Source organism: Sphingomonas sp. SL1004 (genome assembly GCF_057815015.1).
In genome coordinates, this window is record NZ_JBYMUX010000001.1 from 2989270 (window position 1) to 3102772 (window position 113503).

The 113503-nt window shown below is 64.0% G+C and carries 110 protein-coding genes, 1 tRNA gene and 1 riboswitch (2 of these 112 running past the window's edge); of the genes, 52 read left to right on the forward strand and 59 right to left on the reverse strand.

What is annotated here, in order from left to right:
* From AC3D24_RS13580 to AC3D24_RS13595, 4 genes are all read right to left on the reverse strand, one after another.
* On the reverse strand, positions 1 to 575 hold the 5' portion of the coding sequence (locus AC3D24_RS13580; RefSeq protein WP_489031434.1) for a histone deacetylase family protein. The gene continues 451 nt to the left of window position 1, outside the view; the window shows 575 of its 1026 coding nt (coding positions 1–575); it begins with the start codon at positions 573 to 575; the stop codon falls past the left edge of the window.
* A 91-nt stretch (positions 576 to 666) separates the two neighbouring features.
* Positions 667 to 1224, reverse strand: coding sequence for a 2'-5' RNA ligase family protein (locus tag AC3D24_RS13585; protein WP_489031435.1), 558 nt, complete (start codon positions 1222 to 1224; stop codon positions 667 to 669).
* A gap of 215 nt (positions 1225 to 1439) precedes the next feature.
* Positions 1440 to 3005 carry a lysine--tRNA ligase gene (locus tag AC3D24_RS13590; RefSeq protein ID WP_489031437.1) on the reverse strand — a complete coding sequence of 522 codons (1566 nt, stop codon included), beginning with the start codon at positions 3003 to 3005 and terminating at the stop codon, positions 1440 to 1442.
* Positions 3006 to 3074: 69 nt separating this feature from the next.
* A complete protein-coding gene (locus tag AC3D24_RS13595; protein WP_489031438.1) occupies positions 3075 to 3380 on the reverse strand; it encodes a hypothetical protein in 306 nt (101 codons plus the stop codon).
* A 267-nt stretch (positions 3381 to 3647) separates the two neighbouring features.
* Here AC3D24_RS13595 and AC3D24_RS13600 point away from each other — a divergent pair, with 267 nt between their 5' ends.
* Positions 3648 to 6347, forward strand: a complete 2700-nt coding sequence (locus tag AC3D24_RS13600) for an ATP-dependent DNA helicase (protein ID WP_489031440.1) — start codon at positions 3648 to 3650, stop codon at positions 6345 to 6347.
* Positions 6348 to 6355: 8 nt separating this feature from the next.
* Positions 6356 to 6892: a SixA phosphatase family protein gene (locus AC3D24_RS13605; RefSeq protein WP_489031442.1), complete on the forward strand. Its 537-nt coding sequence runs from the start codon at positions 6356 to 6358 to the stop codon at positions 6890 to 6892.
* A 248-nt stretch (positions 6893 to 7140) separates the two neighbouring features.
* Here the strand turns inward: AC3D24_RS13605 and AC3D24_RS13610 are convergent, their stop codons facing one another.
* Positions 7141 to 7665, reverse strand: a complete 525-nt coding sequence (locus tag AC3D24_RS13610) for a YceD family protein (RefSeq protein WP_489031444.1) — start codon at positions 7663 to 7665, stop codon at positions 7141 to 7143.
* Positions 7662 to 8168: a ubiquinol-cytochrome C chaperone family protein gene (locus AC3D24_RS13615; protein ID WP_489031446.1), complete on the reverse strand. Its 507-nt coding sequence runs from the start codon at positions 8166 to 8168 to the stop codon at positions 7662 to 7664. The genes AC3D24_RS13610 and AC3D24_RS13615 overlap by 4 nt, the downstream gene beginning before the upstream one ends.
* 133 nt (positions 8169 to 8301) lie before the next feature.
* On the opposite strand from AC3D24_RS13615, the gene AC3D24_RS13620 reads away from it, so the two are divergent.
* The 6 genes from AC3D24_RS13620 (at position 8302) to AC3D24_RS13645 (ending at position 15162) form a co-directional block, all read left to right on the forward strand.
* Positions 8302 to 8790, forward strand: a complete 489-nt coding sequence (locus AC3D24_RS13620) for an outer membrane protein assembly factor BamE (protein ID WP_489031448.1) — start codon at positions 8302 to 8304, stop codon at positions 8788 to 8790.
* A gap of 226 nt (positions 8791 to 9016) precedes the next feature.
* A complete protein-coding gene (locus AC3D24_RS13625; protein WP_489031450.1) occupies positions 9017 to 10429 on the forward strand; it encodes a glycosyl transferase family protein in 1413 nt (470 codons plus the stop codon).
* A 50-nt stretch (positions 10430 to 10479) separates the two neighbouring features.
* Positions 10480 to 11418 (forward strand): hypothetical protein, encoded by a 939-nt coding sequence (locus AC3D24_RS13630; protein WP_489031452.1) that lies wholly within the window; start codon positions 10480 to 10482, stop codon positions 11416 to 11418.
* A 191-nt stretch (positions 11419 to 11609) separates the two neighbouring features.
* The gene (locus AC3D24_RS13635; RefSeq protein ID WP_353469435.1) at positions 11610 to 12524 is read left to right on the forward strand and encodes a sulfite exporter TauE/SafE family protein; all 915 of its coding nucleotides are present in this window, start codon (positions 11610 to 11612) and stop codon (positions 12522 to 12524) included.
* A gap of 8 nt (positions 12525 to 12532) precedes the next feature.
* Positions 12533 to 13279 (forward strand): TIGR02186 family protein, encoded by a 747-nt coding sequence (locus tag AC3D24_RS13640; protein ID WP_489031454.1) that lies wholly within the window; start codon positions 12533 to 12535, stop codon positions 13277 to 13279.
* 260 nt (positions 13280 to 13539) lie between these two features.
* Positions 13540 to 15162: an ATP-binding protein gene (locus AC3D24_RS13645; RefSeq protein WP_489033159.1), complete on the forward strand. Its 1623-nt coding sequence runs from the start codon at positions 13540 to 13542 to the stop codon at positions 15160 to 15162.
* 456 nt (positions 15163 to 15618) lie between these two features.
* On the opposite strand, the gene AC3D24_RS13650 is transcribed toward AC3D24_RS13645, so the two are convergent.
* Entirely contained in the window at positions 15619 to 15957 is a 339-nt protein-coding gene (locus AC3D24_RS13650) for a hypothetical protein (RefSeq protein WP_489031456.1), read from the reverse strand.
* An 816-nt stretch (positions 15958 to 16773) separates the two neighbouring features.
* Complete coding sequence (locus AC3D24_RS13655) at positions 16774 to 18282, reverse strand: peptidoglycan DD-metalloendopeptidase family protein (RefSeq protein ID WP_489031458.1); 1509 nt, start codon at positions 18280 to 18282, stop codon at positions 16774 to 16776.
* A 197-nt stretch (positions 18283 to 18479) separates the two neighbouring features.
* Here AC3D24_RS13655 and AC3D24_RS13660 point away from each other — a divergent pair, with 197 nt between their 5' ends.
* The 9 genes from AC3D24_RS13660 to AC3D24_RS13700 all read left to right on the forward strand — a co-directional run bounded on the left by AC3D24_RS13660 (position 18480) and on the right by AC3D24_RS13700 (position 26443).
* Entirely contained in the window at positions 18480 to 20972 is a 2493-nt protein-coding gene (locus AC3D24_RS13660; protein WP_489031460.1) for a helicase-related protein, read from the forward strand.
* The gene (locus AC3D24_RS13665) at positions 20965 to 21273 is read left to right on the forward strand and encodes an RNA-binding S4 domain-containing protein (RefSeq protein WP_489031462.1); all 309 of its coding nucleotides are present in this window, start codon (positions 20965 to 20967) and stop codon (positions 21271 to 21273) included. The genes AC3D24_RS13660 and AC3D24_RS13665 overlap by 8 nt, the downstream gene beginning before the upstream one ends.
* Before the next feature lie 246 nt (positions 21274 to 21519).
* Positions 21520 to 21861: a ferredoxin FdxA gene (gene fdxA, locus AC3D24_RS13670; RefSeq protein WP_031393648.1), complete on the forward strand. Its 342-nt coding sequence runs from the start codon at positions 21520 to 21522 to the stop codon at positions 21859 to 21861.
* Between the two features lie 203 nt (positions 21862 to 22064).
* Positions 22065 to 22598, forward strand: coding sequence for a CarD family transcriptional regulator (locus tag AC3D24_RS13675; protein ID WP_489031464.1), 534 nt, complete (start codon positions 22065 to 22067; stop codon positions 22596 to 22598).
* 552 nt (positions 22599 to 23150) lie between these two features.
* A complete protein-coding gene (locus AC3D24_RS13680) occupies positions 23151 to 23462 on the forward strand; it encodes a hypothetical protein (RefSeq protein ID WP_489031466.1) in 312 nt (103 codons plus the stop codon).
* Between the two features lie 101 nt (positions 23463 to 23563).
* Positions 23564 to 24304 carry a hypothetical protein gene (locus AC3D24_RS13685; RefSeq protein ID WP_489031468.1) on the forward strand — a complete coding sequence of 247 codons (741 nt, stop codon included), beginning with the start codon at positions 23564 to 23566 and terminating at the stop codon, positions 24302 to 24304.
* A 27-nt stretch (positions 24305 to 24331) separates the two neighbouring features.
* Positions 24332 to 24706 (forward strand): Rap1a/Tai family immunity protein, encoded by a 375-nt coding sequence (locus tag AC3D24_RS13690; protein WP_489031470.1) that lies wholly within the window; start codon positions 24332 to 24334, stop codon positions 24704 to 24706.
* Between the two features lie 210 nt (positions 24707 to 24916).
* On the forward strand, positions 24917 to 25648 hold the full coding sequence (locus AC3D24_RS13695; protein WP_489031472.1) for a head GIN domain-containing protein: 732 nt from the start codon (positions 24917 to 24919) through the stop codon (positions 25646 to 25648).
* A 69-nt stretch (positions 25649 to 25717) separates the two neighbouring features.
* Complete coding sequence (locus tag AC3D24_RS13700; protein WP_489031474.1) at positions 25718 to 26443, forward strand: GIN domain-containing protein; 726 nt, start codon at positions 25718 to 25720, stop codon at positions 26441 to 26443.
* A gap of 377 nt (positions 26444 to 26820) precedes the next feature.
* Here AC3D24_RS13700 and AC3D24_RS13705 read toward each other — a convergent pair whose 3' ends face one another.
* Together AC3D24_RS13705 and mgtE are read right to left on the reverse strand one after the other, a co-directional pair.
* On the reverse strand, positions 26821 to 27225 hold the full coding sequence (locus tag AC3D24_RS13705) for a DUF1489 family protein (protein ID WP_056053914.1): 405 nt from the start codon (positions 27223 to 27225) through the stop codon (positions 26821 to 26823).
* Positions 27226 to 27256: 31 nt separating this feature from the next.
* Complete coding sequence (gene mgtE, locus AC3D24_RS13710) at positions 27257 to 28666, reverse strand: magnesium transporter (RefSeq protein ID WP_423324188.1); 1410 nt, start codon at positions 28664 to 28666, stop codon at positions 27257 to 27259.
* 110 nt (positions 28667 to 28776) lie between these two features.
* Between mgtE and AC3D24_RS13715 the strand changes: the two genes are divergently transcribed.
* Positions 28777 to 29235 carry a peptidylprolyl isomerase gene (locus AC3D24_RS13715; RefSeq protein WP_423324186.1) on the forward strand — a complete coding sequence of 153 codons (459 nt, stop codon included), beginning with the start codon at positions 28777 to 28779 and terminating at the stop codon, positions 29233 to 29235.
* Positions 29236 to 29605: 370 nt separating this feature from the next.
* Here the strand turns inward: AC3D24_RS13715 and AC3D24_RS13720 are convergent, their stop codons facing one another.
* Positions 29606 to 30490 (reverse strand): LysR substrate-binding domain-containing protein, encoded by an 885-nt coding sequence (locus AC3D24_RS13720; protein ID WP_423324184.1) that lies wholly within the window; start codon positions 30488 to 30490, stop codon positions 29606 to 29608.
* 283 nt (positions 30491 to 30773) lie between these two features.
* Here AC3D24_RS13720 and AC3D24_RS13725 point away from each other — a divergent pair, with 283 nt between their 5' ends.
* Positions 30774 to 33047: a CDC48 family AAA ATPase gene (locus tag AC3D24_RS13725; protein ID WP_489031477.1), complete on the forward strand. Its 2274-nt coding sequence runs from the start codon at positions 30774 to 30776 to the stop codon at positions 33045 to 33047.
* Positions 33048 to 33316: 269 nt separating this feature from the next.
* Complete coding sequence (locus AC3D24_RS13730; RefSeq protein ID WP_489031479.1) at positions 33317 to 33601, forward strand: hypothetical protein; 285 nt, start codon at positions 33317 to 33319, stop codon at positions 33599 to 33601.
* Between the two features lie 109 nt (positions 33602 to 33710).
* Here the strand turns inward: AC3D24_RS13730 and AC3D24_RS13735 are convergent, their stop codons facing one another.
* Together AC3D24_RS13735 and AC3D24_RS13740 are read right to left on the reverse strand one after the other, a co-directional pair.
* Positions 33711 to 34970, reverse strand: a complete 1260-nt coding sequence (locus AC3D24_RS13735) for an MFS transporter (RefSeq protein WP_489033161.1) — start codon at positions 34968 to 34970, stop codon at positions 33711 to 33713.
* Positions 34971 to 35017: 47 nt separating this feature from the next.
* Positions 35018 to 35341 (reverse strand): antibiotic biosynthesis monooxygenase, encoded by a 324-nt coding sequence (locus AC3D24_RS13740; RefSeq protein ID WP_489031481.1) that lies wholly within the window; start codon positions 35339 to 35341, stop codon positions 35018 to 35020.
* Positions 35342 to 35523: 182 nt separating this feature from the next.
* On the opposite strand from AC3D24_RS13740, the gene AC3D24_RS13745 reads away from it, so the two are divergent.
* Positions 35524 to 36138 carry a class I SAM-dependent methyltransferase gene (locus AC3D24_RS13745; protein ID WP_489031483.1) on the forward strand — a complete coding sequence of 205 codons (615 nt, stop codon included), beginning with the start codon at positions 35524 to 35526 and terminating at the stop codon, positions 36136 to 36138.
* Positions 36139 to 36266: 128 nt separating this feature from the next.
* Here AC3D24_RS13745 and AC3D24_RS13750 read toward each other — a convergent pair whose 3' ends face one another.
* Entirely contained in the window at positions 36267 to 36638 is a 372-nt protein-coding gene (locus AC3D24_RS13750; protein WP_489031485.1) for a hypothetical protein, read from the reverse strand.
* A 96-nt stretch (positions 36639 to 36734) separates the two neighbouring features.
* Positions 36735 to 37895: a phospholipase D-like domain-containing protein gene (locus tag AC3D24_RS13755; protein WP_489031487.1), complete on the reverse strand. Its 1161-nt coding sequence runs from the start codon at positions 37893 to 37895 to the stop codon at positions 36735 to 36737.
* 141 nt (positions 37896 to 38036) lie between these two features.
* Between AC3D24_RS13755 and rpoZ the strand changes: the two genes are divergently transcribed.
* Complete coding sequence (gene rpoZ / locus AC3D24_RS13760; protein WP_055882033.1) at positions 38037 to 38381, forward strand: DNA-directed RNA polymerase subunit omega; 345 nt, start codon at positions 38037 to 38039, stop codon at positions 38379 to 38381.
* A 369-nt stretch (positions 38382 to 38750) separates the two neighbouring features.
* On the opposite strand, the gene AC3D24_RS13765 is transcribed toward rpoZ, so the two are convergent.
* Together AC3D24_RS13765 and AC3D24_RS13770 are read right to left on the reverse strand one after the other, a co-directional pair.
* A complete protein-coding gene (locus tag AC3D24_RS13765; protein WP_056053985.1) occupies positions 38751 to 39422 on the reverse strand; it encodes an RlmE family RNA methyltransferase in 672 nt (223 codons plus the stop codon).
* Positions 39419 to 40480 (reverse strand): Ppx/GppA phosphatase family protein, encoded by a 1062-nt coding sequence (locus AC3D24_RS13770; RefSeq protein WP_489031490.1) that lies wholly within the window; start codon positions 40478 to 40480, stop codon positions 39419 to 39421. Before AC3D24_RS13770 ends, AC3D24_RS13765 begins: the two co-directional genes overlap by 4 nt.
* A gap of 165 nt (positions 40481 to 40645) precedes the next feature.
* Here AC3D24_RS13770 and AC3D24_RS13775 point away from each other — a divergent pair.
* Together AC3D24_RS13775 and AC3D24_RS13780 are read left to right on the forward strand one after the other, a co-directional pair.
* Positions 40646 to 40719, forward strand: a tRNA-Gln gene (locus AC3D24_RS13775).
* Between the two features lie 232 nt (positions 40720 to 40951).
* Positions 40952 to 41272 (forward strand): hypothetical protein, encoded by a 321-nt coding sequence (locus AC3D24_RS13780; protein WP_489031492.1) that lies wholly within the window; start codon positions 40952 to 40954, stop codon positions 41270 to 41272.
* A 306-nt stretch (positions 41273 to 41578) separates the two neighbouring features.
* Here AC3D24_RS13780 and AC3D24_RS13785 read toward each other — a convergent pair whose 3' ends face one another.
* Together AC3D24_RS13785 and AC3D24_RS13790 are read right to left on the reverse strand one after the other, a co-directional pair.
* Positions 41579 to 43321: a UvrD-helicase domain-containing protein gene (locus AC3D24_RS13785; RefSeq protein ID WP_489031494.1), complete on the reverse strand. Its 1743-nt coding sequence runs from the start codon at positions 43319 to 43321 to the stop codon at positions 41579 to 41581.
* Complete coding sequence (locus tag AC3D24_RS13790; RefSeq protein ID WP_489031496.1) at positions 43318 to 45582, reverse strand: AAA family ATPase; 2265 nt, start codon at positions 45580 to 45582, stop codon at positions 43318 to 43320. Before AC3D24_RS13790 ends, AC3D24_RS13785 begins: the two co-directional genes overlap by 4 nt.
* 955 nt (positions 45583 to 46537) lie before the next feature.
* On the opposite strand from AC3D24_RS13790, the gene AC3D24_RS13795 reads away from it, so the two are divergent.
* The 6 genes from AC3D24_RS13795 (at position 46538) to AC3D24_RS13820 (ending at position 54980) form a co-directional block, all read left to right on the forward strand.
* Positions 46538 to 46801: a helix-turn-helix domain-containing protein gene (locus tag AC3D24_RS13795; RefSeq protein ID WP_489031498.1), complete on the forward strand. Its 264-nt coding sequence runs from the start codon at positions 46538 to 46540 to the stop codon at positions 46799 to 46801.
* A 215-nt stretch (positions 46802 to 47016) separates the two neighbouring features.
* Positions 47017 to 47784, forward strand: a complete 768-nt coding sequence (locus tag AC3D24_RS13800) for a Tn7 transposase TnsA N-terminal domain-containing protein (protein ID WP_489031500.1) — start codon at positions 47017 to 47019, stop codon at positions 47782 to 47784.
* A 133-nt stretch (positions 47785 to 47917) separates the two neighbouring features.
* A complete protein-coding gene (locus tag AC3D24_RS13805; protein WP_489031502.1) occupies positions 47918 to 50092 on the forward strand; it encodes a hypothetical protein in 2175 nt (724 codons plus the stop codon).
* Positions 50089 to 51036, forward strand: coding sequence for a TniB family NTP-binding protein (locus AC3D24_RS13810; protein ID WP_489031504.1), 948 nt, complete (start codon positions 50089 to 50091; stop codon positions 51034 to 51036). The genes AC3D24_RS13805 and AC3D24_RS13810 overlap by 4 nt, the downstream gene beginning before the upstream one ends.
* Complete coding sequence (locus AC3D24_RS13815; RefSeq protein ID WP_489031506.1) at positions 51033 to 52880, forward strand: TniQ family protein; 1848 nt, start codon at positions 51033 to 51035, stop codon at positions 52878 to 52880. The genes AC3D24_RS13810 and AC3D24_RS13815 overlap by 4 nt, the downstream gene beginning before the upstream one ends.
* Positions 52881 to 54149: 1269 nt before the next feature.
* Positions 54150 to 54980 (forward strand): oxidoreductase, encoded by an 831-nt coding sequence (locus tag AC3D24_RS13820; protein WP_093400850.1) that lies wholly within the window; start codon positions 54150 to 54152, stop codon positions 54978 to 54980.
* Between the two features lie 433 nt (positions 54981 to 55413).
* Here AC3D24_RS13820 and AC3D24_RS13825 read toward each other — a convergent pair whose 3' ends face one another.
* On the reverse strand, positions 55414 to 55818 hold the full coding sequence (locus AC3D24_RS13825) for a MerR family transcriptional regulator (protein WP_489031508.1): 405 nt from the start codon (positions 55816 to 55818) through the stop codon (positions 55414 to 55416).
* Positions 55819 to 55886: 68 nt separating this feature from the next.
* Between AC3D24_RS13825 and AC3D24_RS13830 the strand changes: the two genes are divergently transcribed.
* The 5 genes from AC3D24_RS13830 (at position 55887) to AC3D24_RS13850 (ending at position 63329) form a co-directional block, all read left to right on the forward strand.
* Positions 55887 to 56549, forward strand: a complete 663-nt coding sequence (locus tag AC3D24_RS13830) for a cation efflux transmembrane domain-containing protein (RefSeq protein WP_489031510.1) — start codon at positions 55887 to 55889, stop codon at positions 56547 to 56549.
* A gap of 421 nt (positions 56550 to 56970) precedes the next feature.
* The gene (locus AC3D24_RS13835; RefSeq protein WP_489031512.1) at positions 56971 to 58236 is read left to right on the forward strand and encodes a TolC family protein; all 1266 of its coding nucleotides are present in this window, start codon (positions 56971 to 56973) and stop codon (positions 58234 to 58236) included.
* Positions 58233 to 59402 carry an efflux RND transporter periplasmic adaptor subunit gene (locus AC3D24_RS13840; RefSeq protein ID WP_489031514.1) on the forward strand — a complete coding sequence of 390 codons (1170 nt, stop codon included), beginning with the start codon at positions 58233 to 58235 and terminating at the stop codon, positions 59400 to 59402. Before AC3D24_RS13835 ends, AC3D24_RS13840 begins: the two co-directional genes overlap by 4 nt.
* Before the next feature lie 3 nt (positions 59403 to 59405).
* Positions 59406 to 62639, forward strand: coding sequence for an efflux RND transporter permease subunit (locus AC3D24_RS13845; RefSeq protein WP_489031516.1), 3234 nt, complete (start codon positions 59406 to 59408; stop codon positions 62637 to 62639).
* A 3-nt stretch (positions 62640 to 62642) separates the two neighbouring features.
* On the forward strand, positions 62643 to 63329 hold the full coding sequence (locus AC3D24_RS13850) for a ZIP family metal transporter (RefSeq protein ID WP_031393017.1): 687 nt from the start codon (positions 62643 to 62645) through the stop codon (positions 63327 to 63329).
* A 266-nt stretch (positions 63330 to 63595) separates the two neighbouring features.
* Here the strand turns inward: AC3D24_RS13850 and AC3D24_RS13855 are convergent, their stop codons facing one another.
* Positions 63596 to 65536 (reverse strand): FTR1 family protein, encoded by a 1941-nt coding sequence (locus tag AC3D24_RS13855; protein WP_489031518.1) that lies wholly within the window; start codon positions 65534 to 65536, stop codon positions 63596 to 63598.
* Positions 65536 to 66162, reverse strand: coding sequence for a cation diffusion facilitator family transporter (locus tag AC3D24_RS13860; RefSeq protein ID WP_489031519.1), 627 nt, complete (start codon positions 66160 to 66162; stop codon positions 65536 to 65538). Before AC3D24_RS13860 ends, AC3D24_RS13855 begins: the two co-directional genes overlap by 1 nt.
* A 75-nt stretch (positions 66163 to 66237) precedes the next feature.
* Between AC3D24_RS13860 and AC3D24_RS13865 the strand changes: the two genes are divergently transcribed.
* Positions 66238 to 66660: a MerR family transcriptional regulator gene (locus tag AC3D24_RS13865; RefSeq protein WP_489031521.1), complete on the forward strand. Its 423-nt coding sequence runs from the start codon at positions 66238 to 66240 to the stop codon at positions 66658 to 66660.
* Here AC3D24_RS13865 and AC3D24_RS13870 read toward each other — a convergent pair.
* From AC3D24_RS13870 to AC3D24_RS13890, 5 genes are all read right to left on the reverse strand, one after another.
* Entirely contained in the window at positions 66654 to 67736 is a 1083-nt protein-coding gene (locus AC3D24_RS13870) for a retropepsin-like aspartic protease (RefSeq protein ID WP_489031523.1), read from the reverse strand. The genes AC3D24_RS13865 and AC3D24_RS13870 overlap by 7 nt on opposite strands.
* A gap of 267 nt (positions 67737 to 68003) precedes the next feature.
* Positions 68004 to 68459, reverse strand: coding sequence for a transporter (locus tag AC3D24_RS13875; RefSeq protein ID WP_489031525.1), 456 nt, complete (start codon positions 68457 to 68459; stop codon positions 68004 to 68006).
* Positions 68428 to 68862, reverse strand: a complete 435-nt coding sequence (locus AC3D24_RS13880) for a transporter (protein ID WP_489033162.1) — start codon at positions 68860 to 68862, stop codon at positions 68428 to 68430. Before AC3D24_RS13880 ends, AC3D24_RS13875 begins: the two co-directional genes overlap by 32 nt.
* A 288-nt stretch (positions 68863 to 69150) precedes the next feature.
* Positions 69151 to 69339 (reverse strand): hypothetical protein, encoded by a 189-nt coding sequence (locus tag AC3D24_RS13885; protein WP_489031527.1) that lies wholly within the window; start codon positions 69337 to 69339, stop codon positions 69151 to 69153.
* A 725-nt stretch (positions 69340 to 70064) separates the two neighbouring features.
* Positions 70065 to 70349: a hypothetical protein gene (locus tag AC3D24_RS13890; protein ID WP_489031528.1), complete on the reverse strand. Its 285-nt coding sequence runs from the start codon at positions 70347 to 70349 to the stop codon at positions 70065 to 70067.
* A 252-nt stretch (positions 70350 to 70601) separates the two neighbouring features.
* Between AC3D24_RS13890 and AC3D24_RS13895 the strand changes: the two genes are divergently transcribed.
* From AC3D24_RS13895 to AC3D24_RS13905, 3 genes are all read left to right on the forward strand, one after another.
* Positions 70602 to 71687, forward strand: a complete 1086-nt coding sequence (locus AC3D24_RS13895; protein WP_465238553.1) for a sulfite oxidase — start codon at positions 70602 to 70604, stop codon at positions 71685 to 71687.
* Positions 71657 to 72127, forward strand: a complete 471-nt coding sequence (locus tag AC3D24_RS13900; RefSeq protein ID WP_199860756.1) for a DUF202 domain-containing protein — start codon at positions 71657 to 71659, stop codon at positions 72125 to 72127. Before AC3D24_RS13895 ends, AC3D24_RS13900 begins: the two co-directional genes overlap by 31 nt.
* Before the next feature lie 240 nt (positions 72128 to 72367).
* Positions 72368 to 72444: riboswitch (Fluoride riboswitch) on the forward strand.
* A 23-nt stretch (positions 72445 to 72467) separates the two neighbouring features.
* On the forward strand, positions 72468 to 73832 hold the full coding sequence (locus AC3D24_RS13905) for a voltage-gated chloride channel family protein (protein WP_043150688.1): 1365 nt from the start codon (positions 72468 to 72470) through the stop codon (positions 73830 to 73832).
* Positions 73833 to 73841: 9 nt separating this feature from the next.
* Here the strand turns inward: AC3D24_RS13905 and AC3D24_RS13910 are convergent, their stop codons facing one another.
* The 6 genes from AC3D24_RS13910 to AC3D24_RS13935 form a co-directional block, all read right to left on the reverse strand.
* Complete coding sequence (locus tag AC3D24_RS13910; RefSeq protein WP_107955917.1) at positions 73842 to 74318, reverse strand: hypothetical protein; 477 nt, start codon at positions 74316 to 74318, stop codon at positions 73842 to 73844.
* Between the two features lie 12 nt (positions 74319 to 74330).
* The gene (locus tag AC3D24_RS13915; RefSeq protein ID WP_199860755.1) at positions 74331 to 75575 is read right to left on the reverse strand and encodes a molybdopterin-dependent oxidoreductase; all 1245 of its coding nucleotides are present in this window, start codon (positions 75573 to 75575) and stop codon (positions 74331 to 74333) included.
* A gap of 106 nt (positions 75576 to 75681) precedes the next feature.
* Positions 75682 to 76833, reverse strand: a complete 1152-nt coding sequence (locus tag AC3D24_RS13920) for a TDT family transporter (RefSeq protein WP_107955916.1) — start codon at positions 76831 to 76833, stop codon at positions 75682 to 75684.
* A complete protein-coding gene (locus AC3D24_RS13925; protein WP_019054677.1) occupies positions 76830 to 77702 on the reverse strand; it encodes a LysR family transcriptional regulator in 873 nt (290 codons plus the stop codon). The genes AC3D24_RS13920 and AC3D24_RS13925 overlap by 4 nt, the downstream gene beginning before the upstream one ends.
* Before the next feature lie 88 nt (positions 77703 to 77790).
* Positions 77791 to 78840, reverse strand: a complete 1050-nt coding sequence (locus tag AC3D24_RS13930) for a malate dehydrogenase (RefSeq protein ID WP_243693492.1) — start codon at positions 78838 to 78840, stop codon at positions 77791 to 77793.
* The gene (locus AC3D24_RS13935) at positions 78821 to 79990 is read right to left on the reverse strand and encodes a YncE family protein (protein ID WP_051583499.1); all 1170 of its coding nucleotides are present in this window, start codon (positions 79988 to 79990) and stop codon (positions 78821 to 78823) included. The genes AC3D24_RS13930 and AC3D24_RS13935 overlap by 20 nt, the downstream gene beginning before the upstream one ends.
* A 244-nt stretch (positions 79991 to 80234) precedes the next feature.
* Here AC3D24_RS13935 and AC3D24_RS13940 point away from each other — a divergent pair, with 244 nt between their 5' ends.
* The 4 genes from AC3D24_RS13940 to AC3D24_RS13955 all read left to right on the forward strand — a co-directional run bounded on the left by AC3D24_RS13940 (position 80235) and on the right by AC3D24_RS13955 (position 83339).
* Positions 80235 to 80714: a hypothetical protein gene (locus tag AC3D24_RS13940; RefSeq protein ID WP_043150680.1), complete on the forward strand. Its 480-nt coding sequence runs from the start codon at positions 80235 to 80237 to the stop codon at positions 80712 to 80714.
* A gap of 35 nt (positions 80715 to 80749) precedes the next feature.
* Complete coding sequence (gene copM / locus AC3D24_RS13945; protein ID WP_008828623.1) at positions 80750 to 81118, forward strand: CopM family metallochaperone; 369 nt, start codon at positions 80750 to 80752, stop codon at positions 81116 to 81118.
* Complete coding sequence (locus AC3D24_RS13950; RefSeq protein ID WP_037535052.1) at positions 81115 to 82533, forward strand: YncE family protein; 1419 nt, start codon at positions 81115 to 81117, stop codon at positions 82531 to 82533. Before copM ends, AC3D24_RS13950 begins: the two co-directional genes overlap by 4 nt.
* 221 nt (positions 82534 to 82754) lie before the next feature.
* A complete protein-coding gene (locus AC3D24_RS13955; protein WP_151990310.1) occupies positions 82755 to 83339 on the forward strand; it encodes a recombinase family protein in 585 nt (194 codons plus the stop codon).
* 134 nt (positions 83340 to 83473) lie between these two features.
* Here AC3D24_RS13955 and AC3D24_RS13960 read toward each other — a convergent pair whose 3' ends face one another.
* Genes AC3D24_RS13960 through AC3D24_RS13970 form a run of 3 tightly spaced genes read right to left on the reverse strand, consistent with a single transcriptional unit; the run spans position 83474 to position 86759 of the window.
* A complete protein-coding gene (locus AC3D24_RS13960) occupies positions 83474 to 84358 on the reverse strand; it encodes a plasmid partitioning protein RepB C-terminal domain-containing protein (RefSeq protein ID WP_197975158.1) in 885 nt (294 codons plus the stop codon).
* Positions 84355 to 85233 (reverse strand): plasmid partitioning protein RepB C-terminal domain-containing protein, encoded by an 879-nt coding sequence (locus AC3D24_RS13965; protein WP_192007783.1) that lies wholly within the window; start codon positions 85231 to 85233, stop codon positions 84355 to 84357. The genes AC3D24_RS13960 and AC3D24_RS13965 overlap by 4 nt, the downstream gene beginning before the upstream one ends.
* The gene (locus tag AC3D24_RS13970) at positions 85230 to 86759 is read right to left on the reverse strand and encodes a recombinase family protein (RefSeq protein WP_489031537.1); all 1530 of its coding nucleotides are present in this window, start codon (positions 86757 to 86759) and stop codon (positions 85230 to 85232) included. The genes AC3D24_RS13965 and AC3D24_RS13970 overlap by 4 nt, the downstream gene beginning before the upstream one ends.
* Before the next feature lie 96 nt (positions 86760 to 86855).
* Here AC3D24_RS13970 and AC3D24_RS13975 point away from each other — a divergent pair, with 96 nt between their 5' ends.
* Entirely contained in the window at positions 86856 to 87242 is a 387-nt protein-coding gene (locus AC3D24_RS13975) for a hypothetical protein (protein WP_489031539.1), read from the forward strand.
* 520 nt (positions 87243 to 87762) lie between these two features.
* On the opposite strand, the gene AC3D24_RS13980 is transcribed toward AC3D24_RS13975, so the two are convergent.
* The 5 genes from AC3D24_RS13980 to AC3D24_RS14000 all read right to left on the reverse strand — a co-directional run bounded on the left by AC3D24_RS13980 (position 87763) and on the right by AC3D24_RS14000 (position 90683).
* Complete coding sequence (locus AC3D24_RS13980; protein ID WP_489031541.1) at positions 87763 to 88161, reverse strand: hypothetical protein; 399 nt, start codon at positions 88159 to 88161, stop codon at positions 87763 to 87765.
* Positions 88162 to 88201: 40 nt separating this feature from the next.
* Positions 88202 to 88660 (reverse strand): hypothetical protein, encoded by a 459-nt coding sequence (locus AC3D24_RS13985; protein ID WP_489031543.1) that lies wholly within the window; start codon positions 88658 to 88660, stop codon positions 88202 to 88204.
* Positions 88661 to 88734: 74 nt separating this feature from the next.
* Positions 88735 to 89082 carry a hypothetical protein gene (locus AC3D24_RS13990; RefSeq protein WP_489031545.1) on the reverse strand — a complete coding sequence of 116 codons (348 nt, stop codon included), beginning with the start codon at positions 89080 to 89082 and terminating at the stop codon, positions 88735 to 88737.
* A gap of 37 nt (positions 89083 to 89119) precedes the next feature.
* Positions 89120 to 89746: a LuxR C-terminal-related transcriptional regulator gene (locus tag AC3D24_RS13995; protein ID WP_489031547.1), complete on the reverse strand. Its 627-nt coding sequence runs from the start codon at positions 89744 to 89746 to the stop codon at positions 89120 to 89122.
* A gap of 295 nt (positions 89747 to 90041) precedes the next feature.
* Positions 90042 to 90683, reverse strand: coding sequence for a TlpA family protein disulfide reductase (locus tag AC3D24_RS14000; RefSeq protein ID WP_489031549.1), 642 nt, complete (start codon positions 90681 to 90683; stop codon positions 90042 to 90044).
* A 16-nt stretch (positions 90684 to 90699) separates the two neighbouring features.
* Between AC3D24_RS14000 and argH the strand changes: the two genes are divergently transcribed.
* The 5 genes from argH to AC3D24_RS14025 are packed head-to-tail and all read left to right on the forward strand — an operon-like array spanning position 90700 to position 95325.
* Positions 90700 to 92067 (forward strand): argininosuccinate lyase, encoded by a 1368-nt coding sequence (argH, locus tag AC3D24_RS14005; RefSeq protein ID WP_489033163.1) that lies wholly within the window; start codon positions 90700 to 90702, stop codon positions 92065 to 92067.
* A gap of 8 nt (positions 92068 to 92075) precedes the next feature.
* Positions 92076 to 92318 (forward strand): hypothetical protein, encoded by a 243-nt coding sequence (locus AC3D24_RS14010; protein ID WP_489031551.1) that lies wholly within the window; start codon positions 92076 to 92078, stop codon positions 92316 to 92318.
* 12 nt (positions 92319 to 92330) lie between these two features.
* Positions 92331 to 93593, forward strand: coding sequence for a diaminopimelate decarboxylase (lysA, locus tag AC3D24_RS14015; RefSeq protein ID WP_489031553.1), 1263 nt, complete (start codon positions 92331 to 92333; stop codon positions 93591 to 93593).
* Entirely contained in the window at positions 93578 to 94375 is a 798-nt protein-coding gene (locus AC3D24_RS14020; RefSeq protein WP_489031555.1) for a precorrin-2 dehydrogenase/sirohydrochlorin ferrochelatase family protein, read from the forward strand. The genes lysA and AC3D24_RS14020 overlap by 16 nt, the downstream gene beginning before the upstream one ends.
* Positions 94372 to 95325 carry a zinc transporter ZntB gene (locus AC3D24_RS14025; protein WP_489031557.1) on the forward strand — a complete coding sequence of 318 codons (954 nt, stop codon included), beginning with the start codon at positions 94372 to 94374 and terminating at the stop codon, positions 95323 to 95325. Before AC3D24_RS14020 ends, AC3D24_RS14025 begins: the two co-directional genes overlap by 4 nt.
* Before the next feature lie 33 nt (positions 95326 to 95358).
* On the opposite strand, the gene AC3D24_RS14030 is transcribed toward AC3D24_RS14025, so the two are convergent.
* The 18 genes from AC3D24_RS14030 to AC3D24_RS14115 form a co-directional block, all read right to left on the reverse strand.
* Entirely contained in the window at positions 95359 to 95757 is a 399-nt protein-coding gene (locus AC3D24_RS14030) for a flagellar export chaperone FliS (RefSeq protein ID WP_489031559.1), read from the reverse strand.
* Positions 95754 to 97205, reverse strand: a complete 1452-nt coding sequence (gene fliD / locus AC3D24_RS14035; RefSeq protein ID WP_489031561.1) for a flagellar filament capping protein FliD — start codon at positions 97203 to 97205, stop codon at positions 95754 to 95756. Before fliD ends, AC3D24_RS14030 begins: the two co-directional genes overlap by 4 nt.
* A 66-nt stretch (positions 97206 to 97271) precedes the next feature.
* Positions 97272 to 98402, reverse strand: a complete 1131-nt coding sequence (gene flhB / locus AC3D24_RS14040; protein ID WP_489031563.1) for a flagellar type III secretion system protein FlhB — start codon at positions 98400 to 98402, stop codon at positions 97272 to 97274.
* 15 nt (positions 98403 to 98417) lie between these two features.
* A complete protein-coding gene (gene fliR / locus AC3D24_RS14045; protein ID WP_489031565.1) occupies positions 98418 to 99191 on the reverse strand; it encodes a flagellar biosynthetic protein FliR in 774 nt (257 codons plus the stop codon).
* Between the two features lie 127 nt (positions 99192 to 99318).
* Positions 99319 to 99588 carry a flagellar biosynthesis protein FliQ gene (fliQ, locus tag AC3D24_RS14050; RefSeq protein ID WP_055874447.1) on the reverse strand — a complete coding sequence of 90 codons (270 nt, stop codon included), beginning with the start codon at positions 99586 to 99588 and terminating at the stop codon, positions 99319 to 99321.
* 104 nt (positions 99589 to 99692) lie between these two features.
* Complete coding sequence (gene fliP, locus AC3D24_RS14055) at positions 99693 to 100568, reverse strand: flagellar type III secretion system pore protein FliP (RefSeq protein ID WP_489031567.1); 876 nt, start codon at positions 100566 to 100568, stop codon at positions 99693 to 99695.
* Positions 100565 to 100819, reverse strand: a complete 255-nt coding sequence (locus tag AC3D24_RS14060; protein WP_056054129.1) for a flagellar biosynthetic protein FliO — start codon at positions 100817 to 100819, stop codon at positions 100565 to 100567. Before AC3D24_RS14060 ends, fliP begins: the two co-directional genes overlap by 4 nt.
* A gap of 5 nt (positions 100820 to 100824) precedes the next feature.
* On the reverse strand, positions 100825 to 101115 hold the full coding sequence (fliN, locus tag AC3D24_RS14065; protein ID WP_380782524.1) for a flagellar motor switch protein FliN: 291 nt from the start codon (positions 101113 to 101115) through the stop codon (positions 100825 to 100827).
* Positions 101112 to 102074, reverse strand: coding sequence for a flagellar motor switch protein FliM (locus tag AC3D24_RS14070; protein WP_489031570.1), 963 nt, complete (start codon positions 102072 to 102074; stop codon positions 101112 to 101114). The genes fliN and AC3D24_RS14070 overlap by 4 nt, the downstream gene beginning before the upstream one ends.
* Before the next feature lie 3 nt (positions 102075 to 102077).
* On the reverse strand, positions 102078 to 102704 hold the full coding sequence (locus AC3D24_RS14075) for a flagellar basal body-associated FliL family protein (protein WP_489031572.1): 627 nt from the start codon (positions 102702 to 102704) through the stop codon (positions 102078 to 102080).
* A 19-nt stretch (positions 102705 to 102723) separates the two neighbouring features.
* Positions 102724 to 103854: a flagellar hook-length control protein FliK gene (locus AC3D24_RS14080; RefSeq protein WP_489031574.1), complete on the reverse strand. Its 1131-nt coding sequence runs from the start codon at positions 103852 to 103854 to the stop codon at positions 102724 to 102726.
* Between the two features lie 34 nt (positions 103855 to 103888).
* Positions 103889 to 104314 (reverse strand): hypothetical protein, encoded by a 426-nt coding sequence (locus tag AC3D24_RS14085; RefSeq protein WP_489031576.1) that lies wholly within the window; start codon positions 104312 to 104314, stop codon positions 103889 to 103891.
* A 1-nt stretch (position 104315) separates the two neighbouring features.
* Complete coding sequence (locus AC3D24_RS14090; RefSeq protein WP_489031578.1) at positions 104316 to 105641, reverse strand: FliI/YscN family ATPase; 1326 nt, start codon at positions 105639 to 105641, stop codon at positions 104316 to 104318.
* Positions 105635 to 106375 carry a FliH/SctL family protein gene (locus AC3D24_RS14095; RefSeq protein ID WP_489031580.1) on the reverse strand — a complete coding sequence of 247 codons (741 nt, stop codon included), beginning with the start codon at positions 106373 to 106375 and terminating at the stop codon, positions 105635 to 105637. Before AC3D24_RS14095 ends, AC3D24_RS14090 begins: the two co-directional genes overlap by 7 nt.
* Complete coding sequence (fliG, locus tag AC3D24_RS14100) at positions 106368 to 107378, reverse strand: flagellar motor switch protein FliG (protein WP_489031582.1); 1011 nt, start codon at positions 107376 to 107378, stop codon at positions 106368 to 106370. Before fliG ends, AC3D24_RS14095 begins: the two co-directional genes overlap by 8 nt.
* Positions 107375 to 109039 carry a flagellar basal-body MS-ring/collar protein FliF gene (gene fliF, locus AC3D24_RS14105; protein WP_489031584.1) on the reverse strand — a complete coding sequence of 555 codons (1665 nt, stop codon included), beginning with the start codon at positions 109037 to 109039 and terminating at the stop codon, positions 107375 to 107377. The genes fliG and fliF overlap by 4 nt, the downstream gene beginning before the upstream one ends.
* A gap of 1 nt (position 109040) precedes the next feature.
* Positions 109041 to 109403, reverse strand: a complete 363-nt coding sequence (fliE, locus tag AC3D24_RS14110) for a flagellar hook-basal body complex protein FliE (protein WP_120299622.1) — start codon at positions 109401 to 109403, stop codon at positions 109041 to 109043.
* Entirely contained in the window at positions 109400 to 110716 is a 1317-nt protein-coding gene (locus AC3D24_RS14115; protein WP_489031586.1) for a sigma-54 interaction domain-containing protein, read from the reverse strand. Before AC3D24_RS14115 ends, fliE begins: the two co-directional genes overlap by 4 nt.
* Positions 110717 to 110986: 270 nt before the next feature.
* On the opposite strand from AC3D24_RS14115, the gene AC3D24_RS14120 reads away from it, so the two are divergent.
* The 3 genes from AC3D24_RS14120 to AC3D24_RS14130 all read left to right on the forward strand — a co-directional run.
* The gene (locus AC3D24_RS14120) at positions 110987 to 111871 is read left to right on the forward strand and encodes a flagellin N-terminal helical domain-containing protein (protein WP_489031588.1); all 885 of its coding nucleotides are present in this window, start codon (positions 110987 to 110989) and stop codon (positions 111869 to 111871) included.
* Between the two features lie 277 nt (positions 111872 to 112148).
* Entirely contained in the window at positions 112149 to 113018 is an 870-nt protein-coding gene (locus tag AC3D24_RS14125; protein ID WP_489031590.1) for a flagellin N-terminal helical domain-containing protein, read from the forward strand.
* 271 nt (positions 113019 to 113289) lie between these two features.
* Positions 113290 to 113503, forward strand: partial view of a flagellin N-terminal helical domain-containing protein gene (locus AC3D24_RS14130; protein ID WP_489031592.1) — the 5' end (the start) only. The gene runs 674 nt beyond the window's last position; the window shows 214 of its 888 coding nt (coding positions 1–214); it begins with the start codon at positions 113290 to 113292; the stop codon falls past the right edge of the window.

Below are 113503 nucleotides of genomic sequence, written 5' to 3' on the forward strand. Positions count from 1 at the left end.
TGATAGTCGATGTCGAGGATCGCGACGCGAGTGACACCGGCATCGCGCGCGGCCTGCGCGGCGATCGCGGCGGTGTTGAGGTGGCAATATCCGCCGCAATAATCCGCGCCGGCATGATGGCCGGGCGGGCGACACAGCGCGAACGCTGCGCGGTCGCCGTCGAGGACCGCGTGCGTCGCGGCGAGCGCGGACTGGGCGCTGCCGTAGGACGCGGCCCAGGTTTCGTGCGTGATCGGCGTGGTCGCGTCGAAACTGTGCGCGCCGACCAGCGCGTCGATCCGGGTCAGGTCGAGCGGACGGCGGCCGTGGATCGGGAAGGCGTAGGGGATCGCGTCGCCCTCCCGCCCCGCTTCGCGCCACAACCGCGCGGCGTCCTTTAGGAACGCGACATAGGGCGTGGAATGGACGGCGAGGATCGGCGCTTCGCCGCGATCCTCCGGCGTCTCGACCGGACCGATCGCGCGCAGGATCGCATCGATGCGCGCGGGCGTCTCGGCATAAGCGGTGAACGCACCGTTGTGGAGTTCGCGCGCAGGGGCGTGGGTTCGCTGGGCGTCGTCGAAGAACAGCCGCATGTTCGCTCCTTGGTGCGCGGTCACGAGGGTAGCACCAACCGAACGCGTCCGGGGTCCTACGGGATCGCGCGCGTTCGGCAAATCCGAAGGCTCAGAACAGCGCCAGTTGCCGATCGTCGTCGCCGGCCAGCAACCAGCGGCCGATCACGTCGTGCCGGGTCCGGCCGACATGGCTGTGGACCAGCACGAATGCGTCCGCGGTCCAGCCGATCGGCACGATGTCTTGCGTGAACGGCGCGCCGTCACGGTAGCCGAGCGTCATGTGGGGGCTCGACCGATACCCGGTACGGGCGCGTAACCCTGCCGCCTCGCGTGCTACGGCAATCCGCTGGTACAACGCGGCGAAGGATGCGTTCTTCCGGCGGGGGCGCATCGCGATGGAACGATCGCTGCCGATCACGGTATCGAACTCGATCGCGAACGGCGCGGCTTCGACCACATTGCCGATCGCCTTCAGGTCCCGCTCCAGCGCGGTCGAGACGCGGTCCTGGTCGTCGAGGATATCGATCGTGACGTGAAGATGCTCAGGGCGCAGCTTGTCCCCGTCGGTCTCGAACCACGACGCCGCAGCGGTGATCTGGCGCGCTAGCAGCAGTGGCGGGCGGATCGCAAAGAACAGGCGATGACGGGCGAGCGGTCGATGAAACATGCCGATCTCCGAATCAGGTGGGAAGTGGGCTGTTGCTAATATGTTCTATATTTCTTGTCGAGGTCGGGTGCGAAATTGCGTGATGGAAGTACCACCCCGGCGGAGGCCGGGGCCCAATTGGAAAGGTTGCAGTAACGACACGCTGCACCCCGTTATGCACGTCCCCCAACTGGGCCCCGGCCTTCGCCGGGGTGGTGTTTCCCTGCCGGATTTCTTTACCGTGCCAACGCCTCGGAGATCAGTTTCCGTGAGTTCGCCACCCCGTACAGCGCGATGAAACTTCCCATTCGCGGGCCCTGCTCGGAGCCGAGCAACGTCTCGTACAGCGCCTTGAACCAGTCGCGCAGGTTCTCAAATCCGCCGGTCTTGCCGATTTCGTAGACGATGTTCTGGATATCCTCCGCGCTCGCCTCCGCCGGCAGCGCGGCGAGTTCCGCGTCCAGCCGCTCAAGCGCTGCGACCTCGACACCTTCGGGCGAGCGGCGCTTTAACGTCGGCGCGACGAAATCGCGGCTATAGGCCAGCGCGTAGCCGATCAGCCGGTCGAGCTCGGGATACTTTGCCGCCGACGCATCGGGGACGTAGTTGGCGAGATACCCCCAGACCTGCTCCTTGCTCGCATCGCCCATCACACCGACGAGGTTGAGCAACAGCCCGAACGTCACCGGCAGTTCGCCCTCCGGCAGCTTTCCATCGTGGATGTGATGCACCGGATTGCCGAGCTTCTGCTTCAAATCCTGGCCCGCATAATTGCCGCGAAACTGCCAATATTCGTCCACCGCGCGCGGGATCACGCCCATGTGCAGCGACTTCGCCTTCTTCGGCTCGCGGTACGCGTAGAACGCCAGCGACTCTTCCGGGCCGTAGGTCAGCCACTGTTCGAGGCTCAGGCCATTGCCCTTCGACTTCGAGATCTTCTCGCCATTCTCGTCGAGGAACATCTCGTAGTTGAAGCCCTCGGGCGGGCGCCCGCCAAGCACGCGCGCGATCTTCGACGACTGGGTGACCGAATCGATCAGGTCCTTGCCCGCCATCTCGTAATCGACGCCGAGCGCGACCCAGCGCATCGCCCAGTCGACCTTCCACTGGAGTTTGGCTTTGCCGCCGAGGACCGATTGTTCGATCCGCTGGCCTTCGTCTTCAAAGGCAATCAGACCGGCCTCGGCATCGATCACTTCGATCGGGACCTGCAACACGATGCCGCTGGTCGGCGAGATCGGCAGTACCGGCGAATACGTCGCGCGACGTTCGGCCCGCAGCGTCGGTAGCATTACGTCCTGGATGCCCTGGAAGTGGCGGAGCACGCCCTTCAGCGCCTCGTCGAAACGCCCGCCGGTGTAATATTCGGTCGATGACGCGAACTCGTAGTCGAACCCGTAGCGGTCGAGGAATTCGCGCAGGATCGCGTTGTTGTGCGCGGCAAAGCTCGAATGCGTGCCGAACGGATCGGGAATCTGCGTCAGCGGCTTGCCGAGATGCTCGCGGAGCATGTCGCCATTGGGGACGTTGTCCGGAACCTTACGCAGGCCGTCCATGTCGTCCGAAAACGCGATCAACCGCGTCGGCGTGTCGCTCAAGGCGTGGAAGGCATTGCGCACCATCGTCGTACGCAACACCTCGTTGAACGTGCCGATATGCGGCAGGCCCGACGGCCCATAGCCGGTCTCGAACAGCACCGGCGCGCCTTGCTTGCCCTGCGGATAGCGCTTGAGGAGTTTGCGTGCCTCCTCGTACGGCCATGCTTTGGACTCGAGGGCGGCGGTGCGGATGTCATCGGTCATAGCGTTCGGCGATTAGCGCCTGCGCCCGCCCCCGTCACCCCACCGCCGTCACCCCACCGCCGCATACCCTCAGCGGCAGCGCTTCTTGGCGGTCATCGACCGGTCGATCGCGCGGCCACCAAGGGCACCCGCTGCACCACCGGCGACCGTGCCGAGCAAGCCGCCGCCGACTGCGTTGCCGAGCACGGCACCGCCGACGCCGCCTGCGACCAGCCCGGTCGTGCCGCTCGAATAGCGGCAGCGCTTCGCCTGGTAGCGACGGTTATGCCCGCGATACTCCCGCTTCGACCGTGCTTCGGCCTTGCCGGTCGGCAGTACGGCGGCCGCTGGAATTGCGAGCGAGAGCGCGCTCAGCGCCATGAGAAACTTCCGCATGATGATCATCCCTGTTGATGTAGATAAAGTTTGGTATCGATGAGTGCGCAACGCACACGAACCGTACCGGTTGCGTAACGGCAAGCCAGAGTAATGAGATTGCTGACGAGTCTCCCGGATCACCTCGTCCGCGGAACCTGGTTGCGTCATGATGTGGATGACGGGAGTGGGGAAGGGGGATTGCCGATCGGGAGTGTCTGCGCACCGCTGCCATATCACCTTCCACAAGAGGTTGCCCTTTCGTTCTCGTTGCAGCAAGGTCGTGTGGTGCTCCCCTATCCCGCCCTCCACGCCAGCCACGCCGGCATCTGGATCGCGAATGCCGAGGGCGCGCGGCCGATCGGGCGGGGCGAGGCGATCCGGATCGCCGCGGACACGCCGGTCATCATGCTCAACGCACCGCTGGTCGGGCAGCGGCTCGGGTATCCAGACCTGTCGGGACTCGACCTGCTCGAACTCTACGCGTTCCTCCGCCCCGCGCAGTTCGCGGTGCCGACGCCGAAGGGGATCGCACGGGTCACCGACCTGGACGTGCCGAGCGAGGATGCGGAGGTTGCGCCGTTTCTCCTCCGTGCGGCCGACGCGATGCTGGCGCTCACCGATGGCGACTGGCCAGAACGGGAGGGCGCCTGGACCGCGGCGCAGTCGCTGTTCCGCCTCCGGTGGCCTTGGGCGCCGGTCGTCGCCGAGCGGCTGAAGAAGCCCGCGGTCAACGAACGTTGGCTGTTTTCGTCGCTTCCCGAATGGGAGGAGCACGCGCCGCGTCCCGCCCCGCGTACCGTCACGATCGAGCCCGGCGATGCCGAAGCGCGACTTGTCGATCTCACCGGCCACGGTGCCGAGGAACGCCCCGGCCAGCGCGCCTATGCGGGCGCCGCCACCGCCGCCTTCGCACCGCGGGCGATGCGCGACACGCCTAACTTGGTTCTCGCCGAGGCGGGCACCGGGATCGGCAAGACGTTGGGGTATCTCGCCCCCGCATCGCTGTGGGCGGAGAAGGCTGGCGGCGCGGTGTGGATATCGACCTACACCAAGACGCTGCAACGCCAGCTGGGCCAGGAAACCGCGCGATTATATCCCGACGCCGCTATCCGGAAGGCCAAGGTCGTGACGCGCAAGGGCCGCGAGAATTACCTGTGCCTGCTCAACCTGGAGGACGCGCTGCAAGGCGGGTTTGCGGGCCGCGCGGCGATCCTCGCGCATCTGGTCGCGCGCTGGGCCGCCTATAGCGCGGACGGCGACATGGTCGGCGGCGACCTGCCCGGCTGGCTACCGACGCTGTTCCGCCGCAACGGCTCGACCGCGCTGACCGACCGGCGCGGCGAGTGTGTGTACGCCGGCTGCCCACACTACCGGAAATGCTTCATCGAGCGCGCCGCCCGCGCCTCGTCGGACGCCGACATCGTCATCGCCAACCACGCATTGGTGATGGTCAATGCGGCGCGGGGCCGCGAGCTCGCTACCCGGCCGACGCGCTACGTGTTCGACGAGGGCCACCATATCTTCGACGCGGCCGATTCGATGTTCGCGACCGCGTTGACCGGTGCCGAGACGATCGAACTGCGCCGCTGGATCCTCGGACCAGAATCGAGCGGCCGAGGGCGGCGCCGAGGGCTTGCCGCACGCCTGTCCGACCTCGCCAGCTATGACGAACAGGGGGCTAGGGCGATCTCCGACGCGGTGACCGCGGCGGGGGCGCTGGCGTCCGATGGCTGGCTGCAACGGCTTGGCGAAGGCGCGCCGTTCGGGCCGATCGAGACGCTGCTCGCCGCGGTCCGCGGGCTCACCTATGCGCGCGCCGAGCAACCCGGCGACGCGGGCTATGGCCTGGAAACCGAACTCGCCGAACCCGACGCGACGCTGATCGAGGCCGCCGCGCCTGCTGCCGCCGCGCTCGACGGACTCGTCCGACCGCTCGTCACGCTCGGCCGCCGCCTCGAAGCGGTGCTCGCCGAAGCGCCCGACTGGATGGACGCGCCCGCGCGAGCCCGAGTCGAAGGTGCGATCGCCTCGATCGGCTGGCGCGCGGAGACGGTGGCGTCGTGGCTGTCGCTGCTGGCGCGCGTCGGCGGGCCGGTCGATGGCGATTTCGTCGACTGGCTCGCGGTCGACCGGATCGAGGGGCGCGAGTTCGATATCGGTCTCCACCGTCACTGGCTCGATCCGACCCGGCCGTTCGCCGAGATCGTCCTGAAGCCCGCGCACGGTGCGCTCGTCACGTCGGCGACGCTCACGGGCGGCGGTGACTGGGAAGTCGCCGAAGCGCGCACCGGCGCCCCGCATCTTCTGCGTCCCGCGGCACGGTTCGAGGCAAAGAGCCCGTTCGACTACACCCGCCAGGCCGAAGTGCTGATCGTCACCGACGTCAAACGCGGCGACATCGGCGCGCTCGCCAACGCTTATGCGCAGCTGATCGTCGCGAGCCGCGGCGGCACGCTCGGGCTGTTCACTGCGATCCGCAGGTTGCGCGGCGTGCATGGCCGCATCGCCGATCGACTCGCACGCGAAGGCCTGCCGCTCCACGCGCAGCACGTCGATCCGATCGACACCGGCACGCTGGTCGACATTTTTCGCGACGATCCGGGGGCGAGCCTGCTCGGTACCGACGCGCTGCGCGACGGCGTCGACGTGCCCGGCGAGTCGCTGCGGCTCGTGGTGATGGAGGGCGTGCCCTGGGCGAAACCGTCCGTGCTGCATGCCGCGCGGAGGCTCGCCGGCGGTGGTTCGGCATATGACGACCGCCTCGTCCGCGCGCGGCTCGCGCAGGCGTTCGGCCGACTGATCCGCCGTGCCGACGATTCGGGGGTGTTCGTTATGCTGTCCGCGGCAATGCCATCGCGGTTACTCAGCGCGTTCCCGCCGGGCGTGCCGATCGCCCGCGTGACGCTCGAACAAGCGGTCGCCCGAGTCGCGAGCCGGCTTTCCTCACGGGCTCCAGTAGGGCATGAAAGCCGCGAACCGGCTTGAGGATTGCCATGAAGACGCTGACGCTGCTGCGCCACGCCAAATCCGGCTGGGACGATCCGGTCGCGCGCGATTTCGATCGGCCACTCAACGCCAAGGGCAAGCGCGCCGCGGCGATGGTCGGCCGGCATATGCGATCGCTGGGCTTGGCGTTCGACCACGCGATTGCCTCGCCTGCGGTGCGGGTGACGGAGACGCTAGAGCAGATCGAAGCGGGCTATGGCCGGACGATCGCGCCGGACTTGGATCGGCGAGTGTATCTGGCGTCGGCGGCGACGTTGCTCGACGTGGTGCACGGGTTCCCGACTGAGGCGGAGCGCGCGCTGCTGGTCGGGCATAACCCGGGGTTGGAGGATCTTGTGCTGATGCTGGTTGCGGACGGGGCTGACCCGCTGCGCGATGCGGTCGAGGACAAGTATCCGACGGCGAGCATCGCCGAGCTTCAGTTCGAGGGGGAATGGGGGGATGTTGCGTCTGGCAATGCGCGGCTGACCCGGTTCGTACGGCCGCGTGATCTTGATCCAACCTTGGGCCCCGACGCGGACTAAACTATGTTTCCCCGCGAAGGCGGGGATCCAGTCTGGGCACCCGCCTTCGCGGGTGAACAAGGGCGGGGGGATTGCGGCTTCTCCAACTGACCACCACCCCGGCGAAGGCCGGGGCCCAATTGGAAAGGTGGATGCAACTGCGGACCGCCCTACGTCACCATCCGCCCCCAATTGGGCCCCGGCCTTCGCCGGGGTGGGCGGGTTTCTGGGTAGGCTGATCATCAATGCGCGCTGGGCCGCGCCACCATTCACCCCTTCCCCGCCATCCTCGCCTTCAGATCCGAGAACGCATTCGCCGGCTGGAACTCGTCTTCGCTGATCACCCCAGCGGCCGCCAGCGCCGCCGCCGCGTTGGGCCCCCGCGGGAACGGGTCGATCGCCAACGCCAGCGTATCCGCCGCCGCCTCGCCCAGATCGATCGTGCCGCCCTGGATCGCCACCATGTCGAGCGCATCGTCGGACAGTTCGACCTCGTCGCCCTCCGCGATCAGTTGCTCGACGAACAGCAGCGCGACCGGCTCGTCGATCTGCGTATCGAGCGGCTCGTCGGTCACCGAACACGCCTGCACCGCGGCCCCCGTCACCCGGCCTTTCACGACGATACCGCTATCCGTGCGCTTGATGGCGAACCGCGCATCGAGTCGCGCGATCGACACTATCTGGAAGCGCTTCGCCAAGGCCGCGCGCTCGTCCTCGGTCGCCGCGATCTCGATCACGCGCTCGCGCTCGCCGATCGTGTCGAGGCGCTCGGGGCGGCTGAATTCAGGCTTCACGGTAGGTCTCCAGCAAGCAAAGTCGTCAGCGGCGTCGCGGCCAGCGCGGCATGAAACGCCATCACCGACTCGCGGACATGCCCCAGCGCCGCATCGTCGGGCTGGGCACCACGGTAAAGGTTGCGTACCAGCGCCGGTGCGATATCGCCCGCCGCCAGTCCGTCGCGATACGCGCCGAGGCGCCCGCCGAGCATGCTCATCATCTTGCCGATATGCTTGCCGACGATGATGTCGCCGATGCCGATCTCGCGCAGCTGCCCGTCCATGTCGTCGACGAAGCGCTCGGCCAGGCGCGCCGCGGGATCGCCACCTGCGGGCTCCGCTTCCAGCCGCAGCATCACGATGGCGAGCAGCGTCGCGATCATGTCGAACCGCCCGTCGACCGTGTCCGGCACTGCCCCATCCAGATACCAATGTTCCGCGCGTGCACGCCCCACGACCGCATTATAGAGCGGCAGCGCCTCGTCCGGCTTCTCGCCGAGCAGTCTTCCGAACCAGCTCAATCCGTCGTCCCTCGATCATAGACTGCGCTTCGGCTTGTTTGCCCGCGCATCCTCGCATATCGAGGCGATCGACGGCCGATGCAATCGCGTCGGACCCGTCACGTGTTTCCGCGTGCCCCGGTTGGGAGTTTATATGAGCGTCGTTTCCACCCGTATCGTCCAGGTCGCGGCCATCGGTCTCGTCGCGCTGGCGAGCGCGGGCTGCACCCAGCTGCGCTCGCATCAGGGCTATGTGGTCGACTCCGACCTCGTCAATTCGGTCCAGCCGGGCGTGGATAACCGCCAGTCGGTGCTCCAGACGCTCGGCAAGCCGACGCTTGCGGGCCAGTTCGACCAGGGCGACTGGTATTATCTCGCGCGCGACAGTCGTAACCTGGCGTTCCGCAATCCGCGCGCCAACGCACAGATCACGCTGCAGATCAGCTTCGACCAGCAGGGCACCGTCACCGCGATTCGTCGCGGCGGGCTCGATCAGGTCGCCTCGGTCAGCCCGTACGGCAAGAAGACCCCGACGCTCGGCCGCGAGCGTGGCTTCTTCCAGGATCTGTTCGGCAACATCGGCACGGTCGGCGCAGCGAGTGCCGGCGGCGGTGGTGCACCGGGCGGTCGCGACCAGCCGTAACGCCGGTTTGCGGTAGGTCTGCGCTGATTCTGGAGTGTCGAGCACGGGCTCGCCGGGCGAAGTCGTGTTTCGCGCGCCGGAAGATGCCAAACTGTCGGCTCGGTACTACCGCACGAATGCGCCAGAGCGACAAGCCTTGGCCGATGGTGGCGGCAAACATCCGAATCGGGCCCGACTATATCCGAAACGGAGACTGACTGCGCTACCCACCTGACGGGGGTGGCGCTTGGACGAGTCGCTGTGGATCATAGATGCCGTCGCGCGGGAGATGCTGCTGTTCGCTGGCGTCGGCCTGTTTCTCGGCGGCATCGACGATCTGCTGATCGACCTGGTGTTCGTCGCGCATCGGATCCGATCCGGGCGGCGGCCTCGGCTGAGCCTCGCGACCTTGCCGCCACCGTGCAACTCGGGCCGGATCGCGGTGTTCGTCGCTGCATGGGACGAATCGTCGGTGATCGGGGAGATGCTGTCGACGGCGCTCGATCGGTACGAGCATGGCGATTACCGGATCTATGTCGGCGTGTATCCCAACGATCGCGCGACGATCGATGCGGCGGCTGCGGTTGCCGAGCGGGACGTCCGGGTCCGGATCGTGATCGGATCGCGCCACGGGCCGACGACGAAGGCGGATTGCCTCAATACGCTATGGCACGCGCTGCGCCGCGACGACGCGCGCGACGATCTGTGGACCAAGGCGATCGTGCTGCATGATGCCGAGGATGTCGTGCATGCGCAGGAACTCCGCGTCTTCGACAGCCTGATCGACCGGTATGAGGTTGTGCAACTGCCCGTCCTGCCACTGGTCCATCGCGGCGCGCGACTGGTGTCCGGCCATTATGCCGACGAATTTTCCGAATCCCACGCCAAGCAGATCATCGTTCGAACGGCATTGGGCGCAGGTATGCCGCTTGCCGGGACCGGGTGTGCGATCGCGCCTGACGTCCTTGCCATGATCGCGCACGCGCGCGGCGGCGATCCGTTCGATGCTTCCAGCCTGACCGAGGATTATGAACTGGGCCTGCGACTCGCCGAACTGGGCGCACGTGGTATCTTCGCGCGGGTCGCGACGGACGATGCCGGCAGCGTCGTTGCCGTCCGAGCCTATTTTCCGGGAACGATGGCCGCGTCGATCCGTCAGAAGACCCGCTGGATGACCGGGATCGCGCTGGCCGGTTGGGACCGCACCGGCTGGGCACGGCCACGTGCATTCGCGGATCACTGGATGCGGATGCGCGACCGACGCGCACCGCTCGCCGTCGTGATCCTGGCCGTCGGCTATGTCGCAATCCCCATCTGGGGTCTCTCGCTGGCGCTGCATTGGGGGCTTGGCGAGACGATGCCCTATGCGAGGCTCCGTTACCCGATCGCGGTCTGGTTGCTCTTGGCCAATACCGCGCTGCTTGTCTGGCGGTTGGGTACGCGCATGATATTTACCGGGCGCAGCTATGGCTGGCGCGAGGCGATCTGGTCGTTGCCGCGGTTTCTGGTCGGTAATTTCGTCTCGCTGATCGCCGCTCCGCGCGCGGTGCTTCTCTATGTCGGCATGCTACGGGGAGCGCCGCCGGTGTGGGACAAGACGCGGCATGAATTTCCGGACCTGCCTGCCCCTGTCGCGTCCACAACTGCCGGGACGGGATGACAGGGGGGCGGCCGCTCCGATTCCTGGTACTGGCATTGGGCGGTTGGGTGATGATCCGGGTCGCGGTCCTGTTGCCGGAGATCGCATCGCTGCCTGCCGCCGACGTAATCCCGCGGCTGATCGAAGTCCTCGTCCCGACCGTATCCGCTGCGCGCTTCGGTCGATCGAGCACCGGACCACGGCTTCCCGGCGGCCTGATCGGAACGCCACCGATTCCGGTTGTCGAACCGCACTGGCGCGCAGCCCTACCAGTATTTTTGCAGGCTGCTCGCGTGCCGCCCATTACGGCGCCGCGTATCGAGATCGCGCTTCGTGTCGAGCGGATACCGTCCGCCCTCGCGCCACCTGCCGCGGTCTGGAGAGCAAGCCGGCTTAACGGCAGCGCGTGGCTGCTCGTCCGCGGCGGTCCGGCCGGAACGGTATCGGGTGGCCAGCTTGGTGCGTCGCAAGGCGGGATCCGGCTGACCTATGCACTCGACGCCCGCCGCCGGTTTGCGCTGGCCGCGCGCATCGCCGCACCGCTGAAGGGCGCAGGCCGAGAGGTCGCGCTCGGGGTGGAATGGCAACCGACCCGCTTGCCGATCCGGCTGATCGCAGAACAGCGCTTCGTGCTCGACGGCGGCCGTGGCGGACCGACGCTCGGCGTGATCGGCGGCTATGGCCCATCCGATATCGGCCCCGGCGTCCGTCTTGAGGCATACGGGCAGGCCGGTGCGATAGCGCGGGACGGGATCGAAGGTTTCATCGATGCATCCGCCCGCGTCACGCACCCTTTCGGCTCGGTGCACGGCGTCCGGATCGATGGCGGGGTAGGCGCATGGGGCAGTGCGCAGCGCGCGGCGGCCCGCCTCGACATCGGCCCGTCGATCGTCGCCACGGTGCCGGTTGCGGGCAAATCGTTCCGTCTGACACTCGACTGGCGCGAACGCATCGCCGGCTCTGCCCAGCCGGGTTCCGGACCGGCGCTGTCGATCGGCAGCGATTTCTGAGGCTGTCGCGGCGTACCTCCAGGCGACCATCTCGGACAGCCGTGAACAATGTCCACCGCGTCCCGACGCGACGCTTCATTAGCCTCGCGTCAAGCGTCTCGTCTGGATGGCACAACGTCTCCGATAGACGGAAGCAATCGATCCGTGTGCAGCCTAGCCCCGTGCGCGCAATCCGGTGTAACGCTGGTCGCGTGGATCTGTATCTCCCCGTCGCCAACCTATCGGTCAACGCGCTCGTCATCATCCTGCTCGGCGGGGGGGTCGGGTTGTTGTCGGGGATGTTCGGGGTCGGCGGCGGGTTCCTGACGACGCCGCTGCTGATCGTCTACGGCATCCCGCCGACCGTCGCCGCCGCCTCGTCGGCAAGCCAGGTGACCGGCGCGAGCGTCTCCGGCGTGTTCGCGCATTTCCGGCGCAAGGGCGTGGATACCAAGATGGGCGGGGTGCTGGTCGCGGGCGGTATCCTCGGCTCGTTCTTCGGCGCGTGGCTGTTCCGGCTGCTTCAGCAGAGCGGGCAGATCGATACGGTGATCGCGATCGTCTACGTCGTCATGCTCGGCTCGATCGGCGGTCTGATGGCAAAGGAATCGATCGGCACGATCGGTCGCGCGCGTACCGGACGCCCGCCGAAAGCCCGCAAGCGCCGCCATCACCCGCTCGTCGCCGCGCTGCCGCTGCGCACGCGCTTCTACGCTTCCGGGCTTTACATCTCGCCGCTCGCGCCACTGCTGCTCGGCTTCTTCACCGGCATCCTGACGATCCTGCTCGGCATCGGCGGCGGCTTCATCCTCGTCCCCGCGATGATCTACCTGCTCGGCATGGCGACCTCGGTGGTGGTCGGCACGTCGCTGTTCCAGACGCTGTTCGTGACCGCGGTGGCGACGATGGTCCACGCGACCACGACCAAGGCGGTCGACATCGTCCTCGCAGGATTGCTGTTGCTCGGCTCGGTCGTCGGCGCGCAGATCGGGGCGCGCTTTGCCACCAAGTTCCGCCCCGAATATCTCCGTCTTGCGCTCGCGGTGATGGTGCTGCTGGTCGGCGCCCGCATCCTGCTCGGGCTCGTCTGGCGGCCCGAGGAGATCTTCTCGGTCACGCTGTCGTGAGTCGGTGGATGATCCTGCTGCTGGCGCCGCTGCTGATGGCGCAGGCCAAGCCGGTGCTCGTCCCCGATGTGTCGCAGCGCAATATCGAGATCGCCTACAGCTTCACCGGTGCCGAACTGCTGCTGTTCGGCGCGATTCTCTATCCCGGCGGCCGCCTGCCGACCGGCGAGCAGCCCACCGACGTGGTCGTCGTCGTGAAGGGCCCGACGCAATCGATCCTGATGCGCGAGAAGGAGAAGGTCGCCGGGATCTGGGTCAACGCGTCACGGCTGCGCTACCGGTCCGCGCCCAGTTTCTACGCGATCGCTTCGTCGAAGCCGATCGGCCGGCTGGTCGACGATCGAACGCGCGCGATCTACGAGCTCGGGCTCGACAGCCTGCAATTGTCGCCCGCCTCCAGCGCGCCGACCGCCACGCAGGACCGTTTCCAGAAAGGCCTGGTCGACCTCAAGCGCCGCGCCGGCCTGTATTACGAGGCGCCGCGCGCGGTCGAGATCACCGACGGCGTCCTCTACCGCGCGCGCGTGACGATCCCGGCGCGCGTGCCCGTCGGTCGCTTCACCGCGGAGACGTTCCTGATCCGCGACGGCCGCGTGCTGGCGGCGGCGGTCCGCGATATCGACATCCGCAAATCGGGCTTCGAGCGGTTCGTCGCGCGTGCCGCGGATCGCTCGTCGGTGATCTACGGCCTCGTCGCGGTCGCGCTGTCGGTGTTCCTCGGCTGGGCCGCCGGCTGGATCGCACGCCGGGTCTAGGACTCCGCCGAAGTGATGTTTGCTCGCGAAGGCGTGGACCCAGTCTGGGCTCCCGTCTTCGCGGGAGAACGAGGAGGAACGCGCGGCCGTGCCACAGATTGGTTCAGCCTCGCCACGGTCGGATCCTTAACGCAATCCTCATCGGATATTTACGCCTTTCGTAGCACAGCTGCTCGGTGATGACTGGAGATCATGCGAGAATGAGCGACTTGTCGGGACATGACGCGTTCCTGCGGGCAGCACCGCTGACCGGCGGGCCGATGGTCGCGTCTGTCGAACCGGGCGCCGTCGCAGTGCCGATCGGCGTGGTCTTCGCGATCGCGGGCTCAAGCAGCCGGGTCCTCCTCGACCGCGCGTCGATCGGCGCCGTGTTCGACGATCCCGATCCCGTGGTCGCTGCGGCGGGCCAAGTCGGCAGCCAGATCAAGATGCGCGTCGGCGCGACTTGGCTGGTCGCCAACATCCGCTCGCTGAAGCTCGAGGATGCCGCCGGCACCTGCGTCGCGGCCGAGATCGACTATCTCGGCGAAGGCGACGAGGAGCAACTGACCGGCAAGCTCTTCCGGTTCCGCCGCGGCGTCACGCGCTATCCGATGCCCGGCTGCGAGGTATTCCCGATCACGACCGCCGACCTGAAACAGGTCTACGCCGCGGACGATCGCGCCAATATCGAGGTCGGCATGGTCTATCCGACCACCGATATCCGCGCCGCGCTGTATATCGATGCGATGCTTGGCAAGCATTTCGCGCTCGTCGGATCGACCGGCACGGGCAAGTCGACCAGCGCCGCGCTGATCCTGCATCGGATCTGCGAACTGGCGCCGCAGGGGCATATCGTGATGATCGATCCGCACGGCGAATATGCCGCCGCGTTCAAATCGAACGGCGCGCTGTACGACGTCTCGAATTTGCAGATGCCGTATTGGCTGATGAACTTCGAAGAGCATTGCGAGGTGTTCCTCACCAGCAGCGGCTCCGCGCGGCAGTTCGATGCCGACATCCTCGCCAAATGCCTGCTCGCCGCCAAGGCCAAGAGCCGCCTCGGCCAGGAGATCGCCAAGCTCACCGTCGACGCGCCGATCCCGTATCTGCTGAGCGACCTGACGACGATCATCAGCGCCGAGATGGGCCGGATGGACCGCGCCGGTGACACCGCGCCGTACCTTCGCCTGAAGACCAAGATCGACGAGATCAAGGCCGATCCGCGCTATGGCTTCATGTTCTCGGGCATGCTCGTCGCCGATACGATGGCGAGCTTCCTCAGCCGCATCTTCCGCCTGCCCGGCGACGGCAAGCCGATCTCGATCATCGATGTCTCGGGCGTGCCTTCGGACATCACCTCGGTAGTCGTCGCGGTGCTGGCGCGGATGACGTTCGACTTCGCGATCTGGTCGCGCAACGAGCCGCAGCGCCCGATCCTGCTCGTCTGCGAGGAGGCGCATCGCTACATCCCGGCGGGGCAGGAGACGAGCAGCTCGGTCGGTCGCATCCTCGGCCGGATCGCCAAGGAGGGTCGCAAATACGGCGTGTCGCTGGGCCTCATCACGCAGCGCCCGTCGGACCTCGCGGAGGGCGTGCTGTCGCAATGCGGCACGATCATCGCGATGCGCCTCAACAACGACCGCGACCAGGCCTTCGTCCGCGCCGCCATGCCAGAGGGTGCGCGGGGCTTCCTCGATTCGATCCCGGCGCTGCGCAATCGCGAGTGCATCATCTGCGGGGAGGGCGTGACGATCCCGATCCGCGTGAGCTTCGACGGGTTGGAGGAATCGAAACGGCCGGCATCGGGTGATCCGCTGTTCTCCGAGCTATGGCGCCACGTCGGCCATGAGGACCAGATCATCGGTCGCACGATCCAGCGCTGGCGGGCACAGGGGAAGTAGGGGCGTTTTCACATTGATGTCTGGGTCTGAACTGATAACGGAGTTGCCGCTTCAGGCGACAGCGGTGCCAAGCAGCCGTTCGCCATGCGTTACCGAGCGGTTCTACGACGCCGATAGACCATGAATGCCGACAACAAGCCCAATCCCAAGACCGAACCCAGCGCGCGAAGCCGCAAAAAATTCTCGGGTTCCGTCGCTGCATGCCCTCCAAAACTGCCGATGGCGAAACCGACGGCGAGAAACAGTCCCGCTATGGGGGCATGGTTCCGGTGGCCGAGCCACGCGACGACAGCCCACCCCAAAAGTCCGTAGATCAGGACATTCACGCAGACGATCGCAACGGGGAGCATGTGGGCTGTTTCCTCAAAACCGGAACGGGACAATACTCAGCCGATATACTGGCCTCAATCTATTCTTCGGATTCAAGAACTCGGGCGTCTGCACAGGGATCGCGATTCACGATCGCAATGTTTCAACGAACCGGTACTCTTCGAATCGATAATCGAGACCATCGGCGAGCGATTCCCGCGTCGTGTGAACAAGGTCTTCGCCGCCATAGCTGGCCGGGAGCGTCATCATGGCTTCGGCACGACCGTTACCAAGAATTCTGATCGCCGACATTGCGGGGGCGGGTCTGAAAGCGCTTTGGAGCTTTGCAAAGCGCTCCACGCCCTGCTGTGGACCTGCAACCGTAAGATGCTTTCTCACCGTACTGGTCGTGTGTTCATCGCGGCCACATCCGACCAGAGCCGTAGACGTTGCCAAGATCAATAGCATGAGGTGCTGCCGGCGCATTCCGCTCTCCCTGAAAACTCTATTCCGGAAGGTGTCAGTTAAGTGGAATGTCCGCAATCCGGCGGCCGGATTTGATCGCGATGGCGAGCTCCGAGCGACAGCGGAAAGACTTTTGGGTTTGCACCGCTCAACGGTCCAAACGTCTGGATGGGGAAGGAAAGCGGAACGGCGGTTCCCAGCGTGTTTGCGGCCGTCAAGGGGTGCGCGAAAGCGAGGAGATAGCGTTTGCACATGATTAGAGCTTGCGTGAGAAGCGTGACCGGACGAGCATAGATTCTCGATCCAAGAGGGTGACCATGCGGGCCTTGATGGTAGTTTCTATGATCGTAGCGGAGGTGCCAAACGCGACGAAGACGCAGCAGATTTGCGAAGTTGGGCGTGTCGCGCTTCGCGATTTGCCCCCAGCCGATTTGGGCGGGAGTTCCGACACCTACTATGAAGGCCCCGACGCGAACCACCATGGTCTGTTGGTGATGTGTCCTAAGCTAAAGGATATATTGCCCATGGGTTATCTGCTGGCAGACAGCGACGCGCGAAAGCGTGCAGCAGTCCACGTCCCCTCGGGAACAACCACGCGTCCGGCCAGCATCTACACGATCCAACTTCCAGAGATCAGCGCCGACCGGCAATCTGCTATCGTTCACTTCACTTATCGTTGCACGGGACTTTGCGGCGGTGAGTTCGACGCCCGCTATGTTCGAACGTCGAGAGGATGGCAGCGAGACGGCCCTGCACGGACACTCTCCGTATCGTGAGCAAAAGCGAACGGTAGGTTTTTGGTCAAGCATGAGGACACCTAATGTCCGCAAGTGGGCGTTACCCGCCGATCCGCACCGTCAGCAGTTGCGCGACCTTGGCCTTGAACGCGCGCAGTTTCTCACCCGATAGTTGCGCGACGCTGGCGAACGACACCGAGCGCGGGTTGATTGCTGCGCCGTTCTTCCACACTTCCCAGTGGAGATGCGGGCCGGTCGACATGCCGGTCGAGCCGACATAGCCGATCACCTGCCCCTGCCGGACGCGCGTGCCCGACGACACCGCGATTCGGCTCATATGGCCATAGCCGCTCGCCATGCCGCCGCCGTGGACCAGCTTGACGAAGTTGCCGTAGCCGCCCGTCCGGCCCGCGAACGCGACGATGCCGTCGGTCATCGCGTGGATCGGCGCGCCGTAGGGCGCGCCGATGTCGAGGCCCTTGTGCATCCGGGTGAAACCCAGCAGCGGGTGCATACGCAGCCCGAAGCTGGAGGTGATCCGCCCGATCACCGGCATGCCCGAGACGGCGCGGCGCTCGGTCTGGCCGTTCGCGTCGAACCAGCCGCCACGGCTTGCCCCGTCGTCGGGGTCCGTATTCGCGGCATCGGGGGCGAACCGTACGAGTTGCACTTTGCGCCGGCCCTGATCGATGCCGGCGAACAGCAGGTCGCCGATCCGCGTCTCGCCCGTGGCGGCGCGCTCGCGCTCGACGATCACGTCGAAGCTGTCCGCCGCGGTGACGTCGCGGCCGATCGACAACCGCGTCGAGATCGCCTTGATGAACGATTCGACCGCCTTCGCAGGCACCCCCGCCGCGCGCGCGGAACGGTAAAGGCTGGACCCGACAAGGCCCTGGATCCGAAGCGGGGTGGAGTCGATTGCGATCGGCTTGCGGTTCGCCGTCAGTCCGCCCGCACCCCGCGCGAGCGACAACGCCAGATCGAACCGCGCGCGGAAATCGAGCTTTTCCAGCGGCCGCGCCACGGTCCGGTCCGCGCGCCGGCCTAGCGTGAGCGCGATCCGCGTCCCCGCCGGGATCGCGCGCGGATCGACCGATTGCGCGACCAGTGCCCCGGCGGCTTCGGCATCGTTGCGGCCGACGCCGGCACGCATCAGCACGCGGTCGAAGCTGTCTCCATCGCCAAGCGTCGCGGAGAGGTCGACGCTCGGCCGTTCAGGCACTTCGGCGAGCGGCGCGACGAGATCGTTCGCCCCCATCCGCCGCCCTGTCGTCGCGCCCTGCGCCAGTGACGCGATGCCCTGCGCCCGCGTTTCCTCCCACTCGGCGCCCGCGAGCGGCGGCGGTACTGCGCCGACGAGCGGCCTCATCCCCGGCGACAGCATCCAGGTCGCGGCACACAGCGCGGTGCAGGTCGCAAGCCCGCGCCACCAGTCGAGACTGCCGATCCGCGAGCCCAGATCTGGCACCCAGTCGATCCGCGTCGTCCGGTCCCGCAACACGGCCACGCCAAATGGTGCGGAGGCAGGCATGACGGCGGGCGCACGGCCAAATCCCCGGCTCGCCGCGGCGCCGGCCAGTTCGAAGCCCTGATCGTTACGAAGATACACGCAAGGCCGCCCCGATGGTGCCGGTCCCCCGGCGTCAGGCGGTGGTTGTGATCGCTACGTGCTAAAGTCAAATTAACCGATGTGTACGTGCAGATCGCTTTGCGGCGAGATGTGCGCGGCCGGCGGCGGATCGTTAATGCCGAGGAAACTCTGGGCAGGTCATTGCGCCGCCACGCTTTACCCCCGATGTTGCTGCCATGAACGACGGCGCGAACGACGGGATCACGGCGGTTCTTGGCCCAACCAATACCGGCAAGACGCATCTCGCTATCGAGCGGATGTGCGCGCATTCCAGTGGCATGATCGGCTTTCCGCTGCGGTTGCTGGCGCGTGAGGTCTATGACCGGGTGGTCGCGATCAAGGGCGCGAACCGCGTGGCGCTGGTCACCGGCGAAGAGAAGATCGTGCCGCCCGATGCGCGCTGGTTCCTGTGCACCGCCGAGTCGATGCCCGATCGCGACGTTGCGTTCGTCGGGATCGACGAGGCGCAATTGGGGGCCGATCCGGAGCGGGGTCACGTCTTTACCGATCGCCTGATGCGCGCGCGCGGGCGCGAGGAGACGATGATCCTCGGCTCGGAGGCGTTGCGGCCGATGATCAAGGCGCTCGTCCCCAAGGCGGAGATCATCAATCGGCCAAGATTCTCGACGCTGACCTATGCGGGCGCGAAGAAGATCAGCCGGTTGCCCAAGCGGTCGGCGATCGTCGCGTTCTCGGCGGAGGAGGTGTACGCGGTCGCCGAGATGCTGCGGCGTCTGCGCGGTGGCGCGGCCGTCGTGATGGGCGCACTTAGCCCCCGCACCCGCAACGCGCAGGTCGCGATGTTCCAGGCGGGCGAGGTCGATTATTTGGTCGCGACCGACGCGATCGGCATGGGGCTCAACATGGACGTCGCGCATGTCGCGTTCGCCAGCCTCAACAAGTTCGACGGCAAGCGCCAGCGTCGCCTGACGGTGGCCGAGATGGCGCAGATCGCGGGCCGCGCGGGGCGGCACCAGCGCGACGGTACGTTCGGGGCGCTGTCCGACGACGGGCCCGGCGCGTTCCTGCCCGAGGAAGTGCTGGCGATCGAGGAGCACCGGTTTCCACGGCTCGAGAACCTCTATTGGCGGCAGGGCGAGCCTGATTTCTCCAGCATCGATGCACTGGTGGCTAGCCTGGAGGCGCGACCTCCTGCGGGCGTTCTGCGCGCCGCGCCTCAGGCACTCGATTTAGGGGTATTGAAGCGGCTGGCCGAAGAGGGCTGGGTGCGCGAGCGGGCGCGGCATCCGGCGATGGTCGCGCGGTTGTGGGCGGCGTGTGGCTTGCCCGATTTCCGGAAAGTCGGGCTCGATCCGCATGCGCGGTTCGTGTCGCGGGTGTTCGGGCATCTGAGCGAGGGGCGCGGGCATATTCCGCAGCAGTGGTTCGCGGACGAGATCGCGCGGCTCGATACGGTGGCGGGCGACGTGCCGGTGATCGCCGGGCGGATCGCGGCGACGCGGATCTGGGCATATATCGCGCAGCGGGCGGATTGGCTGGCCGAGCCGACCTTGTGGGCGGCGCGCACCGCGGCGCTGGAGGAGCGGCTGTCGGATGCGTTGCACGCGAGCCTGACGCAGCGTTTCGTCGACAAGCGCACGACCGCGTTGATGCGCCAGATCGGCGCGGACGCAGGCGCGCTGCCGGTGGTGATCGGGCCCGAAGGCGAGGTTATGGTCGAGGATCATCCGATCGGGCGGCTCGACGGGTTTCGGTTTACCGTGGCGGCGGATGCGCGGGCTAGCGACAAGAGGTTGCTGCTTGCGGCGGCGGAAAAACGGCTGACGGGCGAACGGTCGCGGCGCGGGCAGTCGCTGGTCGATGCGCCAGATGCCGACATCGCGCTCGACGATGCCGCGCAGGTCATCTGGGCGGGGCATCCGGTCGCCAAGCTGGGTGCGGGGCCGTCGTTCGCGCGGCCGAAGCTGATCCTCGATCGCTCGCTCGATTGCCTCGACAAGCCCGCACGGGAGCGGATCGAGGCGCGGCTGGCGCTTTGGCTTGGCACGATGCTGAAGCGCCGGATCGCGGTGCTGGTCCACCTCGCCGAACTGAGCCGGGATCCGAACGCGACACCGGCGTTGCGTGCCGTCGCAAGCGCGATCGAGGAGGCCGGCGGGATCCTGCCGCGGTTGCCGATGCGGCTGGCGCTCGACGCGATCGATTCCGAGGAGCGCAAACGGTTGCGCAAGATCGGCATCACGGTCGGCGCGCTCGATCTGTTCGATGCGCGGTTGCTCAAGCCTGAGTCGGCGCGCTGGCGGCGCATCCTCGCGGCGGCACGCGGTACGACGATCGCCGCCCCGCGAGATGGGGCGACCGTGCTGACTCGTGGCAGCGAGGGTGCGGTTCTGGAGGCAGGGTTCCGCCCCCTAGGGCTGCAGGCGGTGCGGGTCGACCTGATCGAGCGCATCGCCCGCGCCGCGCACGACTCGCGGCAGGGTCGCACGCCGTTCGCGCCCGATCCTGCGCTGGCGACGTCGATCGGCGTCGACCCTGCGTCGCTGGAGCGGTTAATGGCCGAACTCGGGTTCAAGGCGCTGGCTGGGGACACGCCACGCTGGGTCTGGCGTGGGCGGCCCCCGGCGCGGGCTGTAGCTCCGACGCCGATCGATCCGTCGCGGCAGAATGCCTTTGCCGGGCTCGCTGCACTGATCCGCCATGGTTGAAGGCGCGATGCGGATCGATCGGTTCCTGTGGTTCGTGCGGCTCGCAAAAACGCGCAGCGCCGCGCAGACGATCGCGGAGAGAGGCCATCTTCGCATCGACGGCCGGCCGATCGATCGTGCGCATTGCCCGGTACGGATCGGGAATGTGCTGACGTTTGCGGTGTCGGATCAGGTGCGGGTGATCCGGGTCGAGGCGCTGCCGGTCAGGCGAGGGCCGGCTCCTGAGGCGCAAGCGTGTTATCAGGATTTGATCGCGGGGAGGACGCCCGCCGGCACCGTCCGCGATCCTGCATCGGAATGACTCTTATCCTCCCCCGCTAGGGGGAGGTGTCGCCGAAGGTGACGGAGGGGGAGGATACCGAAGTTTTCTCTTCCTCCCCCTCCGTCTGGCAAGTGCCAGCCACCTCCCCCTGGCGGGGGAGGATACGAGAGCGACAAAGCCTGATAACGTCTCGCAGAAGGCTTGCTATGATTGACGCGACCGGCCTGCGCGCATAGTCGCTGGCGCGTTCGTCGCCGGAAAGGAATCCGGCCCAGGAGTTCTGCAATGACCTACGTCGTCACCGATGCCTGCATCCGCTGCAAGTACATGGACTGCGTGGAAGTGTGCCCGGTCGACTGCTTCTACGAAGGCGAGAACATGCTGGTGATCAATCCCAGCGAGTGCATCGACTGCGGCGTATGCGAGCCCGAATGCCCTGCCGAGGCGATCCTGCCCGACACGGAAAGTGGTCTTGAGCAGTGGCTTGAGCTGAACACGACCTTCTCGGCGCAATGGCCCAATGTCACGCGCAACGACAACCAGACGCCGCCGGACGCCGACGCGATGAAGGGCGTCGAGGGCAAGTTCGACAAGTATTTCTCGCCCGAGCCCGGCGCAGGCGACTGATAAGAGGCGGCGAATCCCGAAAAGGGCAAGCCGCCTGCCACGTTCGGCTGGTAATTTTGTTGCAAAGCTGCTAAATGGGTCCGCGACGGGCGCGATGATCTACGTCATCCGCTTGACGTGTAGACCTATCCCTCCCCCCGATGCAGCAGCGACGAGTCCTTCGTCGAGGCGTCGCGTGGAGGCCTGATCCGGAAAGGCCCCAAATGGCTGCCAAGGCACTGTCCTTCGATGTCGGTGATTTCGTCGTTTATCCAAAGCACGGAGTCGGCCGTGTGATCGAGCTGCAACGCTCGGAAATCGCCGGCATGACCCTCGAACTCTACGTCCTCCGGTTCGAGAAGGAGCGCATGACGCTCCGCGTGCCGACCAACAAGGCCGAAAGCGTCGGCATGCGCAAGCTGTCGTCGGACAAGACCATGCGGGAAGCCATGGACACGCTCAAGGGCAAGCCCAAGGTCAAGCGCACCATGTGGTCGCGCCGTGCACAGGAATATGAGGCCAAGATCAACTCGGGCGACCTGGTGTCGATCGCCGAAGTGGTCCGCGATCTGTTCCGTGCCGAGGACCAGCCCGAACAGAGCTATTCCGAGCGCCAGATCTTCGAAGGCGCGACCAGCCGCCTCGCGCGCGAACTGGCGGCGATGGAAGAGCTCGACGAGCCCAAGGCGCAGGAGAAGATCCTCGACATCCTCCGCGCTGCCGCGGCGATCTACAACAAGGACAAGGTGCCGGCGTAACTGCCGGGCGCTTTGCCGAGACGGAAGGGCGGTCCCGCGGGGCCGCCCTTTTTCGTTTTGGGGATCAGCCGCCGCGCAATCCTCGCCCGCAAGGGGGGGCATGGAAGGTGATGGAGGGGAAGGATACGGAGCAGCGGTCATCCCTTACTTCCCCCCCGTCTGGCAAGCGCTAGCCACCACCCCATGGCGTGGGAGGATTGCCGCGTACCCCTTCTACCACCCCGGCGAAGATCGGGCCCAATCGGAGAGGCCGGAGTAACGGAGCGCCGCCTCGAAATTAGCGACGTTTCCCAATTGGGCCCCGGCCTTCGCCGGGGTAGTGCAGGTATTCAAAGTATCTCTTGCGATATACGTCGTACGTTTCGCTAATCTGAACGTAACCTTGCCCCAGATTAAGAAAGCGACCGGCAGTATCGTTACGCTTGAAATCCAGTCGTAGACGCTGACGTGGACAACTCTCGCCGCACGGAGCGAACGTCTCGCCGGATATCGATTGTTATTCTGCCGACTCTCCGCTGACTGACGCCATCCATGTTTGGAAAGGTTAAGTCTATGCGTACGAATCTCCCGAAATACCCCACGGTCGCTTTGATCCTCATCGCCGGTATCGGCCTGAGCGGGTGCGCCACCAAGGGCTTCGTCCGTGAGCAGATCGGCGTGGTCAACACCCGGATCGACGGCATGGACGGCCGCCTGCGGACCGTCGAAGGCACCTCCGGCCAGGCTCTCGCCCAGGCACAGGCGGCCGCCGGCCAGTCGCAGCAGAACGGCCAGCGTATCGATCAGCTCAACGGCCGTGTCGATGGCCTCGACCAGCAGATGCAGCTGCAGGCCCAGCAGCGCCAGCGCAAGCCGCGCGGCTAAGTCATCTTCGCGAGCGCCTGCTTCGACGGACAGCCTTGCTGGACACTGTTATCATGATGTCCTCTGGGCTGCTCCGGCGCGCCTGCCGTAAGGGCATAGGCATGGGGCTGGCGCTCGCGCTCGTCGCACCGCAGGCCGCAATGGCCGGCGGTGCGACAAGCGGGGCGGCGGCGAGCAAGGCGGCCGTCTCCACCAAGTCGCGCAAGACGAAGGCCGCGAAGCGGTCTGGGACCAAGGCCGCCAAGCCGGTGGAGGCGCCCCCGCTGCTCCTGCCGCCGCAATCCGAGCCGACGAGTCGCATGATCGCCTGGATCGCGGCCGAACACGACAATGGCGGCCTGCCCTATGTCGTCATCGACAAGCAGGCGGCATCTTTGCTGCTGTTCAGCGGCAAAAGCGAGTTTCTCGGCCAGGCGCCCGTGCTGCTCGGCGTCGGCGTGGGAGATGACTCCTCGCCGGGCGTCGGTGTGAAGGACCTGTCGGACATCGGCCCGGCCGAGCGGACGACGCCGGCGGGGCGGTTCGTCGCGAAGTTCGGGCGCGCTTTCGGTCACCAGCGCGTGATCTGGGTCGATTATGCCAATTCGGTCGCGATCCACGCGGTGATCACGACTCACAAGAGCGAGCACCGCGTCGACCGGCTGTTGTCGCCGACGCCGGACGACAACCGGATCAGCTTCGGCTGCATCAACGTCGGCACCAAATTCTACACCCGGACGCTCACCCCGCTGTTCCAGAAGAAGGGCGCCGTGGTCTATATCCTGCCCGACACCAAATCGCTCGACGACGTCTTCCCGCGCGTGCGCCTGCTGCCCTATGTCGGCGCGGCCGTCGCCAGCTAGCACGCTGTCCGGCGCAAGGGAAAAACGATGATCCTGCTGATGCTTGCCACGCTCGCCGCGGCTGATCGACCCGCCGATCGAACCGCTGCTCGACCTGCCGCTAAAGGGCCCGATCGCCCCGTGGTGGTGAGTTCGCTGACGACCCAGCAGCTCCTGGAATTCTGCCAGGGCAAGGACGGCGATCCGACCGCCAATTTCTGCACTGGCTATATCCTCGGCGAGTTCGATGCCTTGTCGCTGGCGGGCGACATCTGCCCGCTGCCGGCGCGTGCCTCGAACATCGAGGTTGCCGCGGCGGTGCGGAAGTATCTGCGGGCGCGGGCCAAGAAGACAGGCACCGGTGCGCCGTCCTTCGTCGTTCGCGATGCGCTGCGCGACGCCTACCCGTGCAACGGTCGCTAGGCTCCTGCATCCTCCCCCGCCAGGGGGGGCTGGCTCTTGCCAGTCAAAGGGGGAGGTAAGCGACCACCCCCGTTTCGTGTCCTCCCCTCCGTCGCCTTCGGCGTCACCTCCCCCTGGCGGGGGAGGATACCCAAGCCATGCTCCCCTAATATTTCGCTTTGTTACGCTCCCGATCAGGTGTATTGTCACAACAACACACAGGAGGATGCGATGAACTTTCTTGCGCTCGGTCTGATCATTCCTCTCGCGGCCTGTTCGTTCAGCTGGAACGGCGACGACGAAGGCTCGGGTGCCGCGGCGTCCGGCTCGGGCACCACCCGCACCTACCAGGTCGCCGGCTTCAACGGCATCGACCTGCGCGGGTCGGACGATGTCGACGTCCGCGTCGGCACCGGCTTCTCGATCCGCGCCGAGGGCCCGAGCGAGCAGCTCGACCGGCTGCGGATAGGCCGCGACGGCGACACGCTCGACATCGGCCGCAAGAACGGGACGAATTTCGGCTGGAGCAAGGGCGCCAAGGTCAAGGTGTACGTCACGCTGCCGCGGCTGACCGAGGCGAACGTCTCGGGATCGGGCAACATGGCGGTGGACCGCGTCGAAGGCGGCGGGTTCAAGGGCGGGATTGCCGGATCGGGCAATCTCGACATCGCCGCGATCCAGGTCGACGATGCGCGATTCTCGATCGCGGGCTCGGGCACCGCCCGCGCGAGCGGTACCGCGCGCGACCTGAAGGTCGAGATCGCCGGATCGGGCGACGTCGATGGCGCCAGGCTCCAGGCGCAGTCGGCCAAGATCGAAATTGCCGGCTCGGGCAGCGTCCGCGCGATCGTCAACGGTCCGGCGAGCGTCGACATGATGGGATCGGGCGACGTCGATCTCGGCCCGAATTCGCGCTGCAAGACGTCGAAGATGGGCTCGGGCAAGGTGCGCTGCGGCGGCTGACTTGCGTGCCAGGGAGCTTGCGTGCCGGGGAGCTTGCGTGACAGTCGGGAAGCGTCGACGGTCGCGGGCATGAGATATCTGTTCGCACCGCTGCTGCTCCTGTGTTCGCCGGCCCTCTCTCAGGCGTCTGCGCAGAGCCGTACCGTGTCGGTCGGCAGCTTCGACCGTATCCGGGTCGAGGGACCGTTCGAGGTGCGCGTGACGATCGGCTCGCCGCGCGTGACGATCACGGGTCCACGGAGCAGTGACGATGTCGCGGTCCGGGTCGATGGCACGACGCTGTCGGTGCGCAAAGGCACCGGCGGCTGGGGCGAACAGCCGCGCGGCCGTGGCATTGGAGGTGGAGGGGGGCCGATCGTGGTCACGCTCTCGACCCCTGGCCTGACCTCGGCCAGCGTGTCGGCGGGCGGACGCATGACTATCGCCCGGATGCGCGGCATGCGGGTCGACGTGACGGTCAGCGGCAATGGCAGCCTGGTGCTCGCCGCCGCGGACACGGACCAGCTGAACGCGACGCTGATCGGCACCGGCCAGATGACGCTCGCCGGCCGGGCGGCCCGGGCACGGCTGATCACCAGCGGGCCCGGCATGATCGATGCGTCCGCGCTGGCGGTGAACGACCTCACCGTCCATCTCGACGGCGTCGGCGAAACCAAGGCAGCGGCGCGCTATACCGCGCAGGTGACGAACAGCGGTCTGGGGACGGTCACGATCACCGGTCCTGCGAAATGCCGCGTCGATGCGGCGGCGGGCGGGCCGGTGGTATGCGGGAAGCCGGGTGCGATGGCGCCTTAGATCAGGCGTCATTAGGCCCCGAGCCGATCGCCAATTTCCTGATCCTCCCCCGCCAGGGGGAGGTGGCGCCGAAGGCGACGGAGGGGGAGGACACGCAACAGACTTGGTCGCAAACCTCCCCCTCCATCAGGCTGACGCCTGCCACCCCCCCCCTGGCGGGCGAGGATCAGGCAGTCGCCCCGTCTCCACATCCGTAACCCCAGCCACATCCGTCACCCCAGCGAAAGCTGGGGTATTTCACGGGGCACGCGACGCTCGCCAAACGGAGAGATCCCAGCTTCCCCTGGGATGACGGGAGGGGCTGGGATGACGGGAGGGGATGGGATGACGGCCAGGGGTGGCGATCGACAAGATCGGCAACGCCCCCGATCCCCTACTCAGATCAGCGCCAGCTCCGCCAGCTTGGTCATCAATGCCGGTGGCATCACATCCAGCCCGGTCGCGTCGCCCCCCAGATCGAGCGGTGCATCCGCGCCCTCCAGATACCGCCATCCCTGATGCGCGCGCTTGGGCCGCGCCTGCACCAGCACCAGCTTCGGATCGATGTGGATCGCGACGCGCCCCTCTTCGGCCTCGCCGAATCCCAGTATCGGCGATCGGGCGATCAGCTGGTGCTTCAGGATCCAGAACATCGAACCCTGGCCCGCCACTTCCTCATGCCGCTTGGGCAGATAGCGCGTCGTCAGGAACACCGGCCCCTCCTCGCCGCGCAGGCGAAGCCGCTCGGCGAGATGGTCGACGCTTTCCGCGCCGAACGCGACTTTGGTGAGGTGGAGCGGCATGGCGTTGGAAATGGGCTCTAAATGCTGACGATCAACCGTGCAGCCCCCACAATGCCGCCAGCCCGAGGAACGAGAAGAAGCCCATCGTGTCGGTCATCGTCGTCACGAACACCGCGGACGACACCGCCGGATCGATCCGGAACTTGTCGAGCGTGATCGGCACCAGCACGCCGGCAAGCCCCGCGGTCAGATTGTTGGTCAGCATCGCCGCCGCGATCACGATGGAGAGATCGGTGTTGCGGAAGATCACATAGGTCCCGAGCCCGATCAGCGTCCCCAGCATGACGCCGTTCGCCGATGCGATGCGGAACTCGCGACCGATCATCCGCCGCGTATTCGAGCTCGTCAGCTGGTTGGTCGCGAGCGCACGCACCACCACCGCCAGCGTCTGAGTCCCCGCGTTGCCGCCCATGCCCGACACGATCGGCATCAGCACGGCCAGCAGCGCGAAGCTCGCGATCGTGCCCTGGAACAGCCCCACGACCGAAGACGCGACCATCGCCGTGCCAAGATTGACCACCAGCCACGTGAAACGGGTTCGCACCGTCAGCCGGATCGGCTCGTTAATGTCGCCGTCGCCCGCACCCGCCAGCCGCAGCGAATCCTCGCCTGCTTCTTCCGAGATGATGTGGACGATGTCGTCGACCGTGATCATCCCGACCAGCCGGCCGCCATGATCGACCACCGCGGCCGAGATCAGCGCGTATTTCTGAAACCTGAGTGCGACTTCCTCCTGGTCCATGTCGACCGGGATCAGCGTCTGCTCGCGCTTCATCACGTCGGCCATCGCGATTCCGCGCGGCGTGCGCAGCATCCACGACAACTGGCACGTGCCGATCGGCTTGTGCGCGGGATCGACGACGAAGATTTCCCAGAAATCGGTCGTCAGTTCCTCATGGCCGCGCAGATAATCGATCGCGTCGCCGACGGTCCAATGCTCAGGGACCGCAATCAGCTCACGCTGCATCAGGCGGCCGGCGGACTCCTCGGGATAGCTCAGCGCCTCCTCGATCGCCGCGCGGTCGTCCGGATCGAGCGCCCGCAGCACCGCGCGCTGCTCGTCCTCGTCCATGTCCTCGATGATAGCGACGGCATCGTCGGTATCGAGTTCGGACGCGAGATCGGCGACTTCGGTCGGCGTCAGCGCATCGATCAGGTCCTCGCGGACGTAATCGTTCATCTCGGCGAACACGTCGCCGTCGAGCAGGTCGGTGACCGCACGCGCCAGCGCAGCGCGATCCTCCTGCGGGGTCAGCTCGAACAGATCGGCGATGTCGGCCGGATGCAGCGGCTCGACCAGCGCGCGTGCCGCCTCGTCGTCGCCATTCTCGACCGCATCGAGCACCGCACGGACGAATTCGGGCCGCAGATGGTCGTCGCGATCGAGCTGGTTTTCGGGCTGGGTGTCGGTTTCGGGCTCGGGAAGCTCGAGTTCGCTCATGGCTGCCTCCCTTAAAAGATGGTCGGTTGGGCCCTAACGCGCCGCACGTGCATTTGCCAGTCGGAGTGCGGCTCCCTATCTGCCGCGCATCAATTCAGGAGAAGACTCAAATGGCCGATACCCCCGAAACGCTCACGCTGACCCTCGACGGCGGCGACGTCACGATCAAGCTGCGCCCCGATCTGGCGCCCAAGCATGTCGAGCGGATCGTCGAGCTGGCGAACGAAGGCTTCTACGACGGCGTGCCCTTCCACCGCGTGATCCCGGGCTTCATGGCGCAGGGCGGCGACGGCGGTCGCGGCGACGGCACCGGCGGGTCGAGCAAGCCGAACCTAAAGGCCGAGTTCTCGGCCGAGCCGCATGTCCGCGGCGTGTGCTCGATGGCGCGCACCAACCAGCCCGACACGGCGAACTCGCAGTTCTTCATCGTGTTCGACGACGCACGCTTCCTCGACAAGCAGTACACCGTCTGGGGCGAAGTGACCGACGGCATGGACTTGGTCGACAAGCTGCCGAAGGGCGAGCCGCCGAAGTCGCCCGGCAAGATCGTCAAGGCACGCGCTGCCTGAGCTGAAGGCTGCACCGGCGCAGCGCAGCTGCGCCGGAGACAGCCGAAGCCGGCCGGCGGAGCACAGCTCCGACCGACGGCGCGGCTTAGCCGCGACGCGCTTCGGGTTTGAGGTAGCGTCGCGGCGGCTGGTCTTACCTCGCAGCTCTGACCCCAACCCCCACACCCCACCCGTCATCCCAGCGAACGCTGGGATCTCCCAGTTCGGGTCTCAGCGCGTCCCAACCGGGATGCCCCAGCTTTCGCTGGGGTGACGGTAAGGGGAGCAGTGTTTGCGCCGCGGCAAAGCCGCGTCGGTCAGGTTCGCGTTGCAACCTGCCGTCCGGGTTTTCGCGAGTTTCGCGTCAGCGTGACGCAAGCCGCGCGTCACCTCACACTTCCGCCAAGGTCCGAATCAGCCAGTCGTGAAACAACCGCACAGGCTTGGTCTGCAGCGCCCGCGGGCGGCAGACGAACCAATAGCTGTACGGGCTCTCGACCTCGATATCGAACAGCCGCACCAGCCGCGGATCGTTCGCGTCCGCAAAATGACTTGCGTGCATGAACGCGACGCCAAGCCCCTGCGCGGCTGCCTCCAGCATCAGCGCGCCCGAATCGAAATGATCGATCGCCAGCGGCTCGATATCGTCCAGCCCCGCCGCCGTCCGCCACGCCGTGAACGTATCCGTCATATCGCGGTGCACCAGCGCGGTCAGCGTCGAGAGCTGTTCGGGCCGCGTGATCGGGTCCGCCCGCTCCAGCAGGCTGCGTGCGCCGATCACATACACCGAGTTCCGATCGAGCCGCCGCGCGTAGAAGGACGGATCGATCTCGCGCGACAAGGCGATCACCGCATCGAGCCCATCGCCAAGCCGCGACACCAGATGCGCCGCGGTATCGATATCGAGGTGCAGCTCGGGGTGCGTCGTGCGTAACTCGCCCAGCCGCGGGAACAGCTTCTGCGACGCATAGAGCGGCAGGATACCAAGCCGCAGCCGCAGCACTTCGGTCGTGCTGGTCAGCGATTCGACCGCATCGGACAGTGAATCGAGCACCGGCGCGATCTGCGCGAGCAGCCGCTCGCCATCCGCATTCAGCACCATCGCCTGATGTCGCCGCGCGAACAAAGGCTTGGCGATGAAGCGCTCCAGGCTCTGCACGCGCCGGCTGAGCGCGGGCGCCGACAGCGCTAGATCCTCGGCCGCGGCCTTGATAGACCCCAGCCGTGCGACCTGCACGAACGCCTCGATAGCCCCCAGTGGCGGCAGCCTGCGCATGATCCCTCTTTCGACTCGACGAGTGTGACAATGACCGCTGGACGCATTCATGCATGCGATTGCAGTTAGCGCAATCGTAGCTGATCCCTTCGCACTTGCAACACGAACCGTCTCGACGCAAAAAGACCTCGCCTTTCAGGCATCCTCTCCTAAAAACTTTCATGGGCTGGCCTTCATTGGCCGGCCCTTTTTTTGTGTTTTTACCGGCCCGCGTGCGGTTCAAGTCCTCGCACCGACGGAACCGGCTCCCCATCTCACACGCTTCGAGTTCGAAGGAATTGAGATGCCCGACAGCGAAGTGCCGACGCGGAAAATCCAGGTAGCCAATGCGCGTCCCGAGGATAGCGGCCGTGGCCTGGCGCATTTGCCGCGCGCATTGATGGCGACGCTCGGGATCGGCGAGGGCGACGTGATCGAAATCCTCGGCAAGCAGAACACGCCAGCGCGCGCCGTCGGGCCGTATCCTGAGGACGAGGGCCTCGACATCCTGCGCATCGACGGGCTCCAGCGCGCCAACGCCGGCGTCGGCTCGGGCGATTTCGTCGAGGTGCGCAAGGCTGAGTCGAAGCCAGCGACGCGCGTGGTGTTCGCCCCGGCGCAGCAGAACCTCCGCCTTCAGGGCTCGACCAACGCGCTCAAGCGCACCTTCCTCGGCCGACCGATCTGCCAGGGCGACATCGTCGCGACCGCGGGGCACCAGCGCGTCGGCAACATGCCGCCCAACGTCCAGCAGTTCATGAACGCGCCGGCGTATGCGTTGCAGGAGATCCGTCTCGCGGTGATCGCCGCCAGCCCCAAGGGCGTGGTGCACATCGACGAGAATACCGAGATCGAACTCCGCTCCGAATATGAGGAGCCGCAGGCCGCGCGCCGTGCCGACGTCACCTATGACGATATCGGCGGCATGGCGCAGACGATCGACCAGTTGCGCGAGATGGTCGAACTGCCGCTGCGCTACCCCGAGCTGTTCCAGCGCCTGGGTGTTGATCCACCCAAGGGCGTATTGCTGCACGGCCCTCCCGGTACCGGCAAGACGCGTCTCGCGCGCGCCGTCGCGAACGAATCCGACGCGCAGTTCTTCCTGATCAACGGCCCCGAGATCATGGGCTCGGCGTACGGAGAGTCAGAGTCGCGCCTCCGCGAGGTCTTCGAGGAGGCGGCGAAGGCAGCGCCTTCGATCGTGTTCATCGACGAGATCGATTCGATCGCGCCCAAGCGTGGCCAGGTGTCGGGCGAGGCGGAAAAGCGTCTCGTCGCGCAGTTGCTGACGCTGATGGACGGTCTCGAGTCGCGCGCGAACCTCGTCGTGATCGCCGCCACCAACCGTCCCGAGGCGATCGACGAAGCGCTGCGTCGTCCCGGCCGGTTCGATCGCGAGATCGTCGTCGGCGTACCCGACGAACGTGGCCGTCGTGAAATCCTCGGCATCCACACGCGGGGCATGCCGCTCGGCGATCGCGTCGACCTCGATGAGCTGTCGCGCACCACCTACGGCTTCGTCGGCGCCGATCTCGCCGCACTGACCCGCGAGGCGGCGATCGAGGCGGTGCGTCGGATCATGCCCAAGCTCAACCTCGAAGAACGGACGATCCCGCCCGAGGTGCTCGACGAACTGTCGGTCACACGCGAGGATTTCCTGGGAGCACTCAAACGCGTCCAGCCATCGGCGATGCGCGAAGTCATGGTGCAGGCGCCGACCGTGCGCTGGGCCGATGTCGGCGGTCTCGACGATGCGCAGATGCGCTTGAAGGAGGGCGTCGAACTCCCGCTCAAGAACCCGGACGCGTTCCGTCGTCTCGGCATCCGTCCGGCCAAGGGCTTCCTGCTCTACGGCCCGCCCGGCACCGGCAAGACGTTGCTCGCCAAGGCGGTCGCGCGCGAGGCGGAGGCGAACTTCATCGCCACCAAATCGTCCGATCTGCTGAGCAAATGGTACGGCGAGAGCGAACAGCAGATCGCGCGCCTGTTCCAGCGCGCGCGTCAGGTCGCACCGTGCGTGATCTTCATCGACGAACTCGATTCACTGGTGCCTGCGCGTGGTTCTGGCGCTGGCGAACCACAGGTCACCGAGCGCGTCGTCAACACGATCCTCGCCGAGATGGACGGGCTGGAGGAGCTGCAATCGGTCGTCGTGATCGGCGCGACCAACCGCCCGAACCTGATCGACCCGGCGTTGCTTCGCCCCGGCCGGTTCGACGAGCTCGTCTATGTTGGCGTGCCCGACAAAGCCGGCCGCCGCCGCATCCTCGGCATCCAGACCCAGAAGATGCCGCTGGCGTCGGACGTCGACCTCGACCGTCTGGCAGACCGTACGGACCGCTTCTCCGGCGCGGACTTGGAGGACGTCGTCCGCCGCGCCGGTCTGGTGGCATTGCGTAGGTCGATCGACTCAACCGACGTGACAATGGCCGACTTCGAGGGGGCGCTGAAGGAGTCGCGCGCCAGCGTCACTCCGGAGACCGAACGCGAATACGAACAGATGGCCGCCCGCCTGAAGCAGGACGCGACGGCGATCCAGCCAATCGGTTTCGCCTTTCCCGCGAAAGATGCGGAATGACTAGCGCCCCCCTCCCGGCGGAGGGGGGCTACGCATCGGCGATTTGTGTCTCCGCCTCTATAAGTTGACATTACGTCATACGGATCCGATGTAACTTCCATGTACGCTCCTGCGACATATAAGCGTTTCCGCGACCATTCCGGGCAACTCGCCGCACGTGGTTAGCCCGAGCTCGCGGCTATAGGCCGTTCGAGTTCGGGCTTTATTCGATCTGACCTTTGGGCCGTGCTCTGCACGCCCATGATCTCGAGTAAAACGGAAACCATATAATGTCAGACTCGGCCTCGAAATCCGGCGATCATCCGTCGGTGCGCCAGGATATAGACGATCATGCTCCTTCGCCTCGGCCCTTCTTGCGGATGCGGCCAAGGCATTTCTTTTCCAACAAGTTCGATATGGAAATCATCGAAGACTATTCGCAAGCGGATGCGGGCGAGCATTCCGTGCAGCGGCCGAAATGGCTGAACCGACTTATCCAGATGAACTTGTTGTTGATGATCCTGCTCATCGGCGTGCCGGTGCTTTTATACTGCATCATGGTTTCCGCAAAATAGCGGACGGTTGCGAGGCGGCAGGCCGGAACACGAGCGCTGCCTGACCGGGTGAAGGGCGCAAGCGTAACGATGACGTGTGCGCCCGAAATGCGTTTCGGGCCGATCCGTTCTAACTGTCCCTGGCATCCTTCAGCGACGCCCATGCATAAGCGATCATCACGACGCATGCGGCGCCCGCGACGAGGTACGGCAGCGAGTGTTGCGCCTCGTATAATCCGACGCCGATCGACGGGCCAAGTACGAAGCTGGCGCCGTTTATCGACGTCACCTTGCCCGCGACCGAGCCTTGCGCGTTGGCGCCGACGGCGAGCGACGAGCCTGCGGTGAAGCCCGGGCGCGTGAAGCCGAAGCCGAGGCTCGCCAGCGCGTAGGCGGTCGCGATCGTGTAGAGCGACGTCGCGATCCCGGTCAGCGCGGTGCCGGCCGCCGCCAGCACCAGTCCGGTCAGCACGAGCTGGCGTGGGGTCATGTTGAGGCGCGGGATGATGCCCCATTGCGCGAGCAGCGCGGCGCCGGCGCCCATCATCAGGACGATGCCCGTCGGCTCCAGTGCCATCGCGGGGGCGAGATGGAGGCGGTCGATCACGAGGAAGCCGATCGCCTGCCCGGTCATCGCCTGCGCGTGGCCCATCACCAGCCCGGCGATCATCCACGCGCGGATGCGGGGATCGGTGTAGCCGACATGCTCGACATGCGATCCGGTCGCGGCGGCCACCGACGCACCGGTCGGCGCGCCGCCGATCGAGGGATAGGCCGAGCTCGCGCCATGCGTCTCGTGCGGAGCGACTACGCGGTCGTCGGGCAGCATCCGTCGCACCGTGATCCACACCGCGACGCCGAACACCGCGAACAAGAACGCGGGGCCAGCCAAGCCGATCTCGACCCCGCCGATCGAGCCCAGGATCAGATACGGCGCGATCGCCGGCCCCAATATGGTGCCGAGCCCGAACGCCGAGGCGAGCAATGTCAGCGCCTTGGTGCGTTCCTCGCGCGTCGTCTCGCCAGCGACGAGAGCCTGCACCGCGGGTGGCGCGGCGGCACCGAAGGTCCCGTAGATCAGCCGCCCGCCGATGAAGCACAGGAACGCCGCGGTGCCGCCGATCCATGCGTTGATCCCGGCGAGCAGGAACACCCCGCACAGCGTGAGCGACACGCTGAACCCGCCAACCCCGAGCAGGATCATCGCGCGTCGGCCGTGCCGGTCGGATCGGTTCGCCCAGAACGGCGCGGCGATCACCCATAGCAATGCCGACACCGAGAATGCCGCCGCCACCGCGCTGTCGGCGACCCCGAGCGACCGCCCCAGCGCGGGCAGCACCGACTGCAATGCGGTATTCCCTGCCGCGATGGTCAACATCACGAGGAACATCAGCGCGAACCGCCGGTCGATCCTCGGGCCTTCGGTGACCGAGCCGCTCACGACCGCGGCCAGGCATAGGAGCGGTCGACCCGCGCGACGCTCACCGAATAGCGATCATACCAGTACGCGCGCCCGGATTCGCGAATCGCGGCATGTTCGGGATGATCGCGCCAGGCGATCGCCGCGGCATCGTCGGCCCAATAGCTCACGGTGATTCCCATGCCATCCGCCTCGCGCGCACTGTCGACGCCGCGATAGCCGGGTTGCGCGGCGGCGAGCGCGTCCATCGCCACGGCGGCCTCGCCGTATCCGATCGCGTCCTTCGCGTTACGGAACGACACGAAAATGACCGCTATCTGTCCCGTCCGATCGTCGTGCATGGCCGATGCTTAAACGATGCCGCGCGGTTGGCAAAGCGCTCGGAAATGCTTGTCGCGGCACGACTTCCACTTCGGTTCGTCGCCCGATGCAACTTGCAGCCCTTGAAACGCGTTCGGAATTCGTGCGACGGGAGGGCCAAAGCCTCGCCACTGTTGCGAGACCATTGATCGTAAGGAACGCGATGCCCAGTTCGACCACCGCCACCCGGCGTGCACGCAGCCGCCCCGCTGGCGTGCCGTCCCCGTGGCAGATGTTCTTTTCGGGGTTCCTGAAACATCCGGTCATGGTCGGGTCGATCGTACCGTCGTCCGACAAGCTGATCCGCAAGATGCTGGGTCCGGTCGACTGGGCGAACTGCAAGCTGTTCGTCGAATACGGCCCCGGCGTCGGCACCTTCTGTCGCCCGATTCTCGACCGCATGGCGCCCGACGCGACGCTGATCGTGATCGATACGAACCCGGACTTCATCCAGTATCTGCGCCACACGATCACCGATCCGCGGTTCATCGCGGTGCTGGGGTCTGCGGACGAGGTCGAGAAGATCGTCGCCGATCATGGTCATGAATCTGCAGATTACGTCCTGTCGGGCCTGCCTTTCTCGACGCTCCCCCCCGGCGTCGGCCCCGCGATCGCGGCTGCTACGCAGTCGGTACTGCGTACCGGCGGCGCGTTCCTCGTTTATCAGTTCTCGCCCAAGGTGAAGGACTTCCTGACACCGCATTTCGAGTCGATCGATCACGACATGGAGTGGTGGAACGTACCGCCCGCGCAGCTGTACTGGGCCTGGAAGGACTGACGCACGGCTGCGCCCGCGCTGATGCGCGAGCATAGCGCTACGTGTCGTCAGGCCCGGTCTGCGGGTCGGCTAAATAGCCGACCCTTTCGACGGCGGCTTTGCCATAGGTGCGGTGCAGTGACGAGAAGCTAGACTAAAGCTACCTCGGCCAACCACCGCTTGGCGTCAGTAAGCGCGAGGAACACGCGGACCCGAGGATGAACGAGCGTGCGCTCGGCCTGAACCTTGTTCAGGTGGCTGCCGACCACCACGGCTGCGCGGCCGCTGGTGTGTGCCATCCCGCCGCGCATGATGTTTATCAGCAGATCCGCGACGTCGATCGCCTGGACGGGAAAGTCCAGTGACTCGACGATGACGTCGAAATCCGTCCTGATCGCGATCACTTCCTGCACCTTGGCGCCCACGCATGCGGCGAACGCGGTGACGTCGTCCGGCTGCCAGAATCCTTCGACCGTCAGCGTCAGGAGATTGGTACGGGCGTGATACTCGACCTGAAACATGGGCTCTCATTCCGTCGCTGAAAATGCCAGGACTGCGGGAGCGGCCTTCTGGCATGCCATGGCTAACGAGACGTTAGCGATCGGGTCGCAACGTCCTTACTCGTCGATGCCGAAGTTCAGGCCGCGCGACAGGCTCGGATCCACCACCGCCACCACGAAATACGCGCCGAGTTGCTTCAGTCGCTGCAGCCACCCGGTATTGGCCTGGTACAGCGCCTTGGTGACCTCGGTCGACTTGGCAACCTCGCCATTGATATAGCCGCGAACATGCGCCGCGAACGCCGCATCATCGATCCTCAGCATCAGTTCGAGGTTGATGAACAGGCTGCGCATGTCGAAGTTCGCCGAGCCGATATGGACCGCGTCGTCGATCACGTAGAGCTTGGTATGCAATTTAGTCGGCTGGTATTCGAACAGCCGCACGCCCTTGCGCAACAGCCCCGCATAGGTGAACCGCGCGGCGGCGATCGTCGCGTTGTTGTCCGATTTGCTCGCGGTGACGATCCGGACGTCCGCCTGCCGTCGCCCGGCCTTGTCGAGCCGCCGCAGCAGCGCGGGGCTGGGCGTGAAATAGCCGGCGATGATGTCGATCCGCCGCCCGCGCCGCATGTCGTCGCGCACCGCGCGCGCCCAGGGCGAGAGCTTGCGCGTCGGGCCGCCGATCAGCCACCGGGTCGCGCCCTTGGTTTCGCTCCAGTGCGACAGCGCGGCGTTGAGCCGACGCAGCTTGTTCTTGGGCTCGTGGATCCAGTCCTTCAGCGCGTCGAAATAGCCGGCGAGCCGCCCTGCTGCCGGTCCCTCGACCAGCAGGCCAAGATCGCGCCATGCCTGCTCGGCGGCGGTGCCGAAATAATCGTCCTCGATATTGAAGCCGCCGATGATGATCCGCGCTTCGTCGGCGAGCGCGAGCTTCTGATGGTTGCGCAGGAGATAGCGGCGACCGAACCTTGCGGAGAACCGGCATACGGAGATGTTGGCGGCTTCGAGCGGTTCGAAGAAGGCATGCGACGCATCGTCGCTGCCGAAGCCGTCGACGATCAGCGCGACGTCCACACCGCGCTTGGCGGCGGCGATGAGCGCCGCGTTGACGCGTTTGCCGGACTCGTCGTCGGCGTAGATGTAATAGAGCACGCGCAAGGTCCGCTCGGCGCCGTCGATCAGCGCAAGCACCGCGTCGAGGCGGCGGGGGCCGGTATCGAGCAGCGTCATCTGGTTGCCGTCGACGGCGAATGTCGGCTGTTCGGTGGGATCGTCCATGGCGTGCGTGATGGACAAGCGGGGTACGGGTGGCAACCCGCGGCAGGCTCCAGGAAGCGGGGGCGGCGCAATTCTTGACTTTGCGGGCCACCCCCCGTAGGCGACGCATTCTCATTCTATCGTTGTTACGAAGGAAGCCGCATGGCGCGCGTTACCGTCGAGGATTGTGTCGACAAGATCCCCAACCGGTTCGACCTGGTGTTGTTCGCGGCCCAGCGTGCGCGCCAGATCTCGGGCGGCGCCGAACTGACGCTCGACCGCGACCGCGACAAGAACCCGGTCGTCGCGCTGCGCGAGATCGCTGACGAGAACGTCAAGCCGGCGCATCTCAAGGAACAGGTCATCCAGGGCTTGCAGAAGGTTCGCGTCGACGACGACGACGAGGTCGATGCCGTCGGCAGCCTGGCTGCTTCGGCCGAGGCTCTGCGGCTTACCGCCGCTGCGCCGCCGCGGAATCAGAATTTGGGCGCGGATTACGAGGGATGAGGCAGGGGATTAGCACTTGCTAATCCCCGTCTAGGCCGAATCCCCGGCCGGCGGGCATCGCCCGACCGACGACGCGGCTTTGCTGCGGCGCGCGAAATAGAGAGAGCCCGTGGACCCAAGTCCGCGGGCTTTTTCTTTATACCCTCTTCCTGAAGGGGAGAGGGTAGGGCCCCGCGACAGCAGTCGACCCGACCTACTCCCCTGTTCTCCCGCGAAGGCGGGAGCCCAGTCTGGATCCCCGCCTTCGCGGGGAAACCCCAGCCGGCGCTCTACGCATCACCCTAAGGCAGGGCGCCACGGCAAAGCCGCGTCGTCAGTCGTTGCTGCGCAACGCTGGCCGGGCTTTTGACTTAATCCGAAATAGCTGCGCTATTTCGGGTCTCGGCCTTTAAACCCCTGCGCTACCACGAACCACTCGACCGATCCCTTCCGGCTAGCCGGCGGCTTGGCATGCTTCACCGTCTTGAAGTTCCGCTTCATCTCCGCAACCAACTCGGAGTCGGCACCCCCAGCGAACACCTTTGACACGAAGGTGCCACCCGGCTCCAGCACCTCGCAGGCAAAGTGCAGCGCCGTCTCGACCAGCGCCATCGTCCGCAACGCATCGGTCTGCGGATGGCCGACCGTATTTGCAGCCATATCCGACAGCACCAGATCCGGTGCACCACCCAGCGCCTCAATCAGCTTGCCTGGCGCGGCATCGTCGAGGAAATCCATCTCGAAGATCGTCACGCCCTCGATCGGATCGACCGGGAGCAGGTCGATCCCGACCACCGCCGCCTTGGGTATCCGCCTGCGAATAACCTGTGCCCAGCCACCTGGCGCGATCCCGAGATCGACGACGCGCTTCGACCCGCGGATCAGCTCGAACCGCTCGTCGAGTTCGATCAGCTTGTACGCGGCCCGGCTGCGATAGCCGTCCGCCTTCGCACGCTTCACATACGGATCGTTCAGCTGGCGCTCGAGCCACCGCGTCGACTGCGCGGTCCGTTTCCGCGCGGTAAGGACACGCACATGCCCACCGGAGCCACCGCGACTCATGCCGCGATCCCCGATTTACCCGGTTTGGGCGCGCCCATCAGCCGGCGTAAAATCCCCTCGCGAATGCCGCGGTCGGCGATGCCGAGCCGTTCGGCGGGCCACAAATCCATGATCGTCTCCAGAATGGCACAGCCCGCGACCACCAGGTCGGCGCGCTCGTTGCCGATGCACGGCAGCTTGGCGCGCTCCGTGATCGACATATGGGAAAGGTCGGCGCTGATCTTCCGCATCGCCGACGCCGGCACGATTAGCCCGTCGACCACCGAACGGTCGTAATGGCTGAGCCCGAGATGCACGCTGCCAAGCGTCGTCACGGTGCCGCTGGTGCCGAGCAACCGTGGCCGCTCGATATGTCGGGGAAGGCGGGCTGCAAACCCCGCAAAGCTGTCCGCGACGACCTGTCGCATCCGCGCATAGGCGGCACGACGGCCGTCCTCGCCTTCGCCACCGCCCGCGTGCTCGGTCAGCGACACCACGCCCCACGGCGCCGAATGCCAGTCGAGCACGGTCGGGATCGGCGTCGACGTATCGACCAGCACGAGCTCGGTCGACCCGCCGCCGATATCGAACACGAGCGCAGGATCCTCGCCAGGCTCGATCAGCGCATGGCAGCCGAGCACCGCCAGCCGGGCTTCTTCCTCGGCGGAGATGATGTCGAGGTGGATGCCCGTCTCGGCAAGCGCGCGCGCAATGAACGCTGGCCCGTTCGAGGCCTGCCGACACGCTTCCGTCGCGACCGACCGCGCCAGCGTGACGTTGCGGCGCTGCAACTTGTCCGAACACACGCGCAAGGCAGCGATCGTCCGCTCGATCGCCGCATCGCTCAGCTTGCCGGTCGAGGCCAAGCCCTCGCCCAGCCGGACGATTCGCGAGAACGCGTCGATCACCGCAAAGCCGCCAGCCTGCGGTCGCGCGATCAGCAATCTGCAATTGTTGGTGCCGAGATCCAGCGCGGCAAACGCCTGCGCATCGGCCCACCGCCCTCGACCGGGCCGGGTCGCCGCCGGACGGGCAGGACTGCCCTGCCGGAACGGCATTCGGGCGGAAACATCCCCCATCGCCGTAAAACTCGCTATCTATGTCTGCCGCCGCGGGAAAATACCCGCCCGGTGCTTGACCACGAATGTAGCGCGGCGGCACGATTACGCAAGCGACGTGGCGCATCGGCAACATCTAGGGCGTTGACAGCGCCAAACCGCCCGCCTAGATCGCGCCCTCGCTGATGCCCCGTCGTCTAATGGTAAGACTGCGGTTTCTGATACCGCCTATTGAGGTTCGAATCCTCACGGGGCATCCAGCGCTTTATCCTTTGACATCGAAACCTGTCCTCCGTGACAGAAGCCTCTGTCGGCGTGGTTTGCCTTGATGGAGGGAAAGCGTGGTTCTGCCATTGAGATGGTGTTCCGCGCTGCTAGGTAATGCGTGAGGCCCTACGATGAGGAGGCGCTTCGTCTGTAGGCAGGGTGACGAAGCCTGAATGGGCTCGTATCGCTGAGCGACGCGTCATAAAGCGAAGATACGAGGCGTTGATGATCACAGGAGCAATCACGGCAATCAAGACCGCCCTTGCCATCTCGACGGCCGTTCTATCGATTTTGGCTGCCGGGCTCTGGTGGCGATCGGCTGTAGTGAAGGTCCCTCCCGCAGCGGCCAACCGGATGCGAGAAAAACATTTCGAAAAGCACGGCCGCTCGGGTTACGCGGCTTGGACGATGTTCGACGGCTCGGACATGGAGTTCACGTTGAAGCGCCAGAGTGAATGGAGCCGCTGGGCTGCAATCGCGGCATCAGCTGCCGCGTTCTGCCAGTCGCTTTACGTCGCGACCGATTGGATCCCGACCGAGAAGTAGATGCTTGGCTCAACCCAGGGCCGGACGCTCAGGGCACCATTGCCAATACCCAAAAGCAGTCTCTCGTTAAGCTCAGCGGCACGTCGGCATTTCAGTCGTCTTAGCTCTTCTTTGTTCGTAACCCTCGTTCCGGCTCGATAACTCGCAAGGTCCATGAACTAAGCTGGAGTGATGGGCAGTAGCTAGAATGGAAACGTCGATTGCCAGACGCCGGAGGAGCTGCAAACGATCTTCAATGTCTGTCGATAAATATGTGCACATGATTGGTAATGGTGGCCTTCTTTAGATTTACTAGATTGAATTATTTTAGCCAAGCTGTTCTAGCGGGAGTTGTTCGACGCAATCATTACCGAACAGTCTGACTGCGGTTGCCAAAGAAGTCGCCGAGAGCGTTTGGGTGGCAAGCACAGCCAGCTTTTTTCGGGGCCGGGATATGGCAACGTAAAAGAGATTTCGCGCTCGATAAAAGCCCTTAGTGTTCTGCTTGTCCAAGGCTTTTGTCTCGAGCAACTCTAGGAAGCGTGGCCAGTTGTAGTGGTTCCAACCGCCGCCCAGGACTACGAGCACATTATCAAACTCCGCGCCCTTAACGCTGTGCTGGGTTGCAAAGGGCGTTGATCCCTCGATAAATTTCAGAAGCTCAAGCACCTCAGCGTAGGGAACCTCACGAAGCTTTTGGTGCCGAAGCAACGACTCGTGGGCCTCGGGGGCCAGTTCCTCTTCCAAGGCGCTGAGATCGTCCTCGCGCTGGAGTACACGGGAGGGCAGCGGAGGTCGACGGCTTGCTTTTAGGTGGTCGATCACGTCGCCAATCGAGCCTTCCAAACGCAGCTTCACCAGCGCATCCATATCGGTCCGCCATGAGATCTTGTCCTCATGAGCGTGCAGCGTCGGGCCTTGACCGTAGGCGGTGAACATTTCGCCGTAGTTTGAGGCGGCGTAGGCAGCACACATGGGTTCGACGGTTTCGGCGAACATCTTAAGCGTGGGGTCTTCCAGCTTGACGAACTGATCGTTCCACCCCGCCGCGGCGGCGGCGATTCCTGGGTAGCCTTGCTCGGCCGCGAGGACGTTATGGGTGAGCATGAGGATTTTGGTTCTGGACCGATCCCAACCCTCACCTTCGAGACGCGACATGAGCTGTTCGCGAACCCCACGCGCCTGATCTGGCAGCAGGTCCAGTTTGGAATGAGCTGTGTTCGTGCGCTCGCCGTCAAAGGCGTTGGCATGGAAAAACCGGGCTTCGCCGGGCGCGTCGGGGTCGCTGACCGCCTGCTCCAGTTCGGGTCGGAGCGCGTTCAGAACATTGACGATCGGTTGCACCGATCGGAAATTTGAACCCTTGTCGATGGCTTTGATCGGATAATCCGCCAAATCGTATTCGCTACGGTAAATGGTTTGCCAGTGATCCCCAAACAGTCCGATGAGCGGTGCGCCTTCGGCGCCGAACATGTGGGCGTTGATCGCCTCCATGAAGTCGCGGTTCGTGTCCTGATACTCGTCGATGAAGATCACTGGAAACTGCTGGGCCAAGAGCCGGCGGAATTTCGGCAAGGCAATCAGTTTCGCCATGAAGACCGGCACATCGTCATGGTGCAGGGTGATCTCGTCGTCACGAACCTTGAAGTGACCAAAATCGTAGCTGACAGGCTTTTCTCCGACGCCGCCGCCGGCCTCGATCTTTTCGATGGTCTTGCCGTCCTTGGCGGCAACCAGCTTTCTCAAGGCTGGCTGGAACTGAGCCATGAAGGCCCAGCAGAAGGCGTGGATGGTCTGGACCAGGATTGCCGGATGGTCCTCAACCTCTTGCGCGATTTCATTGCGCGCCACCTCAGTGAAAGTGATGCAGGCGATCTGCTGGCCGGCCTGAAGGAGGGACGGACCGCGTTCGACGATGAGCTTTTTCAGGGCCTCGACGAGTGAATACGTCTTGCCCGCGCCCGCGCCGGCTTCCAGCCGGAAGCTCTCCCCGCTGCCCAGGCACGCCTCCACCTTCGCTTGGGCTTCCTTGGCGGCCTTGAGCGCAGGGCTGTCCGCTTGGTCGCTCATTCGCTGGTGCCAGGAACGGCCACAGGGCCTTCCATATCTGCGGGATCTTCCGCTTCAGCGGCGCCTGCAATGAGCGGCGGCGGGGCGGCAGGCGGAGGGGGTGGTTCAGACAGCCAGGTCAGGCCCTCCCGGATATATCTTGGGACAGCCCAGTCTTTTTCCTTGATCGCATAGCGCAAGGCGATGTCAGCTTTGGATTCGGTGCTCGCCAAATCTTCCGCCTTTTCCCAAGCCAAGCCGGCGTCGACGTCCTGGGACAGTCCGAAGTGTTCGGGATTGGCAAGGACGAGTGCGTCTTCGAAGCTGCGAGCGCAGTGCCCGGGATCCTCGATCTCCGGGATCTGATAGGCAATCCGGCGTGACCCCTTGGTTTTTCCCTTGCCGTCCATTTTGAGCAGTTCGTCCGGCTTGAACTGCGGCAGCTTGTCATCGCCCTCCGACTTGAAGAAGTAGCGAATGGCGTTGTTAGCGGTGCGCTCGCCTTCGGTAACCGGACATTTCACGTATCGGGTCGCGACCTTGCCGTTCTTGTCGGCCTTGGTAACGCCTTTGGTCGTATCAAGATCGGTAATGATGAGTGTCTTGAGCTCGAGGAAATCGACCAAGGGATAGAGCAGGTGAGCAAAGGCGCCCCCGACCTCGATCGTCGTCACATATTGCCTCGCGAGCTTATGACCGTCCTGCAGGGTCTCATCGACGAGTTCGCGCAGGCGCGGCATTAGGATGCGCTCGGTAGCGCCCTCCACCATGATGGCCTTGTCCGCGAAATAGAGGTCGCATTTGGTCAGGGTCATGTACTGGTGCAAAAATTCTTTGTCGGGGTCGGGGATGAAGGCCGCTCCCTTTTTGAAATCCTTCACCGTGGTGTGACGAAGCTCGCCGGCGTCGGGTGGATTGTTCAGAAAATAGCGGACGGCCTCGAAGGTCGCGGCGTTCGCGACGTGCGGCGAATGAGTCGTGATGACGAACTGGACCTTCCACTCTGGCTGGTCAGGGTATTCTTTGGACAGCTCCTTCACCGCCTTCTTCAGCTGTGCGATGAAGACCTCCTGCATCTGGGGATGGAGATGGGCTTCGGGCTCTTCTACAAAGATCAGATGGCTCGTCGGCCGCGGCTCCCTGGTTCGATACTCCTTGTGGAAGCTCTGGAGCTGTAGAAGCATGTAGATGAGGTTGCGGGTCCCCAGGCCGTTATAGCCCTCGGGCAGGTGAACTCCGTCGATGCTCCTGTAGACGACCTTCGTGTGGTCGTTCAGCAGCGCCTCCACCTTCAGCGTGGTCTCGGGCAAGAGCTTGGCATCGTTGGCGCCGGGAAACCCGAGGATGTCCATCGCCGGCAGGAGCTGATCCAGCAGCTGGTCGAAATCCTTCTGGACGCCGCGCTCGATGTCTTCGACTGACAGTTTCAGCCTGTCCGCGAGTTCTCGGTCAGAAACCGCAGCCGATGGAGATTTGGCCGTCTTGTAGAGCGCGCTCAGCAGCTTGCCAATGACATCGGCGTCGCCTTGGCTGGCATGATCCAGAGTGCGCTGAGCGCGCACAAAATTGGTTTGGAGCAGGGCGGAAAGCTTGGGCTCGTCGAGCTGACGGCGATTGTTCGAGTTGGTCGGATCTATGGCCCAGACTTGCACGCCGTAAGAACCGGGGATGGCGTCCTTCAAGTGCCGAAAGAACGCGTCCTTCCAAGGCGACGCTTGGTCAGCGGGGACAGCATCTGCTTCAACGTCGCCAATGACGGGTACGGCCGCGATGGCCTTCGCAGGCTCTGGGGCAGCGCCTTCTCCGTCCGCAAGAGGCATAGGTTCGCTTTGTCCGTCGGCGGCGGCGTCCGCCTCTCCGGGCAGCTCTAGCAACGCCGCTAGGGTTTTGAGCGACGGAGCATATTCAAGACGCGCTATGACCGAGGTCGACTCCGTATCGAGGTCGATCAGGAAGGGCGATAGTGGTCCGACATCCTTCGCGTCCTTTTCGTACGAGAAGGTCAGGGTGACTGCGATACGAGGAAGCATAGCCAGCACGGCGGTCGGAGCCTGACCGGCCTGGCGCGCCTTTCTGGCGTCAACGAACATGGCGCGATTGGCTGCGGAGAAGTCCTGGAAACGAAACGATGGGCCGTTGGCCATAAACCGATCGAAGACGTCAGTGAGCGAGGTTTTTCCACTATTGTTGCGGCCGACAATCACCGTTGATGAGGGCTCCATAAGGATCTCGATGTTCCGCAGCAGGCGAAATCCCTCGACTTGGATTTTCTCAATTTGCATGATTCCCCCCCCCCGGGCGATGTCTATGGGTTCGTATTCCTATGATAGCGCGGTGGGGCGCAAATACTACCAGAGGGGCGGTAAGGGTTTGGTTGCCCTTTCAACAGGAACATTAGCGCGTGCGTGGGGTGCCGGTGCCCGTTCCATTATCACGGATTGTGGTCAAAGCCCCCCTTCGCTCACCCCCATTAGTTTCCGCCCTGCGGCGCATTTTGGGGACGCGATGAAACGCGTTTTGATGGGATCGTAGTCCAAACCGTTTACGCGGCTTTCCGCCCAGTTACCGCCGTTCGGCAGCCTTTAGACGACGCTTACGACTTTGAACGCGATCGAACATAAGGCGACAATTCAGGACTTCAGGAAGCAGCTTTGCGTCGCGTCCATCGCGTCATGGGTCAGAGTGCGCGGGCAGCCCACCGCCGCCTCAACTCCTGCAAACGGCTATCCCTGCCGACGACGCTACCCGGCCTTCGACAGAGGGCCACGGGTCTTGATACCGGCCGTTCGTGGATCCTGCCGTGGTCCCAGCTCCCCATGTACCAAAATAATTTTAGAAAACTCACCAGCGAAGAGGGTCCAAGAAACCGCTTTCGCTAAGCGCACTGAGGAGCTGGACTCGCTTTTTTATTCACATCATTTGAATGCACCGTAAAGATATATTATCAATGGAAAATCATAATAATACGAAGCAGTCAAAGCGAGTAATAGAATAAGGTCTATTCTTGTCCTTGTTATATTAATTACTAGGGATATTACATATTAATAACCATATGCATAATCTGTGACATCTCCTATTTTTGTTCTTGAGTAATATCAATACATAACTTCGCTATGGTGGTATTATAGACGACATACTAAGTATGTCTTTGCCATATCATTTGGCGTCAACTTGACGGCTGTAACGATTCATGATTCGAATCGCATATAAGTCGCCGGGGCAAATAGCCGCTGTGACTTGGCGCAAATCACGTTCAAGGTGAGGCAGGCAATGGGCGGCGAAAAATGGCACGGGCACATCAAATGGTCGCTGGAGCGCCGTGGCACTTCGCTGTCGCAAATCGCCCGTGATTTGAGCGTCAGTCCCAGCACCGTCACCAGAGTTTCCAAAGGCCTCGTGCGCTCGCGCAGGGTGGAAGAGGCCATCGCCGCAGCGGCAGCCTTTACGCCTGCCCAGCTCTGGCCTGCGAATTATCCGCAACCAGCGGGAGGAGAACGATGATGTCGTAGCAGATGGCCGCGCGAACACGCGAAAACATTACCAAGCTACGGAAATGAAAAGGCCCCGCCGGGTGCAACCAGCGAGGCCCATAGAAGATCAAGGACCTTACTGCCCTGATCTCCTTCATTCCGTGAAACCTGTCAAGGTTCGGGGCCTCCCCGGATCATGCCCCCTCACGTCCATCGCATCCGGTTGCGAGATGGAAGGAACGATCAATGACATTCGATGCCGCAGACCACGATCACCTGCCGGAGCTATTGCTCAGCTCAAATGGCGACCCAACGCCCCAGTTCGCCCGCGACAAACATAGTGATGCGCACCATGTCCGAATGATCCGGGCTGACGATGGAGGTGCCCTGCGTACCTTCAACGGCGGACTCGCCCATGAAAATGGCTGGTACACAAGCCGCAAGGCCGGACGTGTTCTCCACTGGCAGGGTGCGGCGCAGTACGATTTCCTGACACGCGCCGAGGTGGAGTTCGCCGTGGTTCGGGTCGCATCGGAGTCGGTACGTTTCGAATTCACGCGACGAGGCAAAAAGCAGGTTTACACTATCGACGTCGAATTGGTTGCACCTGATGGCACCGTCACGCTCATCGAGATCAAGCGGGATGAGCGTGACCTTGCCGACCCGGAGTACCGCGCGAAGCTGACGGCGGTTCATGAAATTTGTGATGAGCACGGCATCCGGTTCAAGGTCATCCTTCGGCACCAGATCTGGGAAAGCCTCGTTCATCGTCGCAATGTGATTTTGTTTTGTTCACGAAGGTTCGTGACGATCCTACCGGATCATTTGGAGCGTCTGGAAGCTTACGAACGGCAGGTGGGCAAGGATGCTACCTTTGGAAGCGCCGCGAAAGCGATCGCCCCTAACTGCCCCCGCACCGGCGAAGCCGTGCTTCAGGCGCTGACGGTTGCTCGGCGCATTGAAATCGACCTTACGCGTTCGCTCTTGGATACGACGCCGGTGACCATTCACTGAGGCGCCGGTGTTTGCCCGGGATCAGATCTCCTCAATGGTCTGGGCCACTATCCAATCTCGATCCGAAGCGCGTGTCGCCGGCATCGTCTCGATGCCGGCCGACTCCCGGCGCGTCCCGAAAGGCTAGAATTCCATGGCGCATATACGCTTTTCTCCCGGCGCGATCGTTGATGTTCGCGGAGCCGAATATCATCCTGCTTACGCTCACGGCCGGGTGCAGCTTACCCACCTCATCACAGGCGAGATCCTCAAGTACGAGCAGAAGGACGGATCGCTCGAATTGCCGACCGTCGAGCAATTCCAGCTTATGCAGCACGGTGGAGATGCTGTGACTCGAACGCCGCGTTCATCCGAAACAATCCGCAATTACAACGATAGCGCAGAATGGACCCGCGATCAGGCGGGCGCGATCTCTTCCCGCGCTTTGCGTATGGCGACCGCTTGCCAAATGCTGGACGAACGGGGCGTTCCGCAAGGCACTGGTGCCATCAAAGCCGCCCTCGATGACTGCTGGACGCCCGAGTTGGCCCATCGATTCGGACAAAAACCTTCCGCATCGTCGGTGAAGAATTGGCGAAAGAACCGCGGCAGCATCGGAAATCGTCATCCTCGTCACATGGTTCCGCTGTCCGGCAGGCGCATCGTGCGTTCGCCGAACGGCGGCATCGAGCAGCAGCTCCTCTGGACATGCGTGCTCGAGGGCAGGAAGGCGGGGAGCCACGTCGCGGACATCCATGCCGATTATGCCTATCGGCTTAATCTGGTGAATGACGGGCGTCACCCGTCCATCGACAAGCCGCACGAGCCTTTTGAGGTCTGCTCAGAGCGCACCGTGCGACGCCGTTTCAACGAACTAGAGTCGGACAAGACCTTGGCCACCTCCATAGAGGTAGAGGCCGTCAAGCAGGATTGGTCAGGAGCCGGTAAACCGCTCGCGGCTGATTTCGTCATGCAGTATGTGATCGTGGATCACACCTGGCTCGACGTACATGTCGTGTGTCCAGCCCTTCAGATGGTTCTTGGACGACCGTGGCTGACACTCGCTATCGACGTCAAAAGTCGCGCCATCGTCGGCCATCTGATAACCTTCCAAGATCCGTGCCGATGGTCGGTCAGCGAGATATTACGGCGCATCGTGCTGCCCAAACGTCCCCCGCCAGCCATGGCAAGTCGGTATCCGGTTCTTGCCATGCTTTGCGGCAAGCCGGGCTGCCTGATCCTCGATAACGCCGTCGAATTTCGTAGCCACACGCTCGAAGCGGCAGCGCGGGACGCGGGATTTTCCGTGCGTTTCTGTCCGATTAAGCAGCCAACCTACCGAGCGATCGGCGAGCGTGCGATCAAAACCCTTAATGATCAAACAACCCGTCTGTTGCCAGGGCGAGCATTGACGCTGAACGATGCCAGACGTTGGGGTTACGACGCTGAGGCTCAAGCCATCGTCATGCTCGATGAGCTAGAGGCGATCGCGAACCAGATCATCGCATCATACAACGTCGAGCCGCATGACGGCCTGGGTAGCCAGCAACCCGCGCTTGTGTTCGAACGTGACATCAATCGCTTCGGCATCAACGACTTCGCGGACTTCGCATCGTTTGCGCGCGACGTGATGGAGGTGCGCTCGGGCGCGCAGCTTTCTCCCTCCGGCATCCGCGCTTTCAACCTGCGCTATCATGAGATTCAGGCGGTGCCGGAACTGTTGCGCGACCTTGTGCCCATCGAGCCGCGCCGCCAGCGGCGCAGCGATGCCACCGCGACCGTCGAGTTCCGCTACGACAGTATGGATATCAGTCGCATCCATGTCTGGAATCGCAAGACCAGGAAATATGTCGAACTGATGTGCGCCGACGAGAGGTACAGCAGCGGCATGCCCTTGTGGCTGCACGAGCAGATCGAACGCGAGGCGCAAAAGCAGGGGTTGGCGTTCAACACGCAGGAGGAGCGGATGAACGCCCGCGGGCATCTCATTGACGCTATCCGCAATATCAGCCCTGGCGACCTTGCAGCTTCACGAAAGCGCCTGGCCACCCTCATCGAAGTGCCACGCATAAGGCAAACTACAGGAAACATCGTTGATCTGGTCCACGCGGCGCCCTCTTCGGTCACGCTTGGTGATTTCATTGCCAACGACCGGGCAAGGTTGACCTCGCTCGACCAGGACATCCTCTCATCACGACCTGATCCGCGTACCAAACCGGCGAAATCGGCGCTCGAACGTCGCCGTGAGCACGCTGCAGCGGGGCAAATCGAACTCGACGCCCCGGCTCGCAAGCGCCGGCTGCCTATGACCAAGGGGGGCTACCAATGAACGGGCGGTTCAGCTCTGCACCCGAGCAAGAGACGACCGCCAGCGCAGCCAACCGCGTGGGCAACGCCAAGGCAAGGTTTGATGCGATTCGCGTAGATTACCCACCTCAAACGGCAGTCGTTGCAGCGCTTGATGAGATGCGCGTTGCGGCGATAGGCCGCCCGGCACACGCTCCTTGCGGCGGAGCCATGCTTGTCGCGCCACATGGTTGCGGCAAAACCGAATCCATCGTCACACTTCGCCGTCGTCTGGAAGTATCGGCCGACGAGGGATGCAAACCGTTGCTCCATGTCGAGACGGCTGGGGCAGGGACAACCGACTCTCTGCCAACCTCAATCCTGCAGGCTCTCGGAGCAGCTAGGCCGGATGTTGGCACCGAAAAGGCGCGCTGGCCAAGAGCGATCGCTGAGATGCGGCGCTGCGGTGTGCAGATCGTCGTCTTCGATGAGTTCAACCGCGCCGCACGTAGGCCCCGAATGAGCCGTGCTATCGCCACAGCGATCCGCGAAAAGATCATGGACGCAGGCGTCGCGCCCGTGGCCTTTGTTGGCTCGGAAGATGCCGGATCGGTGCTGGCTCAGGTACCTGAGCTGATGGAGCGGCTTGACGATGACATCGATCTGTCGCCGCTACGCTGGGACACGAAAGGGGACCGCGCCCTCTTCGTCAGCTTCCTGGCCGATCTCGACGATGCAATGGTATGCGCAGGCATTCTGGCTTGCCTGTCGGATCTCACGCACGAAAGTATTGCGCGGCCGCTTTGGGAGGCATCGGCGGGGCGGGTGCGGCGCATCTGCAAAATCGTGCGCGCCGCTATGGCGGTTGCCCTTCACGATGGACGGGCCTCCATCTATCGAAACGATCTTGCAGAAGCAGTCGATAGCTACTGCATCCCGCGCGATTTTTGCCAGAGCAACCCGTTTGCCAGGCAGCCTGGGGAATGAGCACCGCTCGTTCGCCATGGCGTGTGACGAGGGTTCTTCCGATAATTGCAGGGGAATCGTTGGATGGCTATGTCGCGCGCGTTGCGGCGGCGCATCACATGCCGCGAATGGCAAAGATCACCGAGGTCACGGGTGACATTCAATTGGATCGCCCTCACGCCTCCTTCTGCGACGATACGGGTTTGGAAATCCTTGCCGACTGTCTGGGCGTTAGTACTGAAATCACCCGGCTGCACTCCCCGCTATGGTCACCCGATGCAAGAATGCTCAATTTCTTCGGGACGGCTGTACCTCGAGAGTTTCTACAATTTTCCTATAGGCGCTTCTCACCCAACGCACTGGCGATGTCCGCACATCATCGTGGTCTATGGCAAGTCCGCCAACTCCCGATCTGCACCGAGACATGGGAGTATCTCGAAGAGCTCTGCCCAAATCCGTCGTGCCGTCGCCGCCAGATCTGGCGGCGTACGGCAGGGATCGACCTCTGCGACTACTGCGCAGAACCACTCGCGCGAGCGCGAGCGACGCCAGTGCCCGAGGGCTTACGTGATGGCCTTGAGAAGCTTGTAGGCTTAATCCACCATGATCCAGACCGGCAAAGGATCATCCGGCGTCATCTTCCGGCAGGCCTGGCAGAATTGAACGGTGGACATTTGCTCGAGCTCGCTTGCGTGCTCGCGCCCGTTATCGACCGACGGGTAAGTTCATTGCTTAACAGCAAATCTCTTTGTCTCGACATCGCTCGCGATCTTGTCGTTCCGGCTTTGGCGGCGACGTGGCCTTTCCTAGCTGGCTGGCCCGGCGCGATTGAGCAACATGTTGCTGAGAAGCTCAACCGTGGCGGCAACATGAAGGGTGGGAGCGCCCGCAGAGCTTTTTACAAAGTGCTTTGCGATTGCAACGATCTGCGATTGTCACCCGCTGTCCAAAAGGTGCTTTCCGAACTTGCTGATCGATGCCGAACAGCACGATCACGTGGTGTTACCATCGCCGAAATGACGAAATTAACCGGCGCGGACCGACTTACACTTTTCAAAATGCGCAAGGCTGGCAAGTTGCCTTCGTTCCTGGCACTTGACGGGATCAGGTTGAAGGTTCTCGTCGACCGAGAAGCCCTCGCGCCAATGCTTGCCCATAAAAAGCCTCGCCTACGTTTGATCCATGCCGCAGAAATGCTCGGTGTGCCAACGTACGCGATCTGCGAAATGGTTCATCTCGGTATTGTGGCAGCTGCATATGTACCGGCAGGTCGCGGAGATCATTTGCAGCTCGCCGTCTGTCGAGACAGCTTGCAGGCTTTTCGCGAAAAGCTGTGTCACCGATTATTTCAAAGATGTGACGCGCATCCTATCAGCCTTGCACAGGCACTAAGGAGGATTGGCGGCCGTCCAAAGCCATGGGCGAGAGTCCTCAAAGCAATCGTTGACGGCGAGTTGCAGGCCAGCCTGGCGGAGCGGGAAGGCCGCTTGGCGCAGCGTATCGCGATCCAATCAGAGGAAGTATTCTCGTTGCAGTGCTTCCAACCCACGAGCGACATGGACTGGAGCGACTGCATGGTAACGAAGTCAGACCTTGCCGAGATCATGAACATTAGTCCTCCGCATTTCACTCAGCATTCGAACTTGCTGCTCGGACCAGGGCCAGCATTCCGAGAAATATCTATGAATACAGCCAGACAGTTAGCCAATCGGTTTATAAGTACATTAGAGATGGGCGAAAAACTGAATCTCTATGGGCGTGCAATTGGCGCTTTTGCTCGTTCTCGTGGGGTTAAACCTCAGGCATCCGGCTTATTTAGCCGTGCTGAGGCCGAACGGCTTATCCCGGGTCTGCGCGGCAGCTGACGTGAGCGCGTGTAATTACGACGGCGTGATCGTTGCAGTCCATCGTGGCGAATGTTCTGACTTTGATAACAGCATGATGCCCAATGGCTTTGTAACCGTCGATGCTGATCAGTGCGGCGTATCAGCGCTACATGCCATCCGACCAAATGGCGCAAAACACCTGTTTGTCGCACATTGGAGAATGCGACAGTGTTTCCCGCCACGTCGACTGCCAAACGACGCCTTTTGGGACAAAGCGGTCACTAAAGTCGTCGGGGGCGAACAGCGGGATCGGATAGAAGCAGACACTCGCAGCGTGGGTCTCAAGACGACAAGCGCTCGGATGTGGCAGCCTCTGAAACACCGTTAGGGTAGGTGCGATCGGACCGATTTTCCGCTTTGCCCGTCGCTAGCAACCACTCGCGTTGGACTGTTCACCGGCATCCGTTTATTGAACACTCGCTCTGTCTAACTGTCTGGGAGCAAATGATTTTGCAGCATCTTCGGGGACGGGAAGCACCTGTACAGAAAACGTCCGTTTGTTGAACATACACGGACGGTGCTGCTGAGGGTGTTGTGTACATCAGCACCCGGCTTCAGGTTCGGGTATAGTCGTCACCCCATATCCGCCCAAGAGCGATCGGCATCTTTCCCAGTTTGCCATCAAAATCCGCAATTTCGAGAATTTCAAATTGGGAACAGATTTTGAGAAAGCGCACCCGTCTGCGGCTGTCAGCCGGATCGACGGGTCAGGTTTCCCGGTCAATGTTCCCTTTCGGGAACGGCGGATCGGCCGGAAGCGCCCAAAAATAGACATTCACGGTCTTCACCCCGCTTCCATTTGCAGACGTTCGTTCATCAAAGTGGAAAGGCGGGATCAGAATCTAGCATAAGTCGTTATCATACCATCCTTTTATACAAGGCGGTGTGTGTGTGGCAGATCACGTTCCGGAATACGAAAGAGCCCGAACCGCTGGGGTTAACGCCGCCAGTAGCGAAAAATTGGGATATGACGATTGTCCCTATGATGAAGATCACGAGCCAATCCTACAGGCCATTTGGCAGGACGGATTTTTGACAACAAAATTATACGGAACGGGATGATTTGACCGCACCACGGTACGACCCTGCGACCAGCGAGTAAGGAAGACGCCCCGATCCCGTAAGCGGAGCGTCTGCTTTCTCTGGTCTATTGCATTCGCTTTAACCCCGGCTGGATCTCGAGACCGCTGGCCGAAGCTTATCGGTGAGCAAAAGGCAGCATTTCCTGTGTGCACAAAGGATCATATGATGACCGACCAACACGTATGGCTAATCACTGGGGCCTCATCCGGCTTTGGAAGAGAACTCGCCAAGGCCGTCATCGCGCGCGGCTGTCGCGTTGTCGTCACAGCGCGCAACGCCGCTGACCTCGATGGAATCGGCGGCGCACCAGAGCAGGTCTTCCCGCTCGATCTCGACGTAACCAATTACGAAGCGATCACCACCGTTATTGCAGCCGCGACCGAGCGTTTTGGTCGAATTGACGTGCTGGCGAACGTCGCCGGCTATGGTTACATGTCGTCAGCTGAGGAAGGCGAAGAGGCGCGCATTCGCGCGATGTTCGATACCAACGTCTTCGGACTTTTCGCTATCACGCGCGAAATCTTGCCGATCATGCGCGCTCAGCGGAGCGGTCACGTCATCAGCATTACGTCGGTCGCCGGGATACAAGGTATGCCACGATCAGCATATTACTCGGCAACAAAGCATGCGGTAGAAGGATTCTCAAAGGCTCTGGCCGCGGAGGTGGAGCCGCTTGGCATCAGGGTAACCTGCGTCGAGCCTGGAGCTTTCCGAACTAACTTCGCCGGTAGCTCTGGGCAGACGACCAAAACAAAAATTAAGGATTACGCAGAAACCGTTGGTGCAAGCATGGACAAGGCCGCTCAGGGAAGTGGTAACCAACCTGGCGACCCGGCCCGCGCCGCGTTGGCTATGATCTCGCTGACCGAGGAAGATAACCCTCCACATCACCTTGTCCTTGGTGCGATCGGATACGAGGGGGTCGTGAATACAATCGAGAAGCAATTACAAGAGATTAGGTCACGTCGAGAGGTTGCGCTATCGGTCGATTTCTGAAGAAATATCTGATCTATTTAGAATATCTTAGTATTGATCATTATAACTTATATTTAACACCCCCCCCCCCCGGAAACGTTTATACCCCTTCCAGGGAGACGATAAACCCGCTCCTTCTTCCCAACTTAGAATCCAGACCGTGTGAAAACCTTGGTTCATAATTTTGTTAGGTAATTTAACTGTGCCATCCCCGATCCCGCACCACCTAAGGCGCTTAGGTGCGGCTCTGAGCGATACTATATTGCGAGCAACACGCTCCTATTGAGGTTGGCGCTGAGTATTCGCACGGTTTGGATCCTTTTCGGGAAAGGCTGCAGCGTCGGGCACGTCCGCCAGCGCTATCTGCCTTCCCAATAGCGGACGGTCCGCATTCCACCAAACCCGACCATTCCCAAAATTCGATCGCTTTTGAGAGTTGGTCAGTCGCTAGGCGCTACGCGGAAGGAGCAAGTGCTTCGATGATCCGGCAGTCGGCGACGGTGTTGCGGCTACAAGAATCTATCAGCGCGTCGAGTTCACCAGCAAGCGCGGTGAGGTCTGCGATTTTGCGCCTGATCGCGTCGCGATGTTGGTTGGCAACGACATCGACAGCGATGCACGACTGATCGTGACGGTCGGCAAGGCTCATCAACTCGCGTATCTGGTCGATCGAGAAGCCAAGATCGCGGGCGCGACGGATGAAGGACAGGCGGCGCAGATGCGCGCCCTCATAGGTCCGATAGTTCCCTGCTGATCGTTCTGGTGCGGGCAGCAAGCCAATCTGCTCATAGTAGCGGATCGTCTCGACCTTAGTGCCCGTCGCACTGGCGAGTTTTCCGATCGTCAGTTTCTCAGACATAACGCTTGACCCTCTAGCGGCTAGAGGGTGCATATAGGCTGTCAGATCGATTCTTCGAGGTGGCGAACATGGCCTGCACAAGCTGCGCGTCCGACAAGGCGGGTACTCTCAACGACCCCAGGTGGCGGCGCGCGCTATGGATCGCGCTCGCCATCAATGGCGGCATGTTCGTTATCGAGATCGTTGCCGGCATCACGGGTGGATCGAAGGCGCTGCAAGCCGACGCGCTCGACTTTTTCGGGGATACTGCGAACTACGCAATCAGTCTTGGCGTTGCCGGGATGGCGATAGCCTGGCGCGCACGCGCTGCGATGTTGAAGGGGGCGACGCTTGCTTTGCTAGGCGTCTATGTCCTGTTCGCAGCGGGATGGGGTGCGCTCCACGACGCAACGCCCCATGCCGAAATTATGGGCGTAGTCGGCATCGCGGCGCTGATTGCGAACCTTGTGGTCGCGGTCATGCTGTACCGCTTCCGAAGCGGTGATGCGAACATGAGGTCGGTATGGATTTGCTCGCGCAATGACGCGATCGGCAACATCGCCGTCGTACTGGCCGCAGGCGGTGTGTTCGGCCTCAACAGTGCGTGGCCTGATCTTGCCGTCGCCGCCTTGATGGCGGTGTTGGGAATATCGGGCGGTTTTCAGATCATGCGGCAGGCGCGCGCCGAAATGCTTAGCGAGCCCTCACCCGCCCCCGCTACTTACCAGCAGTCGTTACATGGCAGTCGGTAAGCTGCTAAGGCGCGGGCCGATGCACCGCCTGTCCACCGTGTTCCTTTGTCTCATGTTCGTGCTTATGCTCGGGCTTGGATCAGTTGCGCATGCGACCGAAGGCGTGACGTGCGTTGATACCACAGCGGTCAGCTCCCTCAATCATTGCGACGGCGATGCCGACCAAGTGCCGGCAGACGCCGACAAGGCGTATCCTCATCATCATGGCGGTTGTCACGGCCATCATGTCGGCGTGCCGATCGCGTCCGATCCAACCGGACCAACCAGCAGCGTTGGTATGACTGCATCGGTGTGGCGCGATGCGCCCAAGGCCCCGGTAGCGTCGGACCCAGCCCTACGACCTCCCCAAGCTTGATCGACGCCTAATCTCGCCGGGAAAGCCCGCGCGGATGCCCAAAGGTTCGTCAGGAGTCCGTTACCCATGCACCGTTTTATTGCGGCCTTATTGGCCGTGGCGTCATGCGCGTCGATCGCGCAGGCGCAGTCAGCCGATCCAACATCGACCAGTCCCCCGCTCACCCTTGAACAGGCGCTTTCACTTGCCGGAGCCAGCGCCCCCAGCCTTGAGGCCGCCACGGCTGGCGTCCGGGCAGCAGAAGCAGGCCGCACGGTTGCCGGCTACCGGCCGAACCCGTCGATCGTCGCCGAGACCGAGAACATTGCCGGCAGCGGTCAATATCGCGGTCTTCGCAGCGCCGAGACAACGGCAGGTCTGGCACTACCGATCGAACTGGGTGGCAAACGATCGGCACGGATCGCCGTCGCGGACGCGATTAGCAATCGAGCGCGGATAGGCACGGCGTTGGCCGAGGCTGATCTACGGCTTGCCATCACGCAGCTCTACATCGAGGCGACCGCAGCGGAACGCCGACTGGTGACCGCGCGCGAGCAGGCCGGTATCGCCCGCGAAGCGTCGCGCGCAGCCGGCGTCCGCGTTCAAGCGGGGCGAGCATCACCGCTCGAACAGCAGCGCGCCGATGTATTGCGGATCAACGCGGAGACGGCTGTGGAGCGCGCAGAGCGGCTTGCCGAGGTCGCGCGAAGTAATCTTGCCCGACGGATCAGCCAACCCCTCACGGGACCGTTGGACTTGGCGTGGTTCAATCGCGTCGAGGGCTTTGGTCCGGCACGGCCGATCGAGACCGCAGGGACGTTGGCATTGGCAGCGACCCGCGCAGACGTGACAACGGCAGAGGCACAGGTGCGGCTTGCCAGGTCGCAACGCATTCCCGACGTGACACTCAGCGCCAGCGCACGACGGCTTGAGGCTACGAACGACGTGGCAGCGGTGTTCGGGGTGTCGATCCCGTTTCCGCTGTTCAACAACGGCAAGGCGGCAGTGGCGCAGGCGCGGGCGCAGACCGATCAGGCGCAGGCGCTACGTCGCGTCGCCGAGCTGGATACCGCGCAGGATATCGCAAGCGCACAGGCAAACGTCGCGAATGCCGCGACGACCGCTCGTAACGCCAGCGGGCCGGCATTGGCATCGGCAAGCGAAGCCGCTCGGATTGCCCGGATCGGCTACCGGGAGGGCAAGTTCGGTCAGCTCGATTTGTTGGATGCAGAACGTACCCTGTCCGAAACACGAACCGCCGCGATCGATGCGCTCGCCACCTATCACGACGCCAAGGCACGCCTCGAACGGCTCGTTGCCGCAGCGCCCTCGACCGAGGAAACCAATCAATGACGAACACGATCATGCGGGCGCTCACGCCTGTGACCCTGGCTATCCTCCTTGCCGGATGCGGCGGGGGTGGCAACAGCGAGGCCGGTGAGAAAGCCGGAGCCGAGAAGACGAAAGGTGCCGAGGCCGGCGAAGCCAAGGAGGGTCCAAAGGATATCGTCACCCTGTCCGCGCAGCAGATCGCGGATGCCGGGATAGAGGTCACACGTCCTACAGTAGGCGGCGTGGCCGGAGCGATCGAGCTATCGGCAACGATCGAGGGCGATCCTCAAGGTGTGCAGGTTGTGTCCACCTCTGTAGGCGGTCGGCTCGTTTCCCTCACCCGCAACCTCGGGCAGTCAGTCAGCCGGGGAGACCCGCTGGCTATCATCGAAAGCCGGGAAGCGGCATCACTGAAAGCGGAGGTAGAAGCCGCGCGCGCGCGTTCCGCACTCGCCCAATCGAACCTTCGCCGCGAACAGCGTTTGTTCGCTGAACGGGTTTCGCCAGAGCAGGATCTGGTAGCAGCGCGAACGGCGGCAACGGAGGCCAACATTGCCCTTCGCCTGGCGCAGCAGCAGTTGTCAGCGACGGGCAGCGGAGGCGGTGCGCTCAACCGCATCGCGGTTCGCTCGCCGATTGCCGGCCAGGTCATCGCGCGGTCGGCTACACTTGGGCAGGCCGTCGCGGCCGATGCAGAGCTGTTCCGCGTTGCCAACCTGTCGAAGGTCACTGTCACCACCTCACTCGTCCCCACCGATGCCGGTCGGGTGAAACCCGGCGCGCGCGTCGAAGTGACGGCACCGGGGCGGCGTCAGGAGGGGCGCGTCACGTTCGTGTCCCCCATTCTGGACGCGACGACCCGGTTGGTGCCAGTGATCGCGACCCTCGACAACGCCGGCAGCACATGGCGCGTTGGTGAGACGGTCAACGTATCGATTCTGGTTCCTTCAACCGGGGACCGCACTGTCGCTGTGCCATCGGCCGCAGTGCAGATGATCGAGGACAAGTCGTTTGTGTTCGTCCGCACCGCGACAGGTTTCCGGGCAATCCCTGTGACCCTTGGCCGCACCAACGGCGGACAGGTCACGGTAACGGCGGGCCTTACGGGATCGGAGCGCATCGCTTCCACCAACAGCTTCACGCTCAAAGCCGAACTCGGCAAGGGTGCGGGCGGGGATGAGGACTGAGCCATGATCGGTCGCATCGTCACCCTCTCCGTCGAGAAGCGCTGGCTCGTCCTGCTTCTCACCATTGCGGCTGCATTGCTCGGGATTGGCGCGCTGCGTCAGCTTCCGATCGACGCCGTACCCGACATCACCAACAACCAGGTGCAGATCAACGTCGTTGCTCCTGCCCTGTCTCCCGATCAGATCGAGAAGCAGGTTGCGTTCACGATCGAAACCGCGCTCGCTGGCATTCCCGGGCTTGAATATACCCGCTCGCTAAGCCGCAATGGCTTTGCCCAGATCACGGCTGTTTTTACTGAAAAGTCCGATATCTACTTTGCGCGGGCGCAGGTCGCAGAACGCCTGCGAACCGCTGAGGAAGACCTTCCCGAAGGCGTGAATCCCGAGATGGGGCCGATCGCCACGGGCCTTGGCGATATCTTCATGTGGACGGTAGAATATCGCGAGCAGGATCAGGTTCGTCACCGCAACGGCGAACCCGGCCTGCAACGCGATGCCAGCTATATTACCCCCGAGGGTGATCATCTCGTCAGCGACGCCGACAAGGCGACCTATTTGCGCACGGTGCAGGACTGGATCGTCACGCCGCAGCTAAAAAGCACTGCTGGGCTTGCTGGCGTCGACTCCCTTGGTGGCTACACCAAAGAATACCTCGTCATTCCGGACGTACAGCGCATGGCGGCAATGCGGCTGACGCTTCAGGATCTCACCACTGCCCTACAGCGCAGCAATACCAGTGCGGGTGCTGGTGTAGTCAACCGCAACGGCGAAGGGCTGGCGGTCCGATCGGATGGGCGTGTCCGCAACGCCGACGAGCTGGCCCGTACCGTGGTTGCCACCCGCGAGAGCGTTCCGATCCTACTCAATCAGATCGCGACTGTTCGTACCGGGCAAGGGCTGCGAATGGGATCAGCGTCGGAGAACGGCCATGAGGTTGTCGTCGGGACCGCGGTCATGCGGATCGGGGAGAATAGCCGCACGGTATCGACGGGCGTTGCCGAACGGCTGACGCAGATCGGCCGCTCGTTGCCGGTCGATGTCGTCGTGAAGCCGGTCATGAACCGGACCGAGCTGGTGAATTCCACGATCGCCACTGTGGCCCGCAACCTTGCCGAAGGTGCGGTGCTGGTGATCGTCGTTCTGTTTGCGCTGCTTGGCAATTTCCGTGCGGCGCTGATCGCGGCCTGCGTCATTCCTATCACGATGCTGCTGACCAGCATCGGCATGTTGGAGGCGGGCGTTTCCGCCAATCTGATGAGCCTTGGCGCGCTCGACTTTGGTCTGATCGTGGATGGCGCGGTCATTATCGTGGAGAACGCATTACGGCGTTTGGGCGAGGCGCAGCATGGTCGGGGTGACGTGCTGACGATCGAGCAACGTCTCGGGATTGTCGCGGCATCGGCGCGCGAGATGATCCGACCATCGGTATATGGGCAGGCTATCATCATCTTGGTCTATGCGCCGTTGCTCACCTTCACGGGTGTCGAAGGCAAGATGTTCGAGCCGATGGCGCTGACGGTCATCATCGCTCTGGTGTTCGCCTTCATTCTGTCGCTGACCTTCATACCGGCAGCGATTGCGATCTGGCTCAGCAAGCGGGTTGAGGAGAAGGAAAGCCGCGTCGTCACATTCCTCCGGCAGCGCTATGAGCCGGGACTCGATGCGGCAATGCGCCGACCCACCCTCACAATCGGCGTTGCGATCGGCGCACTGGCACTCGCCGGGGCTGCTTTCACGACATTGGGGCAAGAGTTCTTGCCGCAGCTCGATGAGGGCAACATTCTCGTGCAGGCGGTCCGCATCCCCGGCACTTCGGTCGATCAGAGCCAGGCAATGCAATTCCAGGTGGAAAAGGCACTCGCCAAGGCTCCTGAGGTCCGGTTCGCTTTCTCCCGCACCGGCACGTCTGAAATCGCATCGGACCCAATGCCAGCGAACGCTACAGATACCTTCGTCATCCTGAAGCCAAAGAAGGAATGGCCGAACCAAGGTTTGACGAGAGAGCAGCTTATAGAGAGCTTCGAAAAGCGTCTCTCTACCCTGCCGGGCAACGCCTATGAGATCACCCAGCCGATCCAGATGCGGTTCAACGAGCTGATTGCAGGCGTACGCGGCGATATCGCGATCAAGGTATTCGGCGACGATTTTGGCGAGATGAACGCGACCGCAGATCGGATCGCCGGCATCCTGCGAAAGACGCGGGGTGCAGCGGACGTGCGGGTTGAGCAAACCGAAGGCTTGCCGATGCTCGATATCCGACCGAACCGCACTGCCATGTCCCGCGTCGGGGTAACGGCCGGTGACGTGCAGGACACGGTTGCCGCAGCCATTGGCGGCCGACAGGCTGGCGTGATCTTTGAAGGCGATCGTCGTTTCCCGGTCGTGATCCGGATGGCGGAAAGCTCACGATCCGATCTGACGGCGGTTGCTCAGGTCCCGGTACCGACCGGCAGTGGCGGCTTCGTACCGTTATCGACTGTGGCGGATATCGCCGTGGTCGATGGTCCCAACCAGATCAGTCGCGAGAACGGCAAGCGGCGTGTCGTGGTGCAGGCCAACGTGCGCGATCGGGATGTGGCCGGCGTTGTGGCTGATGCCCGGTCAGCCATCGACGCTCAGGTGAAATTGCCGCCTGGCACGTATCTCGAATGGGGCGGTCAGTTCGAGAACCTGGCATCCGCCCGCGATCGGCTCAGCGTTGTGGTGCCGATCTGTTTCGTGGTCATCATGTTCCTGCTCTACGGCGCGCTAGGCTCCGTCAGGGATGCGTTGATCGTGTTTACCGGCGTTCCGCTGGCGCTGGTCGGAGGCATCCTTGCGCTGGTGCTAAGAGGCATGCCGTTTTCCATTTCAGCGGCAGTCGGCTTCATCGCGTTATCAGGTGTCGCGGTTCTCAATGGGCTGGTCATGGTGTCGTCCATCCATGATCTGATGCGGCAAGGCATGGATCGTGCGGTAGCGGCGCATCAAGGCGCTCTGGCGCGGCTCCGGCCGGTTGCGATGACGGCGCTCGTTGCGTCGCTTGGCTTCGTGCCGATGGCACTTGGTCATGGTGCTGGAGCCGAGGTGCAAAAGCCGCTGGCGACCGTCGTCATTGGTGGCCTGATATCCGCAACCTTGCTCACCTTGTTCGTGCTGCCGACGCTCTACGCTCGTTTCGGACGGCGCGAGCTGCCAGCTCCATCAGGGGGAGACATCGAACTGCCGCCTTTGGCTCATGACAGCGTGAGGGTTTAAGCTATGCAGGCCGTTGCTTTTACGCTCATTCCCGTCGTCGCCGTACTGATCGGCTCGCTATTCGCGGTATCGAGACGGCCAAGCGATGCCTTCGTAAGCGCTATGCAGCACTTGGCGGCAGGCGTCGTGTTCGCCGCAGCGGCAGCCGAGATCCTGCCCCAGGTGATGCACGAAGGTTCGCCGATCGCGACATTCACAGGCGGCGCGCTAGGCATCCTCGTGATGCTGTCGCTCAAAGCCCTTGAGGGTCGCGCCAGTGGACCGATCGCCATGCTGGGTGCGGTTGCGGTCGATATCCTGATCGACGGGCTTGTTCTCGGATTGGCGTTCGTCGCTGGCGGGAAGGCCGGCGTGTTGCTGACGATCGCGTTGACGTTGGAGGTGCTGTTTCTCGGACTGACCGTGACGACCGAGTTGGGCGAGACGATCAAGTCCAAGGCACGGATCATCGCGATTACGATGGGGATCGCGTTGTTGCTGCCGATCGGTGCGGCGATAGCGACTCCCGTTGCGACGTTTCCACCCGTTGTCATCGCCGGGTTTCTCAGTTTCGGCTTGATGGCGCTGCTCTACCTCGTGACGGAGGAGCTATTGGTCGAGGCGCACGAGAAGCCTGACACCCCGCTTATCAGCGCGATGTTCTTCATCGGGTTTCTGGGATTGCTCCTGATTGAAGAGGTATTGGGCTGACTACGCGACGCGGAACACCTTGGACCGAAATTGACGACGGGGAGCTTCGGCGCCGCGTAGCGGCCAAGCAGGCTATTAGCCAGATTGCGCGCGAGATGAACCGAACGATGGACGCAATCCGTGGTAGGGGCACGACCTTGCAAATCATGCTTCGATTGTCGCAACGGGCGTGGCGGGATGGGGTGCCGAGGCGGCAGAAGCCTGCCGATGACGAGGCTGGCAGAAAGTAGAGGCGGTCGCCCGCCTCTACTTTAGCAACCTGAATCTTAGTCCAGACCCGGCTTACCGCGCCGGTTCCAGGCAAACCCAATTGCGATAGCTACCGCCATCAGGAGCTGAGCCAGCACGGATTGCCATGTGGGGAACAGACCTAGCATTGAAAGCCGGGGCACATCGCGAAGCGGCGCTATGTTGATGATGCCCGCCTCTTGCAGAGCGGACACCCCTTTCCCCGCGAGCACAACTGTCAGGATCGCCATGAGCCATGAGCTGTAGCGAAAGAATTGCGCGATTGGCAGTTTGCGGCTGTAACGGAGCATGGCCCACGCAATCACCGCAAGAACGAGAACGGCCGTTGCGGCGCCCGCAAGCAGCACGGGGCCATTCCCCTGCGACCAGAGTGCCGCATAAAACAGGATCGTCTCGAAGACCTCGCGGTAGACCACGACAAACGCGAGTCCGAACAGGAACCAGCCCGACCCTCCCGTAAGCGCGCGCGACATTTTCTCCCGGATGTAGCGTTGCCATTGATCGGCTTGCGCCTTGCCGTGCATCCAAACTCCTACCGAAAGCAACACGATCGCCGCGAACAGCGATCCGAACCCTTCGGTCAGTTCACGGCTCGCGCCACTGATTCCGATTGCATAGGTGGCGACAACCCACGTGATCCCGCCAGCGACAAGCGCACTGATCCAACCGCCATGAACATAGCGCAGCGCCTCTCCGCGCTCCGCCTTGCGAAGAAACGCGATCATGGCGACGACGATGAGCAGCGCTTCCAGCCCTTCACGCAGCAGGATCGCAAATGCGCCCAGGAACGTGGACGCTCCCGTAGTGGCATCAGGCGCTAGCGCTGCTTCCGCATCATCGAAGAGGCCGTCGAGCACCGATACCTTTTCTACGAGATCGTCAGGCGAGGCACCGCGGTCGATTGCAGCTCGAAACTCGCCCATTGCGCCTTCAATTCGACCCATCAGGGTAGCATCGCGCGCCGTGAGTGTTGGTTCGATCGGCTCGAAACCGTCGAGATATGCAGACAGAGCTAACTCCCTGGCCCCACGCGGGTCGCCGCGCCGCGCCGCGGCGACGCTTGCGGTAAGCTTGCCACGCGCGAGCGCGAGCGAGCCGGGCGCGTGTTGCACCACCTGATCGGGATGGCGGCGCAGATAAGCCATGACCGCATCGGCTTTGGCTTTTCCAATTGAAGAGGCGAGCGTAGCTGGGGTGAGTGCGACCAATGCTTTCAAGTCCGGTATGCGCTGGCGTAACGCTGGGTCCGACTTCCACAACCGTTCGCCTACAAGCGCCTGCTTTTCGGTGAAGGCGAAGCTGCCGGCGAGAAAGGCCGCAGCCCATCGCTGGTCGTTCGGACGATCCGCGAAGCTCTGCATCGCGGTTCCGTCGATTCCCTGCGTCACCACCTGATAGAGGGCAAAGACGCTCCGCTGACGCGCACGTTCGGCGTCGGTGAACGCGATCGGAGGCGTCGAGAGCTTGGCTGCATCGGGGCCATGCCCATCGCCTGTCATGCCGTGGCAGGCCGCACAGGTTTGCCGGAACAGGGCACGACCCGAAGCAAGGTCCGGAGCCTTGTCCGGCGCGAGCGGCACTGGATAGGCCTGCAGTAGATCGGCTGCGAGCCCGTGCGCTAATGATGCCACCTGTTCGGCAGGCCCCTTCCTAGCGATCACCATCTGAAGGTTGGCAGCTCTCTGGATCAGGGCCTGCTGTTCCGGCTTCGTTGGCAGGCTATGCAGTCGTGTAGAGACCGACGCGGCGAACTCGTTCATCTCGGCGTATTCCGACGTATTCTTGATCCGGCCAGCGGCAACGGCTCCGCCATAATCGACAGCCATATAATCGAGCAGTCGCCATGCGGTTTGCACGTCGCCGGGTTCCGCCATTGCCGCGGCGGGGATCAGCAACGCAGCAAACGTGGCGACAAGGCGGAGTGAGAGCACCATCCGAACCATTGCGAGTAGACGCATCAATATTCTCTCAGCTCGCGGGTCGCGTCAGTGACGATCTCATAAGCCGAGTGGAGGAACAGTAGAGCGATCACGCCGGCCACGGCGAGATCCGGCCAAGCGCTCCGCGTCCACGCCACAAGCCCTGCCGCTACTATTACCGCCACGTTGGCGAACGCATCATTACGGCTGAACAGCCAGATCGCGCGAACATTAGCATCGCCCTCGCGGAAGCGGGCAAGCACCAGTGCCGAAATGATGTTAATCGCAAGCGCGACAATGCCGATCGCCCCCATCAGTTCGGCGTCGGGTACGGTAGCATTGAGGGCGCGCCATATTGCGAAAGCAATCACTCCTACTCCCAGCGTGCCGAGAAACAGTCCTTGTGACAGCGCGACACGCGCCCGCGCGCGCGCCGACCAAGCAAGCGCGAGCAGGCCTATGAAACTAATCGAGCCGTCACCGATAAAGTCGAGCGAGTCGGCCTTGAGTGCTTGGCTGTCGGCTAGGAATCCACCGACCAATTCGGCTACCCCGAAGCCGAGGTTTAGCACCACGACGATCAGTAGGGCGCGACGATAAGCGGGATCGGTCTGGGCGCGTGCCGGTTCGCCAGCGCAGCCGCAGTTATGTTCGGAAGAGCTCATCCCTTCCACCTACATGCTACAGTAGCTATAGGGTCAAGCGGAATTTGCGACATGTTCGCATTAGTGGAGTGAATGATGACGAGCGCACCCCTGATGATCGGCCAACTCGCGCAACAAACCGGGACAAAGGTAACGACTATCCGCTTTTACGAGACGATCGGGCTTCTATCCATTCCGCCGCGCACCGTGTCCGGACGTCGCACGTATGGGATTGGTGACGTGCAGCGGCTTCAGTTCGTCCGCAACGGACGACGGCTTGGCTTCTCGATAGAAGAGATTCGTTCGTTGATCGGCTTGACGGAGAACCCTTCCCAAGATTGCAGCGCAGCCTCTGCTATTGCGAGCCGACACCTTGAGGATGTGGAGAATCGGCTGGCACAGCTCGCTTTGTTGCGAGACGAGTTGGCGGTTCTCAGCCAGAGCTGCACCAACGATCAGATCGCAAATTGTCGAATCATTCAGGCCATTGCCGAGACGCACGCTCCAGGCGCTCAGTAGTAATCGGCGAGCAGCAGTGTGCGATGCTCTCCCACAGTCGTTTCGAGCGTGATGGGCGTGCCAGCCGGGCCGAAACGCCAACGCCAGAGATCCCCGTGAGTATAGTCAGCATTGATCCCGTGGCCGTTGACCCTGACGATGCGCTCTCCAATCGCCCAGCCGCCCTTTTTTGCCGGGCTGTTCGTTGCCACATGAACAACTGTGAGTGCCGTTGCGGACGTAGCTAGCCCGAGCCCGCTCCGGTCCTTTAACATGGCAAGAGGACGCCGGGAGGCAGGCGGACGGAGCCAGACGAACCCGGCGGTCACATCAAATATCACATCGAATTGGCCGATCAGTGGCAGTCCGATATTCCCTACTGTGCTGGTTGGAAGCCAATTTCGGTTTTCCAAGGTGGGGATGTCCTGAGCCGAGAGCCCGCCGAGGCTCAACGTCGGGGTCGTGAAAACATCGACGGTAGCAACGCCTTCCACCCCTCCCAGCGCGGCGGTTGACGTCGCTCGTTCTTTGGTCAAACCGAACGTATCGACATAGCTCGATGACAACATGAGCGCCGCTGAGCTGCCGAGATCAATCATGACCGGCACCGGCCTTGATCCCGCGATCGATGCAGAAACGTACAGCTCTTGTTTTGCGCCACGGCCCAATGCGATGGCTGTCCACTCCCCGCCCCCGAGGAAACTGCCCGTAGGCGCAAACGCAAATTGCCGCCTGCCGAAGTCGAGAGCTATGCAGTTTTCGACGAACATATCGGCACCGAGCAGCATATTTATCCGTCTTCCGAAGGCGGCAGACAACGTGCTCAGGTCGGCAACCACGGCAAACGGCAAACGGCGTGTCCGATCTCCTAGCTGCACATCGACATCATGGATTAGGCGAACAGGCGCTTTCCCACCCAAACCGCTTATTGTGCGTCGTTCACCGTTCTCTATGCCAAGGGCTTGAGCTAGCGACAGATCGATGATGGATGCGCCGCTCCCACTATCCAGCACAGCTTTGACGGGCGAGCCTCCTACTTGGGCGTCCACCAGCAGCGTGTCGCCGGTTGCAACCTCCAAAGGTTTCCAATCGAGCACGAGCGGGCCAAAATCCCACTTCCCAACAGGCTTCGGAGTTACCGTTGCTAAGGCGCCTTTACTGACAGCCGCAGCCGCTCCGAATCCTACCAGGTGAGCTATCATCGAACGTCGAGATACGGGGGTGATTTGCAACGGGGGTCGCGGCACAAAGCTATCTCCGACCCTTCGCGATCGAAGGGCGCGAATATCGCATACAAGCTACAGCCACTGGAGGAGCAAGGCCTTCGGCATCTATCATTAAAACGAACGGCTTTACACACGATCCTAGAAGCGCTTCGAAAACCCGGCAGCTACAAATGGATGCGGTGGCGTGGAGCCAGCGATACCGGTGCCGACACTGACATCAAGCTGAATATCGTGCCCGATTATGTAAGCCATGCCCCCATCAACAATGACCGAGGCCTTTCCGCCTTTTTCTTCGGGCGCCTGGATGCCTGTATATGCGAAGAAGTTAATCGTCTTGCTTGGGTTGAAGTTAAGCGTGGCAGCAAAGAGCCCCGCCATATAACTACGGTTCGTGTCGTCCTGAAACACGCCGATACCGATATTGGGGTTTAACGACCACTTGTCGGCAAACCCCCAGTCAGCTGCTAGCCTGAAATCGCCAGTTGTTCGAGTATTGCGGAACTCACCTGATCCGGATGGTGGAAAGGGTGCGATAGCGCCAATCGAAACCTGCTTCGACCCCTCAGGTGCCTCGGCAATTGTATTTGAGACCAATTGATGTCGGAGCGAAACCGTCGCTATGCGATGTACCAGAAGGATCTTTCTGCCGCATCCAGGAATACGTGTTTCCCTCCACGCGGACCTCTACTTTGTCAGCGAAGCCGTACCGGAGCAACGTCGGGAAAAATATTGTGCGATCATGTTCCTCGCCATCATGGCGGAACTCGGTTTGGATAGCTGTCTCGATCTGGAAATGGCCAAGGCCCACGGTCGTGCTGCCGTCCGCAATTCCTGGTCGATCGGCGTTAATATAATCCTCGTCAGTCTGAGCACTCGCTGGCGCCGTAGACATGATGATGGCGATGCCGAAGGTCAGGGTTCCAATCAGAGATGGTAGCGACGAGCGTCGCATTAGCAGATTGGCTTTCGACGACGGAAGATCTGCTTGCTGTGACATGGCCAGCAAGGGGACAAGATCGGCACCTTGGATTTATTCGCTAAGCAGGGTTTGTCGGTGATAACGAACGCCTTGGGCCGATGATGACGACGCCGAGCTTTATCGGCGTATCAAGGCCAGGCAGGCTCTGGCGGTGATCGCACGCGAGCTGAGATAACGATGGATGCGGGGACGAGCCACAACCCTAAGGGTAACTCTCCGCTCGTCGCAGCGACCATGGCGGGAGGGGTGCCGCGGCGGGTAACGTAGCCTAACAAATAGGGGCGGTTGCCCGCCCCTATCCAGCTTTTAGCCGTGCTTCATGCCGCCCTTGGCATGATCGCAGCAGTCGGCAGCCTTGGCTTTTGCGCCATCCTTGCAGCAGTCCGCACCGTCCTTGCAGCACGCCATGTCGGCGCAGCAATCGGCGACAGCGGCGAATGCGCCAGTCGACAGGGTGAGGGCGAAGGCAGCGCTGATGAGCTTGAACTTGGTCATGATATTCTCCGAAATTTACGTGTGATGATGTTCGACGTCACACGGTTTGCGGAGGGGGTGTGGCCGGAGCGTATGCCATGCCTAAAAGCCCCGTCTGTGGAGCCGGCCAAGGCGATAGACGGGAGGACGGAACCAGCTCGATATGCTCGACGGTTTCGCCGGCAACCGCAACGCACGGTATAGCGCAGGCCGACGCAGGCGCCTTTTTGATGGGAGCGCCTGCTGATTTGCTGGCGCAGTCCATCTTCGCAGACGCAGCCGGAGGCGCGGCCATCGCCATCGTCTCGCAGAGCGGGCCAAGCCGGACCAGCAACATCACCGCCAGGACGAAAAACGCCATGGAATGCAATATCTTGGAGAGTGGGCGAGCCCGGCGTTTCATTGGATGCATCTAGAAGCACACTCAGTGATGCACAATGTCGTAGGTGGCAGCGGATGGCGCTAAGCCGGTTTTCCCCTTCTATCTCAGATTCCCGATTCACCATCCCTTCTGACAAAGGCAGGGCGAGGCAACCGGCATTTTTCAACAGCCCCGGCCGTTTTCCGAACATCGCATACGAGCCGTCCAGAACCAGCCCTTTCCGCAGACCAATGTTCATCAACCTGTTCAGAAAACAATGTGCAGAAAGGGCCACGTACGTCTGCTATCCGCACGGCGGTTCCCGATACTGGAATGGTCGCACCGCGCGTTGCGCTGGTCCGTTGGCCGTGCCCAGCGTCTTCAGTCAGTCGGTCTCAAGTTTGGCACCGAGGTCTTCCGGCAGGTCGGCGTAGCGCGCTGCGATCTCGATCGCCGAGGCCGCTGTCGGTAACTCATCGGGTTCAGTGCCCTGCCATTCGACCATGTCATCCTCGCCTTCCATGGTCGGGTGAGGACGCAAGACCTGGACGAAAAACGTCAAAAGCGGTCGATCCCAACCGATTGGGGTCGGTACATAGAACGGACCCAGATATACGCTAAGCGCCGACAGGTCTGCTTGGGTGTCCGAAAACACCCGTTTGTCGCGCATCTGCGATGGCGATAGGGTTTTCCGTCATCCCTGGTGCCTAGCGACGACTTTTGGGGCAAAGCCGTCGTAGCAAGCTCAGCCACATTGAGTCGATCTACGGGAAAGGCTGTCTTGCACTCGGCGCCTCTTGCGCGACGGCATGGCGATCGCTCCCCCCGTCTAGAAAGGGATAGGCTATCGAAAGAGTCTGGGTGACATCGTCCAGCCAAACGATCAATTTCGCTATTGATTTCATCATGGTAGGCCGCTTGCATGACCGCATCCGATCGCGCCGAACAGAATCTAATCCTCCGCTGTCCGGAGCCGCTCAATGCGGAAACGCCTCCGGATAAACTGATCACGTCCTTCCTGACGCCGCAGGCGAATTTCTACATCCGCAGTCACGGACCTACGCCGGAGCTGGCCGACGATCATCGTATAGCGCTGGACGGCTTGGTCGACCGCCCGCGCTCCTACACGGTCGCCGAACTTCAAACGGCATTTGCGACCCGGACAGTGACCGCGACCATGCAGTGCGCCGGCAATCGTCGGGCACATCTTCAAGACGTGGAAAAGACTTCGGGCGATCCCTGGGACGTGGGCGCGATCGGCAATGCGGCTTGGACCGGCGTCGCACTGTGCGACGTACTCGCCGCGGCCGGCATCCAAGATGGCGCGTCGTTCGTCGGCACTACGGGGGCCGACGACGTGGATGTCGATGGTGAGACGGCGCCGTTCGGTGCCTCGATCTCGATCGCCAAGGCGCTAGAGCCGGACGTGCTCATCGCCTGGGGCATGAACGGCGAGGTGCTGGCCCCCGAACATGGCGCACCGCTGCGGCTCGTCGTGCCGGGCTATGCGGGCGTTCGTAGCGCCAAGTGGCTGACGCGCATCGAGGTGCGCGATCGCCCGTCCGATGCGCCGATCCAGGCCAAGGACTACAAGCTCTTTCCGGCGTCGGTAGCGAAGGAGGACGCGGATTGGGACCGGGGCCTGACGATCGAGGAGATGCCGCTCAACGCTGCGATCTGCGCCCCCGTGGACGGCGCGCATATCGGCGCCGGCGCATGCGAAATCGCGGGCTATGCGGTCGCCTTCGGCCGAGCGGTCTCGCGCGTCGAGGTCTCCGTCAATGACGGCACCGACTGGCTGCAGGCGGAACTGACCAGCCAACCGGATTCACCCTGGAGCTGGACGCAGTGGCACGTCACGGTCGATCTCTCGCCCGGGCTCCACGTCCTGGTCGTGCGCGCCGTCGACGGTGCCGGGCAGATGCAGCCCGAACGGCCCGAAGCGATCTGGAACTTCGCCGGCTATCTCTCGACGGCTTGGCATCGCACCACCGTCACCGCCGGCTGATGGACGCGCCGCACGACGCCGATCGGGCCCATGCGAAGCTGGCGGAGAGCGCGAGCACGCTGAAGGACAGCGCAGTCCAGCAGGTGGACAGCGCTGATCGTCGCACGGAGCTTGCCGCAGACCGCACAATCCTCGCCGGTGAACGCACCTATGCCGCCTGGGTGCGTACCGGACTGGCGGCGCTCGCTTCCGGGATCGGCGCGCGCGCGCTGCTCAAGGACGTCGTGTTCCCGTGGCTGGCGACGGCGACCGGGACCATGCTGATCCTGTTCAGCGCCTTTTGCTTTGTCGCCGCGGTGTGGCGCGAGATGGGTGCCGGCGCCCCGCCGCCACGACCCGACATCAAGCGCCTGCCAGCGGCGTTGCTCCTGGTAATGAACGGGTTTCTTATGCTCGTGTCGCTGGCCGCGCTCGTCGGCATCTGGACGGCGCGCTCGTAGCGCAGCAGCGCTAACCACGCTACGGGCCGATCAGACCCGGCAGCGCATCGGCGGCTTTCGTGCGGTATCGCCCCTTGTGACGCAGCCCGAAAACGACGCGCGGGTCGAAACCGATCGGTCCCGCATGTAGCGTACCCGGGTCGGTCCATATAACGGGCTCAGATAGACCCTGGCGACTGACAGGTCCGAGCATTTGCCCGACCAACATGCCCATTGACGGTTGGGGCCAACGTCTCATAGATCGACCTCGGCAATGGATTTCTGCCGGGCAATTTGGCCGAACCGCTCTGACATGAGCTGATGATTCCTACTTGGCGCCGTCAGGCAGCAAGGAGGAATTGTGCGCGCTACCTTTCGCAATCTGGTCGACACGCTGAACGTTGCGGCATTCGTGCGCGATCGTCACGACCATGCGATCTCTGTCCTGCGCTGGGCGCTGATCCTGCTGCCCATGGCGGCACTCGTCGGGACGCTATGTGCGGCGTTCCTGTTGAGCCTCGATACCGTTACGCGACTGCGGTTCGCATCGCCCTGGCTGCTCTATCTGCTGCCGGTGGGCGGGTTCGTGGTCGGATTGCTCTACCATCTCACCGGGCGCTCGGTGGAGGGCGGCAACAACCTGATCGTCGAGCAGATCCACGAGCCGGGCGGCGGTGTGCCGCTGCGGATGGCGCCGCTCATCTTCTTCGGCACAGTGGTGACGCATCTTTTCGGTGGCTCGGCCGGACGTGAAGGCACCGCCGTCCAATTAGGCGGAAGCCTTGCCAGCGGTTTCGGCCGCGCGCTCCACCTCGATGCGGGCGGCACGCGCATCCTGTTGAAGACGGGGATCGCAGCCGGGTTCGGCGCGGTCTTCGGCACGCCGATCGCAGGAGCGGTCTTCGCGCTCGAAGTGCTGGCGATCGGCCGCGTTGAATATTCCGCGCTGGTGCCTTGCCTTGTTGCAGCGCTGGTCGGCGATTGGACGTGCCTCGCCTGGGGTATCCATCACGGTGTCTACCCGATCGGTGCGTTGATACCCGTCGATGCGCTGCTCGTGACGAAGGCAGGTGTTGCGGGGATCATATTCGGACTGGTCGGTCTGGCCTTCGCCGAAGCCAACCACGTGGTCGGGGGATGGCTCAAGCGTATCGTTCCCTATGGTCCACTACGTCCAGTGATCGGCGGGGCCGTCGTTATCGCGCTCGTCTTCCTGTTCGGCACGCGCGACTATCTGGGCCTGGGTGTCCTGGCAGCGGGGCCCGACAGCCTTACCATCGCCAGCTTCTTCGGACCGGACACGCATCCGTGGAGTTGGGCGATCAAGCTGCTGTTTACCGTCGTCACGCTCGGCGCGGGTTTCAAAGGCGGTGAAGTCACGCCGTTGTTCTTCATCGGCGCAGCGCTCGGTAACGCGCTGGCGCCTTTCTTGGGCGTGCCGACGGGCCTGTTCGCCGCGATCGGCTTTGTCGCGGTGTTTGCCGGGGCCGCCAATACCCCGCTCGCCTGCACCTTCATGGGAATCGAACTGTTCGGCGCCGCCTATGCGGTGCCGATCGCCGTCGCCTGTTTCGTGGCCTATCTCTGCTCGGGCCACAACGGCATCTACCTGTCGCAGCGCGTTGCGATACCCAAGGTGCCGGCAGACGGTCTGGCGCCCGATGCGACACTGCGCGAGACACGTACACGCCGCACAGCACTTCGCGCGCAAAACCGCGTGTCGTGAGTTGATGGCTTAACCTGATCCTCCCGATACGTCGGGCGCAGCCTTCGGATCGGGGTCCTGTGCCTTGCCCTTCGCGGCGCCCGGCTGCTTCGTGCTCATGGCAGTCAGATAGGCGACGATCGCCGGTACGTCGGCTGCGGCGACGGGTGCCTTGTAGACCTCGCGCATCTTGGTGACCTCCGCGGTCCACTGGTCGCCAGAGAGTGGTGGCTGGTTCAGCGCCATGCTCGCCGAATGACACGACGTGCAGTTGGCATTGATGACATCGGCATGCGGGCCGGCGGGATATTGACCTTCGTCGGTCGGAAGATCGACCGAGGTGGACGCCAGCGAAAAGCCGCGCGCCGAGACGCTTGGCGGCGGTGGTGCAGTCGGGGCCGCAGGCGGCGGGGCGACGCGGCTGTTCGGGGCACCGATCGCGAGCAGAAGAACGACGGTCGCGCCGACGAACCCGAACGACAGCGTGCCGATGGAAGGCGTTTTCATGCGGTGCGCTCCTCAGCCGACGACGATGTTGGTGGTTTCGATGTTGCCGCGCATGAACCCGCCCGGATTCCAGATCGGCGTCATCGGCTGCGCGATGCCGGCGGTGTTCCAGCAGCGCGACATCAGCTTTGTTGGGCCCGCATGCGTGAGCGGAACCTGCGCATCCCAGCGGCGGAAACTGTATTTGCCGTGATCGGGGCCGAGCGTCGTCTTGTACCAGGTCTTGCCGTTGTCGGTCGACACATCGACCTTGGCGACGCCGCAATCGCCCCCCATCGCAATACCGCCCAGCGGGATCGAGCGATCGAACGCGATCACCTGCCCCTCGTCGAGGCTCGTGACCCAGCTGCGCGGGATCATCTTGTTGATGGGGACGGTCGGAAAATCCTTCTGGCCAGGCCGCACGTTCGCGCCGGGCGTGGCGGGCACCTTGTACGCCTTGGCCATCCAGTAACCGTCGTCGGGCGCGGCAAGCACCTCGATGTCGTTCAGCATCTTGACCCAGTAGGTCGAATACCAGCCGGGTACGATCAGCCGGACCGGGAAGCCGTTGAGGAGCGGCATCTGTTTGCCGTTCATCCCGAAGGCGAGCATCACCTCGCCGTCGCGCGCATGGTCGATCGACAGCGACTTGGCGAAATCCGGTCCGCCCGCGACCACCGGCTGGTCGAGCGCACCGAACCGCACCGCGACCGCGCCCGGCTTCACGCCGGCGATATCGAGCACATCCCGCAGCCGCACGCCGAGCCATTTGGCGTTGCCCATCGCCCCGTGACGCCACTGCGCACCCGCCACCGGAGGCTGGAACAACGCCCGCGAATTGCCCGAGCATTGGTTGATTGCCGCCAACTCGACGCGCGGCAGCTTCAGCAGTTGCGCGAGCGAGATCGACAGCGGACGCGTGACCGCGCCGTACACCTTGATCCGGAACGCCTCGACATCGATCGCGGTTGGAATGTCGGCCCAGTGCCAGCGGACGAAGAACTGGTCGTTCGGCGTGAAGACGTCGCCATTGAACACGCTCATCGGCGTTTCCAGCAACGGCGGGTGGATACGCTGGAGGATCATGTTGCCCTTGCCGGGGAACGCGTTGGTCATGGGCCGTTCCGATGGGCCACCTGGCAGATGCAGATCGACCATGCTCTGCGCCAGCGCGGGCGCGGCGATCAGCGCGCCGCTACCGATCGCGGCTTCTGAGAGAAAGCGACGGCGGTTCGTCGCCTGCGCCAATTTCATATCCAGGCTGTCCACCAGCATTCTCCCTTCGATGTCATGCTTTTATGCGCGACCCGTCCGCCGGTCTGCCCGGTACGGGTCGATCGGATGCGACGGTTCGATCCGACAGGACGATCAGTTCGGCCCATCAATTGGCTTGGGCGATGCAGGGCGACACGAACAGGTTCCCGCGCCAGCCGCCCGCGACCGTCTTGGCGCCGACCAGCAGCCACATTGCTGCGAGCGCCACTGTGAGGACAGTGCCGACGATCCCGAAAAAGCCGAGCTGAAGCGTCGTGCCGAGCTTGAAGGTGGCGACCGTGTAGACGCCAAGCGGGAAGGTATAGCCCCACCAGCCGAGGTTGAACGGAATGCCCGCGCGCCAGTAGCGGATCGTGATCAGCGTCGCGAGCGCCAGCCACCACAGACCGAAACCCCAGAGCAGCAGCCCGGCAATCGTGCCAATCCCCTGCGCTACCGCGCCGATCTGCCCCAGGCCGTTGGCGGCGAGGATCGCGGGCGCGTTGCTGCCGAGCACCAGCATCCCAAGCGCGCCGGTGCCAATCGGACCGAGCGCGAGCCAGCTCGAGGCGGCCATGCTCTCGTGCGGCAGCTTGTGCAGTGCCATCCGCAGGATCAGGATCGCGAGGATGCCGAACGCGACCGGCACTGAATAAGCCCAGAGCACATACGACGTTGCGAGCACGACGAACTGGTGATGCGCGTCCGCCAGATGCGGGGCGAGCAGGCCGCCGCTCGCACCTGCGACCTCCGCCGCGACCACCGGCAGCAGCCACACCGCGGTCATGCCGTCGAGCGAATGTTCGTGCCGCGTGAACATGAGGTAGGGGATCGCCACACCGCAGGCGAGCGACATCGCGACGTCGATCCACCACAATGTCTCGGCGATCGGGATCACGCCCGCGCCGAACTGCGGCAGGCCGAATGCAAGACATCCGTTGATGATCGTCGCCAGCCCCATCGGGATCGTGCCGATGAACATCGACACGGTGTTGTGCCCGAAGATCCGCCGCGCCTCGTGTCCGAACATCGTCCAGCGCGCGGTGTAGAGCCCGGCGAACAGCGTGAAGAGCGCGATGTTGAAGTACCACAGCGCCTCGCCGACCGGGTGCAGCGATGCGCCGACGCCCGGCACCTGCGGCAAGGCGAGCGCGAGAATGCCGGTGCCCATCGTAGCGGCGAACCAGTTGGGGGTGAACTGCCGGATCATCTCGCGCGGGGAGTCGAGCCGGCTGAGGGGCTTCAGGCCATCGAGAACGGGTTTCAGATCGGCGGTCACTTGCCAGTCTCCTTGATGAGATCGGTCAGCGCATCGGCCGCCCGCGTTCGATACCGCTCTTTATGGCGCAGCGCGTAGAACGGACGCCGCGGCAGACCGAGCGGTAGATCGTGCAACGTGCCGGCCGCGATTGCAGGTGCGACGACATGCTGCGACAGCACCGCGACGCCCGCCCCGGCCTCGACCGCGCTACGTACCGCCTCGTTCGATGGTAGCATCAGCGCCACGGTGAGGTCCGACGGATCGACGCCGCGCTGGCGCAGCACCTCCTCGAACGACGAGCGCGTGCCCGATCCCTGCTCGCGGACGATCCAGCGTGCGGCGCGGATCCAGTCCTCGTCGATCGTGTCGGCTGCGCGGTCGCTTACCAGCACCATGCGGTCGTTCGCGACCGTCCAATGCGCGAGCGCGGGCTCGTCGATCACACCCTCGACGAAGCCGAGCTCGACCGCACCGTCGAGCACGCGCGCCGCGGCCCCCTCGGTGTTGTCGATCGCCAGTTCGATTGAGATCGCGGGGTAGCGCGCATGGAACGCGGCCAGCTGGCGGGGCAGCCAATAGCCCGCGATCGTCTGGCTTGCGACTAGCCGCAGAGTGCCGCGCTCCAGTCCTGCATATTCGGCCAGTGCAAGTTCCGCGCTGGCGGCACGGCCAAGCACTGCGCGTGCGTCGACCAGAAACATGCGGCCCGCTTCGGACAGTTCGATCCCACGGCCGACCCGGTGGAACAGCGGCACGCCGTGCCGGGCTTCCAGCGCGGCGATGGCAGCGCTTGCGGCTGACTGCGTCACATTGAGCGCTTCGGCCGCGCGCGTCATGTGCTCGCGCTCAGCGACACCGACGAAAATCCTGAGTTGTTCCAGGGTCATGCCCGATCTCCTTGCCCCAATGATAGGGAAAGGAGATCAATCGCACCAACCAAAGATTACGGTCATTCCAATCAGATATACCGATCGGTCATTTCAGAATGTCGATAACCGCCTCACGTTCATCGACCAGTTCGGCAATCGTGCGATCAAGCATCGTTCGCTGGAATGGATCGAGGATCAGTCCTTCGATACGCGCATACCCACCGCTTTTGCAGTGCACCGGCACGCCGCACACCAGCCCTTGCGGGATACCGTAGGAGCCATCTGACACCACGCCCATCGACACCCAATTGTCGCCTGCGCCGTGCACCCAATCGCGCAGATGGTCGATCGCCGCATTTGCTGCCGACGCGGCCGAGGACGCACCCCGTGCTTCGATGATCGCGGTTCCGCGCTGCGCAACGGTGGGGATCAGGGTCTCGCGGTACCAGGCCTCGTTTCCGATACGGTCGGCAAGCTTTTGGCCATCGAGTTCGGCATTCCCCCAGTCGGCAAACATCGTCGGCGAATGGTTTCCCCAGACGACGAGCTTTGTAATCGCATCGACACCGACACCCGCCTTGGCCGCAAGCTGTCCCTGCGCGCGGTTGTGATCGAGGCGGATCATCGACGTGATGTTTTCGGCAGGGAAACCCGGTGCGCTTTGCGCAATGATCCAGGCATTTGTGTTGGCGGGATTACCGACGACCAGGATCTTGGCGTCGCGTTTGGCCACTGCGTCCAGCGCTGCGCCCTGCGTCTTGAAGATCGCTGCGTTGGCAGCGAGCAAATCACGGCGCTCCATGCCCTTCGAGCGGGGACGAGACCCGACCAGCATGGCCGCATCGATGTCCTTGAAAGCCACCATCGGATCATCAGTAATGATCACATCTGCCAGCAGCGGGAACGCGCAATCCTCCAGTTCCATGACCACGCCGCGTACTGCGTCCAGCGCCTGCGGCACGTCGAGCAGTTGAAGGATAACGGGCTGGTCCGGTCCGAACACGTCACCCTGCGCGACCCGGAAGAGCAGCGAATAGCAAATTTGTCCTGCGGCACCGCTGATCGCGATCCTGACGGGGGGCTTGGTCATTTTGGAAAGGGCTTTCGTTGGGAGATTACAGACGGTGTGAGACCGATCAACGCGCCGCCAGGGCAAGCGCCGCATCGCGCCCGGATGGCACCAGATTGGCGAGACCTTTTCCTGATCTTACGGCACCAGGAACGTAGATCAGGCTCTGCGCATCCGTACTGATCGGGATCGTCGACACGGTGGTGTACGTCAGCGTGTCGATCCCAGCGACCTTGTTGGTTCCGGCCAGGCTGGCATAGATCCTCGTACCATCGCCCGACGGCCAAACCGCACTCGGAGCCGCTTGTAGCGGGACGGTTGCCACAGCCTCCAGGCTGTCGGTTCTATAGACCTTGATTGCAGGTTGATCGCCGCCAACGCTGACATAGGCAAAGGAATCGTCTGCGCGCTGGGCGAAGTTGACCGCGCCCGTTGCTGGACCAGTGTTTATCACTTCGCGTACCGCAAACGGCGGTTTGGCAGCAAAGACCGTGGTCGTGCCGCTCTCGCGGCGTGTTGCCCAGATCTGTTTGCCATCTGGCGAGACCGCGATTGCTCCCGCACCTGCACCGTTGCTGGCAACGTGTCCGACGACGCGCCGATGCTCGACGTCGACAACCAGGATGGACGGCCTTTCAGTAAGCGATACAAAGGCATAGCGTCCGTTTGGCGACAGGATGGTCGCGCCCGCTCCGCCACTTGCTGGTACGCGGGTGATCTCCCGCGCTGTCTTAGGATCCACGACCGCGATGGCATGTTCATCGCCGAGCGAAACCCAGAGTTCGTGCCCATTGGGCGTAAACGCGACGGCGGTAGGCGACGTCTGGAACACGGTCCGGCCCCGTTCCGTGTTCGTGGCCAGATCTACGAGCGTCACACTGTGCTGCGCTAATGCCGATACCGCCAGGGTCCGCCCGTCACGCGTTGCAGCCAGGTGCTGGACTTTGGGGCTGGAAAAGCTGGGCTCAGCTATCGCGCTTTTGGCGAGGTCGATCCGTCCCAGTTCGTTGCCCGCTGCAGGATCGATGACAACGATCTTCGTCGATGTAGGGTCAGACACATAGATCCGGTCATGATGGCTGAGGTCGATATCAGCCTTCGACCACGGTGCCTGAACCGCCTTGATATCGTAGGGAAAGTCGTCCGCCGCAGGTGCAGCCCAATAGGCCTGAGCGATCGCCGGGACTGGCGCTACGGAGGCCAACATCGCGGCAACCAGAACGATCGCAGCTTTCATCGTTTGATCCTTATCACGGACCCGGCGGGTGATCGTGCCGGTCCGATGCCGCTAGATCGACCGATATGTCCCTCGCGTCCAACGCATGGTCGCGATGATTTCAATACGAAAACGCGATTATAGATCGCCGACCGTTCCTGTTAAATGATTGGAATGACCGTGGTTATGCGTTGGACCGACCGCCCCGCCGCAATCATCTATCCTGTCACGCTCGGCATTCATCGAGACGCGCGGAGACTTCCTCATGGCAACACAGCCGATCTACGATCTCGCTACCGAGACACTCGTTGCTCCTAAGCCTGTGCGTCGACATCTCGCAATCGTGCCGGATGCAGGCAATTATGACGAGCTGGAAAGAACGGCTCCAGGCATCGCATCGCGCGGCGTCCATCCTGCCACGTTGGGCTTGCTCGTCGGCGTGTATGCAGCAATGTTGCTGACTTTCTGGACCTTCTTCGCACGTGATGCAGCTACGGCGCTCGTCCTGACGGTCGTGTCGGTCTTCATGATCCTGTATTTCGGTCTGATTGCTGGCGGCATCGTACTCAGCGATACTCCCGCCCCCGGCGAACCCCTCCGTTCGTTCTCGGAGTTCATCAAGGGCCCGGTCGATATCTTGACGGGCACGATCACAGGGCGCGAAGCGGCTATACAGATGCTCTTTCTCCCGGCCTGCATGGCCGTGCTAGCAACGATTATCGGCATCATCGCTCGCGTGTCGTAAACAGGAAAACTAGGGACAGGACGATGAGATCACGCATGACCTTGCTGATGGCGATAGGCTTGTCCGTATCGACCGCTGCTATCGCGCAAACGGACGGCTTCGCGTCCGCGATGGATGCGGCGATGACGCGGATGCACGGCGCGATGATGACCGGCTATTCAAACGATCCCGATCGCGACTTCGCAAGGATGATGATCCCGCATCATCAAGGTGCGATCGACATGGCTGAGATCGAGTTGCGTTACGGCAAGGACGAACGCCTGCGCCGGCTTGCGCAAGGGATCATCGTCGAACAGCGTCAGGAAATCGCGGTGATGCAGGGCATCCTATCCGAAGGCGGCGCGTTGCCACGTCACACCGGACCGACCGCGACTGGTCACCCCCATCACGGAGACCGTCCATGAAGCGTTTCACCCTAACCGCCTGCACCGCCTTGTGCTTTTCAGGCCCTGCGTTTGCCCAGCAAGTGCCCAATGCGACCCCCGACATCCCTGTCAGCGCGCAGGACCGGTTCTACACGTCGGACCAGTTCTCCAACACCGTGTCGGTGATCGACCCATCAACCAACACGCTGCTCGGCGTCATCAAGCTCGGCGACCAGACCCCCGCCAACCTCAGCCCGCTCTACAAGGGGCAGCTGCTTGTCCACGGCATGGGCTTCTCGCCCGATCGTAAGACGCTGGCGGCGATCTCGATCGGTTCGAACTCGGTGACGTTCATCGATACCGCGACCAATGCCGTGAAGCACACGACCTATGTCGGGCGCTCGCCGCATGAGGCGTTTTTCCGCCCCGACGGTCGCGAAGTCTGGGTCGCGGTGCGCGGCGAGGATTATATCCAGGTGCTCGACGGCAAGACCTTCGCGCCGACCACGCGCATCCCCGTCCCCAACGGCCCCGGCATGACGATTTTCTCGCCGAACGGGAAATACGGCTATGTCTGTTCGAGCTTCTCACCCGAGACCGTGGTGATCGACACCGCCTCGAAGAAGATCGTCGGTCGCGTCAAGCAGGCAAGCCCGTTCTGCCCCGACATCGCCGCGACGCCCGACGGCAAGCAGGTCTGGCTGACGCTGAAGGACGTCGGCAAGGTCATGGTGTTCGACGCCAAGCCACCCTTCGCAGTGCTGAAGACGTTCGACACCGGCGCGATCACCAACCACGTCAACATCGCCCGCACCAAGGCCGGCCAGTTCGCCTATGTGACGGTCGGCACCGAGAATGTCGTGAAGGTGTTCCGCACCACCGACTTCGTGCAGGTCGCGAGCATCCCGGTCGGCGCGCTGCCGCACGGTCTGTGGCCGTCGGGCGACGGCTCGCGGATCTATGTCGGGCTGGAGAACGCCGACGCTGTTGCGGCGATCGACACCGCCAGCAACACCGTCATCGCGACGATTCCGATCGGTCAGGGGCCGCAAGGCGTGGCCTATGTTCCCGGCGCGGTGCCGGTAGGCGAAGGCCGTGCAAACCTGATACCGCTCGCACAGGCCGGCATGAAGATCCAGCTGACCCTCGCCGGGACTGGCCGCAGCCAGGTCACGCTGTTCGATCAAGGCCAAGTCCAGATCCTGCAGGCGGCGGTTGCGGGCCTCAGCCCAAAGATGCCCTATGTCCTTGGGCTATCCTCCCGCGCTGATGGTGGCGGCGTGATCCAGCCTCTGGCAAAGTTCATGACCAATCCGGCTGGCGGCGCGATCGTCAACACGCTCGGACCGCTCCGCCAGATCGTCAGCGACGCGAAGGGCGACATGCGCCGGTACCTCGTCATTGCGTCAGGCGACCCGATGATGCCGAGCGCTGTCGTTCAGGTGCAGAAATGAGGGTTCAGGTGAACCCTGCGATCTCCTGTCCGTATCCAGTATCTTGGTCATGACGCCGGTATAGGTTGCCGCAGCGTCTTGAGACTGTCGGAAAACACATGATAGGCGACACCCCGGCGCCCGCTTTCGCTGGACCCTATCCCCTCTTAATTGATAACAGTCGACAAACCCTGTCGCTTTGTTATTTTGTTCGGAAACATACGTTTGAGGGTTTGTCGTACATGCTGGTCGGATACATGCGGGTGTCGTCGGTCGACGATCGCCAAACGGTCGATCTCCAGCGTGATGCGCTAGTCGCAGCTGGCGTCGATCATCGTCATCTCCATACCGACAAAGCATCAGGCGCGCGCGACGATCGGCCGGGGTTGAAAGACTGTCTCGACTATCTGAACGCGGGTGACACGCTGATCGTGTGGAAGCTCGACCGCCTCGGGCGCTCGCTGCCGCATCTGCTTACGATCGTCACAGACCTTAAAGTGCGGGGCATCGCGTTCCGGTCGCTGACCGAGCAGATGGATACGACCACGCCGCACGGCGAATTGCTGTTCTCGCTGTTTGGCGCATTGGCGCAATATGAGCGGGCGTTGACACGTGAGCGGGTAATGGCAGGTCTGGCCGCGGCCAAACGCCGAGGACGCCAAGGTGGCCGACCGCCGATGATCGAGGCCGAAACGCTCGAACGGATTACTGCCGCGTTGGAGGGAGGGGCCAGCAAGGCGTCAGTCTGCCGAAGCTTCAAGGTGCCGCGCTCGACCTTGCTCGGCACGCTTGCGCGGATCGGCTGGACCGCGCCGGCCAAGATTTAACCGAACGCAGCGACCCGACCTTTACCGCTGCCAGAACCGGGGCAACCAGGTCTTACATCTTCTGCTTCGGCCCAACGGGGATCGTTTATCAGTACAGATGTTGAAAACGGCTTAGGCGACGTCCGAGTAATGCCTCAGCTAGCATCCAGAGAGGTCGCGTCAACTATGGCTTGGAACTGGCTCATGATTTCAGGATGCCTTGACGTGATGTAGCTCGCGACTTTGTCGTTGCCGATCAACCGCTTCAGGTAGCGCGACGAAAGCACGAGTTCGAGGACGTCGTCGCCGAAATTGGAGTCCCGGGCGCGGAAATCGGCATTGAGCGTTTCGAGTTCACGTTCCATTCGCGCCATCTGTTCCGGCGTGACGCCGAGTATCTTCTTAGGCTGATCGGGTTTGGCGAGATCGCACTGACGGGTCGCGGCCAGGATCGCTCGAGCGTAGCTGGCGGTGAAGTTGTTCATCGCCGCCATCATCTCAGCCGCCGCAAACTGCTTCTCCGGCTTCAGCTTGCGGAGGATGTCGAAGACGACCGCGTTAACGTGCTTGTCCTTGAGTATCTCGACGGTATCGGAGGATATTCTGTCGAGCATGGTCCGTCGGCGGGCGACCAGCGTTTCGTCCATGCCCAGCGCCGCGGCAATCATGGCGGCCGGCACGCCACGATCGAGGGCACGCGTAATCATGTAGTGCTCCTGCACCGTAGCCAGACGGTTCACCCGCTTATTGTAGGTGAAGGCTTCGTCGTCGTCAGCGACGATGCACGGAGCCGACTCCACAGACGCTTCGCGCAGCGCATGCAGACGAAGATGGCCATCGAGCAGCATGTGCCGTCCGTTCCTATCGGCGACCGTGACGGCCAGTGGCTCGACGATGCCGATCTCACGCACCGAGGTCGCGATGCGGACATAGCGCTTTGATTCGACTATGCGGACCGTCATTGGGCGGACCGGCAGGATCGCGTCGAGACGAAGGTCCAACACCTCGCGAGCGAACGATATCCGGATCGGATCTTTCACGTCGGGTCTCCGGCGATGCCCAGGCGCTGAGCGACAGGATGAGGGAGACTGGCCAGCCCTTCGGCTCGAAGAAGCGTGACGAAATGCTCGTCCGCCAGCAGCTTGCCCATCGCGCCGACGATGAACGTGAGGCGTCCTTCCGTCAGCGTTGCCTTCTTCACCAGAAGTCGCTGGCGCTCGACCTCCTTTTGGTAGGCGCGGACGAGCGCAGCGGCGGTTGTGGGCTGGCTGCGTTTCGGTCCGGTTCGAACGGACTTGATGCCTTTGCCGATCAGGTTCCGCTGATCGACGATCCTCCGGATCGCGAGAACCTGAGCGCCCGGTAACGACCCCGCTTCGTACGCCTCCGTAAGGGACCGCTGCACCTGCGCGTCGTCGGCACGGGCGATCTCGGCCGCGATGGTGTGTGGAATGACACCACGTTCAACGGAGTCCAGCAGCCGTTCCTCGCCTTTCTCAAGCAGGAAGTTGATCGTCCAGACGTACTCGGGGCTGAAGCCGACCTTCCGCGCTATCTCCGTATGGCTGTAGCCGCGCTGCCGCAGCACGCCCACTTCGCGGATCAGCTCGAGCGGGGACAGGTTGCGGCGCGCCATGTTCTCGACGAGACTCATCACGTAGCATTCGTCGCGAGTGGCTTCGATGACGATGGCCGGGATCGCGGTCGCGCCCAACTTGACGAATGCCTCCATGCGACCTTGTCCGCAGATCAGTTCGAAGCCCTGGCCGTTTGGTGAACGCCTGACCATGATGGGGCGCTTGAGTCCGACCGCGCGTATGCTTTCGACGAGATCTTCGAAGACCTTCCGGTTGCGTACCCGGGGGTTCAGCACTTCGATAGAGGCGATGGGAATGTCGATGATGTCGGGCGTCACAGCGCGTACTCCACGGCGTGACGGCGCAGCAGGTGGTACAGCGGCGAGAGGTCTTCGGCGCGATAAGCATCGAGCATGATGCCGTTGTCCTCTCCCATGCCGAAACGCGGCTCGGCACCGAGATCGATCCACGGAAGGAGATAGTGGTCCCGCACCGTCCTGTTGTCGGGCGCGAGGCGAACGATGACTGTGATGTCGGGCCGCAGACCAGCGTCGAGGCGGACCCGCCAGCGTAGCGATCCGGCGGCGGTCGTCCGGCATCGAGCGATAACGAGCGCGATCGTCACCTCGTGGTTGACGACGAGCAGATCGGTCGTTCCGTCGACCGAGACATGGGCGCCGACCGCTTCGATGCCCAAGACGGTGCTGGCGACCACCTCGGGGTGCATCAGGCGAAGCTGGCGATTGGTCTCGACGTAGCGGAAGTCGCGGTCGGGGGTGTAGCCTATCAGCTGGTATGCCCGCAGCAGGCTGCCGAACCGATGTCTATAGGCAGCCGTTGATGGCATCGACTCGACCTCGTCGATGATCATGCCCGACAGGACGCCTTTGGCGGAGAGCAGGTCCGACAGCATGGTCAGGAGATCGGAATCCGAGAAGCGCCGGGCGCGCTCAGCGAGGATAGTCTGCGCGGCTTCGAACAGCCCCGGATCGACGATCGCCTCGAACGCACCGATCCGCCGGATCCACATGTCCGGTGGGTTCACCACGCGCTGCTTCTTCAGTTTAAAGGAGACGCGGTTGTAGACGTTGTTCCCGATGTACTTCTCGTTGCTCAGAATCTGCCTGACGACGGAGCGGGTCCATGACTTGCCCAGATCGGTGACGAAGCCTTCGCCGTTGAGGGCGGTCGCGATCTCGCGCTCCGACCTATGCTCGAGTACGAACCATCGGTATATCCGGCGCACCGTTTCGATCTCGATGTTCGGTCCCGGCACAAGGATGACGCGGTCCGTCTGGAGGCTCTTCTGTTCGCCGGCTGCGAGGAGCGTCTTTGGTTCGTTGCGCTCGTTCACGAGATGTCGACGCAGGCCGTATCCTGCGGGGCCGCCCTGCCGATAGCCCATAGTGATTAGGCGGCACTGCCCCGCGAAGACCTTCGTGGACAGTTCACGGCTGTATTCGCCGGCCATCATCCGTTTGACGGTCTTGATTACGTTTGCCTGGAAGCTGCCGTCGTTGTCGAACTGCTCCGCGCAGTAGTGGACGTGTATGCCGCGTTCCCGGCAAATGAATTCGTAGTAGGCGCTCTCGTCCGCGTCCTGGAAGCGCCCCCAGCGACTGATATCGTAGACGAGGATCGCGTCGTAGTCGGCCTTGCCGCTCTGCACGTCGTCGATCAGACGTCTGAGCGCATCGCGTCCGGCGATGTTCAGTCCGCTACGACCTTCGTCCGCATAGGTGCGGACAATTTCGATGCCCCGCCTGGCGGCATATGCCGCGATCGCTTCGGCCTGGTTCTCGGTCGAGTACTTTTGAAGGTCGGTCGACATGCGCACGTACTGAGCGGCCCGCACCAGCTTCATGTCCGGAGGTTCTTCCCGCACCGCTTTTCCTGACGCTTGTCACGGGCGTGTCGCTCCCGTGTCCGACTGACGTCTTTCTATTCGCGGGAGGATGGAATGTCGTTGTCGGAAAAGGACCGAAAACTTCGCGCGGGAGACGGAAACAAATTTCCCATTGATCCGGCCGCAGACACGGTGGCGTCATTCGCCAGTGTCATCGCCGACGCGCTGCGTCGGGATTTCGGCACATCCCCGGCGAAGGTGAAGCATATCGCCCGTCTTACGGGAGCGAATGCGCGGACGGTACAAAACTGGCTCTATGGGAGGAACGGTCCGAGCGGAGCGGGGCTGGTGGTGCTGATGCGCCATTCGGATGCGGTCATGCTAGCCGTTCTCGAACTCGCGGACCGGTATGAGATTCAACACGCAGCGAAGAGCGAGAAGCTCCGGGGGGAGCTGCGTTCACTAATCACAATGCTGCTGGAGTATCTCGGTCCGGAATGACGCGGATCCCGCAACGAGCATCGACGCACAGTCCTTGCCAATAGCATGGACTCAATTGCGGGACTGTCAGGTATGGATTGGTTGCAGCAAATTGTAGGTGGTGCTCGCTCGAAGGCGGACATCGAACCGCGCGGCGAGGCCAGTGGTCAAAGGAACGATGAAATTTGCGTCATTCGGTATGTTGACGGCTGAGGCGAGGGGAGTCCGATTCGGACGCCCGCCCAAGCTCAAATCTGATCGGATCGCGTTGGGCTAGCGCCGGCAAGTCGGTGCACGAATAGCCAAGCTTTTCGAGGGCCACCATGCCCGGCTCTACCGGTCCCTGACGGCTTCGACGGTGGCGGCATAATGCCGACCTTCCCACAACCGGCCTGTAGGATGGAATCCTAACTCAACCGCGCCGGACAAATCGGTGTCAAAATTCTCGCTGATCGGTCAAAAGCTTTGTCACTTGGTTTTGACAGATCACGATATGTTCTGACCTGAGAGGGCAAGTTTTCGTGTCAAAGGACACGCTTCCCTACATCTCCTGCAGAAATCGCAGCATCATCCCGACCGCCTCGTCGGTCAGGCCGATCGAGCGTATGGCGAAGTCGGCGTCGATCGGCCAGCAGGTGACCATGCCTTGCTGCTCCATCGCCAGCACCCAGCGGCGGACCGCCGCGATCGGCAGCGCGGTGGCGATGCGGATCGCCTCGACGCTCTGCACGCTGCCTTCCTCATGTGCCACGAACAGCCCGAGCAGGATGTCCCATGCGGGATCCTGGAACAGCGCGCGCACCGGGCTGAACGTCGCCGAGCGGATCTGGCGCTGGCGCAAGATCGCGCGGGCGCGCTCGAGTTCGCTCGGCTCGGCCGTATCCCGCGAATCGATGCCGTCGTCGGACACCGCGTATTGCAGGCGAAGCGTGCCGGTCATCGCCGTTCCCCAAGGATTCGCGGTCGGTGTCGGGGCGGGGTCATCGGGGTAATCCCACAGCGATCGACCAGTCCGGATCGTTGCCATAACATGCCTTTCTGCGGCGGTGGCGTTCGGTGCCGATGACGAGCAGCGCCAGCATCGGATAGGCAAGCTTGCTGACCGCAGCGGCGTACATCCACGGCACCAGGGTCGGGTCGTAGGCCTTCACCCCGTGGACCGCGATCGTCAGCAGGTGCAGCGCGCTGATCCAGATCGGCCAGAATCGATTCGCGCAGGCGGCGATCCCGACGAGGCCCGCCAGCAGCACGAGATCCATCGCGAACAACGCGCCGTCGACCGACTGGAACGCGTGCCGCATCGAGAACGCGATCAGACTGGAGGCGATCGCCGCCAGCAGGAAGGCGATCGCGACGATCCGCTCGGGCAATCCGCCACAGCGCAACGCGAACCAACACGTCGCAAGTGCTACCGCATAATAGAACAGGATGTGGATCATGCGGTCGCGCTCGTGATGATCAGGCTAAGGGGGGCAGGCTAAGGGGGGCAGGCTAAGGGATCAGGGCGTAAGGATCAGGCTGCCTGGGCGACGACGGAGAGGTGGCTGCCGTCCGCACCGGCGAAGAACGCCGCATCGGGTTTGGGCATGCCGTCGCCGAAGCCGACGAACTTGCCGATCCGCTCGGCGCTGCGATGTGCGCCAATCGCATGGCCTTGGGCCTGGGCGATCGCCGCCATCGCACCGCCGATTTCCTGGATGACCGGCTGCGCGATCCGCGGCGTCACGCCGGCCGTAGTGCCGAAATGAGTCGAGGCGACGGCCAGCTGCGAACAGATGCCGAAGGCGTCGGCGAGTTGCGCTTCGAGCCGGTTCAGCAGGACGCCGATGTCGGTGCCGGCCTGGGTAAGCTGTGTATCCATGGCAGAGTCCCGCCCGGGGGCGGCCTTCTCGATCGATTTAGCCGGACAGGTGCGACAGCCGCTCGATCAGGTCGGCGAGCACCTTGAGACCGCTCGCGAGCATGCCGAAACCGACCGCGAGGATCACTGCGATAGCCGGGATCCAGAGCAGCCGTGCCACGACCGGAAGGTCGTTGCTGCGCTGCCCGGGGCGCCTGACCGGAAGCAGTCCCGCAATGGAAAACGGCCGCGTCGAGCGGGCTTCCATCGGTGAGAACGCTTCCGGCTCGGCGACCGGCTGAGGTCGTCCTGGCATCGACGACGCCGGCTCGACCACCCATGGAGATTGCCCCCCAGATTGTCCGGGGGGCACATCCGGACGCGCCGGGTCGAATGAGGGCGTGTCGGTAGTGGGCGCGTGGGTAGCTGGGGTGGGCGTATCCGAAGGCGGCGTATCGGAAGATTCGATATCGCCCCGCATGCGCTCGTGCTTCGCGAGCATGCGCGCGGCTTCGCCACGATCGGTCGCGCCGAGGATGCGGACCGCTTCGGCGATATAGCCGTCGACCGTCCCCGGTGCGATGCCCAGGTCGGCCGCGATCTGCTTGGTCTTCTTGAGTGCCGCCACGCCGCGCAGCACGTCGCAGTGTCGTTTCGACAGCCGTGAGATGCGCGTATCGTCCATGTCTCTCACTTCCGGCTCGGCAGGGGCAACGCCAGATCGCGCGTTTCAAAGGTTCGCGTCCCTAAGCGGTCATCGAGTCTGCGATCAACCGCCGGGAATGCTTACGTACGCACTTCGCCCCCGTGGCAATTGGACGAAACGAACAGGCTACTCCACGCAGTTCCCGCTCGGCTCGTCTCATTCGGGCGGAATTCGATGTTGTTTGCACGTTTTGCCGGCATTCATGCGTTAGGACACGCGTGCCGGCCCGCCATCAACCTTTGGCTCGTCACCAGGGCGGGTCGGCACAACGGCCTTACGATGCCTCGGCGATCAGCGCGGTCGCAGCGGGCGTGTTCCATTCATAGCCGCCGGTCATCCGCCAGACTTCCTTGCCGGCCGAATCGTACAGGATCGTGGTCGGCAGGTTCGCCTGATAGGCAAGGCTGAGGCCGAGCTTCGGATCGAGATAGGGTTTCAGCGCGACGAACGTCTTTGCGGCGAAGAACGGCGTCACCTTCTCCGCGCCCTGCATGTCCTGGCTGACCGCGATCACCTGGACCTTGCCGGCGAGCGACTTGGCGGCGGCGTCGAGCGTCGGCATCTCGGCGACGCACGGCGCGCACCACGTCGCCCACAGGTTCAGGAGCAACGGCTTGCCCTTGAACGTGGCCAGCGTGACCGGCTTGCCGTCGGGCGCGGTGAAGGCGACCGTCGGTCCTGTCTCGCCCTTGTGGCTGCGGTCGAGCTTTTCCGTGCTTGCCGTGGGGCCGGTCGCCTCGTCGGGAGCGGGGCCGGCTGGCACTTCGTCCGCGGACGCCGTATTCGCCGCAACGACGTTCGCTTGCTCCGGCGCGGGCGATTTCCTATCGCAGCCGGCGACCAGCAGGCCCATCCCCATCACAGCGGCGATCGGCCCGGACTTTAACAGCGAATTGAACACAGGATTCGAGAACATGGACGGTTCCAATTCGATGTGGGGTGGGCGGTTCGCCGAGGGGCCGGCAGCGGTCATGCGCGAGATAAACGCCTCCATTCCCTTCGACAAGCGGCTCTGGCAGCAGGATATTGCCGGTTCGAAGGCGCATGTCGCGATGCTGGGCAAACAGGGTATCGTTTCGGCGGAGGACGCCGCGACGATCTCGGCGGGGCTCGACACGGTCGCGGCGCATTATGCCGAGCACGGCGTCGAGGAGGATCTGGTCCTCGAAGATATCCATATGCAGACCGAGGCGCGGCTGGCCGACGCGATCGGGCCGGTCGCGGGGCGGCTGCATACCGCGCGCTCGCGCAACGATCAGGTCGCGACCGATTTCCGGTTGTGGGTGCGCGATGCGATCGATCAGGCGCTGGCGGCACTCGCGGGGTTCCAGGCGGCGCTGCTCGCGCGGGCCGAAGAGCATGCGGCAAGCGTCATGCCCGGCTTCACGCATCTCCAGTCCGCACAGCCGGTCACACTCGGCCATCATCTGATGGCGTATCACGCGATGGTTTCGCGCGACGTCGGGCGGTTCGCCGATGCGCGCGGGCGGATGAACCGCTCGCCGCTCGGCTCCGCGGCACTCGCGGGCACCGGCTTCCCGATTGACCGCGAGATGACCGCTGAGGCGCTCGGCTTCGACGGGCCGATGACCAACTCGCTCGACGGCGTCAGCGACCGCGATTTCGCGATCGAGTATCTCACCGCCGCGACGCAGACCTCGCTCCACCTGTCGCGGCTCGCCGAAGAGTTCGTGTTGTGGGCGTCGCAGCCGTTCGGGTTCGTCGCGCTCAGCGATCAATGGTCGACCGGCAGCTCGATCATGCCGCAGAAGCGTAATCCTGACGCCGCCGAGCTGGTCCGCGGGCATGCCGGGCGCATCCTCGGCTGCATGACCGCGCTGATGGTGACGATGAAGGGCCTGCCGCTCGCCTATTCGAAGGACATGCAGGACGACAAGCCGCCGGTCTTCGAGGCGCACGACCTGCTCGCTTTGTCGATTGCGGCGATGACGGGGATGATCGAGAGCGCGACGTTCCGCACCGACCGGATGCGCGGGCTGGCCGAGAGTGGCTTTGCGACCGCGACCGATCTCGCCGACTGGCTGGTGCGCGAGGCGGGGCTGCCGTTCCGCGAGGCGCATCACGTCACCGGGCGCGCGGTGAAGTTGGCGGAGGAACGGAAAGTCGCGCTCGACGCGCTGCCGATCGACGACCTGAAGGCAATCGATGCGCGGATCGACGAACGCGTGTACGGCGTGCTGTCGGTCGATGCGTCGGTCGCCAGCCGGACCAGCTTCGGCGGCACCGCGCCCGACAATGTGCGCGCCGCGATCCGTGCGGCGCGAGAGACGGCAGGGTGAGGGACGGCATGAAACGGCTTCTGGGATTGGCGGGACTGGTGCTGGCCCTGTCGGGCTGCGGTGCGGCGGACGGCCTGGTGCCGGCGGAGGGCAAGACGCTCCCGGTCGCGCCCTATGGTGCGAAGGCCCAGCCGACCGCCGCGCAGCTGCTCGCGCCCACCACGCAGCAACGCCCACAGCGCAGCGACGAGCTGCTCACCACGTCCCAGCCGCGGCGCAGCGACGAGTTCGACCTGCCGCCGCCCAATTGATCGAGCCTAACCATGGACCATTTCGCCTATCGTGACGGCGTGCTGCACGCCGAGGACGTCGCCCTGCCGGCGATCGCCGAGGCCGTCGGCACCCCCGTCTACGTCTATTCGACCGCCACCTTCCGCCGCCACGCACAGGTGTTCCGCGACGCGCTGAAGCCCGCCGGCCGCGTCCACTTGGCGTACGCGATCAAGGCGAACCCGAACGTCGCGGTGCTGCGCGTGCTGGCCGACGAGGGCTACGGCGCCGATGTCGTCTCGGCCGGCGAGATGCAGCGCGCGCTGGCGGCGGGCATCCCGGCGTCGGACATCGTGTTTTCGGGCGTCGGCAAGACGCGACGCGAGCTGGCGCAGGCGCTCGACGCCGGGATCGGCCAGTTCAACCTGGAGCTGGAGGAAGAGGGCGAAGTGCTCGCCGCGCTGGCGCATGCACGCGGCGAACGCGCACCGGCAGTGCTGCGCGTGAACCCCGACGTCGACGCCGGGACGCACGCGAAGATTTCGACGGGGCGCAAGGAGAACAAGTTCGGGGTGCCGATCGACCAGGCGGTGGCCATGTTCGATCGCCTGTCGAAGCATGACGGTCTCGACCTTCGCGGGGTCGCGATCCACATCGGCAGCCAGCTTGCCGACCTCGCGCCGCTCGAGGCCGCCTATGCGCGGATCGGAGAACTCGTCGCCGAACTGCGTGCCGCCGGTCACACCATCAGCCGCGTCGATCTCGGCGGTGGGCTCGGCGTGCCGTACAAGCCCGACGACGTGCTGCCGAGCCCTGCCGAATACGGCGCGATGGTTGCGCGCGCGACCGCCGATTGGGACGTCGAACTCATGTTCGAGCCCGGTCGCGTGATCGCCGGCAATGCCGGCGTACTGTTGACTGAGGTGATCTGGGTGAAGCCAGGCGTTGTGAACCCCTACGTCATCGTCGATGCCGCGATGAACGACCTCGCGCGCGTCGCGATGTACGACGCGTATCACGATTTCGTCGCGGTCGAACCGACCGGCGAACGGATGACCGCCAACATCGCTGGGCCGGTGTGCGAGACCGGCGACACCTTCGCGATGGGCCGCGATATCGACGTCGTGAAGTCGGGCGATCTCGGCATCTTCCGCACTGCCGGCGCGTACGGCGCGACGATGGCCTCGACCTACAACAGCCGCGCGCTGGTGCCTGAAGTGCTGGTCGACGGCGACCAATTCGCGGTGGTCGCCGACCGGATCCACCCGGAAACGATCCTGGCGGCCGAGCGCGTACCGGAATGGCTCAAGCGGTGACCCTTCCTCCCTCGCTACAGAGCCTGCCGCTGTTCGTCAGGTTGGCGGGGCGCCCGGTGATCCTGCTGGGCGAGGGCGAGGCGGTGGAGGCGAAACGCCGGTTGCTCGATCGCGCAGGCGCGGACGTGGTCGGCGAGGATGCAGCAGCCTCGCTCGCGATCGTCGCGATCGACGACGAGGACGAAGCGCTGGCGGCGGTCGCGCGGCTGAAGGCGCGCGGCATCCTCGTCAACGCGGTCGACCGCTCGGCGCTGTGCGACTTCACCCTGCCCGCGATCGTCGACCGCGCCCCGGTGTTGATCGCGATCGGCACGAGCGGCGTGTCGGCGGGGCTGGCGGCGGCGTTGCGCCAGCGGCTCGAGGCACTCGTCCCCGCCGATCTCGGCAGGCTCGCGCTGGCGTTGCAGGCGGCGCGTGGCGCGTTGCGGAAGCGCTGGCCCGACATGGGCGAGCGTCGGCGTGCGCTGGCGACCGCGATGGGGGCAGGCGGCATGCTCGATCCTTTGTCGCCGACGCATGACGTCGATGCGTGGCTCGCCCCGACAGGTACGCCGGCTGCAAAGCGGGACGTGGCGATAACCCTCGTCCTGCTCTCAGACGACCCCGAGGACCTGACGTTGCGCCAGGCGCGCGCGCTGGCCAGCGCCGACCGCGTCTATCACCAACCCGACGTGCCCCCGGCGATCCTCGATCGCGCGCGTGCCGATGCCGCGCGGCTGTGCGCGGCGGTGCCGGCGGACCCGGGTACGGGCCTCACCGTCGCGGTCGAGATGGCGCGGTGAGCGGCTTCGCCTTCCGCATCACCGACGGCAAGGCGACCCGTGTCGACGTGAAGGAAGCCCTCGACTGCACCGCCGACCTCGTCTGGGTGCACCTGTCGACCAACGCCGAACACGCGCAGACCTGGCTGCGCGACGAGGGCAAGCTCGACGATTACGTCGTCGATGCACTCACCGCGACCGAGACGCGACCGCGCTGCGAGGCGATCGGCGACGGCGCGTTCCTCAACCTGCGCGGGCGATCGAAGGAAGAACTCGACACCTCCGACCTGCTCGCCTCGCTCCGCATCTGGGTCGTGAAGGGCAGGGTGTTCTCGGTGACGCGAAAGCCGTTGATCGCGGTCACCCATGTCGAGACGATGGTCGAGCACGGCGAAGTCCGCGATCCCGGCGACCTGATCGCCGCCTTCGCCACCGCGATCACCGCCGATCTCGATCCCGACGTCGCATCGCTCGGCGACCAGCTCGACGATTGCGAGGAACAGCTCGACGCCAACCGCGTGTTCGAACTGCGCCGCACGGTGAGCAAGGTGCGTGTCGCGGCGATCGGCTACAAGCGCTTCCTCAGCCCACAACGTGCCGCATTGGAGAAACTCGCGGCATTGCCGGGTGACTGGCTCGCGGACGACGATCGCCTTCACCTCGCCACCGCCGCGGATCGCGCGGCGCGGATGGCGGAGGAACTGGAGTCGATCCGCGAACGCTCGGCGCTGATCCACGAGTCGCTCACCGATCTACGCGCAGAGCAGATCGACAATCGCTCGCTGATAATCTCGATCGCGGCGATGGTATTCCTGCCGCTCACGTTTCTCACCGGCCTGTACGGCATGAATGTGAAGGGGCTGCCCTATGCGGACGAACCCTGGGCGTTCGACGCGATCGCCGGTGCATGTGCGGCGTTGTCGGCGGGAATCGTGATCTACTTCGTGCAGCGCCACTGGTTTCGGCGGTAGGTAACGATCCTCCCCCTGCGGGGAGGACTGAGGTTACGCCGCGCTGGCGGTCCGCCAGGCTTGGGCGATCTCGTCGAGCATGTCCGCCGAGTCGCGAAACGGCTGCGGGTCATGGCCCAGCGAAGCGTTGATCACGGTCTTCCGCGCGCCGCCGTACAGCCGCGCGAGCGTCTCCGACACCTGCCCGCCCTTCTCGAAATCGAGCCCAGCCTCCAGCGCGAACAGGATCGCGGTGGCACGCGTGATGCGCTCGCTCTTGACCGCGAACTTGCGCTTTTCGCAGGCCCAGGCGGCAGCGCGCAACGCCGCCACCAGTTCCTTGTACAGCAGCTGCACCAGCGCCGGGCCGTCGGCGGTCGCGGTATGGCCGACCGCGTCGATCTGGCGATAGGTCGCAAACGGGTCGCGCGTGAGGGTGGAAGCGTAGGTCACGAGTCGCTCTTGTTCCAGGCTGCGATCTGGTTGGTGAGGAACGTCTGGGTCGATTTATACGCCGACACGCGCGCGTTCATGCTCGCATATTGCTGCGTCAGCCGGGTGGTCAGCTGCGCCGACTGATCAGTCACCTTGTCCTGTTGCTTGGTGACGTCGGCCTCCGCGGCGGTGTAGCGCACGGTCGAGGCGCCAAGCCCGGTCAGCGTGCTGGTCGCACTCGTGGTCAGTGCGGTCAGCGTTGCGGACAGGCCGAGCGCGTTGGTACCCGACGGCGCGAACATCGATTCGATCGTGTCGGGATACGCCGCGATCTGCTTGGCGAGCAATGTGGCGTCGACCCGCAACGTGCCGTCGGTATTGGTCGCCACGCCGATCTCCGACAGCGTCCGCGGAATGCCCGAAACGGCACCACCGACCAGCGCCTTCGAGCTCAGCGCCTTCATCGACCGCAACAACGACGTCGCGGCAGGATCGGAGCGCAAATTGCCGGTGATCGGATCGGTCTGTTCGGTGATCGCGGCCAGCACTTCGTTATAGGTCGCGACAACGTCGTTGACGGCCTGCGTCAGTGTATCGGTAGGCGTGCTGCTGCCGAGTGTCACCGGCACCGTCGAGACCCCGCTCAGCTGGAGCTTCACGCCGTCGACCAGATCGCTGATCGTGTTGCGCGATCGCTCGACCTCGATGCCGTCGACGGTCAGCTTGGCGTTCTGCGCGGTCGAGACGAGGCTGGTCTTGGTCGCGCTGCCACCGATATCGAGCGCATCGCCATCCGCGCCCTTCAGCGTGAACGCGTTGTCGGTCCCCGTCGTGCCCTTGACCGACAAAAACGCGCCGCCATTCGCATCGGTAACGACGGAGGCGGTGACGCCGCTTTTCGAGGCGTTGATACCCGCGGCGATCGCATCGATGCCGCCGTCGCCGATGTCGATCGAGACCGGCGTACCGCTACCTACCGTCAGCGTCAGTGCGCCGGTGCCGAGCGATGCGGCCCGGTTGGCGGATGCAACCGCGGTCGTCGAGCGTGCGGTCTGCGCGGTCGCGAGGCGCGTGACGGTGACGCTCGCCGACAATCCCGTCAGTTTCGCGCCGGTGATCGCGGTGGCCGACAGGACGCTGCTGTTCGAGCTGGCCGGCTGCGTCTGCAACGTGCCGCCCTTCACCAGATTGGCGAGCGCGGTCGAGAAGCCGGTGAGCGTGCTCTTGATCGTGCTGATCCCGGAGATCTGCGCGGTGAGCGTATCGGACTTGGATTTGAGCGCCGCGGTGCGCGTCGCGAACTGCGCCTCGACCAACGACGTGACCAGCGTTCCGGTATCGACGCCCGAGCCTGCGCTGAGCCCCGTCAGCAAAGCCTGCGTCGCGGTGTTGATCGCGGTCTGCGCGGCGGTCGTGGTGGCGGCGGTCGACGTCGTGCCCGTCGTGCTGGTGGTCGAAGTTACCATGCGAAAATTCCTGCACTGACGATCGGCGCGCGCTTATCCAGAGTAACGGCGGCGCGGCGCGAATCTTTAGACCTGTTTCATACCATTTTCGTCGAAACGGGCGTCCTTCGGCACGGTCACGAACGGCTGGAGTCCGCCCGCCGCTGCGTTCAGGCCGAACACGAAGGCGAGCACCGTGGCGATCGCGGTGTAGAGGTCGTCGCGGACCTCCTGGCCTTCCTTGCTGGTGTAATAGACCGCCCGGGCCAGGACCGGATATTCGAGGGTCGGCACGCGGCCTTCGCCGGCCAGTTCGCGGATCGCCAGCGCGGTCGCACCACGCCCCTTGGCGACCACCACCGGCACCTGGTCCTTGCCGCGATCATAGCGCAGCGCCACCGCGAAGTGCGTAGGGTTGGTAAGCACCACATGCGCCTCCGCGACCGATTTCCGCAGGCCGCCGCTCGCCATCGCGCGCATCTTCGCGCGCATCTGGCCCTTTGCCTCGCCGTTACCCTCGGTCGACTTGTGCTCGTCCTTCACCTCCTGCTTCGACATCCGCATCTTGCCCAACCGGCGGATGATCTGGATCGGCAGGTCGATGCCGGCGATCGCGCACAGCCCGAACGCCATCGCGATCAGGATGCCCTTGAAGATCCCGCCGAGCGTCGACAGCGCCTGGTTGAGATCGGCCGACGAGGCTAGTCCCATCGTCGAATGCGCGGCGTTCCACAGCATCCAGCCGCCGATCGTCCCGAGCAGGACGATTTTCAGCAACGACTTGCCAAGCTCGATCCAGCCGTTCGCACCGAAGATCCGCTTGAGTCCCGCGGCCGGATCGACGCGGCTGTACTTGGGCGCAAGCAGACCGCCGTTGAAGCCGAGCGAGCCGAGCCCCGCCTGGCTGAGGATCGCGGCGCCGATGCTGACGATGAACAGGGTTATGAGCGATGGCGCGAGCTTGCCACCGGCTTCCATCAGCGGGCGCCAGGGGGAGAAATCCTCGACGTCGGCATGCGTGAACTGGAAGCTTGAGCTCATGATCGCCTTGCACGCGGTGATCAAAGTCGGCCCTGCGTAGATAAGCCACGCGACGCCGGCGAGCATGCTCAGCGCGGTGGCGAAATCGCGCGACTTGAGGATGTCACCCTTCTCGACCGCATCCTTCTTGCGCTTGGCGGTTGGTGCTTCTGTCTTTTCGCCCGAATCTTCAGACATGGGCATCCTCCGACATCAGCCGAGCACCAGATTTTCGGTGGCGGCGAGGCCTTCGCGGACGATGACGAGCATGTAATCGCCCATCGTCGGGAACGCGATCGCCAGCGTGATGACGCCGACCGCGAGGCTGGCGGGCAGGCCGACCGCGAACAGGTTGAGCGAGGGCGCGGCGCGGCTCAGCATGCCGACGACGATGTTGAGGCAGAGCAGCAGGAACCCGACCGGCAACGCGAGCAGCAGTCCGGCGAGAAACGCATAGCCGCCGAAGAACGCAATCGCCTTCAGCCGCTCGACGCCAATCCACGCGGCGCCCGGGGGGAGGACGTCGTAGCTCTTCACGAGCAGGTCGATCAGGATCAGGTGGCCGTCGACCGACAGGAACAGCAGCGTCAGCATGATCGAGAAGAACTGGCCGAGGGCAGGGGAGGACTTGCCGTTCTGCGGATCGATCGAGGACGCGAAGCCAAGTCCCATCGCGCCGCCGATCACTTCGGCCGCGATCATGGGCGCAGCGAACGCGATCTGGAGAACGAAGCCGAGCGCGAGGCCGACGAGCGCTTCGGCGGCGGCGGAGAGGATCGTAGAGACCGCAAAGATGTTCTGGGGCGGGACGATCGGATGCGCGGCAAGCACGAGGAACCCGATCGCACCCGACAGCGTGACGCGCACGGTCAGCGGCACCGAGACGCTACCGAACACCGGCGCGGCGATGAACGTCGCCCCAATGCGGATCATCACGAACACGAGCGCCCACAGTTGCGGCTCGATCGAGAGCCCGAAGCCTAGCACTGTAAAATCCCCCTCCCGCTTGCGGGAGGGGTCAGGGGAGGGCGCGACGTACGTACCGGCGGCAGGTCGGTGAGGCACGCCCCTCCCCCGACCCCTCCCGCAAGCGGAAGGGGAGCAGCAAGTGCGCTCATTTTACGAGGTCCGGGATACGCTCGAAGATCCCGATCGTGAAATCGCTCAGCAACCCGAGGATCAGGCTCCCGAAGATCAGGATCGACACCGCGACCACCACCAGCTTCGGCACGAACGACAGCGTCTGCTCGTTGATCGACGTCGCCGCCTGGATCATGCCGAGGATCAGTCCCGCGAGCAGCGCTGGGATCAGGATCGGCGCACTGGCGAGCGCCAGCACCCACATCGTCTGATTGGCAACGGTCAGAAAATATTGCGCGTCCATGGCTTACAAAACTGCCGTTCGTGCTGAGCGAAGTCGAAGCACATGGGTCTCAGGCCCTTCGACTTCGCTCAGGGCGAACGGGCGGGCGGGGCGGTTCATCTGCTCTATGTCGCGAACGAGTTGGCGAGGCTGCCCATCGTCAGCGCCCAGCCATCGACCAGCACGAACAGCAGCAGCTTGAACGGCATCGAGATGATCGTCGGTGACAGCATCGCCATGCCGAGCGACATCAGCACGGTCGCGACGACCAGGTCGATGACGATGAACGGCAGGAAGATCAGAAACCCGATTTGGAACGCAGTCTTCAGTTCGGACGTGACGAACGCGGGCAGCAGCACCGAGAACGGAATGTCGGTAGGCGTCGCATAGGGGCCAGATTTCGCGATCTGCGCGAACATCGTGACGTCCTTGATCCGCGTCTGCTTCACCATGAACGCGTGCAAGGGCACGCCCGCCGTCGTGATCATCTGTGTTCCGGCGAGCTGGCCCGCGGCATAGGGCTGGATCGCGGTCGTGTTGATCTGACTGATCGTCGGCGCCATGATGAAGAAGCTGAGGAACAGCGACAGCCCGAGCAGCACCTGGTTCGGCGGCGTTTGTTGCAGCCCGAGCGCCTGGCGCAGGATCGCCAGCACGATGATGATCCGCGTGAAGCTGGTCATCATCAGCAGGATGCCCGGCAGGACCGTGAGCAACCCCATGATGATGAGGACTTGCAGCGACAGCGACAGCGAGCCGCTCTGGCCGGTGTTGCCCGCGGCTTGGCCGCCGAGCTGACCAAGTGCGCGATCGACCGCGTCGCCAACGGCAGGGTTGGTCGGGGCAGGGACGCCCTGCGCGAACGCCGGCATTGCCAGGAATAACGTGAGCAGAACCGCCAACGCGACCCATAGCCACGCGTTGCCGCGGGGGCGCGTTTTCGACGTAGAGGAGGTGAACAGCGAGGGGCCGGAGCCCTTGCGAGTAACGATCGGGCTCATGCGTCGACCTTGTCGATCAGGTGCACGCCGCCGCGACCAACCGAGACGAGCAGCCGGCGGCCTTCGAAATCGATTACCGCAAGGCGCAGGCCCGGCGATATCATCATCGTTTCCTTGACGCCGATCAGCCGGGTCGAGGGCTTGCCCGGGATCCGGCTCTCGAACTTGCGCCAAAGATACAGGCAGCCGAACATCAGTCCGCACACCAGCGGCAGCAGGATGACGAGCTTGAGGATATAGGTCCAGAGCATCGGGATCAGCCGCGCTTGTCTGGCGACACGAGTTCGGTCATCCGCACGCCGAAGCGCTCGCCGACCGTCACCACTTCGCCGCGCCCGATCAGCGTGCCGTTGACGAATACATCGAGCAGTTCGTTGGCCTGGCGATCGAGCTCGATCACGCTGGATTCGCCGAGCGCGAGCAGTTCGCGCAAGGTCAGGCTGGTCGAGCCGATCTCGACGGTCAGCTTGACGTCGACATCCTGGAGCAGCCGGAAATTGGCGGCCACCGCGGAGTCCACCGGAAACCCGCCGGTCATGTCGTTCATGCTGCAAATCCTTCGTCGAAACGGGTAATCGAGGTGAGCTGGATGGCCGCGAAGCCATTGGACGTGCCGACCGTGCCGCAGCCAAGCCGGTTGTTGCCGACCATCACCGGCACGTCGCCCGAGATGGTGATCGGGATCACGTCGCCGGGCTTCAGGTCCATCAGCATGGTCAGCTTGACGACCGGCTCGGCAAGCACCGAGCGGATCGGGAAGCGCACGTTCATCGCGGCGCGCGTCAACTCGTTGCGCCAGGCCGGATCGGGCTCGGCCGACTTGCCGACGACCTTCGCGGTCAGCGACGGCGCGTGCGGCTTCAACGCGGAGACGGGATAGACCAGATCGAGAAACACCGGCTTAGCGGCGCCCGCGGCGATCCCGAAGCGCGTGACGATCATCGCGTCCTCGCCGTCGAGATCGGCGATCATCGCCGGGTTGACCTCGACACGGGTCGGCACGAAGTCGAACCGTGCCATGGGCTCCCATGCGGTCTTCAGCGGCGCGGCGATCATCTGGCCGATCCGCGCGACCATCGCTTCGGCGGCTGGCGAGAACTCGGTCGGCAGCGTATGCGGCGCAGCACCCGTACCGCCGAAGAACATGTCGAGCATCTCGAGCACGAACTTGCCGTCCATCACGCACAGCGCCTGCGCCATGCCCGGTGTCATGATCATCGGCAGCCAGGCGGTCAGCGCTTCGCTACGTTCGGCCCGGTAGTCGGTGAAGCGCTGGACGACGAGCGGCTCGGCCCAGCTGCGCACTTCCTGCCGCAGCAGCGGTTCGAACACCGCGCGCAGGCCGCGTGCGAACCGGGCGGAGAGATGCTGCAGCGAATGCAGGTCGCCGAACGGATTGAGCTTGGCCCCGCCGAGCACGCCCTGATGCAGCACGCCCTCCTTGGGGGCGGTGGAGCGATCCCGGTCGCGCCGCTCGCGTGTCTTTGCTGAAGGCTCGTTAACCATGCCTCACTGAACAACGAAACTGGTAAAGTAAACGTTACCGATGCCGCCGAATCCCTCCTTCTGCTTCAGCGTATCGTTGATCGCTTTGGCGAGGCGGACCTGCAGCTGGCGCTTGCCGTCGCTGCTCATCACCTGCTCCTCGGTGGTGTCGCCGAGCGCCATCAAGATCGCCGAGCGGACCGCGATATCGTTGGTCTTCAGGTTGGTGATGACGGTGTCGTCGTACGGCGTGGAGACCGCGACGCCGACCTGGACGAAGTGCACCGAGTCCTGGAGATTCGAGGTAAAGTCCTTCTCCAGTGGATAGTAGGTCGAGGCGTATTTGTCGCCGCCCTGCCCTGCGGGGGGCTTCATCCCGTGGTTTTCGGGCGCAGCCTCCTCGCCGCCATGACCGCCGCCTTCGCCACCCTCGGCGGCATGCTTCTGCTCGCTTTTCGGGACGAGCTTGGGCTTGCCGTCATCGACTGCAGCGTGACCACCGCCGCCGATCAGTCCGGCGTTCGAGGCATAGACGCCCGCGCCGACGCCACCGCCGACGAGCACCAGCAGCGCGACGCCGCCGATCAGGATCGTCTTCATCTTGCCCTTCTTCTTCGGGGCGGCATCCGGCGTATCTTTATTGTCGCTCATGGTTTCGGGTTCCTTCGGTTCAAGCGATTCGGGTGTCGTCGGTGGCGGTGTCCGCGATCACGGCAGCGGCCGGCGCGGGGCGATTCGGAGTTTGCGGGGCGGCAGGGGCGCGCTGTTGTTGCGCGCTGCTGTCGCCCATCGATCCTTGTGCGAGCTTCAACCCGCGTGCCTCGGCCAGTTCGACAAGCCGCGGCTGCGCGTCCGCCAGCAACGTCCGTGTCGCGGCCTGCTCGGCATTGAAGTGGACGTGCACGGTATCGCCGTCCTTCTTGACCGACACATCGATCGCGCCGAGCGCGTCGGGAACGAGGCGGATGCGCGTATCGACCGCATCGGCGGCGTCGCGCAGCATCTCGATCCGCTCGATCATCGCGTGCGGCCAGCGATCCTGGCGCATGTCGAGCGGCGCCTGCTGTGCATCGGCGACCTTGATCTCGTGGGGCGCGGTGGCGCCGACCGGACTCAGCGGCGTATCGGACGGGGCGGCGGGCGTGTCGGGCTCGTCACGCTTCTTGGTCGCCGCCTGGATCGCTGCGCCGAACACCATCGCCGCCGACGCGACCGTGCCGAGTTGCGACTGGACGATATCCGATTGCGCGACGGCGAGGGTGACGGGCGCCGTATCGGGCGTAGCCCAACGCGGCGCGTCGGTCGTCGGCGTGTCCACCGGCGTCTGCACGGCCGTCTTTGCCGGTGGCATCGCTGCCATGATCGCGGCGGCGAGCTGCGTTGCGGGTGTGCCGCCGGCTTGGGGCGACGCGGAGGGCAGGGGTGGTTGAGGCTCTATCGGTGGAGGCGTGGCGGCCTGCGGCTGCGATTGCGCGAAGGTCGGGCGCTGCACGCTAGTTGGTTGGTTGCTGGTTGCATCAATGATGCGTGCAACGGGCAGGGTCGGCGAAGGCGTCGCGACGATCGGCTGCCACACTAACGCAGGATCGGGCGCGATGACTGGCAGCGGCAAGGCGTTGCCGGTCCCGGCGTCGTCCTGCCGGGGCTCGTCTTCCGGCGCTGCGGCGGAAGGCTCGGATTTCGTCTTGTCGCTAACCTGCTCGAAGGCACCCGCGAAATCGCCCGACTCGCCGCCGCTCTTCGCAGCGGGCGCGCGAGGGTGGAGAGGGACGGTACGGGAAAGGGTCGCGGTCTGGATCATTCGGGCACTCGCGTTCGGGCATCTGACCCTGTACTCAGCAAGGATCGTGCCGAACCTTTCGGAAGGCGGGTGCCTCCTCCATCGCGCGGATCGCTTTCAGCACCGCATCGGCGTCGGCACGCGCGAGCAGCTTCTCGACGGCGCTCTGGTCGCGCTTGGCGGCGCGGGTCGCCTCGGCGGCGCGTTCGACATGATATTCGGCCGCCTGCACGCGCTCGATCGCGGCGTTGGCGGATTGTTGCAGGCGGTCGCGGTAATGCGCAGCGGCGCCGAGCGAGACGGCAACCTGCGTCTCGTGCACCGGCGCAACCGCTTCGGCGAGCAGCGCGATACGACCCGACAGCGCCTGTTCGCTGGCGAACTTGTCGTGCGCGCGCGCTTCGTCGGCGCGGGTCAGGCCGAGCTGGAGCGTGCGGACGCGGTGGATGCGCGCCAGCGTCTTGCTGCGGGCATCCGCCACGTCAGCCGCCGAACACGCCGGTCAGTTCGGCGACCGCGTCGTTCAGCGATACGGTCTCGTCGGCGTCCTGGCGGATATATTCCATGACCGCCGGGTGGCACGCGATCGCCGCGTCGATCGCGGGATCGGCGCCGTGGCGGTAGGCGCCCATCAGCACCAGATCGCGGTTTTCCTCGTAGGTGGCGAGGTGACGGCGGAGTGTCCGCGCGGCCTTGGCGTGGTGCGCGGGCACGATGTCGGTCATCACGCGGCTGACCGAGGGGCCGATGTCGATCGCCGGATAGACGCCACGCTCGGCGAGCTGGCGGTTGAGGACGATGTGGCCGTCGAGGATCGAGCGGGCGGAATCGACCACCGGATCGTTGCCGTCGTCGCCGTCCGCCAGCACCGTGTAGATCGCGGTGATCGAGCCGCCGGTGTGGACGTCGACGCCCGCGCGCTCGATCAGGTTCGGCAGCATCGCGATCGCGCTGGGCGGATAGCCGCGTGCGGATGCAGGCTCGCCGAGCGCGAGGCCGATTTCGCGACCGGCATGCGCGACGCGGGTCAGCGAATCCATGATGAGCAGGACCTTCTTGCCCTCGTCGCGGAAGGATTCGGCGATCGCGTGCGCCCGGAGCGCGCCGCGGATGCGGAGAACGGGCGAGTGATTGGCGGGGACGGCGACGACGACCGAGCGTTTGCGCGCTTCGCCGGCGACCTTGGTTTCGAGGAAGTCGGCGACTTCGCGCGAACGCTCGCCGATCAGACCGATGACGATCACGTCAGCCTGCGCGGCGCGGACGATCATACCGAGCAGCACCGACTTGCCGACGCCCGAGCCCGCCATGATGCCGACGCGCTGGCCTTGGCCGATCGTGAGCAGGCCGTTGATCGCGCGCACGCCGACGTCGAGTGGTTCGAGCACGCGGCCACGATCGAGCGGCGATTGGAGCTTGCCGGCGAGCGGCAAGCGACCCGCGCCGCGGATCGGACCGAGGCCGTCGATCGGCTTGCCGGCACCGTCGACGACGCGCCCGAGCAGCGCGGCACCGACTTCGGCTTCTCCGGGAGGACCGATCGGCTTGACCGGCGCGCGCGGCAGGAGCGCGGCAGGGCCACCCAAGTTCATCATGAGCGTGCGGCCGTTGCGAAAGCCGATGACCTCCGCCTCGACGCTCGCCGCGCCTTCGCCGACTTGGCAGACCGTGCCGACCGGGAGGGTAAGGCCGACGGCTTCCATAAGGAGTCCGTCGAACGAGGCGAGGCGGCCGGAGACTTTTGGCTTTGCGACGAAATCGGCGTTGGAGAGGGTTTCGAGGTAATCGGCGGTAAAGCGGTTCAGCATTTGGGCACCGGCACCCGGTCGATCGCCTGCGCGAGCTGGTCGAGCCACAATTCCGGACCGTCCTCGACGATCGTCGATGCGCTTTCGAGCACGAAGCTGCCGCGTGCGACGTTAGGATCGCCGGCGGCGAAGATCGACTTGGGCAACCGTCCTTCGAGCAATGCGACGTCATCCGGGTGCACACGAAGCAGCGCGGATTCGGCGGAGTCGGACAGAAGCTCGGCGGCGGTCTCGATCCGGCCGGCGAGCACGTCGGGCGCGATGCCGACATCGCCGACCAGCTTCGACACGAGGAACAGCACCGTCTGGCGGAGTTGCGCCGCGACGCGCTCGCGGTCGACCCGATCGGTGCCGAGCGCGGTGGCGAGGTCGCCGAGCAGTGCACCGTCCCGGTTCGCGCTCTCCTGCGCTGCCGTGGCAGCAGCGGCGAGGCCTTCCGCATAGCCGGCAGCGTGTGCAGCGGCGAGCGGATCGATGAACGACGATTCGCTCAGCGGATCGAGCGGATCCCAACCGGCGGTCGGGTTCACGTCCTTGTCCGCCGGGCTGAAGTGACGCGGAGCACCAGGCTCGGCGGCAAAGTTCGGCGCGGCGAAATGCGAGGTCGGCCGAACCGTCGCGCGCTCGCGAATATCAGCGGCGGCAAAGCCCGATGGCGGCGCGAACGCGCTCGCCAGGATGTTCGCGGTCGTCGTGTGTCGCGATGCAAACCCTGCGGTGAATCCATTAGACATAATCGTCTTCGCCCCCGCCCATCTGGATCGTGCCGTCCTTGGCCAGCCCGCGCGCGATCGCGATCATCGCCTTTTGCGCTTCGAGCACCTCGGCGAGCTTCATCGGCCCGCGTGCTTCCATCTCGTCGCGGATGCCGTCGGCGGCGCGCGCCGACATACAGCCAAGGAAACGGTTGCGGATGCTTTCGTCGACACCCTTGAGCGACTTGGTCAGGATCTCGCTGTCGACGTTGCGGATCAGCGTGCCCAGGTTCTTGTCGTCGAGTTCGAGCAGATTGTCGAAAACGAACATCGCCTCCTCGATCGCCTTCGCCACTTCGCGGTCGATCTTGAACAGTTTCGGCATGACGCGCTGCTCGGTCGCCTTCCGCGCGCCGGACAGGATCTTGGCGGCCTCGCGCGTGCCGCCGAGCGTGACCCCTGCCGAGCCCGGCGCAGCGCCGGTGCGGTTGGCAAGCACCACCTTCAACGTCTCGACTGCCTCGGGCGTGATCGGCCCAAGCCGGGCGATACGGTGGAGGATGTCGGGCTGGACCGCGTCGGGCAGCAGCTCGAGAACCTGGCCGCCGATCGACGCGTCGAGATTGGCGATCAGCACGGCGGCGATCTGCGGATGCTCCTTTTCGATCATTGCGGCGATCTCGGGCGCGTCGAGCCAGTCAAGCAGTTCGAGTTCGCAGGCGGCTTCCGGCGGGGTGATGCGCGCTAGCACACTCTCCGCCTTTTCGCGGCCGAGCGCGCGGTTCATCACCGCCTCGATCTGCGGGCGCGGGTCGAAGCCGATCGCGGTGCGCTCGCGGGCGCGGCCGACGAAATCGTCGAGCACGTCCTCGACTTCCTGCTCGGAGACATCGGCCACCTTGAACATCGCCGCACCGAGCTGGCGCACCTCTTCGGGCTCCAGCTTCTGGAGGATGGCCGCAGCCTCCTCCTCACCGACGAGCATCATCAGCACCGCGGCGCGCTCGACGCCGGTATAGGTGCGAAGTGCGACCTCGCTCACTTGGCGTCGGCCTTGATCATGTCGCGCACGGCAAGCGCTGCGCGCGTGGGATTGTCGCGGGTGAAGCCGCGGACTGCACCGATCCGGTCGTCATAGCCACGCGTGTTCTCGAGCTGGTCGAGGCTGACCGGGGCGGCTACCGCCATGCCGTCTGCAGCCGCGCCCATCGGCTGGCCCAGCGCAGGGCGCGTGCCGGCGTCGTCGCGCTTCTTCATCAGCGCCTTGGCGATCGGACGGACGCCGAGCAGCAGCACGAGCAGCGCGATCAGGATCGCGGTACCGTTGCGCGCGAGCACCGGCAGCCAGGCATTGTCGTACCAGGCCGGGCCGGTTGCCACGGTGGCATCTGCACCCGCGAACTTGCGGCTGATCACGGTCACGTTGTCGTTGCGCGCCTGGTCGAAGCCTACCGCGCTCTTCACGAGATCGGTGATCTGGTTGATCTCCATCGCGGTCCGGCGAGTCTTGTCCGGATCCCGCAGGAGGACGGCGACCGACAGGCGCTTCACCCCGCCGGGAGTCGCCCGCGTGACCGACACTTCGCGACCGAGGTCGTAGGCGCGCTGATACTGGTCCGACTGTTTCATCGCATCGGGTGCCGCACCACCGGCGACCGGCTGCGCGGTACCTGGATTGCCGGTCGCGGCCTGCGGTGCCGACAGCGTGCTGGCGGACGGTGGCGTGTTGCTCAGCGCACCCGGGATACCACCCGGAGCACCGGCTGCGCCGTCCTTCTGGTTGCCGGTCCAGTTGCCCGTCTCGGCGCGGAGCACGCCTTGCTTTTCGTAGCTTTCGCGCGTCGCCTGGCTCTCGTCGAGATTGACGTCGGCCTGTACTTCCGCGGTGAAATTGCCCGCGCCGACCAGCGGCGTGAGCAGCGCGATCAACTGCGTGCGATACTTGTCCTCGACGCGACGCTGGATATCGATCCGCGCGTCGCTCGCAGCACCCGCACCGTCATTGCCGCCAGCCTTGGTGAGCAGCGCGCCCATCTGGTCGACGATCGTCACCGCCTCGGGCTTCATCCCGGGGACCGACGAGGCGACGAGGTTGATGATCGAGCTGACCTGCGCATCGCTCAGCGAACGGCCGCCCTGCAACTTCAGGATGACCGACGCCGACGGCGCGGCGTTGTCGCGCACGAACACGGACGCTTCGGGCATCGCCAGATGCACGCGCGCCTCGGCAACCGCGTCGATCTCCTCGATCGACTTCGCCATCTCGGATTCGCGCGCCTGGCGGAGGCGTTCGCCTTCGACGGCGCGCGAAACGCCCATCGGCAGCTGGTCGAGGATCGCATAGCCGCCGGGTGCCGCCTTGGGCAGGCCCTGGCCCGCCAGCAGCATCTTCGCGCGGCTGTAATCGTCCTCGCCGACTGTCAGTGCGCCGGTGCCTTCGTCGATATGGCTCTTGATGTTCGCCGTCGTCAGCGCGGACGTGACCGCGGCCTTGTCGGAATCGGGCAGGCCGCTGAACAGCGTCTTCTGCGTCGGCGTCGACAGGCTCATCCACGCAAGCGCGGCGGCGGCGATCAGGCCGACCATCAGCGCCATCGGCAGCGAACGGCGTACGGCCGGCTGCGCCATGACGCCCTTGATCTGTTGCAGGGGGTTGGCGAACCGTTCGGTCGCGCCGGATGTGGGGATGAGTGCGGTGCTCATGTCAGACCGGCATGCTCATGATATCCTTGTAGGCGGACAGCAGCTTGTTGCGGACCTGCAACGTCGCCTCGAACCCGACCGACGCCTGCTGGCGGGCGAGCATCACTTTCGCGATGTCGACCGTCTCGCCACGCTCGTAACTTTCGCTGAGCTTGGCGGCCTGGGTCTGGCCGTCGTTGACGCTCTTCAGCGCGGTTTCCATCGAATCGGCAAAGCTGGTCGGCTTGACGGTCTCGGTCGGTGCGACGTTGCCGGCGGCACCAGCGCGCGACAGCGCCTGGTTGCGTTCGAGGATCTGCGAGCGCAGCGCCATGACGCGGTCGACGCTCATCGCGCCGCCGCCAATGCCCGAAACGCCGCTCATGCGGACGCGGCCCAGTTAGCGTTGCCCCAGTTCTGGGCGCTGCCGATGTCGTCACCCTGCTCGCGCGCCTTGGCGAGGCGATAGCGCAGCGTGCGCTCGGAAATGCCGAGGCGCTTGGCCGTCTCGATCCGGCTGCCGTTGCACGCCTTGAGCGTCTCGCGGATCGCCGCGAATTCGCTCATCTGGACGATATTGCCGAGCGTCTCCGGCTCCGCAGGCGCTGCGACGGGCGTGATCGACGTCACTACCGCAGTGCGCTGAAACGTCATCGTCACCGGGCGGTCGAACACGATGTGGTTCGCCTCGATCGTGTCGCCGCCGCAGAACAGCAGTGCGCGCTGGATCACGTTCTCCAACTCGCGGACGTTGCCCGGCCAATCGTGCAACATCAGCTGCTCGATCGCGGCGTGGCTCGGCCAGGGAATGACGTTGCGGTTGCCGGCATGACGCAGGATCAGCGTCGCGGCGAGTGCGGGAATGTCCTGCGGGCGCTCGGCCAGCGACTTGGTCGCGAGCGGGAACACGGCGAGGCGGTAATAGAGATCGGCGCGGAACCGGCCTGCCGCGACTTCGGCGTGGAGGTCGCGGTTGGCACAGGCGATGACGCGGACGTCGATCGGCTGCGGTACAGAGGCACCAAGCGGCACGACCTCGCGCTCCTGCAACACACGCAGCAGTTTAGCCTGCAGCTGGAGTGGCATCTCGGCGATCTCGTCGAGCAAAATCGTGCCGCCATTGGCCGCGCGGAAGAACCCGTCGCCGCCCGACGATGCGCCGGTGAACGCGCCCTTCTGGTGCCCGAACAGCAGCGCCTCGAGCATCGATTCGGGGAGCGCCGCGCAGTTGATCGCGATGAACGGCTTGTCTTTCCGCGCGGAGCCGTTGTGGATGGCGCGGGCCAGGACTTCCTTGCCGGTGCCGGTCGGGCCGTTGATCAGCACGGTGATGTCGGCAGCGGCGACGCGCTCCGCGAGGGCGAGCAGCGCGAGTGATTCGGGGTCCGCGGCGGTTGGCATTTCCGGGCCGCCGATGAGGGCGCGCGCGAAGCCGTTGCCGACTGCGGTGTCCTCGGCGGCAAAGCTGATCCGTGCCGGCGCACCGTCACGCGATGGAGTCACCTGGCGGCCTTCGCAGCCGATCACGACGGTGCGGGCCGGGGCGGTGACGCCCTCGCCGTCCGCGACGAGGAACAGGTCGTTCGCGCCGGGCTGGCTGGTCTCGAACGAGCCCACGCCAAACCCCTGCGCGCGCAGCGACGAGACGAGCGCGTATTTACGCGAAGTGACTGCAGCTGACGGAAAAATCGAACGCATGGTGTTCCCCCTGGACGATTCGGGGAATGCACCAAGGGTGGTAAACGCGCGGTTAAACCCTGCCGCCGACCGGCAGATTATTTCCGGGCGCGTTCGCGCGGCCACACATGCGTGTTCGCGCGCGCGACCGGCCGCGCGCGCGCGTGGCGCGCCCGCATGTGAGGCCATTTTTTTCCTTAAGTCCGGTCCGAAGCGGCCGTTACCTCACTCGACGGATCGGCACTTCGCCATGGGGGCGGCGCGGATCGTCGAAGATCACGGAGATTTTTCATGACTGTCATCGGCACCAACATCTCGGCGCTTCGCGCCACGAATGCCTCGACCAAGGCCTCGAACCTGCTCGCAACCTCGATGGAGCGGCTTTCGACCGGCAAGCGGATCAACTCGGCCAAGGACGACGCGGCTGGTCTCGCCATCTCGTCGTCGATGACGTCGCAGATCAAGGGGATGAACCAAGGTATCCGCAACGCCAATGACGGTATCTCGATGGCGCAGACCGCCGAGGGCGCGCTCGACGAAGTCACCAACAACCTGCAGCGCATGCGCGAACTCGAAGTCCAGAAGACCAACGGCACGTATTCGGACAGCGACAAGGCCAACATCAAGTCCGAGCAGGACGCGCTCGCTAAGCAGATCAACAACGTCTTGAAGAACACGACGTTCAACGGCGTCAAGCTATTCGACGGCTCCGCAACCGGCAACACCGGCAAGGTCAGCATTCAGGCGGGTGCCAACGCGTCCGACACCATCTCGCTGGACTTGGGTGGCAATCTCTCGGGCGCCTATGTCGATGCAACCGGCACGACGGCCGCAACCGGTGGTCTTGCCAAGGTCGTCGACGTGACCACCGACGCCGCCAATCCTGCAGCCGTCGCAACTTCGACCACGATCCTGAAGGATTACGACAACGCGATCGCACTGGTTTCTAACCGTCGCGCATCACTCGGCGCCTCGCAGAACCAGCTGCAGTCGGCCGTCAACAACCTGACCTCGAACGCGACCAACCTGTCGGACGCCAAGAGCCGCATCGAAGACACCGACTTCTCGGCCGAAACGACCGCGCTCGCCAAGGCGCAGATCCTCAGCCAGGCATCGACCGCGATGCTCAGCCAGGCGAACCAGAGCCAGCAGAGCGTCCTGAAGCTGCTCGGCTAATCCGGCCTCCGGCGCCGGCACCGCCCCCCTAGGGTGACGGCGCCGATCGGAGCGGCTGCACATGCAGCGCTGCAATCAACGACCCCGGTGGCACCACGCCATCGGGGTTTTTGTCATGGATTGCGGCTGGTTGCCGGCAACATCCTGTAAACCATAGAAAAAAGCGGCAATATCTGGCCGGTCCGGCTTAAGTCCGGCGCAATCCTGCCGTTACCTAGAGTGGCGGCAAGGCCCTTCGCCACGGGGGCGGCGGGGATCGCCGAACTGGAGTTTTACAATGACTGTCATCGGCACGAACATCTCCGCGCTGCGCGCGACCAATGCCTCGACCAAGGCGTCCAATCTTCTTGCGACCTCGATGGAGCGCCTGTCGACCGGCAAGCGCATCAACTCGGCCAAGGACGACGCCGCCGGCCTCGCGATCAGCTCGTCGATGACGTCGCAGATCAAGGGCATGAACCAGGGCGTGCGCAATGCAAACGACGGCATTTCGATGGCGCAGACCGCCGAGGGCGCGCTCGACGAGGTCAGCAACAACCTGCAGCGCATGCGCGAGCTCGAAGTGCAGAAGACCAACGGTACCTATTCCGATGCCGACAAGGCGAACATCAAGACCGAGCAGGACGCCTTGGCCAAGCAGATCAACAACGTCCTGACGAACACCACCTTCAACGGCGTGGCGTTGTTCGCGGGTAAGACCGGCACGCCTGCCGATGCGAAGATCGTCACCATCCAGGCTGGCGCAAACAGCAGCGACGCGATCGAACTGAACCTCGGTAGCAGCCTCAGTGCAGCGGCTGGCGGTACGACCGCCGCGCCGACCGGTGGCGTTGGCTCGGTGGTCGACTCGACGGTATCGACCGCAATCGTGGCCAAGGGCTCGCTCGCAGATTACGACACGGCAATCTCGGTCGTGTCGAACCGCCGCGCGTCGCTCGGTGCATCGCAGAACCAGTTGCAGTCGGCGGTCAACAACCTGACCTCGAACGCGACCAACCTGTCGGACGCCAAGAGCCGTATCGAAGACACCGATTTCTCGGCCGAAACGACCGCGCTCGCCAAGGCGCAGATCCTCAGCCAGGCCTCGACCGCGATGCTCAGCCAGGCGAACCAGAGCCAGCAGAGCGTCCTGAAGCTGCTTCAGTAATCCGCTTGCCGACGCTGGCACCGCCCCCCAACGGGTGTCGGCGTCGGTCGGATACGCCTTGCCCCGCGCGAGGCGGCATGGAACCCCGGTGGCCCAGGCCGCCGGGGTTTTTTGCGTTCGGATGGGGCCGGGCGCCGACAAGTTCTTATAAACCATAAGAAAATAGATCGCGTGATTGCTTAAGTTCTACGCGCTGTTGCCGTTACTCCTGGTGACGGCTCGGCCTTCGCCACGGGGGCGGCGCGGATCGTCGAAGACCACGGAGATTTTCATGACTGTCATCGGCACCAACATCTCGGCGCTTCGCGCCACGAACGCCTCGACCAAGGCCTCGAACCTGCTCGCGACCTCGATGGAGCGCCTGTCGACCGGCAAGCGGATCAACTCGGCCAAGGACGACGCTGCCGGTCTCGCCATCTCGTCGTCGATGACGTCGCAGATCAAGGGCATGAACCAGGGCATCCGCAACGCCAATGACGGCATCT

Excerpts from the sequence above, each read along its gene's own strand:
- AC3D24_RS13745 (WP_489031483.1), top strand. The coding sequence starts at position 35,524 with ATGCCCAGTTCGACCACCGCCACCCGGCGTGCACGCAGCCGCCCCGCT.
- AC3D24_RS13815 (WP_489031506.1), top strand. The coding sequence starts at position 51,033 with ATGAGCACCGCTCGTTCGCCATGGCGTGTGACGAGGGTTCTTCCGATA.
- AC3D24_RS13700 (WP_489031474.1), top strand. The coding sequence starts at position 25,718 with ATGAGATATCTGTTCGCACCGCTGCTGCTCCTGTGTTCGCCGGCCCTC.
- AC3D24_RS13830 (WP_489031510.1), top strand. The coding sequence starts at position 55,887 with ATGGCCTGCACAAGCTGCGCGTCCGACAAGGCGGGTACTCTCAACGAC.
- AC3D24_RS13820 (WP_093400850.1), top strand. The coding sequence starts at position 54,150 with ATGACCGACCAACACGTATGGCTAATCACTGGGGCCTCATCCGGCTTT.
- AC3D24_RS13925 (WP_019054677.1), bottom strand. The coding sequence starts at position 77,702 with ATGACCCTGGAACAACTCAGGATTTTCGTCGGTGTCGCTGAGCGCGAG.
- AC3D24_RS14125 (WP_489031590.1), top strand. The coding sequence starts at position 112,149 with ATGACTGTCATCGGCACGAACATCTCCGCGCTGCGCGCGACCAATGCC.
- mgtE (WP_423324188.1), bottom strand. The coding sequence starts at position 28,666 with ATGAGCGAACTCGAGCTTCCCGAGCCCGAAACCGACACCCAGCCCGAA.
- AC3D24_RS13845 (WP_489031516.1), top strand. The coding sequence starts at position 59,406 with ATGATCGGTCGCATCGTCACCCTCTCCGTCGAGAAGCGCTGGCTCGTC.
- AC3D24_RS13640 (WP_489031454.1), top strand. The coding sequence starts at position 12,533 with ATGATCCTGCTGCTGGCGCCGCTGCTGATGGCGCAGGCCAAGCCGGTG.
- AC3D24_RS13770 (WP_489031490.1), bottom strand. The coding sequence starts at position 40,480 with ATGGGGGATGTTTCCGCCCGAATGCCGTTCCGGCAGGGCAGTCCTGCC.
- AC3D24_RS13955 (WP_151990310.1), top strand. The coding sequence starts at position 82,755 with ATGCTGGTCGGATACATGCGGGTGTCGTCGGTCGACGATCGCCAAACG.
- AC3D24_RS13850 (WP_031393017.1), top strand. The coding sequence starts at position 62,643 with ATGCAGGCCGTTGCTTTTACGCTCATTCCCGTCGTCGCCGTACTGATC.
- AC3D24_RS13730 (WP_489031479.1), top strand. The coding sequence starts at position 33,317 with ATGTCAGACTCGGCCTCGAAATCCGGCGATCATCCGTCGGTGCGCCAG.
- AC3D24_RS13980 (WP_489031541.1), bottom strand. The coding sequence starts at position 88,161 with ATGACCGGCACGCTTCGCCTGCAATACGCGGTGTCCGACGACGGCATC.
- AC3D24_RS13910 (WP_107955917.1), bottom strand. The coding sequence starts at position 74,318 with ATGAAAACGCCTTCCATCGGCACGCTGTCGTTCGGGTTCGTCGGCGCG.
- AC3D24_RS13780 (WP_489031492.1), top strand. The coding sequence starts at position 40,952 with ATGATCACAGGAGCAATCACGGCAATCAAGACCGCCCTTGCCATCTCG.
- AC3D24_RS14070 (WP_489031570.1), bottom strand. The coding sequence starts at position 102,074 with ATGGTTAACGAGCCTTCAGCAAAGACACGCGAGCGGCGCGACCGGGAT.
- AC3D24_RS13630 (WP_489031452.1), top strand. The coding sequence starts at position 10,480 with ATGATCCGGGTCGCGGTCCTGTTGCCGGAGATCGCATCGCTGCCTGCC.
- AC3D24_RS13750 (WP_489031485.1), bottom strand. The coding sequence starts at position 36,638 with ATGTTTCAGGTCGAGTATCACGCCCGTACCAATCTCCTGACGCTGACG.
- AC3D24_RS13940 (WP_043150680.1), top strand. The coding sequence starts at position 80,235 with ATGGCAACACAGCCGATCTACGATCTCGCTACCGAGACACTCGTTGCT.
- AC3D24_RS13715 (WP_423324186.1), top strand. The coding sequence starts at position 28,777 with ATGGCCGATACCCCCGAAACGCTCACGCTGACCCTCGACGGCGGCGAC.
- AC3D24_RS13880 (WP_489033162.1), bottom strand. The coding sequence starts at position 68,862 with ATGTCACAGCAAGCAGATCTTCCGTCGTCGAAAGCCAATCTGCTAATG.
- fliQ (WP_055874447.1), bottom strand. The coding sequence starts at position 99,588 with ATGGACGCGCAATATTTTCTGACCGTTGCCAATCAGACGATGTGGGTG.
- AC3D24_RS14075 (WP_489031572.1), bottom strand. The coding sequence starts at position 102,704 with ATGAGCGACAATAAAGATACGCCGGATGCCGCCCCGAAGAAGAAGGGC.
- AC3D24_RS13755 (WP_489031487.1), bottom strand. The coding sequence starts at position 37,895 with ATGGACGATCCCACCGAACAGCCGACATTCGCCGTCGACGGCAACCAG.
- AC3D24_RS13805 (WP_489031502.1), top strand. The coding sequence starts at position 47,918 with ATGGCGCATATACGCTTTTCTCCCGGCGCGATCGTTGATGTTCGCGGA.
- AC3D24_RS13810 (WP_489031504.1), top strand. The coding sequence starts at position 50,089 with ATGAACGGGCGGTTCAGCTCTGCACCCGAGCAAGAGACGACCGCCAGC.
- AC3D24_RS14115 (WP_489031586.1), bottom strand. The coding sequence starts at position 110,716 with ATGCGTTCGATTTTTCCGTCAGCTGCAGTCACTTCGCGTAAATACGCG.
- AC3D24_RS13605 (WP_489031442.1), top strand. The coding sequence starts at position 6,356 with ATGAAGACGCTGACGCTGCTGCGCCACGCCAAATCCGGCTGGGACGAT.
- AC3D24_RS14120 (WP_489031588.1), top strand. The coding sequence starts at position 110,987 with ATGACTGTCATCGGCACCAACATCTCGGCGCTTCGCGCCACGAATGCC.
- AC3D24_RS13895 (WP_465238553.1), top strand. The coding sequence starts at position 70,602 with ATGACCGCATCCGATCGCGCCGAACAGAATCTAATCCTCCGCTGTCCG.
- AC3D24_RS13690 (WP_489031470.1), top strand. The coding sequence starts at position 24,332 with ATGATCCTGCTGATGCTTGCCACGCTCGCCGCGGCTGATCGACCCGCC.
- AC3D24_RS13950 (WP_037535052.1), top strand. The coding sequence starts at position 81,115 with ATGAAGCGTTTCACCCTAACCGCCTGCACCGCCTTGTGCTTTTCAGGC.
- AC3D24_RS13595 (WP_489031438.1), bottom strand. The coding sequence starts at position 3,380 with ATGCGGAAGTTTCTCATGGCGCTGAGCGCGCTCTCGCTCGCAATTCCA.
- AC3D24_RS13860 (WP_489031519.1), bottom strand. The coding sequence starts at position 66,162 with ATGAGCTCTTCCGAACATAACTGCGGCTGCGCTGGCGAACCGGCACGC.
- AC3D24_RS14090 (WP_489031578.1), bottom strand. The coding sequence starts at position 105,641 with ATGCTGAACCGCTTTACCGCCGATTACCTCGAAACCCTCTCCAACGCC.
- AC3D24_RS14095 (WP_489031580.1), bottom strand. The coding sequence starts at position 106,375 with ATGTCTAATGGATTCACCGCAGGGTTTGCATCGCGACACACGACGACC.
- lysA (WP_489031553.1), top strand. The coding sequence starts at position 92,331 with ATGGACCATTTCGCCTATCGTGACGGCGTGCTGCACGCCGAGGACGTC.
- AC3D24_RS13995 (WP_489031547.1), bottom strand. The coding sequence starts at position 89,746 with ATGGACGATACGCGCATCTCACGGCTGTCGAAACGACACTGCGACGTG.
- AC3D24_RS13695 (WP_489031472.1), top strand. The coding sequence starts at position 24,917 with ATGAACTTTCTTGCGCTCGGTCTGATCATTCCTCTCGCGGCCTGTTCG.
- AC3D24_RS13785 (WP_489031494.1), bottom strand. The coding sequence starts at position 43,321 with ATGAGCGACCAAGCGGACAGCCCTGCGCTCAAGGCCGCCAAGGAAGCC.
- fliP (WP_489031567.1), bottom strand. The coding sequence starts at position 100,568 with ATGAGCCCGATCGTTACTCGCAAGGGCTCCGGCCCCTCGCTGTTCACC.
- AC3D24_RS13825 (WP_489031508.1), bottom strand. The coding sequence starts at position 55,818 with ATGTCTGAGAAACTGACGATCGGAAAACTCGCCAGTGCGACGGGCACT.
- AC3D24_RS14020 (WP_489031555.1), top strand. The coding sequence starts at position 93,578 with ATGGCTCAAGCGGTGACCCTTCCTCCCTCGCTACAGAGCCTGCCGCTG.
- AC3D24_RS13890 (WP_489031528.1), bottom strand. The coding sequence starts at position 70,349 with ATGCGCGACAAACGGGTGTTTTCGGACACCCAAGCAGACCTGTCGGCG.
- AC3D24_RS13705 (WP_056053914.1), bottom strand. The coding sequence starts at position 27,225 with ATGCCGCTCCACCTCACCAAAGTCGCGTTCGGCGCGGAAAGCGTCGAC.
- AC3D24_RS13685 (WP_489031468.1), top strand. The coding sequence starts at position 23,564 with ATGGGGCTGGCGCTCGCGCTCGTCGCACCGCAGGCCGCAATGGCCGGC.
- AC3D24_RS13675 (WP_489031464.1), top strand. The coding sequence starts at position 22,065 with ATGGCTGCCAAGGCACTGTCCTTCGATGTCGGTGATTTCGTCGTTTAT.
- AC3D24_RS13915 (WP_199860755.1), bottom strand. The coding sequence starts at position 75,575 with ATGCTGGTGGACAGCCTGGATATGAAATTGGCGCAGGCGACGAACCGC.
- AC3D24_RS13835 (WP_489031512.1), top strand. The coding sequence starts at position 56,971 with ATGCACCGTTTTATTGCGGCCTTATTGGCCGTGGCGTCATGCGCGTCG.
- AC3D24_RS13800 (WP_489031500.1), top strand. The coding sequence starts at position 47,017 with ATGACATTCGATGCCGCAGACCACGATCACCTGCCGGAGCTATTGCTC.
- flhB (WP_489031563.1), bottom strand. The coding sequence starts at position 98,402 with ATGTCTGAAGATTCGGGCGAAAAGACAGAAGCACCAACCGCCAAGCGC.
- AC3D24_RS13645 (WP_489033159.1), top strand. The coding sequence starts at position 13,540 with ATGGTCGCGTCTGTCGAACCGGGCGCCGTCGCAGTGCCGATCGGCGTG.
- AC3D24_RS14000 (WP_489031549.1), bottom strand. The coding sequence starts at position 90,683 with ATGTTCTCGAATCCTGTGTTCAATTCGCTGTTAAAGTCCGGGCCGATC.
- AC3D24_RS13765 (WP_056053985.1), bottom strand. The coding sequence starts at position 39,422 with ATGAGTCGCGGTGGCTCCGGTGGGCATGTGCGTGTCCTTACCGCGCGG.
- AC3D24_RS13985 (WP_489031543.1), bottom strand. The coding sequence starts at position 88,660 with ATGATCCACATCCTGTTCTATTATGCGGTAGCACTTGCGACGTGTTGG.
- fliE (WP_120299622.1), bottom strand. The coding sequence starts at position 109,403 with ATGAGCGGCGTTTCGGGCATTGGCGGCGGCGCGATGAGCGTCGACCGC.
- fliN (WP_380782524.1), bottom strand. The coding sequence starts at position 101,115 with ATGAACGACATGACCGGCGGGTTTCCGGTGGACTCCGCGGTGGCCGCC.
- AC3D24_RS14060 (WP_056054129.1), bottom strand. The coding sequence starts at position 100,819 with ATGCTCTGGACCTATATCCTCAAGCTCGTCATCCTGCTGCCGCTGGTG.
- AC3D24_RS13975 (WP_489031539.1), top strand. The coding sequence starts at position 86,856 with ATGTCGTTGTCGGAAAAGGACCGAAAACTTCGCGCGGGAGACGGAAAC.
- AC3D24_RS13970 (WP_489031537.1), bottom strand. The coding sequence starts at position 86,759 with ATGAAGCTGGTGCGGGCCGCTCAGTACGTGCGCATGTCGACCGACCTT.
- AC3D24_RS13990 (WP_489031545.1), bottom strand. The coding sequence starts at position 89,082 with ATGGATACACAGCTTACCCAGGCCGGCACCGACATCGGCGTCCTGCTG.
- AC3D24_RS13680 (WP_489031466.1), top strand. The coding sequence starts at position 23,151 with ATGCGTACGAATCTCCCGAAATACCCCACGGTCGCTTTGATCCTCATC.
- AC3D24_RS13935 (WP_051583499.1), bottom strand. The coding sequence starts at position 79,990 with ATGAAAGCTGCGATCGTTCTGGTTGCCGCGATGTTGGCCTCCGTAGCG.
- AC3D24_RS13660 (WP_489031460.1), top strand. The coding sequence starts at position 18,480 with ATGAACGACGGCGCGAACGACGGGATCACGGCGGTTCTTGGCCCAACC.
- fdxA (WP_031393648.1), top strand. The coding sequence starts at position 21,520 with ATGACCTACGTCGTCACCGATGCCTGCATCCGCTGCAAGTACATGGAC.
- AC3D24_RS13790 (WP_489031496.1), bottom strand. The coding sequence starts at position 45,582 with ATGCAAATTGAGAAAATCCAAGTCGAGGGATTTCGCCTGCTGCGGAAC.
- AC3D24_RS14080 (WP_489031574.1), bottom strand. The coding sequence starts at position 103,854 with ATGATCCAGACCGCGACCCTTTCCCGTACCGTCCCTCTCCACCCTCGC.
- AC3D24_RS13665 (WP_489031462.1), top strand. The coding sequence starts at position 20,965 with ATGGTTGAAGGCGCGATGCGGATCGATCGGTTCCTGTGGTTCGTGCGG.
- argH (WP_489033163.1), top strand. The coding sequence starts at position 90,700 with ATGTGGGGTGGGCGGTTCGCCGAGGGGCCGGCAGCGGTCATGCGCGAG.
- AC3D24_RS13865 (WP_489031521.1), top strand. The coding sequence starts at position 66,238 with ATGACGAGCGCACCCCTGATGATCGGCCAACTCGCGCAACAAACCGGG.
- AC3D24_RS13725 (WP_489031477.1), top strand. The coding sequence starts at position 30,774 with ATGCCCGACAGCGAAGTGCCGACGCGGAAAATCCAGGTAGCCAATGCG.
- fliD (WP_489031561.1), bottom strand. The coding sequence starts at position 97,205 with ATGGTAACTTCGACCACCAGCACGACGGGCACGACGTCGACCGCCGCC.
- AC3D24_RS13855 (WP_489031518.1), bottom strand. The coding sequence starts at position 65,536 with ATGCGTCTACTCGCAATGGTTCGGATGGTGCTCTCACTCCGCCTTGTC.
- AC3D24_RS13650 (WP_489031456.1), bottom strand. The coding sequence starts at position 15,957 with ATGCGCCGGCAGCACCTCATGCTATTGATCTTGGCAACGTCTACGGCT.
- AC3D24_RS13740 (WP_489031481.1), bottom strand. The coding sequence starts at position 35,341 with ATGCACGACGATCGGACGGGACAGATAGCGGTCATTTTCGTGTCGTTC.
- AC3D24_RS13735 (WP_489033161.1), bottom strand. The coding sequence starts at position 34,970 with ATGTTCCTCGTGATGTTGACCATCGCGGCAGGGAATACCGCATTGCAG.
- AC3D24_RS13620 (WP_489031448.1), top strand. The coding sequence starts at position 8,302 with ATGAGCGTCGTTTCCACCCGTATCGTCCAGGTCGCGGCCATCGGTCTC.
- AC3D24_RS13590 (WP_489031437.1), bottom strand. The coding sequence starts at position 3,005 with ATGACCGATGACATCCGCACCGCCGCCCTCGAGTCCAAAGCATGGCCG.
- AC3D24_RS13585 (WP_489031435.1), bottom strand. The coding sequence starts at position 1,224 with ATGTTTCATCGACCGCTCGCCCGTCATCGCCTGTTCTTTGCGATCCGC.
- AC3D24_RS13720 (WP_423324184.1), bottom strand. The coding sequence starts at position 30,490 with ATGCGCAGGCTGCCGCCACTGGGGGCTATCGAGGCGTTCGTGCAGGTC.
- AC3D24_RS13840 (WP_489031514.1), top strand. The coding sequence starts at position 58,233 with ATGACGAACACGATCATGCGGGCGCTCACGCCTGTGACCCTGGCTATC.
- AC3D24_RS13885 (WP_489031527.1), bottom strand. The coding sequence starts at position 69,339 with ATGACCAAGTTCAAGCTCATCAGCGCTGCCTTCGCCCTCACCCTGTCG.
- fliF (WP_489031584.1), bottom strand. The coding sequence starts at position 109,039 with ATGAGCACCGCACTCATCCCCACATCCGGCGCGACCGAACGGTTCGCC.
- rpoZ (WP_055882033.1), top strand. The coding sequence starts at position 38,037 with ATGGCGCGCGTTACCGTCGAGGATTGTGTCGACAAGATCCCCAACCGG.
- AC3D24_RS14010 (WP_489031551.1), top strand. The coding sequence starts at position 92,076 with ATGAAACGGCTTCTGGGATTGGCGGGACTGGTGCTGGCCCTGTCGGGC.
- copM (WP_008828623.1), top strand. The coding sequence starts at position 80,750 with ATGACCTTGCTGATGGCGATAGGCTTGTCCGTATCGACCGCTGCTATC.